Below are 115,343 nucleotides of genomic sequence, written 5' to 3' on the forward strand. Positions count from 1 at the left end.
GATTAAGGTTAGGTGTTTCAAAAGATTAATAGGAAGCAGGCAAGGTAAATAGAAAGGTGGTACCTTTCGTTTCATTTTTTTCTACCCAGATCTTACCTCCGTTTTTTTCAACAAACTCTTTGCATAATTTCAGTCCGAGACCCGTACCTTCTTCTCCTGAAGTACCTTTTGTACTGTACTTATGATCAATGCTAAATAATTTTGGTAAAAGGTCAGTGGATATTCCAATTCCATTATCTTTTACAAAAATAGTTACAAATCCATTTTCTTTAAAAGCATCTATTGTTACAGTATCATTTTGTGACGAATATTTAATCGCATTGGAGATAAGGTTTCTCAGGATGGTTTCGACCATATTTTTATCAGCATATACCTTTATTTTAGACTCAATTTTTATATCTATGGCAATCTTCTTCATTGAAAACAAAGGGGAAAGGTATTCGGAAGTTGCACATACCACATCTATAATGGAAAAAGTTTCAGGTCTGTAAACGAGTTCATTCATTTGGAGTTTGGCCCATTTTAAAAGGATCTCCAATAGATTTTGAATTTTTACCAGACTCTTATGAAGAAAGAAAATCGTTTCGGATTCATCATCATTAGTGCGGTTCTGATCTTTCAGGAATGTAGATAATACAAGTGCAGAATTAATTGGCCCGCGTAAATCATGACTTACAATTGAGAAAAATCTGTTTTTACTTTCGTTTAATGTTGCCAATTCATTTTTTAGCCTTTGCTGAAGCTTATATTCTCTGTAAAAAATATAGACTATCATTAAAGCTGTGACCAAAGCAGATATCCCCGAAAATATAATGGCTATGTTTATTAACTTTAAAGTAGAAGTTGCCTTGATTTGCTTATGAGTTAAAGTTTTTTTCTCAAGAGATTCTATTAAATTTTTTTCTTCTCTTATTTTTATTTTCAGATCACGTGAATAAGAAAGTTTTTCAAAAGTAAGACGAATATGTCCCTTTCTGATTGCATCTTTATTTTTATTGACAAGTCGGTCAATTTCATTTCTCCTTAGTTCAAATAACTCCTCAATATATTTTATTCTTCGATATACAGGAGGGTTATTATTTACCAATGCTTTTAATTTAGCTATCTCGGCCTTGGTCTTTCTGGCATTGTCTTCATATTCATACAGGAAATGAACATTTGAAGAGAGGATATAACCTCTCAGGTTGCCCTCTGTTTCAACAAGCAATACTACAAGGTTGTCAAGGTGATTGATGACATTATAGGATGCCCCGACAGCCTTGAATTCTTCCTTAATTTTTTGAGAATATATGATAGAGTAAATGGAGGCGGCTGCAAGAACTACTAACAATAGACCCAGTATAGGAAAGAGGATTTTAAGTTTTACAGAATCCTTCATATGAAATTCCCCTCAACTACAAAATATCCTTATTGTACGGGGTTGGCTAACGTAAGTTTTGGGCCTTTATTGCAGATATTTATCTACAATATTCTGAAGTTCTTCCAGTTGCCGATTTGTAAGACTATTTAAAAAATCGGGTAATTGGCCTGATCTTAATCTTACCTGAAAAAAGAATACAGCTTCCTGGATTATTTTTAAATGATCAAATGCGAGCAATGGCAAGTGAAAAAGGGAAAACCACTGAACATTTTGAGCATCGTCTCCGGCTTTCAGATTTACTTCATTTGTGATTATTGTTGTATAAGCTATGGAGATGGTTCTGCCTCTAGGGTCTCTGTTTACATTTGTATAGGTGCCTGTCTGCGCCATGGTGTTTATAACCAGACCAGTTTCTTCAAATAATTCTCTTTTTGCACAGTCCAGGCCGTTTTCATTCATTTCAAGGAATCCGCCGGGGAGTGCCCAACAGTTTTTATATGGATCATGTTTCCTCTCTATCAATAGAAGATTTAATATTCCGGAAGTGAGGTTAAAAATTACTGAGTCTGTTGTGACAGAAGCTTTGGGATAATCGTAGCAGAATTTACCTTCAGACATTATACTTTCCATTTGATGTTGCATCCGATACTTGGTTTCTGATCTTTCTCAACCTCCTTGTCACTCAATAAACTATCAAGGGCATTTCGAATATCCTTCCCATTGACAGGTAAAGAATTTGAAGGTCTTGAGTCATCAAGTTGTCCTCTGTATACAAGTGAAAGATGCTTATCAAATATATAAAAGTCGGGTGTGCAGGCAGCTTCATATGCTTTAGCAACCTTTTGACTTTCGTCATACAAATAAGGGAAGGGGTAGCCAAGCTCTTTTGCCACTTTATTCATCTCATCAGGAGCGTCAGCAGGATACTTTTCGGCATCATTTGAACTGATTGCAATAAATGAAATTCCCTTTGAAACATAATCTTTAGCCAAATGCACTAGTTCGTTGTTCACGTGTTTTACAAAAGGACAATGATTGCAGATGAACATGATTACTGTGGCTTTTTGGGACTTAATCTGACTCAGTGCTAAGTCTTTTCCTGAAACAGTGTCCAAAAGCGTAAAATCCGGTGCAATGGTTCCGAGAGGAAGCATATTGCTGGGTGTTTGTGCCATATAAAAGTTTTTACGAATATAAATAAAACCTTTAAATTAGTATGATGTTGGTTGGGTAAATTGTAATAAGGTTTTGAATATGAGTATTTATGATATAATTGTAATTGGGGGAGGGCCGATAGGTTTGGCTTGTGGAATAGAGGCTCAGAAGGCAGGATTGAAATATCTGATACTTGAAAAAGGAGCCCTGGTAAACTCCATCTACAATTATCCTTTGAACATGAGATTTTTTTCTACTTCTGAAAGACTGGAGATAGGAGCAGTACCTTTTGTTTCCATAAGCGGTAAACCTATGAGAGATGAGGCCCTTGAGTATTATCGGAGAGTGCTGGAATATTTTCGTCTTAAAATAAAACTGTACGAGGAAGTACAAATAATTAATAGACGAAATGATGGTTTGTTTGAAATCCAATCTTCAAAAGGAATCTATCATTCAAAACATATAATCATTGCCACAGGCTTTTATGACCACCCTATTAGTTGTGGAATTGATGGAGAGCATATGTCAAAGGTTTTTCATTATTATAAAGAACCCCATCCATTTTCATTCAGTAAGATTATTGTTGTGGGAGCGGCAAATTCTGCTATTGATGCTGCTTTGGAATGTTACAGAAAAGGAGCTGAGGTCACTTTGGTTGTCCGAAAACCAGAAATAAGTCACAGAGTGAAATATTGGGTGAAACCTGATATAGAAAACAGGATAAAGGAAAATTCAATAAAAGCCTTATTTAATGCAGAACTGGTTTCTATCAGGGAAAATGAAGTGAATATAAAAACCGAAAATGGAATAGTCACTTTAGAGAATGATTTCGTGTTGCTTATGACCGGCTATCATCCTGACTTTAGCTTGCTGGCTAAAGTTGGTATTGAATTTCATTCAGGGGATTTAAAGATCCCTAATTATAATGAGGATACGATGGAGTCAAATATAAAAAATATCTACCTCGCAGGAGTTGTTTGTGGTGGTATGGAAACTCATAAATGGTTCATTGAAAATTCCAGAATACATGCAAACATGATTATACGTGATATTTTGAGTAAAGCTAATTTTATATAGTTATGGCAGGTTGTGGTTATGTTTGTCCTTTATGTGAAGGACGAGGGATGGATGAATATGGAAATGATTGTGATCATTGCTCGGGTCCTAAAAATAAATCTTTGACTGAAGAGCAGGAGGAGTGGATCAGAAATGTTCATGAAGGTCCTTGCTGCAGTCACCCGGAGGAGGAGATATGAAAATAGTCTTGATACCAGATTCCCTAAAAGAATCTTTAAGTGCATTTGAAGTTGCTGATGCAATGACTAATGGTATCAGAAAAGTACTCTCAGATGCTGAAATAATTTCTTGTCCGCTTGCAGATGGCGGAGAGGGCACAGTAGAGGCTTTGGTTCATGCCACTGGTGGTTATAAGGTTGAAGTGCCGGTTCATGATCCACTTATGAGAAGTATAAAAGCATCTTATGGAATATTGGGAGATCATAGGACAGCAGTTATTGAAACAGCAGCCGCTTCAGGGCTTGCTCTCCTCAATAATCAAGAAAGGAATCCGATGATAACAACTTCATTTGGTACCGGAGAATTGATTGCAGATGCACTGAACAAAGGAATAAGGAAGTTTATAATTGGTCTTGGAGGAAGCGCAATTAATGATGGAGGTGCCGGTATGGCCCAGGCATTGGGGGTTGCTCTTCTTGACGAAAAAGGTAAAGACTTACCAAAAGGAGGAGAGGCGCTTGTCAATCTTGCTGAGATAAATCTAACAGGGATACATGATGCTCTGAAAAGTGCTGAGTTTACAATTGCTTCAGACGTAACCAATCCTTTAACAGGAGCAAATGGGGCATCCCGGGTATTTGGTCCTCAGAAGGGGGCTACTGAGGAAATGGCAGCTTTTCTGGATAAGTGTCTTTCTCATTATGCTTCCGTTATAAAAGAACAAATGGGAAAGGAAATTGATACCATTGCAGGAGCTGGTGCAGCCGGAGGTTTGGGGGCAGGCATTCTTGCGTTCTGCGGTGGAGTTATAAAATCAGGTTTTCCTTTAATAGCAGAACTTGCAAAAGTGGATGAAAAACTAGAAAATGCTGATATTATATTTACGGCAGAAGGCAGATCTGATTTGCAAACACTTTCAGGAAAGTTGCCCCTGGGCGTTGGTAAAATCGGTCAAAATTATAGAATTCCTGTGTTCCTGATTACCGGATATGCTGCATCTGGCGCTGAGGAACTGTTGAAGCATGGGGTAACGTGTATTATGCCATTTCAAAATGGTCCTATGACTTTGAAAGAATCGGTAAATGATGCTTATAATCTTATAGGTCAGACCACTGCCAATGCACTAAGAATATTTTTAGCAGGAAGAAAAAGAATAAACCTGCCTTGAGAGCAGGTTTAGATGTTGGTTGAGTTAGGTAAATAGCTGGTGCTCTTTACATTTTATATATAATGTTAAATGAAAGATCCCGGTTTTTGTTCGGTAGGAATAAAATATTTTTATCAGAATCAGATTATTTTTTTACCTTATCTTTTGACTTGATATCTTCAGTTTTCTCTCCCTTTACAGGGGGCCTGTTGAATGCATTATTTGAAGAGGAAGGCAGAGCTGCTAAGGTATTAATGATTCGATCATTAAAAGCTGAAAGGTCTGAAGGTTTTCTGCTGGTAATAAGATTTTTATCAGTTACAACAGGTTCATCTACCCACGTTGCTCCTGCATTTATAAGATCGGTTTTTAGGGAAGGATACGACGTAAGTTTTCTGCCGTTGATTAAACCTGTTTCAATTAAAGTCCATGGTCCATGGCAAATAGATGCAACAGGTTTTTGAGCAGTCATAAAGGTTTTTACAAATTCAATAGCATTTTTCTTTATCCTTAGAAAATCCGGATTCATTACACCTCCCGGTAATATTAGAGCATCATAATTATCCGGGCTGGCTTCATCCAGAAGGATATCAGCAGTTATTGTATCACCCCAATCTTTCAGATTCCATCCTTTGATTTGCTTTTCAGGAGCAATAATTTCAACAATTGCATTCGCTTCTCTTAAGGCTTTAACTGGTTCAGTCAGCTCTACTTGTTCAAAGCCGTTGTCTACAAGCACGGCGACTTTAATTCCACTTAGATTTTTTTGCATATTATTTAAAATTGTTAATTCAAAACAGAAGATCAGAGGAAATGTTAAACCTGTTTTTATTTGCTTGGAAAATGACTAATATGTAATATGGTGGCTTAAAATAATAGGTTGCATTTATGGAAGATATTTAAATATATTATTATGGAATGCTTTTCAACAATTGTCTTTCTATGGGGTTAATTTAAAACCAGACATATTATAAATCCCAGAAACATATATTTTATTATGAGATTATCTACTCTTACAGAAGGATACGAGGTTACAGAAATTGCCGATGGCGGAGACAAAGTGAAGATTGCCTATACTAAAGAAGGTATTCATCCTAATGACTTTATCTTTCTCAGCAACTCTCCCTCCCTGGAAGATATCAAATACCAGGTGATTGATGTCAAATGGTTGGACGGATTATATTATGCAGATCTCGTGAAGATATCCTGATAAATTGTTACTTTTATTTTTTCTGTATAGATTCATTTTTAATGGATAAAAATTAATGAACAGGTTTTTAACTTTATTTCTTGCAGCTATTCTTGGAAGTGCTGTAACGATTATTGCCACTCGTTTTTTAACGAGCAATGGCAGTAGTGGTAGTATTGTTTCTTACAGTAAAAAATCCAATACTTCCGACACTACTTATAAGGGGAATGGTTCTGGTGTGAATTTTCGTCCGGCTACAGTAAAGGCTTTACCTTCTGTTGTGCATATTCATTCTGCTATTCCCGCCAATAAACAATATAATGATATGGGGCCATTCAGAGATTTTTTTGGTGATGATTTCTGGGGACGGCCAAGGGAAGAAAAACAACGGCTGGAAATGGCAACAGGTTCTGGTGTAATCGTTAGTCCTGATGGATATATAGTAACTAACGATCACGTTATTGCAGGAGCAAAAGAAATCAATGTAACTTTGAACGATAACAGAAGCTTTAAAGCAAAGCTAATAGGGACAGACCCTTCAACAGATATTGCTCTGATAAAAGTTGAAGAATCGGATATGCCATTTATTTCATTTTCAAATTCTGATTTTGTTGAAGTAGGGGATTGGGTTTTAGCGGTAGGAAATCCATTTAACCTTTCATCGACTGTAACAGCTGGTATTATTAGCGCAAAGGCCAGAAACATTAGTATTTTGCAGGATAAGTCAGCAATTGAATCATTTCTTCAGACCGATGCCGCTGTTAATCCTGGAAATAGCGGTGGAGCTTTAATAAATCTTGAAGGTGATCTTATAGGTATCACTACTGCTATCGCTACGCCGACAGGTGCATATGCCGGTTATGCATTTGCTGTTCCCAGTAACATAGTTGCTAAGGTAATAGAAGATCTTAAACAATATGGAGTAGTTCACAGAGCATATCTTGGAGTGGTAATAAGGGATATGGATTCGGATTTGGCTAAAACACTTGGATTAAAGTCCTTGAAAGGAACTTATGTGGAGAGTGTGGTAGAGAATAGTGCTGCGTCCAAAGCAGGAATAAAAGCAGGTGATGTAATTCTTAAAATTGATGATGTTGAAATAGGTTCAACTGCAAAACTTCTGGAACTTATTGGAATCCATCATCCGGGTGATAATGTTAAACTGACAGTGCTAAGGGATGGAAAGGAAAAGGAGTTTAAAGTAGAACTGAAAAACAGTCAGGGAAAAGTTGAAGTAATCAAAAAGGAGGTCAATGAAGTAGAGGAGAAGTTGGGTGCGGATTTTGAAGACCTTACTGCTCAGGAAAAGAAGAAATATGGTATAACAGGTGTGAAGGTGAAATCTCTAGGCTCAGGTATATTATCAGAACAAACGAATATGAAAGAAGGCTTTATTATTACGGGTATAAACCATAAGCCAATTAAAGACCTGAACGAATTTAATGAAGTGCTTTCAGCACAACAAGGAGGAGTTTTGCTGGAAGGAGTTTATCCCGGAAGCCCTGGAAAGTATTACTATGCTTTCGGTCTTGAATAACTTTGAAAAGGAATAAAATGAAAGAGCCCCGTAGTCTGCGGGGCCTTTTTTTTTCAAACTTATGAAAAGTTTGTAGAGGCGATAATTTTTAAAACAATCTATGCTCGCACAATGCTTTTAGCTTTTAAATTTGGCTTTAAGTTTTTTAAACAACCTTTTAATTTTTTGAGTATTATCATCTTTTTCATCGGAATCATCTCCTATCAGATATCCTAATGGTTTCAACTCTTCTACATGATCAAAAATTATCTTTATGATACCTATTAAAGGAATAAAAAGGATCATTCCAAAGATACCCCAGATTAATCCTCCAAGGATTAAAGCCATAATCGTTGATAAAGGGTTTACTCTTACTTGAGAACCGGTTATAAATGGAGTAAGTAAATTGTTCTCAATAACCTGGTTAAGCCAAAGTGCTCCTAATACAAATAATGCAGGGCCAAATTCATTTTTGGTTACCAGGGTCATAATGAAGGGAAGAAGGCTTCCGATGATTACACCAATGTAAGGAATTACATTAAGTATTGCCGCAAGACATCCGAAAAAGATTGCATTGTTTACTCCCAGTAGAAGGAGTACTGAAGAATTCATAACTGCCAGAATTAATATCACAATGAATACTCCTGTCAGGTATCTCTGGGTGACCTTGCTTATCTGGTTAAGAATTATAGTATTTTGTTGGTGAAGGGCTTTGGGACTTACCATCAGAATGAAATTAAAAAATTTGTTACGGTAATAAAGAAAGAAAAAAGTGTAGACCAGTATCAATCCAAAGGTAGCAAGTCCACCAAGGAACCCTGTAATAAGGTTGGTGCTGCTTTGGAGCAGGGTTTCTGTTTTCTCCCTGATTATTTTGCTTTGTTTCGCCTTTTCCATTCCAAACTTGCTTTGAATGTATTCCTGTATATCATCAAAGACATGCCTGAACTGCTGCTCAATTTCTTCCAGATTTTTTGCCAGATTAAATCCTTGCATTGATAGTAGAGTCGCGATGCCCATAATAATAAGAAAAAACAAAGCAATGCAAAGAATTATAGAAACTGCTCTTTTTATTCCAAGGGATTCCAGTTTTCTGGCAACAGGTAACAGCAACATTGCCAAGAGACATGCAATTGTAACAGGAATTAAAAAGGGACGGGCTAAATATAATCCACCAATAATAAGAAATGCACTAAATAAGAGACGATTTATATTTCTGAATTTCAATATTGCCATGAGGTATATGTTAGTATAGAAATAAGATTTCCCTACTAAAAAAGTTTAAGGAGCAATTTAAATTGCCGTTACAGGAAAATGTATTTTAAGGATTTGATTTTGGAATACAGTTAATTAAGGGTTTGAAATATTTTGCTTAAATTTCAAATTGGGTACGGGATGATATTTTCTAAAAAATGTTTAATTTCGTTAAATATAAAAGTGAATTATGAAAGTAATTAAAAAAGATACAATCATTAAAGTAGGAGATATTTTAAGAAATCCTGAAAATACTGAGCAGTGGGAAGTGGAGAAAATTGATGGATTTAAATTTCTGGTTAAAAATCCTAAAACAAAAGCTCAAGGAACACTTCTGAAAAATGAATTGCTAGCTAATAACTGGACTGTGCAAATCATGGATGACCGTAACTATTATTAATACCCTTGTTTTTTAAAGCCTTGGAAAATATATGAATGAAAGGGTTCTGAAAAAACAGGACTCTTTTTCTTAGAAATTGCCATGGCATTAATAATTACCTCAGATTAATATATCAGAATAACTTTTTGAAATGCTAGTCAAACCGATAAGGTTGGAAATTTTTATAGTCATTATCAGAAACTTTCGTTATTACATCATAATTTCTTTATCCATAATATTTACTGGCAATTTCATGTAATGGATTAAAAAAAAATGAAAATCCATTCGAATAATAAAGTAAAACAATTGAGAGAGAAATGATTTGAAATTTTTGGGATTCAGGCTATGAGAGGGAAGTAAGGCTTAAAACAGTATTCTTTTTGTAAATTGTAAAGTTTAATTTTTATAATATAAAAGGTGAAATATCTCTTACTATAAAATATAGAGGTATGATTCCCGCTCTTTAGTTGTTGGTCTTTGGGATAAGGGTTTTCAGATGAACTATATAACTATGATTGAATGGTTTATGTAGTATTGTTTTTACGCCGAGATTTTTTGCTCTTTCTAAGTCTTTATTTCGAGTTGTAACGGTAAGAACAATTATTTCAGGGGACTGGCATAATGAGCCTTTTATCTGATTGAATTCTTCAAGAAATTCGAATCCATCCATAATGGGCATAAACAGGTCCAAGAGGATAATTTGAGGAAATGATGGTTTGTCATTTTGTGAGCGGAGAAAATCCAAAGCTTGTTCTCCGTCTTTTACACTATGCAGTTGTTCCGAGATTTGGTAACGGGAAAAGAATTTTGTTGTAATGAAATTACAAATGTCGTCATCCTCAATTAGTAAAATGGATTTAAACTTTTCCACGTGGGTGTTAAAAATATAGTTCCGGAAATTTTAAACAAGTGTGTGGAGCTTGGGCTTTATGCTCCTGGGAACCGCCATCCCCCGATTCACATAAAAAAACCAAGTCCACACATGTAGTGAACACTAGTTTCCTCCGGTGAATCTTTATAAGGCGGTATTTGGAGCCGGAATAACTAATGAAAAGCATTAAAGTTATGTTCAAATATATGGTTTTTATCGATAAAAAGGAACTAATATATTTCAATCATGATGAATTTTACGATGGGTTTTTCTTTTGGGTTAATTTATAGGATAATAAAATGTTAAGATATTCCTATTTTAATGTAATATTTTTACAGCGAATTGATTTTTGATTTTAGAAATCGACAAATAAAATTTTATACCGGATGAAATTAATATTTTAAGGCGGACTGAATCATTACGAATTCGTTTAAGTTGTCGAGATTTATAACACCTGTAAGTACTCCGTTATTTAATACTGGAAAATATCCTGTAGGGTCTTCTTGTACAAAGTGATAGATCTTGGAAAGCTGTTCATGTTCCTCAAAAGTTCTGAAAGTAGTTTTCATAATATCTTTAACGGGGGCAAGAGGATTATAGGATTTAAGACTACTGAATAAGGAATCTCTTTTTATAATTCCTTGAATTTCCGAATTCTCAGCAATGATGAAGTTATGATCCCATCCTTCCAGAAGCTTGTCTGCCGCTTCTTTTATTGTTGTTTGGGAATTGATGATAATAAAGTGTTTCATCATGGCTTCTTTCACAACATGCCCTCTGAGAAATTCCATCTGTTGTACAGACATATTTTCTGCATATGCTCCAAAAAAAATGAATGCAGCTATAAACATTAGCAAAGGGCTGTAGAATAAACCTAGAAAAAAGAAGCCTACGGCAACAAACTGACCTAAGTGTGAGGCAATTTTAGTTGCCCTGAACCTTCCCATTTTTATAGCAAGCAAAGCTCTTAGTATTCTGCCCCCATCCATAGGAAAGGCAGGGATAATATTAAATATTACTAATGTAACATTTATCCAAAACAAGCTTTGAAAAAAAGTATCAGCAGATATGACATTATTACGATTTCCTGTCATAATAACCTTGTTTCCTAATATAAGGTAAAGCAGAATAGCAATGATTACATTTACCATTGGTCCGGCAACAGTGATCCAAAGTTCCTTTTTAGGATCTTCAGGGATACGCTCAATACTTGCCAGTCCACCGATAGGAAGGAGGGTGATCTTTTTTGTAGCGATGCCGAATTTCTTTGCGGTCAGCGCGTGACCAAATTCGTGAAGGAGTACACAAATAAAAACTGTCAGGATAAAACTTACAGTCAGTAATATTTCCGGAGCTGTTGCTCCTTGTCTATAAGCGGAAAATCCAATCCATAAAAGCAACAAGAGAAATGTCCAATGAATTAAAACTTTGGTACCGCCGTATTTACCAATGTATAAAGACCATCGCATAATATATGAAGGTTATCATCTAAAGAGTTAACCTTCATATTTATTGATTTGTTAAATCAGGATTTTTTCTTTTTATAAAAGCCCAGAGCTCTTCTCATATCTCTGCCATAGTTTACAAGCAATTCTTCACCTGCCTTGATATCTTTGATAGCTGTAATTTCTACACGTCTTCCGGTAGATTCAAATTTTACATTTGCTGTTTTTCCTGAATTAAAAAAATCACAGATATAACGGGCTATCCCTGCCGATGTCTCTCTCGCATCTATAACGGTAGATTTATTCAAGGTCATTGCATAAGAGCCATAACCGTCATCTCCATATCTTTCCTGAAAAACTTTAGTGGAAATATGTTCACCTGTATACTCCATCAGGGTAGTACCTTTTTTCAGATCTCTGTCAGTATAAAGGCCATAACCTGCCCCTTCTATACTTGACTTGGCAACATAAAAGCCTGTAGCAATTTTTGTATGGTGATTACAAAAAGGATGAGTCTGTATGGTTTTTTTTCCGCATATACCTTTTTCTGTTTGGTAGGTGCAAGTGGCAGTTACTTTAATGGTATGATTTTTCATTCAATCCTGTATACAATTTCTCAGTAAATTTGATAAAAATAATACATTATTTTAAAATGCCGCTTTAAAAATCTGATGATTTTTTCAAAAGTTAACTCTTTGGATAATCTTGCACTAAAGTATTGTCAATAGCCAAACGGATAATTTTGTTTACATTTTCAGCATCTTCAAGTATTATAGAATGACCTCCTGAAATAAAATATGCACCTTTGACATTCCTGGATGGGAATATTCTGTCATCTTTTCCATGAATCCTCAATAAGGATTGAGGAATGGTTGTATTTTTCCACTTCATAAGAGCATCAATAGCCCATTGAATAAAAAATGGATCTGTATTTCTCAGCATATCCAGAAATAAGCTCTTTCCTTTATCAGTCTGAAATCCCATACTATAAAGAATAAATTTCTGAACAAAACTATTAGTGTAAATGGATTGAGGCGTCAATCTGTATATAGGAAAGCATGACAAGAACTTTAAAAGTAAAGGATATTCCTGATAAGTGGGGACCGAGCTGATCAGTATTGTCTTAAGAGGGCTTAATTTTTTAGCAATTTCCACAGCTACTACTCCTCCGAAGGAGACTCCTGCAATAATAAAGTCTTCATTGATATTGAGACTTTCTGACAATCTTCCGGAATAATCCTCAATGGTTTCATCTTGGTGTGGTGTTATCCATTCAAGTACTTCCATTTCAAATCCTGCATTTCTTTGATTGGCAAAGAGGTCTTTGTTGGCTCCCATCCCTGGGATGAAATAGACTTTAGGTAGTTTCATTTGTTAGGAACTCATCAAGACTGTTATGGTACATACTATATGTAGAAATATTTCCATGCATGCCTTTTTTGATTGTGACAAAACAATCTGTTTTTTTTAAGAATTGCTTTAATTTAAATGCTTGTTCATAAGGAATAAGTTCATCCTCTGTACCATGAATGATTAATATGGGACATTGGATTTTGGGCAGCCATTTGTAAGTGGGTATCTTGTACCTGAGTATTAGCTTTATTGGGAAAAAGGGCATTTGTAATCTTGCCATTTCCTGCATACTGTAATAAGGCGTTTCAAGTATAAGTTTCTCGGGTCTCTTCCGAATAGAAAGCTTTGCTGCAAATCCGGACCCTAAAGATCTTCCATAGATGATCATTTTTTTTTCAGGCTCTAATCTTGAAGCGTATTCATACATCAGAGAAGAGTCTCGGTAAATATCTTTTTTAGAAATTTTTCCTGTACTTTTTCCATAACCTCTGTAGTCAAATATAAAGAAGCTATATCCTCTTGAGAGAAATATATCAGAGATCTCCGCCCATGTTCTCATAGACCCGGCATTCCCATGAAGGTAAAATATGATTCCTTTGCTTGATGGGTGTTGAAAGTAGAGCGCGTTGAGTACCGCATCTTTAGTGGTAATGAACAGTTCTTTATATGGATGCTTAAACTTGAATTCAAAAGTTCTGGATAGTTTTTCAGGTAAGAAGATAAACTTTTCCTGAAAATACCAGACCGCTATGGTTGCAACCAGATAAAGAACTGCCAGAAATATCAGTAAGAGAATTAAAAGTTTCATATCCTATTCCTCCGTTTGTATGAAACGTAAATTAAACTTACTGGTTCAAATAGTTATACCAATGGTTCCTGTTGACTCAGACAGTGGAAGCTTCCTAATCCCCAAATTATATCTGTGCTGTCTAATCCTAACACTCTTCTGTCAGGGAATGCCTTTGTCAATATATCCAATGCCTTCTGATCATTCTTGTCATTGAAAACCGGCACAGCTACAACATCATTAGCAATGTAAAAATTAGCGTATGATGCAGGAAGTCGTTGATCTTCAAAAATCACTGGAGCTGGCATTGGCAGTTCCAATATATTTAACTGTTTACCATTCAGTAATCTCATTTTTTTGAGATCTTTAAGGTTCTCTTGCAGAAGTTCATAATTTTCATCCTTCTTATTTTCCTCCACCACAGTTACTACAGTATCTGAATTCACAAAGCGGGTAATATCATCGATATGTCCATCTGTATCATCTCCAACGATACCATCATTAAGCCATAGTATTTGTTCTATGCCGTAGTATTTTACAAGAAAGTTTTCAATTTCTGCCTGAGAAAGATGAGGGTTCCTGTTTTCATTAAGCAAACAAGCGGTAGTTGTAAGTACTGTACCTTGTCCGTTAAATTCAACGGAACCACCTTCCATAACTATACCTGGATTGAAAACCGGCAAATTATAATGATTGCCGATTAAAGTGGGAATAACATCATCCTTGTCATATGGAGGATATTTGTCTCCCCAGGCGTTATAGCCCCAGTCAACAATAACCTTTTTTATATCCGCTTTCGGATTTATCAGGAATGCTGGTCCATGATCCCTGCACCATGCATCATTTGTGGGATGTATGAAAAAGCGGATATTCGAAAAATCAGCGCCAACTGCCTGAAGGCAAGTCTCCGCCTTTTTTTTCATTGCTTCATCATTCACATTGATATTTACAACTTCACCTTTAGCTACCTCTTTAATAAAGGTACAATAAACCGGATAGATAGATTCTATTTTACCAGGCCATGATGCTTCTTTGTGTGGCCAGCTGAGCCAGGTTGCTGAATGTTTTGCCCATTCAGCGGGGAAAAAATATCCCAGATCTTTGGGGTATTTTTGGGTTATTTCCTTATATAAATTAGTCAATGAATCTTCTTGTAATCTGCTCATAAGAATCTATTCTTCTGTCTCTTAAAAATGGCCAGTGGGTACGGTAGTATTCTGACCCTTCCAGATCAATTTCCTGTACATGTATTTCTTCTTCCTTGTGAGGGGCCTGATAAAGAACTCTTCCAAATGGATTGGATACAAATGAGCCCCCCCAGAATTGCATTGGACCTTCAACACCTGTTCTGTTGACAGCTACCACATGAAGTCCGTTTGCAACAGCATGGCCCCTCTGAATTGTTTGCCAGGCATTATATTGTTCTTCATTTACTTCTTGTGTCTGAGTATCAGCCCAGCCTATTGCAGTTGGGTAAAATAAAATTTCCGCTCCCATTAAAGAAGTAATTCTGGCAGCTTCAGGGTACCACTGATCCCAGCAGATTAGTACGCCTATTTTTGCAAACCTGGTTTCAAAGATTCTGTATCCGGTATCGCCAGGAGTAAAATAAAATTTTTCATAGTATCCAGGATCATCAGGGATATGCATTTTGCGGTATTTGCCAAGGTATGTTCCATCGGCATCAAGAACAGCCGTGGTGTTGTGATACAAACCCTGTGCTCTTTTTTCAAATAAAGACGCAATAATGACAACTCCCAGCTCTTTTGCTAATTGTGAAAGAGTATCCGTAGACGGGCCGGGAATTGGTTCTGCAAGTTTAAAGTTTTCATGATCTTCCACATCACAGAAATAAAGAGAGCGGAACAACTCTTGAAGGCAGATGATCTGAGCACCTTTAGCTGCAGCTTCTTTAATTTTTTCAATGGTTTTGCTGAAGTTCTCCTGCGGGTCTTTCACGCAGGAAAGCTGTACAAGTCCGATTTTTACTTTCTTACTCAAGGCTGAAAATGATTTTGAGAGCGAAATTACAAGAATTTTACGGAAGGTTAACCAGGGTGTGGAAAATTAGGTTCAATTTCTCCTATATACTTACAGATCAATCGATTTTAAAAAGGGGCTAAGCTGTCTGATCAAAATTTCACTATCATCTTTTGTTACCTGAAAAGACATACTGCAAACCGACTGGAAATCCTGACTTAAAAAGTCAGCAGAAAAACTTTTCATTACTTTCATTACCTCATTCATTTTTTCATATTCAAAGGAAATTGAGATAAGGACTTGTTCTCTTTTTTCAATCTTCTCCGCATTTTTTAAAGCTTCCTCTGCAGCTGATTTATATGCCTGAATAAGCCCGCTTTTGCCGAGCTTGGTCCCCCCGAAATAACGCACTACTATTACAATAATATTAGTTAGTTCAAAAGATTTAATTTGGTTAAATATTGGATCTCCTGCTGTGTGAGAGGGTTCTCCTGCATCATTTACCCTGAACTTTTGCTCTGCAAAACCTATCCGATAGGCATAGCAAATGTGACGGGCATCATAGTACTCTTTTTTAAACCTTTCTAGAATATCCTTTATTTCTGTTTCACTAGATACAGGAAAAGCAAAAGAAATGAATTTACTGCCCAGCTCTTTGTAAAGTCCTTCTGATGGAGCTTTTATTGAGTAATAGACTTGTTGCATGGAGATTTAGAAGACAGAATTTTTAAGGGAACTTCGTACGTATCTGATTACTTTCCTTTTTTGAGGTATTTTTCGGCTTCTTCAATTACTGATGTGTATTCTGCCAATTCCAGAGCTCTTTGATAATAGGCTTTTGCTTTATCCCTTTCTCCGCGGCTTTCAGCTATTCTGGCAAGTCCTGCATAGGCAAAGCTCACATAGTCTTTATTGGGTGTATTTATTTCAGGAGCCATGTTTACCGCTCTCAGATAAAAAGCTTTTGCATGTTCAGGTCTTTTTTTCCCTTTTTCATTAATGATTCCCAAAAATACATAAGATGCCATCTCAAAGTATTTTTTTCCACTGTTTCTCAGAGTTAATGAAAGCTTTTCTGTTTCCGAATATTCACCTATCCCAATCAGCGATTCAATATGCCTTGATAAAAAATATAGATTATTAGGGTATTTGGTGAAGAGAAGATTAGTATACTTAACAGCTTTTTCGGGGATATTTTGGTAACGCAAGAAAATATTTGCCAGATAATGATTGGCCTCAACTTTTGAAAACAAAGAATTTGTTGCAGCTATCTCAAGTTCTTTAATTCCTTTTTCTTTACCTCCTGGAGAGAAAAATACCATAAAGGGCCTGAAAACAGGATGGGTTTCAGGAAATTGTTGCACATAAAAGTCATATAAACCTGTAGTAAAATAAAACTCATTGAAAACGTCTTTCAGATTAAATCCGGTTTTTACATACTCATATGTTTTTTTAGCATTGTTCACTGCCTTCATTGTTTCTTTCATTTGAGAATGATATTGAGCAAGAGAACTGTAAATGGCCAGGGAAAAAAATACCCCTTCAGGATCTTTGTTGTTTTTGGAAATACGAGCTTGAGCTTGTTGTAAGGCGGCATCAAGATATTTCAGATATTCTGCTGAATTTTCCTTGAATGAGTTGAAGTAATACATTTTCCAATAAAGATTCATTGCTTTCAGGAAATTGTATGCTGGATGTGTAGGATAAGCTGATTTGACCTCTGATATAACTTCATCAGCTTCATCAAATTCAAAATTATACGTAAAATCCATTGCCTTTAAAATGGTTACTTTAATTTCTTCATCTTTAAGCATCGATTGTCCTGCTGCTTTAAGACTTAAAGTCACCATTAAAATTATTCCGGTAATATGGATTAAAATAACTTTCATTAGTCAAAACTTATCCTGAACCTTTCCTTGCAAACAGCAGGAATATATGCTTTTTTTAAATGACCTTTCGGGAGTTAAGAAAATGACCTTCCGGGTTCAATTTTATTACGGAAAAATAATACCCTTTATCGTAAAAAAATATTCTATATAATCTCTTTATAATAAAAAATGTTACCCTATTAATTATTTAAAATCTAATCGATTGGTTTTTAGTAAGTGCCTTTCAAGTAATTCTTAAATAAATGAAAAAACATGACTATTTATCAAATTATATAGGGAATTGGGTTTACTACCTCCACTAAATTGGTATATATAGAAAATTTACTTTTATTAAGTTATTGCGTAAAAAGATTCATCAATTTTTCATATTTCCCTATTAATAGCGGTTATTTGCGAAAAAAATTGTTTTTATTTAAGAATTAGTTGGATAAGTGGATTTAATGGATATTCCCAGAATAATAGATTTTCAAAAGATAGGCAATCCGGAAATTGGATATATCTCAATAGCAGAACCTAAAGGAGAGTTACCATTTCCTGTAAAAAGGGTATATTGGGTTTATGGAACACCGGAAAAGTCTGAAAGGGGGAATCATGCTTCTAAAACAGGAAAACAGGTGTTAGTGATTGTAAATGGTGAAGCTGAAGTGATTTTAGAAAATCCTGAAGGAAAGATTAGTAATTTTAAATTAAATGATCCGAATATAGGTTTGTATGTACCTCCTTTACACTGGAAACAAATCAAACTTTCCGAAAAGGCAATCATTTTAAGTCTTGCATCTTCAGAATTTGATGAATCAGATTATCTAAGAGATTATAAATTGTTTAAGTCCTTTGTTGCTGTTCAAAGACGATAGTACTTTTTCTATTCAAAATTCCTTTAAGGGATTTCTTTTTAACTCTGTTGAACAAATTCATTTTCAGTCTGCAGGGAATCCGTTTTACTCTTTTATTCTCTTTGAAGAAAAAGCTTCTGTGGCCCGATTAAGAATGACCTTATTCATCAGGAATTCAGAAGCATATAGTCCATTAAGATCTCCTTTTGGTAGCCTTGAGTTTGATGAGAATACTAATATTCAGGATATCAATTATTTTTTTAAGGAGCTTGACAAATGGCTGGTCTCAAGGAAAATAGAAAAGGTTTTTATTGTTTCTTATCCCTATTGCTATAATCAGAAGCATAGTGAAATGGTGACCCATTGTTTTCTGAAAAATGGCTATTTTATTTCTGAATATGATATGAACTTTCATCTTCAGATTTCTTCAGATAATTTTGAAAAAAAATTAGATCCTGCCGCTCGCAGAAGGTATGCGAAATTCAAAGATAAATTTCAGTTTTCGATAGAAGAGTCTCCTGATATAGAAACTATTTTCAGTTTGATAAAAGAAAACCGTGAGATTAAGGGAAATCCGGTATCTATTACCCCTGAAGTTTTAGGAAATCTTTATTATTCATTCAAGGAAAATTTTAAATCCTTTTTGTTGAAAGATGGTGAAACACTCATTGGCTCGGCTTTTGGCGTAAGAGTTTCGGAAAATGTTTTGTATTATTACCTTGCTGCGGATTCTTATGGTTATAAAAAATACAGTCCATCTACTATTATGATTGGGCAAATTTATAACTACTGCCTTCAGGCAGGTATATCAATATTTGATTTGGGGATAGCAACAAGCAAGAGCGTTCCAAATTTTGGCCTAATAAAATTTAAGCAGAATATGGGAGGAATTGTTTCATTAAAACTCTCCTTTGAAAAAATATTAAATTGAATTTTTCACAAACTGAATTTTTGTTTCCAAATAGCGAAGTTGATGATTCTCCAAAGCCGCCTCGCTGAATTATTGTCTGCACTATCAATCAGAAGGTCCCAGTCTCTAAGCAGCTCTCTGGTATTCACGAAATGGTCTAAATTATTGTTTATATAGGATTTGTAAAATTTTTTGGAATGCTTCAGCCAGTTTGCTTCAGGAGTTGAGAACCCTTTTTTATCTTTTCTATTTGCTATGGATTCGGGAAGTAAATCTCTCATAGACTCCCTGAGTAATACTTTGCTATACCCTTTCCTTATTTTATAGGTTGAGGAGATATTGAAGATGTATTCTATAAGTTTTAAATCGTCTGCAAAAGGCATTCTTGTTTCGACCGAAAATTTCATGGAGTTTCTGTCTGCAGTCTTAAACAGATGTTTTATATCCTGTCCGGTAAACTGATTATAAAGATATTTATTCAGATGAAGAGGTAGGGAATCCAGAATTATCGTGAGGGCTTCCTTTTCCCTTTCCCAAAAGGGTTCTGCAATATAGCTGTATTCTCGATGAAGTTTTCTGTATCTGTTATTTTTAAGTTGATCAAAAGCTGTCTGGAAATATATTTTTTTCCCGATTAGTTCCGCCATAGTTTTGGCATCTGAAAAATCTCCTTTGCTACAAATAATATTATTTAAGAGGATTCGGAAGGACAGAGAATTGAATGCTTGGCCGATAAATGCACTATAGTGAGGAATATATCCGGAAAAAAGCTCATCACCACCCTGGCCGTCAAGAGTAACTTTTATGTTCTCCTGCTTGATCAGTTTCATAACTGAATATTGTGCAAATGTACTTGTAGAAACGAAGGGGATATCCTGTGTATAAATAAGATTTTCAGTTTCTTCAATAAGGTCCTGAGCTTCAGGATAGGTCTTATACCAAGCCGATTTGGTTTTTTTTACAACTTCGTTAGCCCATGAGCTTTCGTCATAAGCCGGGTCTTTAAAACAGGCTGTAAAAACTTTCTGAGAAAAAGTATTTTTCTCAGCAGAGATTTGCTGCGTAAGGTGTTGAACCGTGCATACAATTGATGCACTATCTAAGCCACCGCTGAGGCAACTGCCTACAGGTACATCAGACTGAAGCCTTGCATTTACGGAATCCTTTATAAGTTCTTTTATATCGCTGAGATAATTTTGGAATTTTTTTTTATTAAAAGATTCAGTTGTCTTGTTATAGCTCAGTTCATAATATTTGTTGATTTTGATGCTCCTAGTATCCAGATATATAGTTAATGAATGAGAAGGTAGAAGCTCAATGACATTGCGGAACAATCCTTCTTGTTCTGTTTCCGTTTTTCCCAAAACGAGATACTCAAATGCGGCCTTTTCATTTATGCTGGTGGATAAATGTGGCAATGTCATTAGGGCTTTTTGTTCTGATGCAAAGGAAAAATAATTCTGGTCTTGATGGTAATAAAACGGTTTTACACCAAATCTGTCCCTGGCAGCAAAAAACAGATTTTTATTCTTGTCATAAATAACAAATGCCCACATACCATTTAACTTGGATAGCATGGTTTCTCCCCATTCCTGGTATGCAGCCAGAACTACTTCTGTATCTGTATCTGTCCTAAATTGGTATCCTCTTTCTAAAAGGTTGTTTTTTAATTCTTTGTAATTGTAAATTTCTCCGTTATAAACAATCCAAAGATCGCCCGCAAAATTACACAGAGGTTGGTGGCCTGCGGCAGAAACATCAATAATACTTAATCTTCTATGTCCCAGAACTGCTCTCCAGTTTGTAGCAGGTAGTGTAGTAATATCTTTTTGGGGAGCAAATCTAAAGTCGCTTTCTTTAACCTGAGAAGGGGTATCTGTTCCGGCAGTACATTCTACAAAAGCATCATATATTGTTACAAATCCTTCATCATCAGGCCCCCTGTGACTTATAGAATCTGTCATTTTTTTAATGACAGTATTTGGCAAGCTAATGTCTGAGGATAATTTTATGATTCCCGCAATTCCACACATGAAATTCTTAAGTTATTCGACCATTTAAAGTTAGTAGATTAAATATTATAACTTTATTACCAGGGTAAAATTTTATTTTTTGGATTAACTTTGAAAAAGACAGGTTATGAAAATATTTAATGCAAAGAGATTTGCAGGATTTGTTGTTATGAATTGTTGCTCAATATTAATAATTATTACTCAAATTCGTTTTTCTTTTTCCAAAGGAAGTTAGTATTCGAAAGTATGCGGTTTATAAAATCATCTATGTGGGCGGGGGCAGTTGTTGGTGTAAAAGCCTTTGGGAATATTTTAATTAATAAATTAATCTCATCCTACTATCAAAGCCCCGATGTATTTGCATTATTGGCTCATTTTCAAAATTTATTAGGTATATTTTTGTCAGTTCCGGCAGATGGTATAAATCAGGGCATAGTAAAATATCTTTCAGATAAAAACTTAAGAAAAGCAGATTACTATAATTACTATTATGCAGGATTATTTCTGAATCTACTTGTGTTTGCAGCATGTTTTATCTCTTTATGGTTTTACAAAGATTATTTTACATCGGTTTTTTCAATAAATGAAAATAGAAGTTTGTGGATATTGGGAGTTGGAGCTATCATTCTTGCTCAATTGTTAACTTTATATTTTCAGTCTCTTTTACTGGCCTTTCAGGAGCTGAAAGTATATGCATTGCTCAGTGCTGCAGGTATTGTTAGCGCAATAGCATTTTGTTATTTCGCCTTGATAAAATTTAATTTCCCAGTTGTATTACTGGCTGTCGGTTTAGGCAATTCGGGCTTGTTTCTGATCAATATCATTTTTATTGTTAAAAGACATTTTCCAACTATCAGTATTGGAAAGCCTAAGGTGGAGGCCATAAAAAAACTTGGTGAATTTGTATTGATGGCTTTGAGTATATTGCTTTTTGGAAAAATGGTAGATTTTGTGATCAGACAGTTTGCCATGAATTCATTTTCAACCTATCAGACAGGATTATGGCAAACAGTAGTGAAGTTTTCTGATTATTATACCGCCGCTTTCGGAAGCCTCATTGCAATGGTATATTTTCCTAAGATCAGTGAATATATAAATGATTTCGATGTGCTTAAAAAGTATGTGAGGGAAGTAGCTATTATTATAGTTCCCTTAATTGCATTCGGACTCATTGCCATATATTTTCTGAGGGAATATATCTTGGTACTGTTCTTTGACGAACATTTCAGAAGTGCAGAAAGGTTTTTCCTGTTTCAATTAATAGGCGATTTTTTAAAAATGATCTCCTTCTTGCTGGCATATCTTATCAATGCCCAGGCAAGAACGGGATTGTTTATTTTATCTCAAGGGCTTTCAGCCTTCCTTTATATTGGTCTCATATTTCTTTGCTCTTCTTATATTGGCATTGATGGATTTACTCTGGCACATACGCTACGATATATAGTTTATTGCATATTTATTGTTTTGTTATATCGTAAACTCATATTTTCATGAAACCTCTGGTATCCGTTATATGCCTGTGTTATAACCATGAAAAGTTTGTTGAAAAAGCTTTATTGTCAGTAGTAAATCAAACCTATTCGAATGTTGAAATAATAGTGGTAGATGATTGCAGTACTGATAAGAGCAGTGAATTGATTATGCGGTTTTTGAAGACTTATCAAAGTATAAAGTTTATTCAAAATGAAGCTAATGTTGGCAATTGTATTTCCTTTAACAAAGCTCTTGCAATTGCCAATGGAGATTTTATAGTCGATTTTGCTACGGATGATATATTAAAGAAAGATAAGCTTGAACTACAGGTAAATGCTTTTGAGCAACTCGACAATTCTTATGGAGTTGTATTTACAAATGCAGAAATTATAAACGAGAATGGAGATTACCTTATGGATTGGTATGACAGAGGTGTAGCCGTTTCGGATGGGTATGTGTTTGAAAAAATTTTAAAAAAGAGTTATATAAGCGCTTCAACAATGCTGGTGAGGAGGGAAGTATTTGATTTTTTGGGTGGATATGATGAAAGACTGGCTTATGAAGATTTTGACTTTTGGGTAAGGTCTTCTCAGAAGTTCAAGTACTATTATTTATCTGATAAGACAATAGAAAAAAGAATCGTTTCCAGATCGCTTTCTGCAAAGGCTGATACAAAAATCGGATATACTATTATAGCTTCTACTCTTAATGTTTGTGCAAAGGCTTGGTGGCTTTTAAAAAACGAAACTGAAAAACAAGCATTAAAAAAAAGGATCTATTTCGAAATGCGACATGCGTTAATGATAGAAGCGTTCGATTGTGTCTTGTCCTATTATTCACTACTTAAAGAAATGAACGATACTGATATAAAAAGCAGATTGATCAAAACATTGGCTGAATTGAAAATACCATTATATTATTTTTATAAAATTTATAAAGGAGGGCAAGGGTAATTATGGAAATGAAGAGAAGATTGAATGCTATGAAGATACTGATTGGTATCCAGAAGGAACTTTTACTGAAAAAGGAGCTATATACAGATGACTTTTGAAAACGATGCTACGGAAGTTTTCTCAGGTTTCTTTGCTGTAAGCGAGAAATGTCGTGATCAAAGGAAGTGGTACTATGGCTTCTTATATTTACCAGGTATTGAATTGCAGGCAAAGCTTGGTTAATAGTTCAAAGCCAATTGTTGAAACGAAATACATTGCCAATAGAAATTGCTTATCTTCTGCTATCCTCATTGGTAAGCATGCTTAAATAACTTTCATACCTGGATAAGGCAATTTTCCCTTTTTCTACCTGTTGAACGATGCTGCACCCTGGTTCGTTAAAGTGCTTGCAGTTATGAAATCTACAATGTCCCAGAAGCTCTCTCATTTCAGGGAAATAATGACTGATTTCTTCTTCCTCCATGTCAAAAATTCCAAGTTCTTTAATACCTGGAGTATCAATAATGTAGGTATCGGGTTCCAGTTCAAACATTTCAGCAAAAGTAGTAGTGTGCTTGCCTTTCAGACTGAAATCTGATATATCCCCGGTTTTGAGTTCGAGGTCTGGAGCAATTAAATTGATAAGTGAAGACTTTCCTACTCCTGAATGTCCGCTTATAAGACTCTTTTTATTTTTAAGAATGTTTTTGAAATCTTCAATACCTTGGCCTGTTTGTACTGAAGTCAGAATACACTTGTATCCCAGACCTTCATATATGTCTACAAGGTCCTGCTGATAGGTATAAAGAGCTTCATCATATAAGTCTGTTTTATTAAAGACTAATACTGCTGGTATTCTGAAAGCTTCGCAGGAGACAAGAAACCTGTCAATGAATCCAAGTGATGTTCTGGGAAGTACGAGGGTGACAACAAGTATACTCTGATCTATATTCGCCGCAATCATGTGACCATGCCCTGTTTTGTGAACAGATTTTCTGATCATGTAATTTTCTCTCGGATGGATCTTTTCAATGATAACAGTACGTTCAGCAGTATTCTCAATTGTAAAATCTACATAGTCCCCTACAGCAATGGGATTCGTTACTTTGAAGTTTTTCAGTTTGAATTTGCCGGGCAATCTTCCTTTAAAGATCTCTTTTTGATCCGTTATTATTTCGTACCATGATCCTGTGGATCTCATTATCATTCCTTGCATGTGTAGCTTTGGATTTTATTTTTAATAAGAGTAATCTTTTAAGTCCTGTTATTAGTTCAGCAATAAAGCTGAATAATCGATGATTCTGTCTGTAGCACCTTTATTTGCCTCTATGAAATTTTTATTTTTATTGGTGATTTCCTGATGGAGGACAGCATCATTCATTACGTTGAAAAATGCATTTTCAAACTCTTTTGCAGATGTAATTGAAAAAGCTCCGCCAATGCTTATCAGGTCCTTTGCTTCCTGGAACTTCTTATAGTTTGGGCCAAAAAATAATGGTAATCCAAAAGTAGCCGCTTCAAGTGTATTATGTAAACCTTTTCCAAATGCACCGCCAATATATCCAAAATCACCATAAGCATAAACACCGGATAAGATACCTATGCAATCTATTATCAATACTTCAAAATTATTTAACTGTAAGTTGTCAGCCTTGGTGTATCTGACACAATTAAGTTTACAGCTTTGAATAAAATCATTGATCTCATGCTCATGAATTTCATGTGGTGCAATTATGAACTTTAAATCTTTAATACCTTTATTAATTAATGGCAACAGAATTTCCAGATCCTTTGGCCATGTGCTTCCGGCAATAAAAACTTTAGAATTACTTTTAAAAGATTCAACAATCGGAAGAGGTTTGATTGATTTTCGTATTTCGAGAACTCTGTCGAAACGCGTATCACCGGCAATTTCACCTGTATTGATTTGATGAGTTGTAAGTAACTCCAGTGACTCTTTATTCTGGACAAAAATTTTTGAAATACTTTTAAGAATTGCCAGATAGAACTTCCCATAAGATTTAAAGAAAAGCTGGTCCTTTCTGAAAATTGTAGAAAATGAGATCACCGGGATTCCGGACTCGTTCAGACAATGGATGTAATGATGCCAGAATTCATATTTAACAAAAAATGCAATTTTGGGTCTCGTAATTTCAATAAAAGACTTTGAATTTGAATGAGTATCGAGTGGCAGGTATTCGATAAAATCAGCTTTTGGATAATTTTTCCTGACCTCATAACCACTTGGGGAAAAGAAGGTTAGGAGAATCTTGTATTCAGGAAATTTTCCCCTGAAATTTTCAAGTACAGGTCTTGCCTGTTCAAACTCACCTAAAGAAGCGCAATGAAACCAGGCTACCGGAGCTTTATTCGTTTTAAATTTACCTCCAAGTTTTTCTTTCCAATTTTTCCTTCCTCTAATCCATAATTTAGCTTTGGAATTAAATGGTGAAATGAATAGAATGAGCAGATAGTAGAGATAAATTCCGGCGTTATAGAATATAATCATCAAGGATATCTAAAATGACTAAAAGTCATCTTCTAAGTGAAATTTTTTAATTATTTTAGGAGGTTAAAATTAACGAAAAAAGACGAATCTAATTACCATAAAGGTTTATTATGAATAAAGAAAAAGTCAGCTATAAAGATGCCCTCAATCTTGCTGTCATTGTTGCCGCTTTAGGCTATTTTGTAGATGTTTATGACCTTGTTTTATTCCTTATTGTAGGACTGAAGAGTTTGGAAGACTTGAAAATTCCCGGAGAACCTGTTAAAAATTTTCAATTTCTGCTGAATGTCCAGATGATTGGGATGCTGATAGGAGGGGTATTCTGGGGAGTCCTTGGAGATAAAAAGGGAAGGCTTTCTGTACTTTTTGGATCTATATTACTTTATTCTCTTGCAAACCTTGCCAATGGATTGGTAGCAGAAATTAGTACTGTCACAGGCTTCTCTCCGATGGATACCTATGCAGTACTACGATTTTTAGCTGGGCTGGGGCTGGCTGGAGAACTTGGTGCAGGAATCACACTTGTTTCGGAAACGATGCCAAAAGAAACCAGAGGTTATGGTACAATGATTATAGCTTCTGTTGGTGTTACTGGTGCAGTAGTGGCAGCCCTCATTGGAAAAATAGGATGGGAGTTATCCTATTTCATTGGCGGAGGATTAGGTATCTCTCTTCTCCTGCTCCGCATTGGGGTTTTTGAGTCAGGCATGTTTCAAGGCCTAATGGAAAAGAAAGTGAAACAAGGTGAGTTTATGATGCTTTTTCAAAATAAAGAAAGAGCAATTAAATATTTGAACTGCATTTTAATCGGATTGCCCGTATGGTTTATCATAGGTATTCTAATAGGGCGTGCGGGGCTAATTGCAAAAACACTGAATGTACAAGGTACGATAGAGCAGGGATATGCAGTTATGCTTTGCTATGGAGGCTTGGTCTTCGGTGACCTGTGCAGCGGTTTAATGAGTCAGGCTTTAAAAAGCAGGAAAAAAGTATTTTACTTTTTTTACTTGCTGTCTACACTGATCATTGTCTTTTATTTAAGGCAATATAATGTTCCAGTAGCAACATTTTATATATTTATCTTCAGTTTAGGGTTTTCAGTAGGTTTCTGGGCAATCTTCGTTACTGTGGCTTCAGAGCAGTTTGGTACAAATATTCGTGCTACAGTTACTACAACAGTTCCCAATTTTGTCAGAGGTTCATTGGTTCCAATTTCCATTTTGTTTGACTATTTATTGGAAAAGGAATTAGGACTGATTAATACAAGTTATATAGTAACTGCAATAATAGTAGTGATCTCCTTGATATCGTTATACAATCTTGACGAAACTTTCGGAAAGGACCTTGATTATCTTGAAGAGGAAGGAAGCAGCAAGCTGAAAGCTGAAGGCGTAAAGCTAAAAGCTTAAAGCGGAAAGGTAAAAGTTGAAAGAGTATTAGGCTCGAAGCATAAAGTAAACTTAGTTTAAAAAAAGCCCTGCAAAACATATCTGCAGGGCTTTTTTAATCTGTAGGTTTTCCAACTTTCAACTTTTAACTTTAAGCTTTCAACTTAAATTAGTGTTTCGCCAAATAATCAGCAACACCTTCTCTTGATGCTTTCATAGCATCTTTACCTTCTTCCCAGTTAGCAGGACAAACCTCACCATACTTTTCGTTGTGACGAAGCGCATCAACAATTCTGATTGCCTCATCAATATTTCTGCCTAGTGGAAGGTCATTTACAAGTTCATGTCTTACTATACCGTTTTTGTCAATAAGGAAGGTTGCTCTGTAAGCGATTGGAATACCTTTGAATTCCATCATTCCTTCTTCGTTGTACTCATATTCACCGGCAAGTACACCATAGTTTAATGAAATTGTCTTTGCTACGTCAGCAACAATCGGGTAAGTTACGCCCTGAATACCACCTTGTGCCTTTGGAGTCGTAAGCCAGGCAAGGTGAGAGTTCTCAGTATCTGTAGAACATCCGACTACTGCTACATTTCTTTTTTCAAATTCAGCCAGCTTTTCCTGAAAAGCAAGTATTTCAGTAGGGCAAACAAAAGTGAAGTCTTTAGGATAAAAGAAAAAGATTACATCTCTTTTTCCAAGGTACTGCTGAAGGCTGAATCCTTCAACGATTTCTTCTCCGTTGATTACCGCCGGAGCATTGAATACAGGAGCTTTTCTTCCTACTAATGCCATGATTATTTCTAAAATTTTAGGTTAATATTAGTTAATTTGATTTTTCTGCTATGTCGACTTTTTCTCCTTGGATTTGGAGCTTAAAATCTTTGATTTTTAAATTCGGTATACTTTTCTTTTTAAAGAATGCAATAATCAGTTCCTGCAATTCCGAATCATAAAAATCAACTATTTCTTTAGTATCAGTATAATAAATATGATGATGTGAATTTAAGTTAGCATCATATCTGTAACTGCCGGTTTCTGAAAGAACTTTTTCTGCAAGTCCTGTTTGTACAAATGTATCAAGTGTTTTGTATACTGTTCCTAATGAAATGCTTGGATTATTGATTTTTAGTTTTTCAAAAAGAAGTTCTGCAGTAGGGTGTTCAAAAGAATTAAACAGCAGATGGTAAATCACAATTCTTTGATGTGTGGCTTTTAACCCTTTGCTTATTAGTAATTCTTTTATTTCGGAAAAGCTTTTTTCCATGTTCCTTCTACTGATTAAATAAGAATAATTCCTATTTAAGAATTTTTAGAAAGACAAAAATAGACGGATTAAGAGAAAAATCAAATGGCAGAATGCAAGAATGGGATAAAACTAAAAAAAGCCCTGGTGAAAGGGCTTTTTTTAGAAGAAATTAAACAGATTATGAATAAAATTATTAAGTGTATTCTAAATATTAATACAGAAACGTTACAAAATGTAACCAATTGTTTTAAAAAAAGATTCATAAAAAAACCTCTGCAGGAGAGGTTTTGTGAAAATTTATTTTAATATTTTAAACGGTTATTAAAATTTTACTTTTTTTAGCAATTGTTGAGTCATGGCTAACTTTTCCATTTCCACATTTTTATCTGCTAATTGTGAAGTGTCCATTTTTTTGTGCAGAATAGATATACCCAAAAGCACGAAGAGACAAAATATTTTTAACAGAAATCTCAAATTTGACATAACCTCTATATTAGGCCTTACAGAATTTTAATTTTAATACCTGAAAATAATAAAAGGTAACTTAAAAAAGAGTTTTTATTAATTTTCTCATACTAAATTTAGTATAAAGTGTCCAAAATTATTAATAAATTTCAATTTATTCGACAAAAAGTGTTATTACTTATTTGACCATATTTATAATTTACTGGAAATGAAGAAAATTTTATTTGTCTGTTTGGGAAATATATGCCGATCTCCAATGGCAGAAGGTGTTTTTAAGAAAGTTATTGAAAATAAGGGTGTCTCACATAAATTTTATTGTGATTCTGCCGGGACCTCCGCCTATCATATTGGCGCTCTGCCAGATGAGCGGATGCGGGCAACAGCTATGGAACGAGGTATTATTTTGGATCATTGTGCAAGGCAAATTACAGTAAAAGATTTTGATAACTTTGATTATATCCTTGCCATGGATACTTCAAATTACAATAATATCAAAAGTCTTACAAATGATAAATTTAAGCATGATAAAGTGTTAATGATGAGGAGTTTCGATTCGATTAAAAGCACAGTGGATGTTCCTGATCCTTATTATGGCGGCATGTCCGGTTTTACCGAAGTTTATGAAATCCTCTGGAGATGTTGTAATAATTTTTACAATCATATTGAAGAAAATCAGGAAATCTAGATGCTGATATGGAAGCTGTTAGTGATCTCTTAAATGAAGTTATTCACGAAGGTATAGATTCAATAGCACCTGTTGGTGGTGGAAGTATAAATAATACTTATAAAGTAAAGACTTCCAGGAAGGTCTATTTTGTAAAGGTTAACAGAAATGTTCCTGAAGATTTTTTTGAAAAAGAAGCGGAAGGTTTGAGTTTATTAGCAAAGACTAACAGGATCAGGATTCCAGAGATAATTTTCATAGGACGTAATCTTTTGGTAATGGAGTTTATTGAAAGGGGACTTGAAAGTAAAAATTATTGGTTTAAACTGGGGCAAAAGCTTTCTGACATTCATAAAGTTACAGCTTCTTCATTTGGATTAGATTATAATAACTATATAGGTAGCCTTGAACAGCTCAATGGCTGGTACAGTAATTGGCCGGAGTTTTTTGTGGAAAGAAGAATTTTCCCATTAGCCCATAGGGCCTATGCAGACGGAAGGCTTGAAAGGAGGGGAGTAGAGTTGATTGAACAGCTTTCCAAGAAGATTAATGATTTATTGGTTCATGAAAAACCATCGTTACTACATGGGGATTTATGGAGCGGGAATGTAATGGTAGATTTATCAGAAGCTCCTGTTTTCGTAGATCCAGCAGTATATTACGGAAACAGGGAAATTGAAATAGCCTTTACGACTTTGTTCGGTGGTTTTGATCCTTTATTCTATGAGTCTTACCAGGAGGCATTTCCTTTGGAGAAAAATTTTGACAAGAGGATAGATCTTTATAATCTTTATCCATTGCTGGTCCATGCAAATTTATTTGGCGGTAGTTATTCCAATTCAGTAATGACTATCCTCCGGAGATTTGCCTGAATACTTTTGTCTGATCTGAATTCTTTGAATCTGTCTTTCTACCATTTTCTGAGCAAGAGTTAAACATAGTTCTTCTCCGGCCTTTTCCTGAAACGTTTTTTTTACAATACTTTCATTTACATCAAGTCTGTAAAGTATTTGAAATAACTTCTCCGGCTGGGTTTGCAAAAGCTGTCCTATTGCTTTGCTCAGAGCTGCAATAAGAGCATCTAGTGAGCTATTCAAATCATTTGAAGTTGAAAGACCAAACTCTTGTATCAGACTCATTCCTGCAAGGTGTTCAATTTCTTCTTTATTCTCTGGCATTAGGTATAAGGATCAAATCTGTTTGCAAATAAGTAATTACTTTTGAATATTTATCCCCACATTGTACTATGAAAAAAGCAATTATTTCTTTTTGGGCTTTAACTGCCTTATTCTTTTTAAGTTATAAAACTTCAGCTCAGTCAATCAGTGGCAAACTTATAGGAGGTATCAATGCTGGTCAGGTTGATGGGGATGATTATGCAGGCTTTGATAAACCCGGGCTAATACTGGGAGCAGCAGCAGCATTCCCTTTGTCTGAAAAAATTTTTCTGCAACCTGAAGTCTATTATTCTCAAAAAGGAGCAAAGAACAGCGAAAAGAACCCTGCCTATTTCAGATGGAGGTTAAATTACATTGAAACTCCTGTTGTTGTTCATTTCAGGATTGTGAAAAGATTTGGATTTGACGCTGGAATATCCCCCAATTTTTTATTAAAGTCCAAAGTGGATTTGGGTACTGGGTATGCTGATAATACTAAGGATTTTGATAAGGTCAATCTATGTTTACTGGGTGGGGTAGAGTTCAGAATTGTACGCGGACTTGATTTGAATATGCGTTATTCAAGATCTATAATGCCAATTAATTCCAAAGAGAGTTCTTCCTATGGCCGTAAGTTTTATACAAGTACTTTATCCCTGTCCCTCAGAATTACTTTGAATAAAGTTGAATAAAGCAGAATGCTTAAAGCAAAAAGTTGAAAGTAAAAAAATGAAAGTAAAAAGTTGAAAGTTAGTTAAATAAGTGGATTCATAAAAAAACCGGAATCACTTCCGGTTTTTCATTTTTTATGCTTTTTTAGCTGTCTTAGCTTTAGGTTTTGCTTCTTTTTCTTCTTTATCAGTAACCTTTTCTTTAGCTGCTTTAGCTTTTGGCTTGGCTGCTTTTACTGGCTCTGCCTCTTCTTTTACTTCTGAAGTTTCTGCTGAAGCACTTTCGGATGAAGATGCTGCTGTAAATCTTTCCGGAAAATAAGTTGATATGGTTGTGTACCATACAACTAATTTTTTCATATCTGATTGATATACTTTTTCTTTGTCGTAATCAGGAACGACTGACTCTACGAATTTTTGCAGTTCTGCAGGAGAAGATTTTCCTGAAACATCGATAGTTTTTCCGTATTTTTCAAAAATTCTTGAAAATACATCCTCTAAAGGAACAGACGCTTCTTTGCCGTCTGTATAGATTGAAATCTCCTTTAAAAGAGAAACTCTGGTGTTAGCATTGGCAATGAATTTAGTTTTTTGCTCATCAATACTTTCCAGGATTACACCATTCCTCGTAGGTTTTAAAACTTTATAAAGACCACTTTTTCCTGAAACTGCTGCAATATCTTTTAAATCCATTTTAAATTAAATAAGGTTAAAAATCTATAGTTTGAAATATATAGGAATACTAGTTTGAATTTTATATCCTGGAGCCTTAAATTTCAATAGTTTAGCTACCCTGAGTGCTTCCTGTCCGCAACCACCTCCGATATTTTTTACGATTGTTGGGCTAGAGATTGTACCGTCTTCATTGAGAATGAAATTGATAATACACTCTCCGGAAATTCTATTCTTCTTTGCAAGAATTGGATATACTTTGTTTTTTTCAATAAACGCATACATAGAATCTTGTCCGCCTGGATAAAATTCTGCAGCAGGTATTGCTTTTCCACTTTGAGCAAAAATCACAAAGTTTATTCCTAGGAAAAGAAGGGATGATAAAATGAGTTTTTTCATATTTTTACTCGAAATTATATTAAAAGCATTTGCAAAAATACTTTGAATTATTTACTAACCAAATTTTAATTTTTCTGTTCTTCGAAATTTTTTACCATACTATCCAAGTAATTGAGCACCTCTTCTTTTCCAAAACCTGTTTCGGAAGAAGTAACGAATCTAGGTGGCAATTCTTGCCATGTCTTTGACATCTCGTTTTCAAACTTCAGTAAATTATTATTAGCCTGTGTTTTGGATAGCTTATCGTATTTTGTGAATATTAAAGAGAATGGTATTCCATTTTCTCCAAGCCAGTTAATGAATTCTATATCAATTACTTGAGGTTCCAGTCTGTTGTCAATCAGTACGAATACGCAAAATAAATTTTCTCTTAGAGTGAGGTAATCTTTAACCATTTTTTCCCATTTGGCTTTAGATTCTTTGCTTACCTTGGCCCACCCATATCCTGGTAAATCGACCAGATACCATTTCTCATTGATAATAAAATGATTAATAAGCTGTGTCTTACCTGGTTTTGCACTGGTTTTAGCCAATCCCTTTTGTCCGGTGAGCATATTAATAAGAGAAGATTTACCCACATTGGACCTGCCGATAAATGCAAATTCACACTTATCCGGTAAGGGGCAATCTTTGTAATTAGTTTTGCTTTGGACAAAAGCTGCTTTTTTTATTATCATAATTGTGTAGTCTTTCGTTGCAGAATTTCGCCAGTTGAAATCTCTTAAGGAAAGGCAAAATTAAAAGAATTGACTTAATATAACATAGCTATAATAGAATTACTCACTTAGGATACAATAAAACCTATTTCAATGTTATGTCGTATTGAAAAGTTTGGAATAATTACTCAAAATATTTCTTGATTGATAAAAAAAGTTATAAATTGAACTTAAGAAAGAAATAATATTCTCTAATTGAGAATTTACAGAGAAAAAACTCATTGATATTCTAAATAACTTTGTTCTATCCTGCCTCAGTTTAAGCTTAACAGTTTATCAAATATGCGAAAATCATATCTCCTGGTCCTGTTCCTAATTTGTTCCTTTGCTGGAATCGCTCAGCCCAACATCAAGAAATCTTTAAAAAAGGCAAACTATTATTTTGATGCGCGCAAATATAAGGAAGCAATTGCTGCTTATCTTGAAGTGCTTGATCTGGAAAAAAATAATGCAGAAGCAAATTTTAAACTTGGTGTTTCTTATTTAAATACAATTCACCATACGAAATCCCTGCCTTATCTTACAAAAGCTTACGAAGTAAATTCTAATATTGATCCTAAAATTCTTCAGCTTCTTGGTAAATCTTACCAATACAATCACAAATTTGAAGAAGCATTAAAATATTATCAGGAATACAAAGCAAAAATTGACAAGAAGGATTTAGAAGAGATCAAAAAAACAGATCGAAAAATTTATGAATGCGAAAACGGTATTATTTATGTAAAAAATCCAGTTAAAGCAAAAATTGAAAACATGGGGCCAGTAATCAATTCCAGATTTATAGATCATGGTCCGGTTATTTCTGCAGACGAATCCGTACTTGTATTTACAAGCAGAAGAGAAGGTGGAACTGGAGAGGCTCTTGATGAACAGGGACTGCTTTTTGAAGATATCTATATTTCCTATAATAAAAACGGCCAGTGGACCGCTCCTCAGAATATCGGTAAACCAATTAATACTGAAGCACATGATGCAAGTATAGCAATCTCTCCTGACGGAAGTCAGATTTTTATTTACAGAGATAGTGATGATAGCAAAGGTGATATATTCTTATCCACACTTCAGGATGGTAAATGGTCAAAACCTCAGGACCTTGGTAAAAACATTAATACTAAAGCGGATGAAAAATCCATTTCCATGACTGCAGATGGCAATACGATATATTTCACAAGTGATAGGGAAGGGGGCTTGGGCGGACTTGATATTTACATGAGTAAAAAGGATAAAAAGGGAAAATGGGGAGTAGCTGTCAATCTGGGAAAGATTATCAACACTGAATACGATGATGATGCTCCATTTATACATCCGGATGGAAAGACGCTCTACTTCAGCTCAAAAGGCCATGCAGGAATGGGCTGGTATGATATCTATAAATCCACTCTGACAACAGATGGAACCTGGTCTGCTCCTGAAAACCTGGGTTATCCTATCAATACCGCTGATGACGATATATACTTTGTACTTTCTGCTGATAATAAACATGGTTATTATGCAAGTGAAAGAGAGGGAGGCCAGGGTGAAACAGATGTGTATAGGATCAGTATGCCTAAGCCTGAAGAACTCGCAGAGGTTTCAGGGAAAAGTGTAACTGAAAGTAAAGAACCAGGAAAGAAGAAACTTGTATCAATAGCAAAAGTAGAAGCTTTTAATCCGATTACAATTTTAAAGGGTACAGTTACAGATGCTCTTACTAAAGCTCCACTTGAAAGTAAATTGCTGATTATTGATAATGAGAAAAACGAAGTTATACATGAAGTAACAACCAATAGCCTTACAGGCGGCTATCTTGTTATTCTTCCGTCTGGAAAAAATTATGGAATTGCAGTTGAAAAGAAAGACTATTTATTCCATTCTGAAAATTTTGATATACCAGCGAGTACAAACTATCAAGAAATAGTGAAGGACGTAGAACTTAAAAAGGTAGCTGTAGGTACTAAGATTGTTTTAAGAAACATATTTTTCGATTTTGATAAAGCAACTTTAAGACCAGCTTCAACTGCTGAGCTGGAAAGGCTGTATGAATTACTTGTTAAGGTCCCGACTTTAAAAATAGAAATCTCAGGTCATACTGATAATAAAGGATCTGCGGATTATAACAAAAATCTTTCACAGAAAAGAGCGCAGGCTGTGGTCGACTATCTTATTAAAAAGGGAATTGATTCTGCAAGATTGAAATATGCCGGATATGGATTTGACAGGCCAATGGAAACAAATGATACCGAGGAGGGCCGTCAACTCAACAGAAGAACGGAATTTGAAATCATCGGAAACTGATTAGGTTTTATTTACCTATCTTGCATTTACTATTTTTGCAGGATAAGTATATAAGGTGATATGAAAAAGCTTTGTTTTTTTATAATATGTCTTTCATACTCTTTGTTAGTAAGCATTTCAGTGCGTGCTCAGGGGGAAAAGAAAATTATTAAAGAAGCAGAAGCCGCATTGGCTCAAAAAGACAAGAAGAAGGCACTTGAGTTATACCTCAACGCATTGGAAATAAATCCCAATAAAGCCGATGTCAATTATAAAGTTGGAATTTTATATCTGGAAAGCGATTTTAAGTTTAAAGCATTATCGTATCTGGAAAAAGCCTCGGCATTGGGATTATCTTCTGATTACCCAATCACCAAATATCTTGGAATCGCCAATCAGTTCAATCATAATTTTGAAAAGGCGATAGAGAACTATCAGAATTACAGAGGAGCTATTACTGATAAGGAAGAAATCAAAAAAGTTGACAGACGAATTTATGAATGCAGGAATGGAATAGAGTTTATTGCGAATCCTGTTCCTGTAAAAATTGATAATTTAGGGCCAGCTATCAATACACTTTTTCCCGAATATGCTCCCGTTATTTCAGCTGATGATTCTATTCTTATATTTACTTCAAGACGTCCAGGTTCTACTGGTGGAATTACAGACCAGTCCGGAATGTATTTCGAGGATTTGTATGTAAGTAAAAAAACACATGAAGGTTGGGTTAAGCCTCAAAATTTAGGATTCCCTGTAAATACTACTTCACACGAGGCCTCTGTCGGAATCTCTCCAGACGGAAATCAATTATTTATTTATAAGGATAATGGAAACGGGGATATTTATGTGTGCAGCATATCTGAAGATAATAAATGGTCAAAGCCGGTTTCTGTAGGAAGTGAAGTTAATTCTGTAAAATATTTTGAGAACGGAGCTTGTCTTTCTTTTGATGGAAAGAAATTGTTCTTTGCAAGTAATCGCGAGGGAGGGGCAGGTGGAAATGATATTTGGGTGACACAGAAACAAGATAATGGAAGTTGGGGGAAACCCTCTAATCTGGGGCTTCCGATTAATACGGAAGCAGATGAGGAAAGTCCTTTTATGGACCTCGATGGAAAGACACTTTATTTTAGCTCGCGTTCCCACAAGGGAATGGGTGGGTTTGATATATTCAAATCAGTTTTCAATGAAGAATCACAAAAATGGTCAGTACCTGAAAATCTTGGGTATCCTATAAATTCTGCTGATAATGACCTTTACTTTATTTTGTCCGGAGATGGCAGACATGGATATTATGCCTCGGTAAAAGAAGGTGGCTATGGAGATAAAGACATTTACAGAATCTCAATGCCACCAAGGTCAGACTATCAGGACCTCCAGGCAAGATTACAAACGATCAGAGAAAAGAAATACTCATCCAATCCACCTTTTGATAAGGCAAATTCTTATATAATATCCGGAAAGGTATTGGATTCTTCTTCAACTAAATCTATATCCAATGCTTTGGTGCAAGTAAAAGATAATAAAGGGAATGTTATCAATGAAATATTCAGTAAACCAGATGGAGAGTATTATATCAAAATAAGTATTGATACACCAGGTGCTTATGTGCTTTCAGCTTACGCAAAAGGTTATGGCCCTTTTCTGAAAGATATTGAAATACATAAAGAAAAGAATACTACCCATATTCAGGTTGCTGATATAAAATTGAAAAAACTGGATTTAGGTGAGCGATTTGTCCTCAGAAATATTTATTTTGATTTTGATAAATCTGAATTAAAACCAGAATCAAAGTCAGACCTGGAAAATTTGATAATACTTTTGAATGACAATCCATCTATTAAAATAGAAATAGGAGGGTATACGGATAGTAAAGGTGAAAAGGAGTATAATCGGAATTTGTCTCAGAAAAGAGCAGAGGCTGTATTAAACTATCTCGTATCAAGAGGGATCTCTAAAAAGAGATTGATAGCAAAAGGATACGGTGAAAGTAGTTCTATCACTAAAGGGCAGGTAAATCAGGAAGAAATAAGTCGAAGAACAGAGTTTGTAATCATAGATAAGTAATTGTACCGAAATTAAGAGTAAATAATACTATGAAGTTGAATGTCAGATTTTTTTTAATTCTGGTGATGTCTTTAGGACTTATAGTTCGGGCAAAAAGTCAGGATATTTCAGGTGATTTAAGGGAAGGGCAGCGTCTGTTGAGACAGGAACATTATAGAAATGCTCTGCCTTTTTTTGAAAAGGTTTTAACTAAAGAACCTAAAAATACGAAAGCATTGTTTGGCGCAGCTGTTTGTTATCTTCACAGGTATTCCAAAGAAAAAGCACTGACATATATTGAAAAGGTTTATGCCCTGGATTCTACAGTAGATAAACATATTCATTTCTGGATGGGAAGAGTCTATCATCAAAATTATATGTTTGATAAGGCTCTTGAACAATATAGTATCTATCAATCCAATCTATCCAAAAAGGATTTACGTCAGAAAGACCTGGTAAAATATATCAACCAGGTACATACAGCAAAAGAATTTGTTAAGAATAATCAGAATTATCTGGTCTCTAATCTTGGGCCTGTCATCAATAGCTCTTATTCAGAGCACAGTCCTGTAACCTCTATGGATGACAAATTACTTTTATTTACTTCCAGAAGGTCAAATGAATCAAGTAAAGAAGATCTGGATGGTGAGCCTTTTGAAGATATCTTCCAGTCAATAAAACTGGACGAAGGTAAATGGTCTGAACCTCAGAAGATACAGCTGAACTCAGGTGGACACGATGCTTCCATTCAGCTGTTTGATAATGATACTAAGCTGCTTGTATATAAATTTACAAAAGGCGGAGATATTTATTATACTGAAAGAAATGGAGACAAATGGGGAGATCTAAAGCCTTTTGTCGGCATTAATTCCAGAGATTTTGAAGCAGATGCATTCATTTCTGCAGATGGTCAAACTGCATACTTTGCCACCAATCACTACAAAAGAAATGGAGATCTTGATATCTATTATGTAAAGAAGAAAGCTGACGGAACATGGGGAGAGGCTACAGAGCTTAAAGGCGGTATCAATAGTGATGAAGACGAAGATGCACCGTTTGTAACTCCGGATGGCAAGACTCTTTATTTTAGTTCAAGAGGGCATAAAAATATGGGAGGTTATGATGTCTTCAAATCTGTACTTGGTGATAGCGGCAAATGGTCAGAACCTGAAAATATGGGCTATCCCATCAATACACCGGATGATGATGTATACTTCTACCTTTCTTCAATATCCAAGAAATCATATATTTCTTCGTACCGGGAAGGCGGTTACGGAGAAAAAGACATCTATGAAATTTCACCTATTCCATCAGTAAAAATCAATGGGAATGTAACAGAAGATCGCACTGGTAAAAAAGTAAATAATCTTCAGATTTTATTTGTCTCCACAAGAAATACCACCAAGCCTGTAAATGAAATTGCAATTACACAGGATGGAAGATATTCGGCAACTCTTACAGCTTATAATTCTTACAGGATAAAACTTGTAGACGGGAAGGATACTTTGTTGACCCAGGAGCTGGACATTCCTTTTACTGCTGATGAAAGTATGGTATTAACAAGAGATTTCGTTATCCCATTTATTCAGAAAGATTCAGGTGTAGCAATCATATTGCCTGAAAAGTTTTACTCTGGAAAATTCCTGTTAAGAGATATTCATTATGAAAAAGGGAAATCAGCTTTAAGTACCTTAAATCAAAAAGAGCTCGACAAAGCGGCGGAGATTTTAAAGAAAAATCCGGAAGCAAAACTCAAGTTAAAAGGATCGGTAGAAAGCAATGAAAACCCTACGCTCGCACAGGAAAGAAGTAAAAGTGTTTCTGAATATTTAAAAGGAAAAGGGGTTTCAACTAAGCAGCTCGAGGTAGTTGATGGCTTTACAGATGGCAGTATTGTTGCTCTTGAAAGTAACTTTAAAGGCACACCTACAATGGAGTTTGATAAGAGCATTATCAATTCAGCAGCAGTGGGAGCGTCCTTTATTCTAAGGAATGTCCATTTCGAGACAGCTAAATGGGATTTAAATGAAGTGTCCAGAAATGAGCTCGATCTGTTGATCAGTATTTTAAAAGAGAATCCTACACTAAATATTGAAATAGGAGGTTATACGGACAATCTTGGAGAAGATGCTGCAAATCAGATTTTATCAGAGAAAAGAGCTAAGTCAGTTGAAGAATACCTTCTTAGTAATGGCATAAATAAAAGCCACTTATCTGTTGTTGGATATGGAGAGGCGAATCCTCTTGCACCAAATGATACAGAGCAGGGACGGGTATTGAACAGAAGGACAGAGATCAGGATTTTGGGTAAGTTATAAAGAATAGCATATGTAATTTTTGTGATGCTGCCGTCGTAAGATGGCAGCATTTTTTTTTGTCGATAATTCCAACGCAAATGAGTTGCGATATGGTCTTCTATGTTTGTGATATAACATAGAATTATCTATCAGTATTAACATTCAAGCATGAATTGAGAAAATTTTACTGTAACAACAAGGCTGAAATTAAATTATAGTTAATATTTTTAGTTTAATAGTTGCTATCTGTTTATTATCAGTTTTTTATATGTTCTTTAAGTGTTGTGTAAAATATTATATTAATTCTTGTGTGTTTAATTTGTTTGTTTGTCGATAATTTTTCTATGTTTGTATTATTGTTAAATTTTTAAACCCAAGCTTTTATGAAAAACATTAAAAAATTATTTAGCGTCCTAAGTTTAGCAACAATTTGTTTAGCTGATGCAAATGCTCAGCAATTTTCAGGTCCGAGTGATCTAACGTCTGATATTGAGAGAAGTGGATTGGTAAAAATTAATGGAGGATATGGAGATAAGCTGTTTGTAAGTGGAGGAGGTCCTGGTGGAGGAGGATACTTATATCTTTCAGAGTCTGGCTTGAGATTAAATTCATTTGGAAGTAGGTTGAGGTTAGGTTTTCATGATTCAGGAGTTTCAGGATTTTCGGGTTCTATGATAGTTTCTGAAGAAACTGCAGGAAATACAAGTTCAAGTTTAGCAAATAATCTTGGAATTTTTGCAGGTACTGGGAGAACTTTGGTTTTGGGGGCAAATAAAACTAAACAAATGGAGTTTAGTAGTGCTGGTGATATAACCATTGCATCAGGTACTTTAAGAATTGGTACTTTAAAAACTAATTCGGTTAACAACTTTCCAACTGGATACAGACTTTATGTAGAAGATGGTATTCTTACCGAAAAATTAAAGGTTGGCCTTAAGACTACTTCAGACTGGTCTGACTATGTATTTGCCAGTGATTACAAATTACTATCATTGTCAGAAGTCGAAAGATTTATCAAAGCTAATAAACATTTACCTGATGTTCCTTCTGCTGAAGAGGTTGTTAGAACAGGCATAGACGTGGCACAAATGGATGCTAAACTTCTTCAGAAAATAGAGGAACTAACACTATATGTAATCGAGCAACAAAAGCAAATTGAAGAGTTGAAAGCAATGATGAAGAAATAGTTCAGAGGTTTAATTTTTTATTAATAAAACAATTTTAAACCTATGAAACCTATGAATTTATATAAACTTTTAGCAATAGGTATGCTCCTGGTCCTTGGAGTAATATCAAATGCCAAAGCTCAGGGTATAACCTTAAGTATGACTCCCACTAGTGGCTGTGATAGTTATAGTTCGGGAGTTACTGTAACTGCAACTGCAACTTCGCTTTCTTCTGGTGTTACTGGAGTATATTGGTCAATTAATGATTGGGGAGTAACATTTTGTGCCGGATTTTCAGGTTGTCATCAGGATAGAAAGTCCTATACTTTTACATTTAAGCAGAGCGGCATTTATACATTCAAATGTATTTATGGAGGAAATGTTTACACTTCAGATCCTATAGACGTTTCTGTTTACTCGAATAACCTTGAAGTTTGTGATAATAATTTTCAACATTTTGTTTGGAATGAAGTATCATCTACCTGGTGGAGTGGGAACTACATAACAACCTGTAGTACTGGAGTACAAGTTCAAGGAGTAGAAACCGATCCCGATTTGCATACGCAACTTTATTTAAAAGCCAATAATTCAGTTACGCTTTCCCCCGGATTTGTTGCAGAAAGAGGAACAATTGTAGAAGCCAGAATAGCTTCCAATTGTTCAGCAAATACACCTTGGTCAACAACATACTCCAGTTTGAGAAATGGGATTGTAGATATAGAAAACACAGGGAGTACATCTATATACCCGAATCCAACATCTGGAAATTTTGCGTTGAATCTGAATTATTCAACACTAAAAAGCGTGGATGTGGTGGTATCTGATTTAACTGGTAATATTGTTTATAACAACAAAGTTGGTTATGTCGATTCTGCTAATCTAAATATAGACCTTTCTAACAAGGAGCCAGGTTTATATCTGGTAAAAATTATATCCGATTCTAAAACAGAAGTTAAAAAGGTAGTTGTCTCCAGATAATTTGATAATTGTTTAATCAGAATAATCTGTTGAAGTTTTAAAGGCTAAATCTTATGATTTAGCCTTTAATTTTAATTGGTTCCAGCCTTTATAAGGCTGGTTTTGATGCGAAATTTTTTAAATATTTTTAATTAATCCAACTACTATTTTAAGCTATGAAAATAATTAAGGTATTAATGATAATTATATTGCTTTGCCAATACGGCCAGGCAATTAAAGCTCAGGATATCATGGTTGTGATAAATCCTACAAGTGGATGTAAGGAAGGAGGATTTGTTAATGCAACTATAACTGCTAATTTCGTTCCTTCTGGACACTATTGTAGTTGGGCTATAAATTTAACTGGATTTTCATTGCCATTTCACGATAGAACATTCTCACATTCCTTAACTACAGGGGTTTATTTATTTAGATGTAAATATGGTAGCAATATTTATTCTTCATCTCTTATCAATGTTACAACTTATGGAACTATTGAGGAAATTTGTGGGGAATATAAGCAATGGCCTTATTGGGTTGCGGGAAATTATATTACAACTTGTGAAGATGGTGCAGTGATTATTGAAGACGATGAGCCTGGGGAACTATATCTGAAAGCCAGTAATGCAATAACTCTTCTCCCTGGATTTACTGCTAATACCGGGACAATCGTGGAGGCTAGAATAGCTCCGGTTTGTTCTCCAAATACTGAATCTAATGTTTTTTCTAATCTAAGAGAAAGTGTACTAAACTCTTACATAAATGAAACCTTCAATACTTCAATTTACCCCAATCCAAGTTCCGGCGATTTTATGTTAGACTTGAATTTTCCGGAATCAAGAAATGTAGATATTGAAGTTTCAGATGTGACAGGTAAAGAAGTTTATAAAAACAAACTTGGTTTTATCGACATGGCCAGTTTGAATATTGATCTTTCCAGAGAAAAGCCGGGTTTGTATCTTTTGAAAATAATCTCAGATTCAAATACTGAATTTCAAAAGATTGTTATTTCCAGATAAGAGGTAAATTTCCGACCTGAAAAGTTTATAAAGGCTAAACCATCCGGTTTAGTCTTTTTTTATTTAATTTGCGCAAAATTTTGACTGATGGTATTACCTTATAAGGATGACGTAAGCAAAGGCAAAAAGGAACAGGTTTCTCAGATGTTCGATAATATTGCGCCTAAATATGATCTGCTAAACAGGGTTTTAAGTGCAGGGATCGACATCAGATGGAGAAAAAAGGCGATCAGTAAATTAAAAGCCAACAATCCTCAATTGATCCTGGATATCGCGACTGGAACTGGTGACCTGGCTATTGAAGCTTTGAGTATCAATCCTGAAAGAATCATCGGTATAGATATTTCAGAAGGAATGCTTGCCATTGGCAGAGAAAAAATTTCAAAACTTGGTCTTGGCGGTAAAATAATTCTTCAACAAGGCGATTCTGAAAATATTATATTTCCGGACAATTATTTTGATGCTGTTACCGTTGCCTTTGGAGTAAGGAACTTCGAACATCTGGAAAAAGGACTTAGTGAGATTTTCAGAGTGCTGAAACCAGGTGGTGAAGTAATGATACTTGAATTTTCTCAGCCGGAGAAATTTCCGTTTAAACAATTGTATTCTTTTTATAGTAAACAAATTCTTCCTCTCATCGGAAGACTGGTATCAAGAGACAAAGCTGCGTATACATATCTTCCTGAATCAGTTAAAAAGTTTCCTTACGGAAAAGAGTTTGTCAGTATTTTAAACAGAATTGGATTTAAATCAGCAACATGTCAATCTTTAAGTTTAGGAATAGCCTCCATTTACGTGGCAAAAAAACAATAGCTCTATTTTTTTGTTTATTCACCCTGAGCAAGTCATTCGGTCAATATACGGCAAATACAAACCTGCCATTTTATGACGATAAGCTTTTGCACTACGGATTTTTCCTTGCTGCAGGAATGACAAAGTTTAATGTGGTACATTCCGACTATTATTTTCAGCTGGATTCCATCAGACAAGCTGCTCCGGGAAATAACGGAGCCTTGACAATCGGATTTATTGTAAATTTAAAGTTGCATGACCACTGGGATTTAAGGCTTTTGCCAAACTTTTCTTTGTATACAAGAAACGTCGTATATCAATTCCAGAACAAGTATAAGTCAGATCAGATTACTGAATCGTCTTATATTAACTTACCACTTCTTGTGAAATTTAAGTCACAAAGAAGAAAAAATGCCAGAATGTACATACTTGGAGGAATAAATCCAGGTATAGAGGCAGGGGCAAAGAAAAAAGAAAAAAAAGAAACAGATCTTAGGGTTCAAAATACGGATTTGAGAATAGACTATGGATTTGGTTTTGATATTTATTATCCACTGTTTAAATTTTCACCAGAACTTAGGTTTTCACACGGTGTTAAAAACATGCTGATCAATGACGATAACATTTACAGTAAAAGTTTAAAAAAAGTATTTACTCATACGGTTACTTTATATCTGAATTTTGAATAAAAGGCGATAAATATTTCTTGAAATTATTCTATTTTTGAGGTTATAGCCTTGAAAATTAGATACTTTATTAAATCTGTAATTATTTTTATTTTTATTTAAAATATTGGCGAAAATATTATTATAAACTATTGTTATTGTCAGGCATTTATTATTACATTTGCATAGTTTGATAATAAAAAATTAAACTTAATCTAAAAAAAATTCAATAAAACTTAATTCTATGAAAAAACAATTACTTTCTGGTTTAATGGTTTTAGCAACAACTTTTAGCTTTGCTCAAACTATAGTTTATTATGATGGAACTGATAATTTTTTGAACAGCCCGGTTACTGATGCAGGTAATGTTTTTGATAATCTAGTTGCTACAGAGCCTACAGACGGCCCGACTGGTGCTTATTTACACTTGGTTGGACCATCTACTGAGGGCGGTTATTATGTTGGAGGATTTGTAAATGCACATTATCTTGAAGATGGTTCTAAGGCTCAAATCCTACCATTAGAAGCTAATGCTGATCTAAGCAAAATTAACCTTTCTTTTGATGCATTTACGAATGGCACTACTACTAAAGTCAAATTTCAATTCCAAGGAACTCCTAATAACTTCGGATACGAGTGGGATTTAACTGCAGAAGGTGCTAAAGCTGGATGGAAAACAATTACATTGCCTTTATCTGAACTTCAACAAATTATTGGTAATGACCCTACAGGAGACGCTCCTACTGTTGAAGATGTAAATTCATTCAGTGAGTTCCAAATTATCGTTGTTTGTACTAACAATTCTGGAGTTTGCGATGCTGAAGCAAATATAGATAACATCAAAGTTTCAGGTCCTGGAGTTATCGCTTCAATCTTAAATAACGCTAGAGTTTCTACAATTTCTCTTGCTCCTAACCCTGCTTCTGACTTCACTACTTTGAATTACAATGCAACTGCAGAAACTGTAGTGAACGTTGCTGATCTTAAAGGAACAGTTGTTAAAACTGTAAAAGGTTCTACAACTTCTGCAACTATCAACACTTCTGATCTGACTTCAGGTCTTTATGTTGTAACTGTAAATGTTGATGGAGTTCCTTCAGCAGTTGAGAAACTTGTTGTTAAGTAATTAACTAAAGTCAATAATAAAAAAGGGTTGCTTTTAGCAACCCTTTTTTGTTTATATAATAACAAAGACAGGAAAGTTTGTAAAAAGCATTATTTTAGTTGATTCAGCACCTGCTCATTGATCTCATGTTTCCCATTAAAAATAATCACTTTTAAATTCCTAAACTTAGAGCCAAGCAATTCTATTTCTTCTAAATGCTCTTCTTTTAACAACGGATCTCTCTTCCCATAAACGATATATACTTCCTTTTCCTGAAAGGTTTCCATACTAAACTGAAAGTCTGTATTCAGATCAGGAGGGAAAATGCCGGCCCATAGTACAAGTTTATCAAAGTTCTTTTTTTTACTCACTGCCCATCGGCATACCGTTGCTACTCCTTGTGAAAAACCCAGTATGTTGAGTTTAAACTGTTCTTCAGGATAACCATGAGTTAATTCTTTATGAAGCTTTTCAAGATATTCCACATAATCTTCAATATCGCTTTCCCGTTCTTCTTTTGTCATCCAGGTTGCGCCCACTCTTCCGCTAAAACCTTCAAGATAAAATCTGGACAGGGCTTCCGGGGCTATTATGAAAGTACTGCCATCTTCTAATACTTTAAATTTATCAATAAAATAGGGAGCAAGCTGGCCATAGCCATGGCAAACTATCCAAATATTTCTGGTTTGCTGATTCATCTCTCCAAGCGTGCAATACCTTGCAGTTTTTTCAACTTTAAGAAAATGTGTTTTCATAGAATTGCTTAACTGTCCAAACATAAAAATTTATTTTCTATTTTTAGAGCATACTCGTATATCAGAAACAAAGGAAATCGGTCATATGAAAAAAATACTGGTGTTAGGAGCAGGAAGGTCGTCGGCAGCATTAATTGCTTATCTTTTAAAAGCTTGCGCAACAAATGGCTGGAAGCTTACAGTGGCAGATGCTGAAGAAAAACTGATCAATGGAAAATTAAAGAGTCATCCTTCTGGTATCCCTTTGATTTTTGATATCAATAACGATACTCAGAGAAAAAGAGAGATAGGAAATCATCATCTTGTTATATCTCTGCTTCCTCCGCATTTACATATTATTGCTGCCAAAGAATGTTTGGATTTGTCGGTCCCTTTTATGACTGCTTCTTATGTTTCACCGGAAATACAGGCACTTGATAAAGATGCAAAGGAAAAAGGTTTGTTAATACTGATGGAAAGTGGTCTTGATCCAGGCATTGATCATATGTCTGCAATGGAAGAGATCGATAAAATCAAAGCAGAAGGCGGATCGCTTACCAGTTTCAAGTCCTATACAGGCGGACTCGTTGCTCCTGAATCTGATACGAATCCGTGGCATTATAAAATAAGCTGGAACCCGCGCAATGTAGTGCTTGCTGGACAAGGCACTGTCAAATATCTGGAAAACGGAATTTATAAATATGTTCCTTACCACCGTCTTTTTTCAAGAATTGAAAATGTTGCTGTGGATGATGCAGGAAGATTTGAGGGGTATCTCAACAGAGATTCCTTAAAATACATTGATCTCTATGGATTGAACGGGATAGATACTTTTATCAGAGGCACACTCAGAGGGGAAGGATATTGTAAGGCGTGGGACTGCCTTGTTCAGCTTGGTCTTACAGATGATTCATATACAATAGATCTGCCGCTGGATGCTTCCTTTGTAAATCTTTTAGATGCCTATTTGCCGGCAGGAACAGGTAGTATATCAGAGAGAACATGTAAATATCTGGGAATATCTCCTCAAAGTAATGAGATCAAACTAATGCAATGGCTTGGTTTATTTGATTCAGCTAATAAAATTAAAAATTTAAATTCCACACCTGCTCAGCATTTGCAGAGCCTGCTTGAAGAAAAGTGGAAGTTGGAAGTAAATGATAAAGACAGAATCGTTATGATTCATAATTTTGAATATAATATAGGAAATAAATTATTCAGCAAAACATCCTCATTAGTTGTAAACGGAGACGACCAGATGAATACTGCTATGGCCAAAACGGTAGGTCTGCCTCTTGGGATTGCAGCTAAGCTTTTGCTGGAAGGGAAAATCAAACTTACTGGTGTTCACGTGCCAATCAGCAGGGAACTATATTATCCTATCCTTCGGGAATTAGAGCAGGAAGGAATTATCTTTAAGATGAAAAATCAATAAATTATTTTTAAAGGAAGAGATAATAGGGGCGGAGCAGCTCTGAAAATTCAGTTGTATACTGCCCTTCAGAATTTTTGATAATAAGAGATCTGTGAGATGAAGTTGCAGGGGTGTTATTATAACAATCAATTACTCTTATTATTTTTCCTTCACTTTTATCTTTGACCTCCAGTCTGTGCTGTAGGAAAAGTTTTAACTCCTTTAGGGATTCTTCAAAAACAGAAGCCTCATAAGGTGGTAGTAAAACATAAAATTTTCCTTCAGGTGACAAAAGACGGGAAACACATTCTGAAAGTTCTTTCAAGGAAAGGGTTGTGTTGTGTATAGCCTTGTTTAGTTTAGGATTTGGGGATAATAAATGATTGATAAAAAAAGGTGGATTTGAAATTATAAGATCATATTTTTTTGTTGCTTCAGTGCTGAAATTTTGAATAGATGAAGAAAATATATGAAGTCTGTTATTCCAGGGACTGTTTTTAAAATTTTCTTCGGATTGTAGTACTGCATCTGCATCAATTTCAACTGCGTCAATTTCTGCATTTGTTTTTTGCGCCAGCATCAATGAAAGAAGGCCAGTGCCACTGCCTATATCAAGTATAGTTTGTGCTCCTTCAGGATCAATATAGGCACCGAATATGCAGGAATCTGTACAGACTTTCATACCTGCTTTTTCCTGGTTGACTTGGAATTGCTTAAATCTGAAATAAGTATTACCCACTTTTAATCAAATAAAATTAATCAAAATAAGCTATCTCTGCTGTTGGCACTTCTTTCGTAGCCCTCGTCAATCAGCAGCTTCGGACCTTCGGCACTTTTTACAGCCAACCTGTCACAGATTTCATTTTCCACATTTCCTGCATGGCCTTTTACCCATTGAAATTTAACTTCATGTTTTTTATATACTTCAATAAATTTTCTCCACAGATCTTCATTTTTCTTATCCTTAAAGTTCTTTTTTACCCAGCCCCATATCCAGCCCTTTTCTACGGCATCAACAACATACTTGGAATCTGAGTAAATCATCACTTGTTGTCCTGGTTCTTTTAAAGCTTCAAGTCCTTTTATCACAGCAAGAAGCTCCATTCTATTATTAGTTGTAAGTCTGAACCCTTCAGAAAGCTCTTTTCTATGTTGCTTATATTTAAGCACCGTTCCATAGCCTCCTGGTCCTGGATTTCCTTTAGCAGCGCCGTCTGTATAAATGACAATCATGTTTAGTATAAGGTGTTTTTGAAGAAAGTTTTAAGTTGCACTATCTCTTGTTCATCAATTGCAGGAAAATTGGCAATCCTGAAAGTGTCGGATTTCCATGTTCCATAGCCATTGCCAAGAGTGATGCCAGCTTTTAATGATTGTTCTTTTAAATTTTTTATATGTGTAACATCTCCCTTTAAAGTTATAACTGTATCTGATCGCACTTGCTTTTCAGTTACCAATATTTGGACAGATTGAATGTTACTCAGAAAATCATACCAGTCATTTGCTTGTCTTTTTATTCTCAGGTCAACTTTGTCAATAGGGGGAACACTTTCCAATACTTTCTTTAATAAAACTATATCCAGAATGTTGGGCGTATGCGTAGTCTGATATTTCAGCATATTTTCATGAAGGTTCACAAAACTGTTATAGTATTTGTTGCTGCCGATTTCCAATCCTTTTTTAACAGCTTTTGGAGAGCATAACAACAGTGCGAGACCGGAAGGTAGACCAAAACACTTTTGTACAGAAGCATACCAGATATCAGCCTTTGAAAAATCAAGAAAGACACCAGCCATAGATGAAGTTGCATCCACAGCTATTAACTTTTCGGGAAAAGCTGTTCTGATTTCTGATACCTGTTCATTTTGAATCTGAGTTCCATTGGAAGTTTCATTTTGTGTTACAGCTATCAAGTCACATTCTGAGACACCTTTTAACATTTCAGAATGAACAACTTCATTTACATTATATCTATAGCCAATGGTTTTAAGGCCCAGCTTCCTGGTCGTATCCTGCCATTTTTCTCCGAATGCTCCATTATATAAATGAAAAGATTCTTCTTTAATGAAAGATTGAGCAATGATTTCCCAGCATTCAGTAGCGGAAGAAACAAAATAAACGGAGTACTCTTCGGGTAAATGAAGTTTGTTTTTGATGAGTTGAACACAATCCTTATAAAGTTCCATAAATCCGGAACTCCTGTGGTTCAAGCTCAGAATTCCCGAATCAAAAGCCTCATTCATGAAGCCTTTTACCTGTTTGTAAATTTTTGAAGGTCCGGGATAAAAGGTAATCATTATTTTAAGGTTGAAAGGAATTGATAAACAGCAAGACGGTAGCTATCCATTCCAAAACCAGAAATTACTCCTTTACAGTTCTTTGCCAGTATACTTTTATGTCTGTAATCTTCTCTGGAGTATACATTGGAGAGATGTACCTCATATACTGGTGTTTTAATACCAGCAATGGCATCAGAGATGGCAATAGAAGTATGTGTGTAAGCGCCGGCATTCAATACGATCCCGTCATAGGAAAATCCGGTTTCATGAAGTTTGTTAATGATTTCTCCTTCAATATTTGATTGATAATATTCCAATCCTGCCTGTGGGAATTCAGCGGTTAATTTTTTAAAATAATCGGTAAATGATTGGGAACCGTATATAGAAGTCTCGCGGATACCTAGCAAATTTAAATTTGGTCCGTTTATGATAATGATTTTCATGAATCCTTTATTGCTGTTAATTTTATATTATGAATTGGGAGCTCCTTCTAAAGCAATTTAAAAATTATCTTAAGTTAGAGAAGTCTTTATCGCTAAATTCTATAGATGCATATGTGCATGATGTTGTAAAACTAAGACAGTTTTTAGAAATCTCCAATAAAGAAAGTAGCCCGGCCAGACTTACTTACAATGATTTGACTGACTTTCTGGTATTTCTTTCTGAATTGGGTATGTCCCCTCATTCACAAGCGAGAATCATTTCTGGAATAAAAGGATTTTATAAGTTTTTGATGATAGAGGAGATTGTTACCAATGATCCATCAGCGCTTCTTGAAAGTCCAAAATTAGGAAGGAAACTTCCTGATACTTTAAGCTTCCCGGAAATAGAAAGTTTACTCAACTCTATTGATTTGTCAACTGCTGAAGGAACGAGAAATCGTGCCATGCTGGAAACTTTGTATAGTTCCGGCCTTAGGGTTTCTGAGCTTGTAGAACTCCGACTTAATAATGTTTTTGGAGATCAGGGATTTTTAAGAGTGTTAGGTAAAGGAAACAAGGAAAGGCTTGTGCCGATAGGCAGAGAGGCTCTTAAGTATATAAATATTTATGTAAAAGAGATACGCTGCCACCTGGTGGCTAAACCTGGATCTGAAAACCATGTATTTTTAAACCGGAGAGGAGCAAGCCTCACCAGAGTGATGGTATTTACAATTATCAAAAATCTGGCGAAAGATTTAGGAATGAAAAAAAGTATTAGTCCCCATACTTTCAGACATTCTTTCGCAACTCATTTAATAGAAGGTGGTGCGGATTTAAGAGCAGTCCAGGAAATGTTAGGTCATGAGTCTATCACAACTACTGAAATTTATACACATCTGGACAGAGATTATCTAAAGCAAATTATAAAAGATTTTCACCCTCGAAGTTAACCCACCCCCATAAAGACCCGTGCAAAATATTTGCAGGAATTGATTAATTAAGACATTGCATGCTTAGAACTATTTCCATCGGGACTATAGAGAAAGACATCTTTTCTTCAAGATGTAATTCATTATAATCAGATTTCAGCATGAACTGAACCTGGTGTGAATCCCTGTCGACAACTAAGAGGTATAGGAAATTAGCTTTCAATAAATTATGAAATGCCTGAAGAAAATTATCTGCGTGAGTCGGCATTTTTTCTCTTACCAGGTCATATAATGTGGTAAATTGAAATAATGGTTTTTGTGTCTTTATGGTAGAGCTCAAATGGGAAATCACCTTGGATTTTACCAGTATTGAAAACATATTTTCATGAATCTGATCCTGAATCGCTCTGAGGTTTTCAATATTCTCCTGTCTTCTCATATTAAAATAATAAAGAAGCGATTCACATTGTTTTCAAGAAATAGAATTCAATAAGAGGATTCCTGTAAGTGCCTATTTTCTAACCTTTTTGGCTGTTTTTTTTGCGGATACTTTTAAGGCAGGCTTAGCTGATTTTTTACCAATCTTACTCTCCAATAAGGTATTGATTTTCTCTAGATATAATATCTCTCTCTTAGCAATGTCCAGTTGCTTTTTGATATCTTCAGAGCTTCCATTTACCTTATCTCCCTTTTGCTTTTTCCTATACATAACTCCGTCTTCATGCACTTCTGCTTTAGCAAGCTCTTCATTTGCAGCAAGTAATGTAAAGAAGTTGAAGTTTAACACCTTTGAAATTTGCAGGAGAAGGTCTGTGTCTACACTTTCTCTCTTAAATATATCCTGCACATTCTGTCGTGATTTGTTTATTCGCCTTGCGAATTCACTCTTATTCATTCCAAGCTCAGCAAGTCTCGAAAGAATCAATTTTCCAATATGTTTTGCCATTTAGCAAATTTTATTAATTAAATAATTTCTTGTACAAATCCCTGTATCAAAAAATTTTAAGAATTTATTATTTTTTTGAATATAAAGTAAAAAAATAGGACATTAAATTTTTCTAACCTCAGGTTTTTTGAGGGTTTTTCCCTATTTTCTAATAAGTTACAGATTGGATTCCTATGCTTTTTACCTGATACACAAAGGAATTTAATAATTCTCTAGAAATGACAAATTGCAGTTTGTTAAAATAACTAACGTATGTAATACTTTAGTGTATTTTGTACAAAAATTAATAGTTTTTTGCTGCAATGTATAATATTAGTGTAAAAAAATATGAAATAAAATTAATCCAGGGTATAAAGCGGCATCATCCACCTTTTCTTTTTAAGCTTCCGCATTGCCTTTGGGAAAAAACTGAGATTTTCATATTGCATTTTGGGCTTTATAAGAACCTGAGGATTTATAATATCAATTTTCGTTAATATCAATTGATAAGGTTTGCCTGAATAATAAGTGAAAAAATTGTCAAGGACAGCTCTGTATTCTTTAAAATTCCAATAATGGAAAATATATGGTTCTGCCAGAACAATTTTTCCTAGAGAATGTTCATTTAGAATATAGGAAAATGACAATTGTTCCATACAATGAATCCCTGTATGATCATATAACAGGTCTGTTTTTTCCAAAACATCATCAAGAAGATTTTTATAAGAATAAGGTATACCTAAAACTCCTGCATTATACATATTTGTTTCTGTAGGAATTTTTATTTTGGTCTGAAGGTCTTTATCCTTAAGTATTTTTTTGAGTTTCTTAAAAGTAATATTTGAACCTGAGGCAATTAAACCCTCATTTTTGTGCATTATGAAATTCCCAGAATCTATTTTAGAAAATAATTCATCAGGTCTGGATAAAAAAGTTGTATCTGAATCAGCATAAAGAATCGAACATTCATAATTTTTGAATACATCTTTTATTATCTCGACTTTTACCCTGTGCAAGAATCTATTCGGTCCGCTCCACTTCAGTATTTGTGGTCTGTCAATTTCTTTGAACTCAATATACTCTGGTAAATATTTTTTCAGGTACTGTATTTGATCGGAATAGACAATAATTTTTTGGGGTGGTTGCTGATAATCGTATTGCTTTATTAAGGTATAAATCGAATAAATCAATTCATTGATGATATCGATCTGACCATAGCTTTGATACACTATACAGTGGTTCATAAAATATAACCTCTTAACTCTAAAATTAATCAGCAATATAGGATTATTTAATCAGAGAGTCCATCTATACGCCTTTATATTCGGGTCCCTTGAAGTACTTTTATTTCCGAACCTTCTGCAAGAAAGACGCTGTTAGGTATCTGGTTACTTAGACAAGCAAACTCATTGCCGTAAATGTCTTTGCAATTAACTTGAATGTCATGGGTTTCCACTGGATATACATTCCATTTGGGATGTTCCACACCATACTCAGCTGTTATATTTTCTTTGATTTTTGTATATCCCCAATAGTGTTCTGTTATAAATTCTTCTTCCGAACCTTCATCAAAACAGCACCTCTTGTTATTAGCACTCACCTTTAACCGATTCCAGCTATTTTGGAATTTCCATTCATATGAAACCTGAAGTTTGCTTCCGCTTTGCCACAAATGCCTCATTGGCATTGTTTCATAATTTTCATTGTAAAGTGTATTGGCAACAAAGGTAATTGCAGGCTTGGGGTAATTGCAGGCTTGGGGACGATTTCTTTAATGAATACAACACCTCTTCTCCATTGCCCATCCTCAGACTTATATTTTACATAGAATCTAAGATTGACTTCTTCAAAATCAGTGTGAAAAGGAATTTTAAGTCCTTTGACTTTTGTATTACAAAATTTAAAGCCGACCAGACTTACAAGACATTTATTATTGAAGAAATCCAGCTCAGTTTTATGAGGAAGATGTTTTTTTAAATCAGAGGGATCGAATTCGTAGTTGGCAAGAATTAGATTTCTCCATTGAGCTTGCAGAAATACATTTTTCATAAGTTAAAAATGAATTGAACTTAGAATAAATTAATGATAAAAAATTCATTTTCCAGCCTTTTCTAAAAAAGTTTTACCAACCTGTTAAACGTGCTTTTTTAATCCCTTTCTCTGTCCTAAATTTGATAGAAAAAGCAAAACAGTTTTGTATAAAAAAATTCTACTCCCGCTTCTTTTTCAAATTGATCCTGAAAAAGTACACCATCTTACATTCGATCTTGTTCGTTTTTTCTTTAAAATTCCTGGAATATCACTGGTTTTCAAGTTGCTTTATCGGGTAAAAGATAAAAGGCTTGAACGTAAGCTATTTGGAATTACATTTCCTAATCCCGTCGGTTTGGCTGCAGGCTTTGATAAGGATGCAAAGTTGTTTAATGAGTTGTCCTGCATGGGATTTGGGTTTGTCGAAATCGGAACGCTAACGCCTAAACCTCAACCGGGTAATGATAAACCACGCTTGTTCAGACTAAGAGAAGATGAAGCTATAATAAACAGAATGGGATTCAATAATGAAGGAGTAGAGGCGGCTGTTGAAAGGCTAAAAAATAGAAGAGAAAAAGTAATTATTGGCGGAAATATTGGTAAGAATAAAGCTACTGATAATGTGGATGCGGTAAAAGATTATAAGTATGGCTTCAATGTTCTGTTTGACTATGTAGATTATTTTGTGGTGAATGTGAGTTCTCCTAATACCCCGGATTTAAGAGCATTACAGGATAAGAAACCTCTGACCGAACTTTTGAGTAGTTTAAAAGATCTTAATCTTTCTAAACCTGCACCAAAGCCAATACTCCTTAAGATTGCGCCTGATCTTACCACTGGTGATCTTGATGATATTATATCCATTATTAAAGAGTTGAAAATTGATGGTGTAATAGCTACCAATACCACAGTTTCAAGGTCCGGTCTTAAAACTGATCAGGCAGTGTTAGATCAGATTGGCAAATTGGGGGGCTTAAGTGGAAAGCCATTGCATAAAAGATCTGTAGAAGTGGTTGAATATCTGGTGCAAAAATCCGGAAATGCCTTCCCTGTCATTGCGGTCGGAGGAATTCATTCTGCTGAAGATGCCATGGATATGTTCAGGGCAGGTGCCACTCTGGTGCAGATATATACTGGGTTTATCTATGAGGGCCCCGCTCTGGTTAGTGCAATCAATAAGAAATTACTCAAAGAAAAATAGGATTTTTAATAGTAAGACCTTCTCATATTTTAAACCTATTCTTTGGTAAAAATTCTTAATTTTGTAATCCATTATTCCAAATACCATGGCTGAAAATACCTATAAGAAACCTAATAAAAAGAAGGAAAAAGAAAGCTCTGGAAGCAGACTTCCCAACATTAATTTAGGTTTTCTGAAAGACAGGCGATTTTTGCTTGCTTCAGGATTCACTTTATTGGTATTTTCCCTTTGTCTGGTCATTGCCTTTATATCTTTTCTGTTTAATGGAACCGAAGATCAAAGTGTAGTAGAGGCATTACTTTCAACAAACGTTCAGGAGTCGGGACTGGAATCCAGAAACTGGCTGGGATTATTTGGATCTGTTTTATCATATTGGTTTATATTTAAGTGGTTTGGAATAGCGTCCTTTTTATTTATCCCACTGGTTTTCCTGATAGGTTTTAAACTGGTTTTTCAAAAGGATCTCTTCAATTTCAGAAGAGTATTTATATTCTGTGCATTTTTTATATTTTGGATTTCACTTACTTCCGGTTATTTTGTTTTTGCAATTGATAATCAGTCTGTCCTTGGTTTTCTGAGTGGAGGTATTGGCTTTGAACTTGCAAATATTACAAACGCAATGATTGGCTGGGGGACTCCGCTTGTAATGCTTCTGGCCCTGGTAATTTTCAGCATATTTTATTTTAACATTACCACAATCTGGGGAGCCAAAGAGGTACTGGCAGAAAATGTTGCAGAGGCCAAAAATCATTTAAAAGAAATTGCTTCTGATGATCAGGAAAAAGAAGAAGAGGAAGAGGAAATTTCAGATGAAGACTGGCTGGTCAAGGTTGTGGATGAACAAGAGGAGACTGCTGAAGAAGCTTTAGAAGAAGAGGAAGAAGTATCTGGGCAGGAATATGAGAATGAGGAATATGAGGAAGAAGTTGGCGAAGAAGATGGGGCAGAGGAAGAATATGAATATGAAGAAAATTCAGAAGAAGAGGAAGTTCATGAATACATTCCTTCCAATGAAGAAGGAGGTATAGGTCTGATGGTTGCAAAAGCACCTGAGGAAGAGATTGTTGAAGAAGGAATAGCTGAAAACTATGATCCGACCCTTGATCTATCTTCTTATAAATATCCAACCCTTGACTTACTTAATGAATATGAAGGAGTTAAATTTCAGGTAAGCAAAGAAGAGCTTGAGGCCAACAAAGATAAGATTGTAGAAACACTCTCTCATTATAATATTGGTATCAGCAATATCAAGGCAACCATTGGTCCAACTGTTACTTTGTATGAGATCGTACCGGATGCAGGTATCAGAATTTCAAAAATAAAAAATCTTGAAGATGATATTGCCTTAAGTCTTGCAGCACTTGGTATAAGAATTATAGCCCCTATTCCAGGCAAAGGTACAATAGGTATTGAAGTGCCAAACAGCAATAAAGAAACAGTATCTATCCGTTCAGTACTGTCCACCGAGAAGTTTTTGAAGAGCGACAAAGATCTTCCTGTTGTATTTGGGAAAACTATATCCAATGAAGTATTTGTCGGAGACCTTGCTAAAATGCCGCACTTGCTGATGGCAGGTGCTACAGGTCAGGGTAAATCTGTAGGTTTGAATGTGCTGTTGGCTTCACTTATTTATAAAAAACATCCATCCCAGTTAAAATTTGTACTGGTGGATCCTAAAAAAGTAGAGCTTTCCTTATTTAATAAAATAGAAAGACATTTTCTGGCAAAGCTTCCTGATACTCAGGATGCAATTATAACGGATACTAAAAAAGTAATTCATACGCTCAATTCCCTCTGTATGGAAATGGATATGCGTTACGATCTTCTCAAAGATGCTAATTGCAGAAATCTAAAAGAGTACAATAAAAAGTTTGTTGAACGGAAGCTTAATCCGACCAAAGGACATCGCTTTATGCCGTATATCGTACTTGTTATAGATGAGCTTGCTGACTTAATGATGACTGCGGGTAAAGAGGTTGAAACCCCGATTGCCCGTCTTGCTCAGCTGGCGCGTGCTATTGGTATTCACCTTGTGGTTGCTACACAAAGACCGTCTGTCAATGTAATTACGGGTATTATAAAAGCGAATTTCCCGGCGAGGTTGTCTTTTAAAGTAACCTCCAAAATAGATTCCAGAACTATTCTGGATGCTGGAGGAGCTGAGCAGTTAATCGGGCAAGGGGATATGTTATTTTCAATGGGGTCTGAACTAATTCGTGTACAATGTGCTTTTATAGATACTCCGGAGGTTGAAAAAGTCTGCGAATTTATTGGATCTCAGAGAGGTTATGATTCAGCGTATATGTTGCCTGAGTATGTTGATGAAGAAGGAGAAGGAGGGGATAAGGGAGAATTCAATTTTGCAGAAAGAGATAGTTTATTCGAGGAAGCCGCCCGGATTATTGTTACACATCAACAGGGAAGTACTTCATTATTACAAAGAAGATTAAAACTAGGCTACAACAGAGCAGGCCGTTTGATAGATCAGCTGGAGTCTGCAGGAGTTGTCGGTCCGTTTGAAGGAAGCAAAGCCAGAGAGGTGCTTGTGACCGACGAATATAGTTTGGAACAATTATTGAATGAATTGGATAAGAAAAAATAGGAATACGAAATTTTAGTTAAATGAGAAAAATTGCAAGCCTTTTAATAGTACTATTTGTTAGTCTTTCGAAAGTATCTTTCGCTCAATATGACCCAAAAGCAGCAGCGATTCTTGATGCAATGAGTTCAAAGTATAAAAGTATGCCTTCCTTTAAGGCAAAATTTGTCTATACACTTGAAGCTCCTAATAATGTTAAAGAAACTTCTGAAGGGGAAATTGTAGTAAAAGGTTCTAAATTTACATTAAAGATAGATGGTCAGGAGATTATTAATAACGGGTCTACTGTTTGGACTTACATTAAGGATGCGAATGAAGTGAATGTTTCGAACTATGAGCCAGATGAAAATGATTTGAATCCGACAAAGATTTATTCAATGTATAAAAAAGGTTATAAATATACCTTTCTGGAAGAAAAAAATGAGAATGGTAAGACTTATGAGGTTGTCGATCTGATTCCTGAAGACAGAAAGCCACAGATTTTTAAAGTTAGAATGGAAATAAATAAGAAGGATAAAACTCTGAAAAGCTGGAAAATATTTGAGAAAAACGGAAACAAGTATTATTATACCGTAAAAGAATTTATTCCTGATTTTAAAGTGGAAGACAACTATTTTAGTTTTGATGTTTCAAAACATAAAGGCGTTGAAGTGATTGAATTAAGATAGAAGTCAAAAAACAGACAATGAAAAAAATTTCCCTGGGGCTTTTAGCAATTTGTTTAAGTTTCCGAGCTTTGTATGCTCAACAGGATCCTAAAGCCGCCGCAACGCTTGACGCTGTAAGTAAAAAATACCAACAAATTAAATCCTTTAAGGCAAAGTTTACCTATTCATTGGAAAGTCCCACCGCTGGCATCAATGAAACCTCTGAAGGAGAAATTATTGTTCAGGGGCCCAAGTTTAACCTGAAACTAAGTGGTCAGGAAATTATTAATAATGGTACTACCGTTTGGACCTATCTTAAAGAATCAAACGAAGTGAATATTACTAATTATGAGCCCGGAGAGGAGGATGTTACTCCTTCAAGAATATACAGCATTTACAAGAAAGGCTACAAATATGCTTTTCTGGAAGAAAAACAGGAAGGCGGTAAAGTCTATGAAGTAATTGATCTCATCCCTGAAGATAAAAATAATCAGTTTTTTAAAGTCAGATTGGAAATTAACAAAAAAGATAAGACTATAAAAAGCTGGAAAATTTTTGAGAAAAACGGAAACAGATACCTTTACACTGTAAAAAGCTTCTTCCCGGATTTTAAAGTGGACGAGTCATTGTTTTCATTTGACAAATCAAAATATAAAAATGTAGAAGTTGTCGATCTCAGATAACTGATTCTGAAACATTAAAAAAAGCCTGAGGGGTAAATGAAAATTTAACTTCAGGCTTCTTTATTATATAAACCTGGTTTAAAATACCTCCCTTCCTGAACTTATTCCCGAAAAGTGACATAAGTAGTATCTCTGAAAGATTTTGTCAATTTTCAACTTTTAGCTTTCGGCTTTCAGCCCTTTCAACTTTCAATTTTCCGCCTTATTTTTATGCATTCCTGATTTACGATGAAAAGAGAAGAGCTGGTAAAGCAAATAAAATCAAAAGAATCTTACCTGTGCATTGGACTTGACACAGATTTAAAAAAAATTCCGGCAAGTCTTCAGAAGTTTGAAGATCCTATATTTGAATTCAATAAACGAATCATAGATGCAACCCATGAATATTGCGTTGCTTACAAACCCAATATTGCCTTTTATGAAGCAATGGGCTCAAAAGGATGGGATTCTCTGGAAAAAACATTGGAATATATTCCAAAAGAAATATTTACAATTGCAGATGCCAAAAGGGGAGATATAGGAAATACCTCAGGATTATATGCCAGGGCGTTTTTCGATAATATGAATTTTGGCTCTGTTACCGTTGCTCCATATATGGGGGAGGATTCTGTTACTCCTTTTCTTGAATTCAAAGATAAGTGGGTTATTCTCCTTGCTTTGACATCCAATTCAGGAAGTAAAGATTTTCAAATGATGAAACTTGAAAATGGTCAATACCTTTATCAGGAAGTCTTAGAAAAAAGCAGTAAATGGGGCAATGCATCAAACCTTATGTATGTAGTTGGGGCCACTCAGGCGACACTATTGAAAGATATCAGAAAAATAATTCCTGATCATTTTCTCCTCGTTCCAGGTGTTGGTGCGCAAGGAGGAAGCCTGGAAGAAGTTTCTCAGAATGGAATGAATAAAGACTGTGGTTTACTTGTAAATGCTTCCAGAAGTATTATATATGCTTCATCAGGAGATGATTTCAATACTAAGGCGAAGGAGGAGGCAATTAAGCTCAGAGATGAGATGAAAGTTTATCTCAGCAAATATTTATAATTTTAGTGCTGGGCTGTCTTAGTGAATAAGACAGCTCTAAATTTTTTATCAGCAGTTCAACCAATTTATAAGCTATGAAAGAAGATTTACTCCATTTTATATGGCAGTACCAGTACTTCCATAAGGAAAAACTCCAAACTACAGATGGTAAACCATTGAATGTGCTTTTTCAGGGTTTTCCCAATACAGATGCGGGGCCTGATTTTTTAAACAGCAAAGTCCGAATTGAAAATGTGGAATGGATAGGAAATATTGAAATACATGTCAATAGTTCCGCCTGGAAAGACCACCATCACGAGCAGGATGAAGCGTACAATTCTGTAATCCTTCATATCGTTTTTTCTAATGATGAAATTGTTTACAGGAAAGATGGAACCATAGTTCCTGTTCTAGAACTGAAGGAGAGGATCTTTCCGGAAGTAATAAAAAAGTACAGAGCTTTCATTCAAGATGAGGGAATTCCATGTCTTTCCAGATTTTCGGAAGTTCCGGAGATGATTAAACTCAGTATGCTGGATTCAGTATTATCGGAGCGCCTTGAAAGAAAATCACAAAGGATAATTTCTGAACTTGAAAAAAACAACAATGACTGGGAAGAAACCTGCTACCAGATGCTGGCATCAAATTTTGGGTTTAAGCTTAATAATGATCCGTTTTTAAGGCTAAGCAAAATTCTTCCATATAAGCTTATCAATAAATGTTCGGGCAATCATTTCCAGGTAGAAGCTTTGTTATTTGGAATGGCAGGTCTTTTAAAGGGACATTTTGAAGATGAATATCCACGATCGCTTCAAAAGGAATTTAATTATCTCGCTGTGAAGTTTTCTCTGCAGAATAAGGAAATGACAGGAGCCGAATGGAAATTTCTCCGAGTCAGGCCAGCAGGTTTTCCCAGCATGAGAATTGCTCAACTTGCGGCTTTGCTGGCCCGTCATCAGAAGTTGTTCTATAAGTTTATTGAAAGCAGATCTCACAAAGAATTATTGGCAGTATTGGATGTTGCCACAAGCCCATATTGGATAAATCATTTTACCTTTGATGTTTTGTCGGATGCGAAGCAAAAAAAGCTTGGCAAAACTTCTATAAATAATCTGGTTATTAATTCAGTAGTTCCTCTTTTGGCTGCTTACGGAAGGCAAAAGGATATTCCTGGTTTGGTAGATAAGGCGATTGAATTTCTGGAAACATTGCCGGCAGAAGAGAATTACATTACTCAAAAATGGAAGAAACATGCTTTGAAGATGAAGTCAGCATTCGATACTCAGGCTTCAATAGAACTTTATACCAATTTCTGCTTGAAAAAACAGTGTCTGAAGTGTAAAATTGGAATAAATATCCTGAAGGAAACATGTATCAGTGGGGCATCCATCTAATTTTACTTTCGGTAATCTGCTTTTTTTATTATAAAAAAAACAGAAATACTGTGCTCGGTGGAGTGCTTCTTCCGGCTTTGTTACTGAAATTGCTCTCCGGAATCTGTTTGGGCCTTGTCTTTCTTATATTTTACAAGGGAACGGGAGATACTTTTGTTTTCTTTGAATATGCAGTAAAATATTCCAAAATGATCTCGAATGAACCTGATAGGTTTATTAAGTTTTTCTTTAAGAATATTACAGATGATCCCTTTCTATCCTCTCAGCCTAGGGTGGTGGCTTTTATTAAATTGGCTTCACTGATAACTTTTATTTCTTTTAATAATTATTGGATAGCTTCAATATACTTCTCGCTTATTTCATTTTTAGGTTTCTTTAATTTTGCCAGTATGGTAGCATCGGCTTACCCGGAATATAAGTGGCATATAGCAGTTTCCTTTTTATTTTTTCCTTCTGTTGTGTTCTGGAGTTCTGGATTTATAAAGGAAAGTATCGTAATGCCTGCAATGCTTATTATAACAGGTTATTTTTTTTCATGGATATTTGAAAAAAGAAAAATCAAAATATTGCACGTGGGTATTACTATTCTGATGTGCGGAGTAGTTTTCTTTATCAAGTTTTACTATGCAGCTGTCCTCATTCCTGTTCTTATAGCATTAGGAATTACCAAATATCTGAGCAGAATGGCAGAGATTAAAACGTCTATGCAAGTGACAGTTTTTTTTACCTCCTTATTAAGCCTCTTCATTGTAGTGTCGTTTCTGAATCCATATTTGTCCATCAATACTTTCCTGCAGTCAATATATCAAAATAACGTGGCTACTGTTCTATTATCATCACATGGAAAAATGATTCATTTTTATAATTTAACACCAACTATTTCTTCATTTGTTATAAACTTTCCGGCAGCTTTATTTGCAGGGCTTTTCAGACCATTGATATTTGAAGCAAAAAATGTATTTATGATTACAACAGGACTCGAAAACGCCTGTCTCTTAATATTATCTTTTTACGTCTTTTTTAATCTGAAAAGGAATAAAAGAAAAACAGATATTTTGATTCTGACAAGTATTGTTTTTTACATAGTTTTTCTTTCTTCTTTGCTTGCCTTCTCATCACCTAATTTGGGGACCCTGGCAAGGTATAAAATTGGCTTTTTACCTTTCTTCATTTGCCTTTTGTTATTGTATTCTCCTTTTGAAAAGATTATCAAACGATTTAATAAGCCTCATTAATGGTTTGATTTCAATCCATCGGATAAAATAAATGTACGTGAAAACCCATGGATTTATAATGGAGGAAATGCCGAAGAGTACTACAGTACCTATGTGAAATAATATTCCTGCTGGCAGAAATATCCATTTTAGTTTATCCTTCCAAAGGATGCTTATAAAGCCAAGCTGAAAAATCATGGCAGCAAAAGGCAACATAGAGCATAGTATGGGATAATTTAATATTTGCATTCCCAAAGGAGCCTGATGAAGGTATATATAGCTTTTAAATGTTGCTGGCGATAACCATGCTCCTTTGGAGATAAATAATTTCTCAAGGCCTGCAAGAAGGTAACAAAGACTTAAAGAAAGTTTTATAAGTTGCAGTGGCCAGTCCGGAAGGAGTGAGGTTGCAGAATTAGCCTTTTTTTTCTGCTGATAAAGGAGGAAAGGCATTATTAGTCCTGCATAATTTAAAGTAGTATAACCGTGGTCAATTTTTTCAAAACTGAAGAATACTGCCTGAAAATATATAAAAGTTAATACTGCTATAGCAGATGACAATACAGGATAAATGCTTAGAATACACAATATACAGCTGAGCATTAAAATTAAATACAAGATCAATCCTAATGGTGCAGAAGGAAATCCTAATCCTGCTAGTTTAAGTAAGAATAAAGGTTTAAAGAATGCTTTGATAGAAGATAAAACAAGTAAATCATTGTAAAATTCAAAAGAGAAGTATAGCAATGAACCATAGAATAAAATCCTGAGAATGCTAACTTGGTGATAATCTACAAATCCGTTGAAGAATTGTATGGTGAATTTTCTGAAAGAAGTGGATTTTGATTTCAGAAAAAGGAAAATCGCAAAGCCTGATAGGATAAAGGTGATACGCAGAATCACTTGTATGGCTTTTTCTTCAAAGAATGAAACCGGAAAACGATTTCGTTCAGTGATCATTCTCGGATAAATAAATTCAATCAAATTATTAACCCAAGGTGGTGCTGAACCATCAAAGTATGCTTTTACCAAAGGGCTAAAGTATGTGAGATAAATTGCCGGAATTGTAAAGGCAACAAATAGTAAAAAGAAGATAAGTACCCTGTCTTTTCTACTCATCTTATTATTAAAGTTTCAATGATAATCGTGTCAGCTTGTTGAGGATTATTTCCAGAAATCTGAATAAACTTTAATCTCCAAGCATATATAGAAGTATCCGGAATGGCTTGACTTAGTTTATTAAGAAATTCTTGTGACTGATTTCTGTAATAGTAATTACGTGCAAGGTACATAAAGGAACCTGATGCCATATTAAATTGCTTCGCATTCAGGTTGTGCCATTGGTGATTCTGATAAAATTCAGCTTCAAATATTTTAAGAGTGTCGGCTGAGCTTACAGGTTCTGCAAACATTCCAAACCTTGCAAATGGAAAAAGATCAGTAATTAAAATAAATGGAAGAATAAGTGCCGCGATAAATCCTGAAATGATAATATTTTTTAACTTTATCTTCATTAAATGCACATATGGGAATGATCTCTAAATGAATCCTAAAAATCTATATTTTTTTTCTTCAATAATAAAGTTACTATTTCTTACAGGATTATTAGTAGTAATCGCAATTCCTTTTTTTCTATGGACTACAAGTTATTATGATTTTCTGCATTCTATAATCTTGCACTACAATATTCAAGATAAGGAATTTGTGCTGAGGAATAAATATTTGACTCCACATACTTTCACTGCATCCCGATATTTTACTTTGATTGCAGCTGTGGTTTATATTTTAAGCATACCCAGACTGATAAGAAAATCAGAATCTCTTACTGTCTTAATTTTAACAAAATACTTTAGATTAATTACAAGGATAACAAAAGAATTTTCTCTTTTAAAGAGAGACGAAGTGATTGCATTTTCTCTGATAACACTATTTTCCCTGCTGTTGAAACTCTGGTATTTTTTCAAGGTTCCTTTTTTGGTTGATGAAGCCTTTTCATATGTGTATTTTGTAAGTAAAGGATTTGCAGTTACAGCCACCTATTATCCGGCTCCAAACAATCATATATTCAGTAATTTGTTATCCTGTCTTATTCAACTGTTTATTGACAATACGTTATTAATAATGCGCTTACCATCATTTATTTTTTCAATAATACTGGGAGCGGTGTTGTTTTTATTTTATAAAAAGCATTTTTCATATTTTACGGCCATCGCGGCCTATTTATTTTATTCATTTAGTTTTCAAATGAATTTTTATGCAGTGCAGGGGAGAGGCTATTTGTTGCTGACAATGTGTTCATTTCTTCTGTTGGTCATATGTTTTAAGTATACATCAGCTCAGAAAAGAGCATATCTATTTGCGTTTACCTTCATATCCATCATAGGCTTTTACACAATTCCTACTTTTCTTTATCCATTCGTAGCTTCAATTATTTTTCTTCATTTTTATTTTTTTCTGAATAAAAATATTAATCCTTTATTTAAATTATATGCAGCTTATTGTGCAGTATTAGCAGGGGTTTTGTTGCTTTATGCTCCTGTTTTTTTGGTAAGCGGAGTTTCTTCTTTAGTATCTAACAGTTGGGTAAGGTCATTGTCGTTAAACGATTGGATAAATAGTATTCCTTCATACTTGGGAGACTCAGCCATCTGGTTATTAAATGTAGAAACGGGAGGAGGGGTATTACTGATATTTATTATGGTCTGGAATATTTTTATACATACACAAAGATCTGAAAGAGTTTTCCAATTGCTCTCAATAATTCATTTGCTTATTCCTATACTACTTATTGGAGTACAAAGGGTATTGCCATTTTTCAGAATCTGGATATATCTGATTCCAATTATAAGTTTCTGGATTGGTGGAATTTGTTCAGGTTTTAAAAAAAGATATCTGAAGTTGGCTTACATACTGGCTTTAGCTGCAGCTATGTTATTTTCTGATCTGAGAGCGTTTAGGAATGATTTTGGGTTTTATGATGAGATGAATCTGGCTCTTTCAAAAATATTTGAGGTTATTCCTCAAAATGTATATTGTGAAGAAGATACTTACTACGTCTTTTTAAACTATTATGGAATAAAACATCATGTATCTTTGAATGTGGATGATACTTATGAAGCATTGACAAATTATGATTTTCTGATTTTAAAGCCTCAAAGCAATTTTTCGCATCAAGGCTATGATTTGATTGTTGAAAATCAATACGTTGTGGTATATGTTAGGAATAAATGAACTTTATTAAAGTTCTTAAATGTTACTGGTTCGTTAATTCTTTTCAGAAACAAATAATTTTACATTTATATTTGGTAAAAAAATATGAGCATGGATAATAATCCTGTAATTATCTTCGGAGCAAAAGGACTAGGAAAAGTTGCTCTGGATATTTTTCAAAGTAATAATGTTGTTACCTATTGTTTTTTAGATGACGATGATAAACTGCACGGCAAGGAAATCTGCGATGTAGCTGTACTTGGCCGTACAGATGACGATGGCTTTTTAAAATATCTCGGGAAAAAATGCTCAGCTTTTGTTGCCAGTGATGACAATAAACTAAGGCAGAATCTTGTGCAGATGCTTAAGGAGAAAAGAAAAATTATGCCTGTAAATGCAGTTCATTCCAAAGCATTTATATCAGAGTATTCTTTTCTCGGCTATGGCAATATGATCAATGCGGGTGCTATCATTAATAGCAATGCCAAGATTTCTAATCACTGTATTATCAGTTGCAATGCCTTGATAGATTTTGATGCCCAGATTGAGGACTTTGTTCAGATTGGTGCCGGAAGTATTATTAATTCCGGTGTTAAAATAGAAAAAGGGGCATTTGTTGGTTCCGGAGCAATTATTATTTCAGGCGTTACTATAGGTAAAAATGCCAGAGTAGGTGCAGGTTCAGTGGTGATCAATGATGTAAAAGATGGAGAAACTGTATTTGGTAATCCGGCAAAAGTAGTTTAAAAATACTCTATCAATAGAAAAGGTTGTGCTGTCTGTACAACCTTTTCTATTTTAGTTTATTACAAAATGTTCATTCAGGATACTGGAGAATTTTTCATCTGTTAATGGCTTGTTCACATAACCAAAGACTCCCGAGTCATTTAATTTCTTTATATCCAGTGGATTTGTAGAAGTAGTAAGCATTACAATTACTACAGATTTTTTATCTGGAAAATCTAATGTTTTATAAGCTTCAAGAAACTCGAACCCATCCATAACCGGCATATTAATGTCCAGCAAAATTAATTCAGGACATTTCTGACCAGAACTAATTATCTCTTGAAGCAGGTTCAAAGCTTCTTCCCCGTTAAGAACTATTTTTACCTCGTCTGCTACATTCAGCCTTTTAATTAGTTTTTCATTGATGAAATTATTGATACTGTCATCATCAACTAATAAAATGCTTTTGATTCTTTTCATGGCGGTGTGAAATCTATTTTTTTCTTTAGAGAAAGTAGGGCTACTCCTTCTTTAAAGGTAAATCAAAATTTGTGTAAGATTAATCTATTTTTTAAAAAAAAATAGAAGATTTCTTTAAAAAAAACTCCAATATTTTTAAAATATTAATAATCAGTAATGTATGATTTTTGCTAAAATTTAGTTTTTTCAGGACATCCTACGACTCTTTTTGCCTGAAGTAGTTTAATACTTTTCAAAGCAAAAAAGTATCCTAGATTTTAGATTTTTTTTTGATGGGTTTGTTGATAAATGTCTTTATTGAATTATATGTTTTTGGTTTTTATTATTCTTTCAATACAGTAACTTTACTCCCCTGTTTTAAACAGTAATGATATTAATTCCGGTATTTCTGTCAATTATCCTTGTCTATACTGTATTTGCAGTGTATGCAGAACGAAAAATCTCTGGATTTATCCAGGATAGATATGGTCCTATGGAAGTAGGGCCTTACGGGATATTGCAGACAATCGCGGACCTTATAAAGCTCCTGATCAAAGAAGATATTGTTCCGAAATCGGCTGACAGAAAGTTGTTTATTGCCGCTCCGGCAATTGTTTTTTCTGCAATATTTGCTGGTTATGCTGTTTTGCCTTTTGCACCTGGTTTGGAAGCTTCACGTGCTTCAGTCGGAGTGTTTTACCTTCTGGCTATCATTTCACTAGATGTCATAGGTTTGTTAATGGCAGGGTGGGGATCCAATAATAAATTTTCATTATATGGTGCTATCAGGGCTGTAGCTCAGATGATTTCGTACGAAGTCCCATTAAGCCTTTCCGTCCTTGCTGTGGTTATGACCTGCCAGAGTCTTGACTTACAGGAAATAAGTTATCAGCAGAGTTTATGGATTAAAGACTTTTCAAAAATATCAGATAATAATTACTTATTTGGTATTCAAAGTTCAGATATCAATATCACAGAAGTGGGAGGGTTTCTTACCTGGAATATTTTCAGAAATCCGATATTAATGGTAAGCTTTGTAGTATTCTTTATTGCCTCGCTGGCAGAATGCAACAGGGCTCCTTTTGATATACCCGAAGCAGAATCAGAGCTTGTCGCTGGATTTCATACAGAATATACAGGATTTAGATTTGCAATCTTGTTTCTGGGAGAGTATGCCATTATGCTGCTTGTATCTTTTCTTGCCTCTATATTATTTCTTGGAAGCTGGAATAGCCCATTTCCGAATATAGGTTTTTTAAGACTGGCAGATTGGACAAACGGATATCCTGGCACAATTTCCGGCATAGCCTGGGGGGCGTTCTGGTTGATTTCAAAAGCCTTTTCCTTAATTGGATTGCAAATGGTAATCAGATGGACCTATCCAAGGTTGAGAGTTGACCAGCTCATGTTTTTATGCTGGAAAGTCCTTACGCCTTTGGCATTAGTTGTCATCTTAATTTCTGGTTTCTGGAGACTCATGATGAATTAAACTGAGGAGGTGCATGATGACTAAAAGCCATATACATAAAGGAGCCAAGAGTACATACTGGGGAAGTATATCTGAGGGCATTACGTCACTTTTAGCAGGACTACTGCTGACTTTTAAACATTTATTTCAAGCTTTAAGATATAAAAGAGAACCGGTAGGAGTAGAAAATAAAGACTATTTCTCTTTTGATAAAGGTATTGTAACGCTTCAATATCCGCATGAGGCCATCCCTGTTCCGGATAATGGTCGATATCGTCTACATAATGAAATAGATGATTGTATCGTCTGTGACCTCTGTGCAAAGATCTGTCCTGTCAATTGCATAGAGATAGATGCAATCAAATCAACGGAAGAAATAGGAAAAACTTCTGACGGTTCCACCAAAAGGATTTATGCCGGTACTTTCGACATAGATATGGCCAAGTGCTGCTATTGTGGTTTATGTACTACAGTATGTCCTACAGAATGTCTTACAATGACTAAAACTTACGATTACAGTGAGTTTGATGTCAGAAACATGGTTTACCATTTTACTAATCTTACGCCTGATCAGGCTGAGGAGAAGAAAAAACTTTACGAAGAGAAGCAAAAGGAAAAGTCTAAACCAAAATCGCAGGAAACTACTAAACCTTCTGGTACTGAAGATGCAAAAGCAGAAGAAAAGGCAAATATACCAAAACCTGCCTTTAAGCCTGTTATAAAGCCTCCAGCTTCAACCCCTGAATCCAGAGAGGATACCAATTTGAAGCCAGAGGAAATGTCAGGAACAATTAAATCGGGCGAAACGAAACCGGAGGAAAAGAAAGCTGCGAAGCCGGTTTTTAAGCCGGTAATAAAAGCACCAACCTTAAATCCTAAGCCTGAAGAGGAAAGCAATGTTAAACCAGAGAACAAGCCAGCAACTTCTGAATCGGGTGAAATCAAGCCAGAGGAAAAGAAAGCTCTGAGGCCAGTATTTAAGCCAGTTATAAAGCCGTCAGTTCCTAAAGTCTCTCAATCAGAGGAAGCATCGAATGAACAGGACAGGAAGCAAGACGCTACTGATGAGAAAAAAGGAAGCACCGATGAGCCTAAATCAGGGGAAGTTAAGAAACCAGCCAAGCCAATATTTAAACCTGTAATTAAGCCAAAACCAAAGCAGGAAGGAGAACAAGGTGATCAATAGTCCGGAGGTATACTTTTTTTATTTCTTTGCCGCCATTATTGTTGGCTCAGCTTTGTTTTTAATTATTACTAAAAATGTAGTTTACTCTGCATTTGCCTTATTAAGCACTTTGCTTGGAGTTGCCGGATTGTTTGTTCTGGCCTCTGCTGATTTTCTGGGAATCATGCAAATTGTGATCTATATAGGGGGTATCCTATTGCTCTTTATGTTTGCAATCATGTTTGCAAATAAACTTACAGGGCAGCATTATATTATTACAGAACATAAAAACCTTCTTTCCGGAATTATTCTAGGGATAGCTGTTTTTATTATTTTTGCCACAGCTATTTTAAATGCCGGATATAAGGAACATCTTTCATATTATCCGAATAAGAGCACAGTTTCAGGTATAGGTATAGAGCTTATGACAGCGTACGTTTTACCATTTGAGTTTGCAGGAGTATTTCTTTTCGCGGCTTTAATCGGGGCTTCTATCGTAGCAGGACATTTAATAAAAGATAAAATTAAAAAATGATTCCATCCACGCATTTTCTGATAATTGCAGCTTTCCTTTTTTCAATAGGTATCATAATGCTTATTGTAAAAAGAAATGCAATTGCAGCATTGATGGGAATAGAATTAATGCTTAATGCGGTGAACATCAATCTGGTAGTTTTCAGTAATCTGAATAGACAGATGGACGGACAAATGTTTGTGATTTTTGTGATAGTAGTTGCTGTTGCGGAAGCTGCTGTGGGATTAGCTTTATTACTTCAGGTTTATAAAAGTTATAAAACTTCAGATCTGGATAAAATTACTAAATTAAAAGGCTAGGTCAGACATGAATTCATATTTAATAACAGACCTTGATAACCTCGTTTATTTCTCCATGATTACGGCTTTCTTGCCGCTCTTTGCGTTTTTTATCCTGTTTTTTTACGGAAAAAAATTACCAGGGAAAGGTGACTGGCTAGCTTCATTATTTATAGGCATTTCCTTTATCCTCTCATTACTTATTTTCTTGTCCGTATGGGAGGGAAGAGCAGGTTCCATAACATTCAAATGGATATCTCTGACAGGCATTTCTGAAAATGCATTTTATGTATCTCTGAGTGTTGATAAGTTATCAAGCTTTATGATGCTGACTGTTTGCCTCATCTCATTGCTGGTGCATTTATATTCAATGGAGTATATGAAGGGAAAGCTGAACTATACCCGATACTTTCCTTATCTGTCCATATTTACATTTGCAATGCTCGGTCTGATTGTCTCTGATAATCTTCTGATTACTTTTATGTTCTGGGAATTGGTAGGCTTTACTTCTTATTTATTGATTGGATTCTGGTTTACCAAAGAAGAAGCAATAAAAGCAAGTAAGAAAGCTTTCCTTTTCAACAGGATAGGGGATCTTGGCTTTTTACTGGCTTTAATGATTATATGGTCATTCGCCGGTACTTTTGAGTTTCAGTATCTCGATGTTAGTGATGAAGACCAGAGCATATGGTTTACAATAGCAGGGCTGGGTTTAGTATTGGCATGTATTGGAAAGTCAGCTCAGTTTCCTTTATATGTATGGCTTCCGGATGCAATGGAAGGACCTACTCCCGTCTCTGCGTTAATTCATGCTGCTACAATGGTTGCTGCCGGTATCTTCCTGCTGGCAAAAGTATTCTTCCTGCTTTCTGAAGAGGTGCTTACAACAATAGCTTCAATAGGCGCGATAACGATGCTAATGTCATCTCTTCCTGCTTTATTTCAAAATGATATTAAAAAGGTTCTGGCCTATTCTACCATTTCTCAGTTAGGCTACATGTTTGTCGGAATCGGATCAGGTGTGCCAGAAGCTGCATTATTCCACTTATTTACACATGCTTTTTTCAAAGCAGGTCTGTTTCTTTCTGCTGGTGCAGTAATACACTATATGCATGATATAAAACATGTATTATTTCATGAAGGGGTATATAATGATTTTGATTCCCAGGATATGAGATTAATGGGAGGGCTAAGAAAAAAATTACCACTTGTATTTATAGTTTTTATAATATGTTCTGCTTCTTTGGTTGGGTTACCATTGTTATCTGGTTTTCTTTCAAAAGAAGCAATTATAGGAGCAGCAGTCAATTGGGCAGATTCATATAATAATGTCAATAAAGGTATTGTTTATTATTTGATTCCATTGTCATGCTTTATAACAGCATTTTTTACAGCGCTTTACATGATCAGGCAATTGATTATGGTTTTCTTTGGAGGCTTTAGACTTGAAAACCAGATCCCATACCTGAGAAGTGCAAAGCATGAACATCACCATTTATCACTTTTGATTTCAATACCTCTTGTGATACTTTGTCTGTTATCTTTGGCGTTTCCATTTTCTTTGAATCCATTTTCTCCCCAATCAAGTTGGTTCTTAAAAGAACTTAACCAGATATTTGAAAGTAATCTTGAATTTTCCCATTGGGTAACTTACACTACTGTCTTATTGGCTTTAGCTGGAATTATAATGGGCATATTTGCATATAGAAATAATGCTTATACCCCAGGTAAAGAAGAAAAATCAAATGTAACGAAATTGCTTGGTCATAACTGGTACCTGGAAAAATTCTATTATCAAGTTATGGTTGTACCAGGCTTTAAGATTGCTTTTTATACTACCAAATTAGATTATCTGATTGACAAATTAATAGATGGTGCAGCTATAGCATATGTGGTGCTTAGTCATATTGCTGCATGGTTTGATAAAAATATTGTAGATGGTCTTGTTAAATTTATGGCAAACTTTGCAGCCTTTATTTCTGGAATTTTCAAGAATATACAATCCGGAAAAGTTCAAGAATACTTTGTATATACACTCGCTACAGTAATGCTCTTAATTTATATCTTTTTTAATTGGATGAAATAGCAGACCATATATATAATGAATTAAATATTTGCTGAAATAATTTATTACCATCGTGACGGAGAAAGTGTTAAGTATACTGATATTTTTACCTCTTGTAGGTCTAATACCTCTACTGGTACTGCCGAAAAGCAGCTCTGGTATTTATAAATATATTAACTTGACGGTATGTTTGTTGCAAACCATTCTGGCAGTTTTTGTTTTTGGCCTTTATTCAAAGCCGGGTCTTGTAACAGATCCCATCTATGGATTATTTAAACTCACTGAGCGCCTTAACTGGATTACCGTTGATCTTGGAAATGTAGGACGTCTTTCAATAAATTATTTTATTGGAGTAGATGGATTGAATGTGACGATGGTATTGCTGTCTGCTATTGTTATGCTTATTGCGGCAGTTTCCTCCTGGTCAGTAGAAAAATATCTTAAGGGATATTATGCACTGCTCCTGATTCTGAACACGTCCATTCTAGGTTGCTTTCTTTCTCTTGACTTATTTCTGTTTTTCCTGTTTTTTGAATTTATGCTTCTTCCAATGTATTTTCTGATAGGAATATGGGGGGGGCCAAGGAGAGAATATGCTTCAATAAAGTTTTTTTTATATACGCTTGCGGGCTCTTTATTGATCCTGGCTGTAATTATAGGATTATATTTTTCAGTAGCTGATCCCGTTGAAACATCTGTAAGGTTAGGACTGGCAGAAAACGTGGAAACTGTAACTGTCAATGATGTTGCGAATATACAAGGCATGCTTCAAAGTAAGCAAATCCCAAGAAGGGCTATAGTGCATTCATTTAATATACCGGATATGACTAATCCCAAAAATTTTATTCCGGGATCTGTCTTTCATGTAATGACAAAAATCGACTTTATGGGATTGCCGATAAGAATGGCTGCATTTCTGGCTTTGTTATTAGGTTTTTTGATTAAACTGCCTGCTGTTCCATTTCATACATGGTTGCCTGATGCTCACGTAGAAGCACCAACACCAGTGTCAGTTATCCTGGCTGGGATTCTGTTAAAAATAGGAGGATATGGTCTGATAAGAACTGTATTGCCAGTATTTCCAGAAGGTGTAGTTTATTTTGGCTGGTTTATTTCATTTCTGGCAGTACTGTCTATAATTTATGCAGCAATGAATGCCTTAGGAATGAAAGATCTGAAGAAAATGATAGCATACTCTTCTGTATCACATATGGGCTTTGTTCTTTTGGGGATCGCTAGTGGGACTCCGGAAGGTATTAATGGAGCCATCTTCCAGATGTTCAGTCACGGGATACTGTCAAGCGGGTTGTTTCTCGCTGCTGGTGTGCTTTATGACAGAACCCATGATCGTGGTATTGAAAATTATCGAGGACTTGCATCTAAAATGCCCGCTTATACAATTGCCGTAACAATATTGTTTTTCGCATCTCTCGGATTGCCCGTATTCTCAGGCTTTATAGGAGAATTATTTTCCTTGCTGGGGGCTTTTCATTCTTCTGCCACCAATGGTCTTGTTCCTTATTGGATGTCGATAACAGCAGTATTTGGCATTCTAATAGGAGCAACTTATTTTCTATGGACATTGCAAAGAATGTTTTTCGGAAAATTCTGGATCTCAAAAAATATTACATCCAATAATAAATTCAACGATCTAAATTCGAGAGAACTGATCATGCTTGTCCCATTGATCGTAATTACTCTCGTACTTGGTGTTTTTCCAGGCATACTGCTAGAACCTGTTTCCGATTCAGTAGAGGTGCTTGTCGGACAGATTTTCAATTCAGGATTGGAAAATCTGAAAACCATGCAAAATTTCAGATCACTGTAATACTTTGAAAAATACAAAATTAAACAAGTTGAAAACGATGTTTTATTTAATAAGTAAATTGTCGGTTTCTCAGATAAACAAATACTTATAATAATGAAAGAACAACTCTTTCATATTCTCAAAAGTACCGGATTTATAGGGCCCGAGTTATTTCTGGTTTCCCTGTTTATAATACTATTAATTATCCAGATCATATATCCCAAAACAGGGCAAACTGTATTTGCAGGAATGAGCTCACTAGGTTTTGTTATATATTTAAAACTTATTCTGGATCAGTTGCTCTTAGTGCAGTTGGAGGGTTCAAGTGTTATCTATTATGAAATGCTTTCATTAGATAAATGGTCCCTGTTTTTTAAATTCCTTTTCGCGATAGCTGGATTAGTTACTTCATTTTTCTCAATAGTTTCTCAGGATACAAAGAAAATGGAATCAGGAACAGGAGAATATAATGCGTTTATAGTAATACTGATTGCAGGACTTTCATTTCTGGTAATGGCAGATAATTTTCTGATGATTTATCTGGCAATCGAGCTTATTTCAATATCTTCTTTTGTACTTACCTTTTACGGAAAAAAGGAAAAGAGCGCAGAAGCTGGATTTAAATATTTTATATTCGGGGCATTTTCTTCAGCCCTAATGCTTTATGGTATATCTCTGGTTTATGGGCTTACGGGTTCTTTGCTGTTTTCTGATACTATATTTATAGAAGGGGTGAGAAAAGCACAGGAATTTCCATTATTTCTTGGATTTATATTAATACTTTCTGGCTTCCTGTTCAAAATTGCCTCTGTTCCATTCCATGAATGGACACCAGATGTATACGAGGCTGCCCCTTATCCGGTAGCAGCTTTATTCTCTATAGCACCCAAAGCTGGAGCTATGGCCGTTCTTTTTAAATTTTCTTATACATTTTTTAAAATTTCACCTTTCCATTACAATTGGAAGGTCATGATAGCAGCATTTGCTATATTGAGTCTTACCGTCGGAAATTTTGCGGCTTTATTCCAGAAAAATGCAAAGAGGATGCTGGCATATTCTTCAATTGCCCATACAGGATTTATCCTCTTAGGATTATTCGCACTAAACCAGTTGGCAGTAAAAGCATTATTGTTTTATCTGCTAATTCTTTTACTTATGAACTTCGCCGCTTTTTTATTGGTTGAAAAATTAGCAGGATATACCGGATCAGACGAGATATCCGGTTTTAACGGAGCAGGAAGAAAATTACCATTTATCGGAACCTTAGCAGTAATTATAATGATATCATTGACAGGATTGCCTCCTACTGCAGGATTTTATGCAAAATTCTTTGTTTTTTCAGCCCTTTGGGAAAGTTATCAGTCGTCGGGAGTAACAATGAATCTGGTGATTTTGATGGCTGGTTTGCTCAATACTGTGCTGGCACTTTTTTATTATATGCGGATACCTTATTACCTCTTTTTCCGCAAAGCAGAAAATAACAATCTTATACTTACATCGACGATTTCTGCATCTGATATTTTCGTATCTTTATTATCGATTCCATTGCTGGTTTTATTCTTCAAACCTAACTGGTTAATTAATCTAGTAGAAACGTTTTTGAATTGATCTAATACAGGGCAGCTTATTAAGCTTATTATATGAGTGACGCAATAAAACACGAATGCGGTATCGCTTTAATCAGGTTACGTAAACCTTTTTCTTATTACATAGAAAAATACGGAACCCCGATGTACGGCATCAATAAGCTGTACCTCCTGATGGAAAAACAGCACAATAGAGGCCAGGATGGAGCCGGTGTTGCAGCTGTAAAAATAGGTGTTCCTGAAGGAAAAAGGTACATCAGCCGTTATAGGTCTGTTGATCCTCAACCTATATCTGTTATTTTTAATAAAATCAACAGAAAATTCAGAAAAGCTATAAGAGATCATAAAGACAGATACCTTGATGCAGAGTGGATACTTGAAAACACTGCATTTTCAGGAGAGGTATTGTTAGGTCACCTCCGCTATGGAACTCATGGAAGCAATGAAATTGAAAACTGCCATCCATTCCTAAGACAAAGCAACTGGAGGAGCCGTAATCTGGTTGTGGCAGGAAACTTCAATATGACCAATGTGGATGAACTTTTCAATAAGCTTGTTGAGCTTGGTCAGCATCCTAAAGAAAAAAATGATACTGTAACAGTCCTTGAAAAGATAGGACACTTTCTCGATGAAGAAAATCAGCTGTTATTTAATAAATTTAAAAACGAACATAGTAACCACGAAATATCTTCATTGATTGAAGATGAGCTTGATCTTCAGAGGGTATTGATGCGTTCCTGCAAAGATTTTGATGGTGGATATGCTATGGCGGGAATGACAGGTTATGGAGCTGCTTTCGTTGCGAGAGACCCTGCCGGAATAAGACCAGCTTATTATTATGCAGATGACGAAGTGGTTGTTGTTGCATCTGAAAAGCCTGCGATTAAAATTGCCTTCAATATAAACTATGATCAGATAAAGGAGATTGAGCCTGGTCATGCTCTTATAATAGAGAAAAATGGAGACTTTGCTCAAAAGCAGTTCATCGATCAGTTAGAGAAAAAATCCTGCAGTTTTGAAAGAATATATTTTTCGAGAGGTTCTGATCCTGAAATTTATCAGGAAAGAAAAATGCTAGGTAAATTACTTGTACCACAGGTTCTTGAAGCTGTTAATTTTGACTTAGAAAATACTGTATTTTCTTATATTCCTAATACTGCTGAGACTGCCTTTCTGGGGATGATGGAAGGTATAGAAGATTACCTCATTCAGTACAGGAAAAAGGTAATTCTTGATGGTAAACCCAATGGGGTTGATCCTGAAAAAATATTGTCTTTAAAGCCAAGAATAGAAAAGCTTGTAATTAAAGACGCGAAGCAAAGGTCATTCATCGTTGCGGATAGCGAGCGTGATAAGTTTGTTACCAACCTATATGACACCACTTACGGTGTAATCAAAAAAGATATAGATACCATTGTTGTTATTGACGATTCAATTGTTCGTGGAACTACTCTTGAGAGGAGCATTATTCAGATGCTTGATAAGCTTGGGCCTAAAAAGATTGTAATCGTTTCTTCATCTCCTCAGATCAGATTCCCTGACTGCTATGGAATTGATATGTCCAAGATGAAAGAGTTCGTTGCTTTCCGCGCTGTGCTTGAGTTGTTAAAAGAATCTGGGAAAGAGTATCATCTGGAAGAAGTTTATGAGCAATGTAAAGGCGCTATCCAGACTTTAAGCGGGAATATGGAAAATCATGTAAAGAATCTTTATGCTCAGTTTTCATATAATGAAATCTCCAGAAAAGTATCAGAGATAGTAACTCCTAAAAACTGTAAAGCCGAGATCCAGGTTGTATTTCAGACTATAGATAACCTTCATAAAGCCTGTCCAAAACATATTGGTGACTGGTATTTCACAGGTGACTATGCAACTCCTGGTGGAAACAGAGTAGCTAATAAAGCCTACATGTTCTTTATGGAAGGAAAAACGGTCAGAGCTTACTAAAAGAAGACTTATAATATATTATTGATAAATAAAAAAAGAGCAGCTTACTGCTCTTTTTTTATTTCTTTGTTTTAAATAAATTATATATTCTATTTACTTATACCGCAAAGCTTTCCCCGCATCCGCAGGTTCTGCTGGCATTTGGATTAATAAACTGAAAGCCTTTTCCATTTAATCCATCAGAAAAATCAAGAGTTGTTCCTAAAAGGTATAGAAGACTTTTTTTGTCTACCAGAATCTTTATTCCTTTATCTTCAAAAACCTGATCAGCTGGGTTGATCTGGTTATCAAATTTCAGATCATACATTAAACCCGAGCAACCACCACCATTAACAGCTACTCTAATATTATAATCGTCAGTATAACCTTCTTTTTGTTTTAGGTCAAAGACATGTTCTTTGGCTTTTTCTGTAATATTAATCATGATGAGAACATTTTTATGGTTAAATCGGAAACAGTCTTATTATAAAATAAGTTCGTTTCATAAGACTTAAATTTACTAATTATTAATAAAAAATCCTGATAATTGTTGAATCTTTAATGAATATGAAAAACCTTGAACATATTGGCATTGCTGTAAAAAGTATAGAAGCATCTATACCTCTTTTTTCTAAACTCTTCAATACAGAACCATATAAAGAGGAATTTGTAGCAGGTGAAAAGGTACGAACACTTTTTTTTAATTGTGGAAATGTAAAAATAGAACTTTTGGAATCTACCACAGAAGACGGGGCAATTGCAAAATTTATTGAAAAAAGAGGCGAAGGGATTCATCACTTGGCATTTGAAGTAGAAGACATTAATCAGGAAATGCAGAGAATGAAAGAAGAAGGTTTCACTCTTTTGAATGAACAGCCTAAAGAAGGTGCAGACCATAAACTGATTTGTTTTTTGCATCCTAAAACGACAGGTGGAACGCTAATAGAGCTCTGTCAGGAAAACAAAAAGGGATCTTAATGATCCCTTTTTAAAATTATTTATCCGTTATTATCTTAAACGGTCATTGACCAATGATAGGAGAAATCAGAAGAAAAAGATAGATTTACATCTTAATTTGTCCGCTTTTTCTCATTTTGCTTACCTTCTTAGCATTCTTCTTACACTTTGGATTGGCTTTTACACAAGAAGTAGCTGAAAATGAGAAAGCAAAAAGAATAAGTAGAATTGAGAGTATCGTTGCTTTTTTCATATTTAATTTATTTACGATTGGATTAATGCTTGACAAATTTAAATGAAATCTTAGATAAAGTAAATAATTAAGATTTACAAAACTTATACAATATACAAAAAAATCTGATGGAAAATAATAAAAGGACGGAATTAAGTGATTTAGGAGAGTTTGGATTAATTAATCGTTTGAAAGAAAAAGTTGTTTTAAGGCATCCTGAGACTCAAACAGGAATTGGAGACGATGCAGCGGTTATTGAAAACAGGAATGAACTTACATTAGTCTCTAAAGATATTCTGGCCGAAGGTGTTCATTTTGACCTTACTTATACTCCATTAAGACACTTGGGATATAAAGCTGTTGCGGTAAATGTTTCCGATATAGCTGCCATGAATGGTATACCAAAGCAAATTGTGGTTGGAATTGCTCTTAGTAACAGATTTTCACTTGAGGCAATAGAAGAATTGTATGAGGGAATTAATCAGGCTTGTGAAGATTATAATGTGGATCTGGCTGGTGGGGATACTACCTCTTCAAGATCAGGTCTTATTATTTCAGTGACAGTGCTTGGAGAAGCTAAGAAAGAAGAAGTGACATACAGATCAGGCGCTCAGGTAAACGATCTGATTTGTGTTACGGGTGACTTGGGTGGCGCGTACATCGGATTACAGTTATTAGAAAGAGAGAAACAGGTTTTCAAGCAGGATCCTGAAATGCAGCCTCAGCTTTCGGATAAGGAATATGTGGTAAGGAGACAGCTTAAGCCAGAGGCAAGAATGGATGTGACATATGATTTGAAAGAGCTCAAAATTAAACCTTCGTCAATGATTGATATTTCAGATGGATTGGCAAGTGAGCTTCTTCATATATGCAAGGCATCTAAAGTCGGCGCAAGAATCTATGAAGATAAACTCCCGGTTGATAGTATGACTTTTGATACTGCCAGAGAGTTCAACCTTGATCCTACTACAGTAGCTCTAAATGGAGGTGAGGATTATGAACTTCTATTTACAGTAAATCAAAGCGCGTTCGATAAGATTAAAAATCATCCTGACATTACAATCATTGGGCACATTACTGAATATTCGGATGGAGTGCAGTTAATTACGGGAGGGGGAAATATATTCCCAATAAAAGCTCAGGGATGGGTGCACTTTTAAAAACTGAGACCCTAATCTGATATATTAATTTCAGATTAGGGTTTTTTATCATGAAAGGGGATTATTACGCCTGTAATTTTCACTTTTTTTATTTTTTAATCCATTTGATAAGCAATATCTTGCTTTTAAAATTGGATCTATTTAAGATTCTATTAAAACATTTTCCTGCGTTGCGGGTTTGCTGTTCGGTAAAAAAGTATTAGTTGCCCAATTGAAGCATGTTTTCAAGTTTCCAACTAGGAAAAAATCCAGGTAAATTTTTCAGAGTAATTAATTTATGAAAGTAAAAACTGCTGTAAGGGAGGTCTCTTCTTTGGATGAAGAATTGCTCAGAGTTTTGACCGAAATTAAAAATGGAAATTTTTCCGCCCGGATGGCATTGGACCAGACAGGTATAAAAGGAAAAATCTCTGATACGATGAATACTATCGTCGAAATGAATGAGCGCTTTATGGCAGAGCTCACTCAGGCTGCTACCATTATAGGTAAAAACGGACAACTTGAGCACAGAATTTCATTTACTGATGGAAAGGGAGCCTGGAAAGAAGGTACCAATTCCATCAATGCACTTATCACAGACCTGGTGCAACCTACTATTGAAATAGCAGATGTTATCAGTTCTGTGGCAAAAGGAAATCTCTCCAATACTATGCCTCTGGCTGTTAGTAATCATAAGCTGAAAGGGGAGTTTTACAGGATTGCGAAAGAGGTAAATGACATGGTAAAGCAGCTGAATCTTTTTTCAATGGAAGTTACTCGTGTTGCAAGGGAAGTGGGATCGGAAGGTAAATTAGGAGGGCAGGCAAAAGTTAAAGGTGTAGCAGGGGTATGGAAAGACCTTACCGATTCTGTAAACCTGATGGCAGGTAATCTTACTGACCAGGTAAGGAATATTGCTGAAGTTACTACTGCTGTTGCTAAAGGCGATTTGTCAAAAAAAATCACTGTTGATGTAAAAGGAGAAATTCTTGAATTAAAAAACACCATCAATACTATGGTGGATCAGCTTAATTCTTTTTCGTCTGAGGTAACCCGCGTGGCTCTTGAAGTAGGTACTGAGGGTAAGCTGGGTGGACAGGCGCAGGTGAAAGGGGTAGCAGGTACATGGAAAGGTCTTACTGACTCCGTAAATCAAATGGCCAGCAATCTTACAGCTCAGGTACGAAACATTGCAGATGTAACCACAGCCGTAGCAAAAGGTGACTTGTCAAAAAAAATCACAGTTCAGGTAAAAGGGGAAATTCTTGAGTTGAAAAATACCATTAACACAATGGTGGATCAGTTAAACTCTTTTGCATCAGAAGTAACCCGTGTGGCGCTGGAAGTAGGTACTGAAGGAAAACTGGGCGGACAAGCCAAGGTAAAAGGAATTGGGGGGGTATGGAAAGACCTTACTGATTCTGTAAACCAGATGGCCAGTAATCTTACAGCTCAGGTGCGAAACATTGCAGATGTAACTACAGCAGTTGCCAAAGGTGACTTATCAAAGAAAATTACTGTAAATGTAGAAGGAGAAATTCTTGAGTTGAAAAATACCATCAATACCATGGTGGATCAATTGAACTCATTTGCATCAGAAGTCACCCGTGTGGCGCTTGAGGTAGGTACAGAAGGTAAACTGGGTGGTCAGGCGAAAGTGAAAGGCGTTGGAGGGGTATGGAAAGACCTTACAGATTCTGTAAATCAAATGGCCAGTAATCTTACTGCTCAGGTTCGTAATATTGCAGATGTTACCACTGCTGTGGCCAATGGTGACTTATCAAAGAAAATTACTGTAAATGTAGAAGGCGAAATTCTTGAACTTAAGGAAACCATCAATACCATGGTGGACCAATTAAATTCCTTTGCTTCTGAAGTAACCAGAGTTGCCGTGGAAGTTGGAACTGAAGGTAAACTTGGTGGACAGGCTAAGGTAAGGGATGTCGGAGGTGTTTGGAAAGACCTCACGGATTCTGTTAACCAGATGGCCAGCAACCTCACTGCTCAGGTACGTAACATTGCTGACGTAACAACTGCTGTTGCCAATGGCGATCTCTCCAAGAAAATTACAGTAAATGTTGAAGGGGAAATACTTGAACTTAAAAATACCATCAATACGATGGTAGATCAGTTAAACTCCTTTGCATCCGAAGTTACGCGAGTAGCACTGGAGGTAGGAACAGAAGGTAAGCTGGGTGGTCAAGCTAAAGTAAGGGATGTTGGTGGTGTGTGGAAAGACCTTACCGATTCTGTAAATCAGATGGCCAGCAACCTGACAGCTCAGGTGCGTAATATTGCCGAAGTAACCACTGCCGTGGCAAAGGGTAATCTTTCAAGAAAAATTACAGTTGACGTTAAGGGTGAAATTCTCGAACTAAAGAATACCATTAACACAATGGTGGATCAACTTAATGCTTTTGGTTCGGAAGTTACCCGTGTTGCACGTGAAGTAGGTTCTGAAGGGAAGTTGGGAGGGCAGGCTTATGTTCCCGGTGTGGCAGGTACCTGGAAAGACCTCACTGATTCTGTAAATAAAATGGGGGGGAACCTGACTGCCCAGGTAAGAAATATAGCAGAGGTAACGACTGCTGTGGCCAAAGGCGACTTATCAAGGAAGATTGAAGTAAATGTTAAAGGCGAAATTCTTGAACTTAAAAATACCATCAATACGATGGTGGACCAGCTTAGAGCCTTCGCATCAGAAGTGACGCGTGTGGCAAGAGAAGTGGGTACGGAAGGTAAGCTTGGAGGTCAGGCTAGCGTGGAAGGGGTAGGTGGTGTTTGGAAAGACCTTACAGACTCCGTGAATCAGATGGCTGGCAACCTCACAGCTCAGGTTCGAAATATCACAGATGTCGCAATAGCAGTGGCAAACGGTGATATGTCTAAAAAAATTACCGTTGATGTTCGTGGTGAAATTCTTCAATTGAAAGAAACCATCAATACAATGGTAGATCAGCTTAGAGCATTTGCATCAGAAGTAACCCGTGTAGCAAGGGAAGTAGGTACAGAAGGAAAATTAGGCGGACAGGCTTTCGTGCCTGGTGTTGCCGGTATTTGGAAAGACCTTACAGATTCAGTAAACCATATGTCCGGTAATCTGACGTCTCAGGTACGTAACATCGCTGAAGTAACAAAAGCCGTGGCCAGTGGCGACCTTTCTAAAACCATCATGGTTGATGTAAAAGGTGAAATTCTTGATCTGAAGAATACGATCAATACAATGGTGGATCAGCTGAACTCTTTCGCTTCTGAAGTAACACGTGTAGCAAGGGAAGTAGGCTCAGAAGGTAAACTGGGAGGACAAGCGCAGGTTAAAGGTGTAGCAGGTACGTGGAAGGATTTAACAGACAGTGTAAACTTTATGGCATCTAATCTCACTAGTCAGGTGCGAGGTATTGCTAAAGTTGTAACTTCTGTAGCAAAAGGTAATCTGAAGCAAAAGTTAAATATTAATGCATCGGGTGAAGTTTCACAGTTGACAGATACAATCAATGAGATGATTGATACGCTGGCAATATTTGCGGATCAGGTAACAACTGTTGCTAAGGAGGTAGGAGTTGAAGGAAGACTGGGTGGGCAGGCAAGTGTTCCTGGGGCTTCTGGTATCTGGAAAGATCTTACTGAAAACGTAAATCAACTTGCGGCAAATCTTACCACCCAGGTAAGATCTATTTCAGAAGTAGCATCTGCTGTAACTAAAGGTGATTTAACAAGAACCATCAAGATAGAAGCAAGGGGAGAGGTTGAGGCGCTTAAAGATACAATCAATCAGATGATTGCTAATCTGAAAGAAACTACCCTCAGAAACCATGAGCAGGATTGGCTCAAATCTAACCTGGCTAAATTTACTCAGATGCTTCAGGGGCAAAGAGACACGAATACTGTGGCTAAGAAAATTCTTTCAGAACTTGCTCAGGTTGTGGTTGCTCAGAAAGGATCATTCTACATTCTTAATGATGAAGGAGATCATGTGAAGCTTAAGCTATTTGCTTCCTATGCAGATGATACTAGTATTCCAAGAGAATTCAATATTGGTGAAGGTTTAGTAGGCCAATGCGCTCTCGAAAAAGAAAAAATACATTTAAAGAATGTTCCTATAGATTATCTTAAAATAAGTTCAAGCCTGGGAGAAGCAACTCCTTTGTCGATCATAGTGCTTCCGGTATTGTTCGAAAATCAGATTAAAGCCGTAATTGAGCTGGCTTCTTTTGATTCATTTTCCAGCACCCACCTTGATTTCCTTGATCAGTTAACAGAAAGTATTGGTATCGTAATCAACACCATTGAAACAAATACAAGAACTGAAGAATTACTTATCCAATCCCAGTCACTTGCAGACGAACTTACAAGGACCAATGAAGAGCTTCAGGATAAAGCCTTCCTGTTAGAGAAGCAGAAGCAGGAAGTGGAAGAGAAAAACAGAGTTATTGAAGAAGCAAGAAGATCGTTGGAAGATAAAGCAGAACAGCTTACTCTGACTTCTAAATATAAATCAGAGTTTTTGGCGAATATGTCTCATGAGTTAAGAACACCGCTAAACAGCTTGCTGATACTTGCACAACAACTGTTTGAAAACCCTGAAGGAAATCTTTCAGACAGGCAAGTTAATTATGCCAGAACTATATATTCATGTGGAGATGATCTTATACAATTAATCAATGATATTCTGGATCTTTCGAAAATTGAGTCAGGATATATCTCTATTCAGGTATCTAAAATTCCTATCAGTGAGATTACAGGCTTTGTAGAGACTACATTTAAACCGGTTGCCGAAACTAAAAAGGTTAAGTTTAATATCGTCGTTGAAGATCTTGCTGAATCTATTGAAACGGATATGCAAAGGCTGAATCAGATATTAAAAAATCTGCTTTCCAATGCATTTAAATTTACAGAAAAAGGGGAGGTAAAATTAAAAATATACAATGCGGAAAAGTCTTGGAAACAGAGAAACAGGCAGCTAGAAAATGCTGATAAAGTTATTGCCTTTGCTATCTCAGATACCGGTATTGGTATTCCAATTGACAAGCAGAATATTATTTTTGAAGCCTTCCAACAGGCAGAAGGGTCTACTTCAAGAAAGTATGGTGGAACAGGCCTTGGACTTTCAATTTCCAGAGGTCTTGCGGAGCTGTTAGGCGGAACTATCGAACTTGAAAGTGAAGTAGACAAGGGGAGTACTTTCATTCTGTATATTCCGGTAAAATCAACTCCGGAAGATTTGAAGATAACCAAGGTGCCGGAAACAAAAATAGTTTCACTTGATACTGTTAATTCAGGAACAGCTAAGACATTGGGAAGTTTTCTAAATCCCACCGAAGGAGGAGGTTTGGATATTGAAATTCCAGATTTTGAACTTTTATCAGAAATGTTTCCTGATCCTGGTGATGATAGAAATACAATAAAGCCAGGAGACAATGTCATTATGATTGTTGAGGACGACCAAAGGTTTGCAAAGATTATTCTTGATAAAGCTCATGATTATGGGTTTAAAGCAATTATTGCTGCGAGTTATGGGGAAGTATTTGAGATGGCAATTACTTATAAACTGACAGCAGTGACGTTGGATATCAAAATGCCAGGAGTAAGTAGCGGATGGAGAGTACTTGATCTCTTTAAAAATGATCCGAATCTTCGACATATTCCTGTATATATGATCTCCGGGGAAGAAAACGCTGATCTGGCTTACCATAGAGGAGCCAGAAGCTTTTTGATGAAACCGGTGAAAAAGGATATTCTTGATCAGTTATTTAAGGATATTCAGGACTTTCATTCCAGGAAGACAAGAAACCTCCTGGTAGTGGAGGATAATGAAATTGATTCTTCAAGAATTAAAGATCTTTTTCTACAGATTCAGACTATCAATGTAACGGTTGTTTCTACAGGTAAAGAAGCAGTGAGTGAATGGTATGCTAATGGTTTTGATGCCATAATACTGGATTATAAACTTCCTGATATTGAGGTGATAGACCTTATACGACAGTTTAATGATAAGAAGCAGCTTCAATATACTCCGGTGATATTATATACTGCTAAAGAATTTTCTCCGGCAGAAGCAAATCAGATTAAAAAAATTACCAAAAGTATTCTGTTAAAGGATGTAAATTCACTGGATAAGTTACTGGAGGAGGCTATCATTCATATGCATATTTCATTTAATGATCTACCTCAGGATATAAAAAACAGAATAATAAAAATACAGAGAGAAGAAGATATTTTAAATGGAAAGAATGTTTTAGTTGTTGATGATGATATCAGGAATCTTTTCGCTTTAACCACTGTTTTTGAGAGACTAAACATCAATTCAATCACTGCGGAAAGTGGGAAAGAAGCTATAAATATTTTAAATTCCAACGACAATGTTGATCTTATTTTAATGGATATTATGATGCCGGAAATGGATGGATATGAAACCATCCAGAAGATCAGGAGAGAAAATAAAAACTTTAATCTTCCTATTATTGCTGTCACAGCAAAGGCTATGAAAGGTGACAGGCAAAAATGTATTGAGGCCGGTGCTTCAGACTACATTACTAAGCCTGTTAAAATTGATCAACTTTTGGCCCTGATGCGAGTATGGATGAGAAAATAAATTAATTTAGAGAACCTTTAAATTATTAAGGATTTGGAAACCAAGCCCGAGGTTAAAGTATTATTAGTAGATGACCGGGAGGATAATTTATTCTCAATGAGTACTGTCCTTGAACGGGATGGGTATGTAATTCGCACTGCAAGGTCAGGAAGGGAAGCGTTGAAAATTCTTTTGAAAGAACATGATTTTACCCTCATTTTGCTCGATGTACAAATGCCAGATCTCTCAGGATATGAAACAGCTTCTTTGATCTATGCAAGAGATAAGCTCAAGCATATCCCGGTTATTTTTGTAACAGCTCATAGCTACAGTGATGAGTATGTCTATAAAGGCTATCAGGCAGGGGCTGTAGATTATATATATAAACCCATTAATCCTGAACTTTTAAGAGCTAAGGTTAATGTCTTTGCTGAATTGTACAGGAAAACTCATTTGCTGGTAGCTCATGAGCAGCAACTCAGGGAAATGAACAATGAACTTGAGAATCGCGTTCGGCAAAGGACAGAAGAACTAACAGATAAAAACGCAGAACTGGAGAGGGCCAACTTCGAATTAAAAAAAGTAAACAATGATCTCGACAGCTTTGTATACGCTGCTTCTCATGATTTGAAAGCTCCTGTTTCAAATATTGAAGGTCTGTTGGCTTCTCTTACAGATTTCTTTTCTCCAGAGATGCTAGAAGATGACAATGTGAAAATGATCATTGGAATGATTAACGAATCAATATCACGCTTTAAAGTCACGATTCATGATCTTACTGAAGTTACCAAAATACAGAAGAGTATTGAAGAAGATGTCAATACTATTGATATTTTGGAGGTTATCGAGGATGTTAAGGTCGGTATAAGGGACATGATTGAAAATACAGGAGCAATTCTGAATATTGTTCATAATGGGGAAACTAAAGTCAGTTTCTCAAGGAAAAACCTTAAAAGTGTATTGTATAATCTTATCAGCAATGCAATAAAATACAGGTCTTCAGAAAGAATTCCGGAAGTGGATATCAGTATTGGAAGGGAAGATGAATATATCATAATTTCTGTTACTGATAATGGTTTGGGCTTTAATCCGAATGATAAAGAAAAAATCTTTACCATGTTTAAACGGCTACATGATCATGTAGAAGGCACAGGCATTGGTCTTTACATAGTAAAAAAAATAGTTGAGAACTGCGGAGGAAGAATAGAAGTAGAAAGCGAACAAGGAAGAGGCACAACTTTTTCTGTTTTTATCAGAGTAAAGCCGGAAATTGTTCTTATATAATCAGCAAAGAATTACTCTGACGTAAGTTGGATGATGTCCAATGGTTTGGTAAGGTATTTGGAAACGGATTTAAAACTGAAGGCTTTTCTTATATCTTGTTTATCATCCGATGATGAAATAATAAAAAGCTTTGACTTGAGAAGTTCCGGTCTTTCAATTTTTTCAAAAGCTTCGACAAATTCAAAACCAGTCATCTCCGGCATATTTATATCTACAAAAATTGCATCCGGGGTAATTTTTCCTTCAGTCAAGTCTTTAATTGCAACAGTAGGGCTATTATAAAGCTGAATATTCTGAGAGTAGTTAAATTTTTCCAGGATAATTTTATTCAGCAAGTTATCCATTTCATTATCATCAATAATCATTACTGATTCCAATTGGGCAGATCTAGATGTCATTATAAAAACTGAATTCAAAAATTTAATTAAAACTCTAATTTAGATAATATTCTCTTAATCTATAACTTTCAATGCACTTTTAGCCAGCCTTATTGCCCTTTTATAAATTTGTAAACCTGCCTGGAATAATCAGACTCTATACTTAAAATGTATACAGAAGCATGCAGACTGCTCACATTAAGCTTTTCATGGTGAAAACCGGGATTTTTCCTGCCAAGATCTATATTCATTAGTTCTTTCTGATCCAAATTATATATTTTTATTCTGACATTTGATTCAATCCCAGTGGAAAAGGAAACAAGAGCTTCATCTACACACGGATTAGGATATACAGATAAAGAACTAATAGCTTCTTTATAATCGATTGTGCCTGCAACAGGGATATAACGGATAATCGGGAAAAGAGCAAGATGGAATTTGTATCCAAGTCTCTGGTACAAATCCCTCCATTGACCATGGTGAAATCTAACAGCATTTCTTCCTATATCGGCAAGATCACTGTCTGGTCTTGAACCATCAAGTGAAGTCAGGAGCGCAAGGGTATCTGTAAAACCAGATTCTTCTGCATCGTGGGCGTAAAGTAAAAAATTAAACGCTACAAAGAATGAATCCTCCACAGATATAGGCTCATAGAAAAGCGTTGTAACAGGGTTTCCAGAAATAATTAGATTTCTGTAGCTCATATACCTTCCACCCAAGGAATCCTCCGGAAGGTGGTTGGCTCCAACAGACCATATGTCAAAGGTAACCTGCCGATTGGGTCTTGTCATATAACCTGTATGATAACTGATTACCCCAAGAACCTCGGCTTTTCCTTTAATTCTGTATTTTTCTGCATAATTTTCAGAAAACCAACAGTTTTGTCCGGTTAGATAGCCGCATATATAACCTCCATAATCTGATCTGTAAGCAATTAATTTTTCATCCTGGCGAATATTTCTAAGAGTGTCCTGACAAAATGCCGTCAAAGAAATAGCAAGGAAAATCAATATAAATAATTGTTTTTTTACCATATTTATGGGGAAGTTACCAAAAAAATGCTATTTATAAAATAGCAATGTGGAGGAGGAAGGGCAACGAATAGTTCCGATTTTAAATTAAATTTGTCGAAATGAGTACTTCTACAGTAAATCCAATTGTTGTTTTCTTTTTATTTCTCCAGTCAATACTACTATTTTCTGCATGTAAAAGAGAAGGAAGAAAAGAACAACCAGTTGAACCTGCATTTGAATTGAAGATCCCTGAAGGGTTTCCTCAACCCGAGATTCCTGCAGATAATGAACTCACTGCTGATAGGGCGGCTCTTGGTAAGATGTTGTTTTTTGACCCGATCCTTTCCGCTGACTCAACCATTTCATGCGGCTCCTGCCATAATCCTGCTATTTCATTTAGTGATAATGCTGTTGTAAGTGTCGGGGTAAAAGGACAAAGGGGAACCAGGAATTCAATGCCCCTTGTGAACCTGGCATGGTCTAATTCTTTTATGTGGGATGGAGGTATTCCTTCGCTTGAATTACAGGTTTTGGCTCCACTTACCAACCATCTTGAACTGAATTTGCCTATTTCAGAAGCGATAAATCGCCTTAAAAAGCATCCTGTTTATCCTTCTTTATTTAAAAAAGCATATAACAGGGAGCCGGATGATTATTCTTTGTTCAGGGCAATTGCAGCATATGAAAGAACCTTGATTAGCGGTAATTCCCGTTATGATCAGTATTTTTATCAGGGAAAAGATGTTATGTCAGAGTCGGAAATCAATGGTATGAATCTGTTCTTCAGTGACAGACTACATTGTTCTTCTTGTCATAGTGGAATAAACTTTACCAACGGTACTTTTCAGAATACTGGTTTGTATGTAGTTTATCCCGATCCTGGACGAAATCTGATTACCGGAAATGAATCTGATAAGGGAAAATTTAAAGTGCCTACACTTAGAAATGTAGAGTTGACAGCTCCATACATGCATGATGGAAGCATAGCAACGTTGGAAGATGTTATTAAGCATTATTTAAGTGGAGGAAAATTTAATAGAAATAAGTCTGCACATGTACATTATCATGATGAAGGTTTGACAGATCAAGAGCTGAAAGATGTAGTGAACTTTCTGAAGACATTAACCGATACCTCTTTTATAAATGCAACTAAATAATAAACTAATGTATACTACTGTGAAAAAAATTGCTTTCGGATTATTTTTGGTTTTATTACTTGGCGCCTGCAAAAAAGATGAAAAAGTAATTCCTGCTGCTGCAGATCAGGATAATGGCAAAGTAGAACTTGTTTTTATGCCTGTAGCAGGGAGTGATGCTTTGTTGATGGATACACTTTATACAAATGCTGCCGGAGAGCAATTCCGACTTACCAAGTTAAAATTTTTTGTTTCCGATATCGGTTTAGCTTCGGGGAACTCTTCCGAAGTGCCAGGGAAAGATCATTCAGGAAACTCAATATTTCTTGTAGACTTTGCTTCATTGCCCAATAGTGAAAAGCTACAGTTGAATGTAAAACCAGGGAATTATAAAGGATTACGATTTAATATAGGATTGCCAAGGGAGGTAAATCATGCCGATCCTACAATTGCTCAGCCTCCGCTGAACCTCGCCCAAGCCGATATGTACTGGAGCTGGAATACAGGATATATATTTTTCCTTGCAGAAGGAAATGGTCCGGATGTATATGCAAACAAGTTTCACTTTGGAGTAGGGGATGACAAAAGGATAATGCCTTTTTCCTTCGGAAACGTACTTAGTTCTCAAACTCCGTTTATTATTGAAAAAGGAAAAACCACCAGAATTATCCTGAAGTTTGATTTTCAAAAATTATTGATAAATGGAAACGGCTCTTATTATTCTCTCGCAAGCCAGACTTCCTCTAATGTACACGGAGGGTATTACGCAGATCTTTTAAGAGCCAATATCTCAAATACATTGGAATTAGTATCTTCTGATGTTATTGAATAAAATTTAATTGGTGAGGATTCTAAATAATTTATTTAGAGTCCTCTTGAATACTTTTTATATTTTTTTCGTTCAGGGGAGATTATATAAAAAATACTCCTTAATAATAATTCCTATAATCGATTATTGTAATAACAAACAATTCTAACTGTACCCTGTTTCTCCTTTTGATAGGCAATATCAAAAGGATGAAAACTACAAGTTTTATATTTAATCATTTTAAGGAGTTTGCTGAGTTTTGTTTGAGCAATGTATTGGATAAAATTTGTGTAAGCTATTTTAACAGTATACAATCACTTGATTTGCCTTTGATCACTTTATTCCGGGATGTGCCGGAAAAAGTGCTGATGACATTTTTTAGGGAAAGATTAATATTATTTTTAAGTGATGCTATTGCAGACAGGAGCCTGGAGGAGATACTGCAACTTACAGATCAATGGAAGCATGGAGCACTACCTTATGAGGTGAATAAATATTCAGTACAACCTTGCGATTTGCTTATCGGATTTGGAATTCGAAAAGATGTTTTACTTCAGTTCTTGCCTGATTTTACAAATGATGTAAGGACGGCGCTTTCCATTGTACAGGAATTAAATGATTACCATCTGCATATAGAAGAGCTTATTTTAAAACTTTCTTCAGAAATTCACAATGATATTGTCAGAAAGAAAAATGAAGAATTACAAATTTCCAACGAGCTTCTGATAAGAGAGATCAGGGAAAAAGAAAAAGCTATGAAGGTTGTTGACAGAGAAAGGAGATTTAAAGAGACATTAATTAATAATGTAAATTTCGGAGTACTTTCTTTTGACAGAAACTTCAGAATTACTACCTGGAACAGATCATTGGAAGAGCATAATAACCTCAAGAAAGAAGATGTAATAGGACGTCACCTCTTTGACTTGTTTCCTGAATACAAATTTTCAGGAGAAGAAGTATTCTTTCGAAATGTATTGGAAGGCGTTATTATCAGCCTTGAAGATTTAAACCGTAATGGGAAAAAAGGTTTTTTCGATGCAGTCCTGATTCCTCTCAAGCATGAGGAAAAGAAGATAACAGGCGGGATTTGTATTGTCAATGATATTTCCGAAAGAAAGGTTCTTGAAGATAAATTGAAAAGTAGCTTTGCTGAATTAAAGGAGGTGCAGGACATAGCCAGATTAGGTATATGGGAATGGAACATAAAATCCAATAAGCTAAAATGTTCGGATGAAATTTTGAAAATGTTTAACCTTGATAATACAGGTGATTTAACATTTACAAATGTTAAAAGTCTTATCAACCCTGCTGATTGTGATATATTGGAAGAACTCATTAAGGAATCTGTTGATGGAAATATACCATTTTCAACAGAGATAAGAATAAAAGATCAAGACCAGTTTTTATTTATTAAGGGAAAGGTTATTTCGATTCATAACCGTCCTTACAAGATTAAAGGAATCATTTTGGATATATCTGAGCGAAGAAGAATAGAAGAGGAAATAAGGGCAAAGAATCAAGCTTTGTCAGAGAAGAATGAAGAGCTCAAAAAAGCTGAAGAAGCATTGATTGTGATCAATAATGAATTGGAGGAAAGGGTAGAGGAGAGAACCTTTCAACTATCAGTATTAAATGAAGAGCTGCAAAAGGAAGTAATTGAAAGGGAAAAAGCTGAAGAAGAGCTAAAGCATCGAAATGAGGAATTGTTGCGGATTAACGATGATCTGGACAATTTTGTCTATAGTGCTTCTCACGATCTCAAAGCACCTATGTCAAACATTGAAGGACTTATTTTTACCCTTGATGCTGAGCTTAAAGCTGGGAACAACAAAGCCACTCCAATGATAATGGATTTAATACATAGGTCGATTGGTAATTTTAAAGACACATTACAAGGCCTTACAGACATAGCAAAAATAAGTGGTGCTTCTTCTGATGATCAGTCTATAGTTGAGATAGATCAGGTAGTTGATGAGATCAAGCAGAATATAAAAGAAATGATTTCCGCCTGCAATGCAGAGGTTATTACAGATTTCTCACGTTGTCCCAATATTCGGTTTTCCCGCACAAATCTTAAGAGTATATTATATAATTTGCTTTCCAATGCTATCAAATACAGGTCTCCTTTTAGAACGCCAAGTGTTGTGATAAAGACGGGTTGCGAGAATGATTATGTTTATTTTGAAGTGAGTGATAATGGAATCGGATTTGACCCTAGCCTGAAAAATAACATATTTTCAATGTTCAAAAGATTACATTTTCATGTCGATGGAAGTGGAATAGGTTTGTATCTGGTGAAAAGAATAGTAGATAAAAATGGGGGGAAGATTGAGGTGGAATCAGTTCCTGATAAAGGAACCACATTTAAAGTTTATCTTAAAGCAGCAGCCTGAGGTGATGGTACATAACTGTTTGGAATTTCTATCAGAAATTTGGTGAATTTTCCTTCTTCAGACTCAACCTGTACGGAGCCATTCAGTTTGTCAATTGCCTCTTTGGCAATGTATAATCCAATACCCGAACCGTCACTATAGTGTGTACCTCTGAAGAACATTTTAAAAATACTGGGAAGATGTTTTTCCTGAATGCCAATCCCATTATCAAAAATGGATATATCTGCTTTTTCAGGAGATGTATGTATTTTGATTTCTACCCTTTTTTCAGGATTGTCTTTCTTCTGGTATTTGATTGCATTAGATAAAATATTGTTGAGTATTACCTTAATCCTGAAATCATCACTTTTAAAAGGGGAGAGGTTGGAAATATCAATAGCGAAATTAATTCCATTTAAGCCATCAAAACTTTTAATATTTTCATCCAGAATCTGATCAAAATTGATTTCAGATAGTGTCTCTTCAATTCTGGAATTTTTATAATAGTTGACAATATTTTTTACAAAAAGGTCTAGATTTTTTACAGACTTTTCGATCATATTAAGATACATATCATCTGCTCTGTTCTGATCCATATCCGCCACTTTCAAAACGCCAATTATAGTCATTAATGGAGCCTTAAGTTCATGTGAGGCACTGTATACAAATCTTGTTAGTTCTTCATTAGCTTTCTGAAGATCTTCTGTTCTTTTTTTTTAAAGTTTTTTGGTTAGATATATTTCTCCCGCCTTTTCAATAGCAAGCTTGATATCGCTTTCATTCCAGGGTTTTTTGATATAATAAAAAATCTTTCCCTTGTTAATGGCATCAATAACGGATTCAATATCGCTATATCCTGTCAGTAATATTCTAATGGTTTCCGGATATTGGCTTATAAGGGATTCGAAAAACTGAACACCAGTCACTTCAGGCATTTTCTGGTCAGCGATGATCACGTGAATTTCATTCTCCTTAAGAATTTCCAGGCCTTCTTTTGCTGATTTTGCGAGAAAAATTTGATAATCAAATCGAAAAGAAGCTTTGAATACTCTCAAGTTGTATTCATCGTCATCAACATACAAAACCCTGATTTTATCTTCCATAAACTGTTGAAAATTATCTATTTCAAAGTGTTTTGTTTTTTGTAAATATAATATAAAATTTAAACCAAATACTTTATTCCCGGATTTCTTATATTTTCTTCCCTTTAAAAATATGAAAAGTACCAAAAAAATATGGTATTGTTACTAAGGAAGAGATCAATGTTCTGTTGCCAGATGCCAAGCCCAGCAATATGAACGAGCATTTATACTGAAAATCTTTTAATAAGGTTTCCCTTTTTATAAGTATAAACTTTCCTCGTTTTATTATAAAGAATCGAGATTTTTAGGAAGGTATAAGATAAACTCTGTTCCAATGCCTTCCTCAGACTGTACTTCAATTTTTCCTTTATGGCTCTCAATTATGGTATAAACGATGGATAGTCCTAAGCCTGTACCTTCGCCAACATCTTTTGTAGTAAAAAACGGTTCAAAAATTTTCATCTTAGTTTTTTCTGACATTCCGATTCCATTATCTTTTATCGAAACACCTACTAATTCATCTTTTTCAAATGTTGAAATTATTATTTCCCCATTTGAAATATTTTTTGCTTTTACTGCCTGGATAGAGTTGGTGAGGATATTCATAAATACCTGATTAATCTTCCCCGGGAAACATTCAATTGCTGGAATATCATTGTAGCATTTGGAAATTTTTATCTTCCCATCCATACTGTTGTTTAGTAGTACCAGTGTAGAGTCGATACCCTGATTCAGATCGGAAGGTTTTAATGCATCCTCGTCAAGTCGGGAGAAGTTTCTCAGACTTTTAACAATCTCAGCTGTTCTAGTAGCGCCTTCAGCAATTCCTTTGAGCATCATATCGATTTCTTCTTTCAGGTAATCGTACTCCAGGTCTTCTTTTAACCTTTCAATCTGTTTGAGATTAACATTCTGTGGTTCCTGTTTATGTAGTTTTTCATATTCTTCAAGAATCTGCATTAATCCCTGGATATCTCTTTTAAGGGGATTTATACTTGAGCTCACAAAGTTGATTGGGTTATTAATCTCATGTGCAATACCAGCAGTAAGTTGACCGAGGGAAGCCATTTTCTCAGCATCTACAAGCTGTGACTGAGCTTCCTGCAAGTTAGTTAATGCTTTGTTGAGGTCCTGATTGGATTGTTGTAGTTCCGAAGTACGTTCTTCTACTTTTGACTCCAGAATTATATTTTGTTCTCTTATAATTCTATCATTTTCTGCCATGGCTCTGATTGCTTCAGCCTGAGAGCTTTCTTTTTCTTTTTTTAGGATATTAATTCTGTCTGCAAGAGCAAATGAAAGCAGCATTACTTCAAGTGCAGAACCAAGAGTCATGGTATAGCTGGTAATCGTGTTATATGGAAATATGCCAAAATCTCTTAATACAAAGAATACAACTCCAATAAGAAATATTGTCCAGGCAATTAAAAAGAACTTTGCTGATTTATATCCTTTAAGATTGATCTTATAAGCAATAAAAAGCATATATAGAGCAAGAAACATTGCATTCAGTTCTATTATTAAAAAGCTTGCATTGTAATGGGTAAGGAAAGCAAGTATGATTGAAATAAGATAAATTGAGTAGAATATGTAAAAGAATTTATCAAGTTTAGGTTCATGTTGTGAGGTGTTCAGAAAGAGTCGCATAAACTGAGCTGCTGAAATTCCAACGAGCGTGCTTAGAATATAAGTACCATTAATAGATAGCCATGTGTTTCCCGGAGTTAAAAACCTTATGTTGTAGCCTAGGAAATTAGTTTGAGTAAGTCCTACAATGATTATGTAAAAGACGTAAATCAGATAGATTTTATCTCTTACAGAGAAATAAATAAATAAGTTGTAAAAAACCATCACCAGAATAATTCCTACATAAATTCCAGTTACCAGGTCAAATTGGAGAAGGCTTTCATATAGCGGAGTCTGAGTGCCGACTTTTATAGGAAGAGATATCTGCTCACCTGTTCTTACTTTAAATAAGTATGTCTTAGTTTCGCCCTTATTTATTTCAATAGGAAATATATAGTTTTGATTTTTGAATTTTCTATTATGATAGGGAATAATTTCTCCTGTGTTTTCAATAAGTCTAGCTTGTCCGTACTTAATTTCATAAAGAGAAATTTCATCAATGTTTGGCTGAAGCAAAGAGAGAAAAACAGTTGGTGCGTTGGTCAGATTTTGAATGTGTAATTTTACCCAGATATTTTTGGATGAAACTCCTAAGGTTGGAACATCTTGTTTACTTTTGCTGAAATATGGTAAATTACCAATAATAGATGGTTGAGAATTTTCTGAAGAATCTTTGAATATGTATAGATATTTACCAGCTGATTCAAACTTATCAGCATTTTTATATTGAAATACTAATTCATTTGTCTGGCCTAATGATTGAAAAAAGGTAAAAGTGGATAGAAGCAGTATTAAAAGCAATTTCATCAGGTTAATGTTTTTTAGGAATGGTCAGTTGATAGTTAAGTTCAATTAATCCTTTAGAGCCTTCTTCCTTGAAAACCTGGTTAGGTTTATTTCTTAAGTCCAGAATGCGGTTTCGGTCCAGTTCCTGAGCTGTATCTAATGTGATGGCATTCATCCTTCTAAGAACTCTTGCAATATAATTTTCATTGGGATAAATAAACTCACCTTTATTGCCTAACTGATCTTCAACAATAAATCCTACCCTGCTAACCATTGGCATTGTATAATCAGCACAAATAGTGAATAAGGAACTTAAATTAATTTGGTTTACAATAGAAATGCCTGCCCGTATAAGAAGGAGGCTAATTCCCAGTCCCGCCACAGCTTTTGAATTCCATAAGCCACATAATTCTCCAGTACCACTGTGAGAAAATTCTCTAACTATTTCAAAAATTTTAGGATCCATTTCGCCCACCGCTTCTTCAACAGGGAGCAAATGATCTTTGTCAGCTATATGAACTCTGATTCCACCTTGTATCGTTCCCAGTTCGTCTTCCGCAACTATTGCGTAAACGTTAGGGTTAAACATCCAATCGTCATTGTTAGTGGTAATGTTTGTTATCCCATAGTCACTTAGAACTTTTACATGCCCACCCCTGAATCTTACGCAAGTCTCGTGATCGTCTATCGCTCTAAATGCTCTAAAAATGAACATAATTAAATTTTATTAATCAAAAGCAATTTTTCCAATGGTAATCTTAAAGACCTTGCAGTGGGCGGTTCTGCAAAAGCTAATCTAAATAAGAAAATTTCTGCAATATTCTCATCAATATTAAGAAGCTTTAAATATTTTTCTCTTGCATCGCGTAGCTCAGTCAGTAAATGTTCTGGCAGGCCTGCTAAATCATTATGCTTTAATTTTAAAAACATAAGAATAGGGGCCATTAATGGTTGTAAAGCAAGTTGATATTTAGTAGCTGATAACCATAGTCTTTCGACCAGTCTTCCACCTTGAAGGTATGATGAAGCGGAATGTCTAGGAAGAGCTATGAAACCAATAGCAGAAGCAGCATCAAGATTTTTACCGGAAATTTTTTCGAATCCTTTGCCTTTTTTCCATTTATTTAACAGGGAGATTGCTTCTACCTCTTTTGCCACTCTCATTCCTGCCTGATCTGTAGCAGACAATTCAAGAGTTCTAATATCCATGCCATCTTTACTCGATTCAACAGACTGATTATTCCAACGAATTTCTTTTTCAAAAAAATCTGCATGAAGCTCGGGATGAAGGAATCTAATACGTTCGCAAGTTTTGATTACTTCATTTAACTCTATAAGTCTGGCTCTATCATCTATAATTTTTATAGTAGCTCCAGGAGTTGAACGTTGCAATGAGATAAGATTATCAATGACAGAGGGATTGATCCTTTCTTTATTCCCTCCATTTCTATTAGAACATCTTAGGTGAATATATTGGCTGAGAGCCTGGTAATCTCTGTTTTCGGCAGTTTCAAGATGAGGAGTGTAGAAATTGAATTTAGCTACAAGTGGACTACTTTTGCCTGATGGAAATTCTTCTACACAAACATCCAACCCTTTTTCCTGTGCCTTTAAAATAAGGTTCTCCATTGAAGCGCCAAGGCTTATGAAGGAGAACAGATTATCAAAATCAGAACTTGCACTCGATTTCTTTTTATTTAAAAATAAATACAAGTTTCCCTTGTCATAGTACCATTGCCAGGGTTGATTGTTTCCCGGAGAAGGGGCTAAGAGGGCCGATGAAACTATTTCTTTTATTTCTGACTCATTAATTAATTTTTGTTTGTTATTTAATGTAAGATTTGATGAATTAATAATTGCTATTATTTCATCCTTATTTAGATAGGCATCCTCAAATCCTTTGGATTCAATAAGAGTTGGCTTTTTCTTATCCTTATTCCCAACTATCTGCTCAACATCCATATAATATCTTCCAGAATCAGAAAACTCATTGATGAAAATCCTTCTGCATACATCTGCAGTGAGGCCACCACCTAGGGTAACAGCTGATGCCAATTGTGGCCAAGTTGTAATAGTTTGTTCTATTTCAAACATTGAAGCTTTTAGTCTGCTTGAAATTGTATCTATCCCTATCATCGCAAGAAGATAAGGGACTTTCTCTTCATTTGTTCTTAGGGATTTTAATTTTTTGATGTCTAATCCATCGACAAGGCCATGCAGCAGGGGTCTGTCAGGCTCAAGATCAAAACGTTCTACATCGAGCATACACCTGTCGCTAGCTTCCATTACAACGGGTATTCTGAGTTCTTTTGCTTTTATTCTTGCTAAAATTTTAATATCGAGACCATCACACTCATCGATAAGCAGATCAAGATTACCTCCCTCAGAAAAGAATTTATCCATGTTTCCTTCATGCAGGCCATCAGGAAAACATTTAACCTTAATATAAGGATCGATTTCCGCAATTTCCCTTGCCACTGCTATGGCTTTGGAAACTCCCAGGTTGGATAAAGGAGTCCTTATTCTATTATAATTACTCAGTTCAAGTATATCAAAGTCTGCAAGCCTAATCTCTCCGAAGCTTCTTTCCATAGCCATGGTCACTGATACAGATTGCCCTACAGATAACCCAATTATTCCCACTTTTTTCTGAGCAAGTATATCTTTTTCCTCAGGAGTGATTTTATAAAAGTTTCTGTTTGTCCTTACTTCTACAAATTCCTCTTCATCCAGCAAATGTACGATTTTATTTGCCCAAGGGTAATATGCCCATACTCCTAGTTTATCAGGATCGTTTTTATCAAAATAATTACTGATTTCATCCTCCATCTCCTCCACAGTCATGTTCTTCTTAGGATTTCTTAACTTAATCAGCTCTTTTACCTGGCCTCGCAATTCATCAAAAACCATGAGGTTAGACTCAGATTTAATGAGATGATTAAATTTAACAAACTCTTCTTCTGTTTTTAGTCTGAATAACAGAGGTTTATATATAGCTTTCTGTTTCTCCGTCTGTTCAATTAGAGTTATTAATTTGTTTTGCATCTGAGAAATATTTAGCTAAGAGTATGTTTACGATAAAAAGATAATTATTGGTTATCTTTTTACTTGATTCAATTTAAGATATCTTTAATAAGGAATTTTTCAACAAATACGTTTGTTTTTGCGTAAAACTTTTCAAAAAAAATATGGAAGAGAAGATACGGATTCTATATATAGACGATGAAAAAAATAATCTGACAGCTTTCAAGGCTACATTCAGACCGTATTTTAAAATATTTATTGCTGAATCTGCCGAGGAGGGAAGAAAAATTCTTGAAACTGAAAAAATTGAAATTATAATTACCGACCAAAGGATGCCGGTAATGACAGGTGTTGAGTTTCTTTCATCAATAATTGACACTTATCCAGACCCAATCAGAATCTTGTTAACAGGATATTCAGATCTTCAGGCTGTTATTGATGCAGTAAATAAAGGCCATATCTATCAATATATCAGCAAACCCTGGGAAGAGCAGCATTTAAAAATTATCATAGAGAAAGCTTTCGAAGTATTTCGTCTAAAAATGGAAAACAAGGAGTTGGTTAAAAGCCTTTTAAGGGCAAATCAGCAACTGGAGTTTTACCTTCGTCAGAAGCTGATTTCTTAAAAGACTTTTTTAATTTAGGCTAAAGATCTTAAATCCACCGGTACTAGCCTTGATACGCCCTGTTCAACCATTGTAATTCCATAAATTATATCAGTACTAGACATTGTTCTCTTGTTGTGTGTCACAATAATAAACTGCGATTCTTGTGAGAACTTTCTGATTATATTATTGAACTTGTCTATGTTGGCATCATCCAGTGGTGCATCTACCTCATCAAAAATACAGAATGGTGCTGGTTTAATCAGATAAATGGCAAACAATAACGATATTGCAGTAAGTGTTTTTTCACCTCCTGATAACTGATTGATTGTCAGTGGTCTCTTGCCTTTGGGTTTTGCTATAATATCTATAGAAGATTCAAGCGGATTGTCAGGATGCTCCAGTTTAAGATCGCAACTGTCTTCTTCTGAAAATAAAGACCTGAACACTCGTACAAAGTTTTCTCTTATTTTATCATAAGCTTCCATAAAGGTGTCTTTTGCAACTGAATCTATTTCATTGATCGTTTGCAACAAAGAATCCTTGGCTTTAGTAAGATCGTCTTTTTGTTCACTTATAAACTTATGTCTCTCCTGAATTTCCTGATAGGCCTCCATCGCCATAGGATTTATTGGTCCCATTTTATCAAGAGAGTTTTTGATTTGAATTACCTTTTGTTTTAGCTCTTCCTCGCTGGCCTCAACATTACTATCCTGAGAAAGAAGTTCATCTATATCTATATTAAATTCAACAGATAATCTTTCTTTGATTGAGCTCAGACTTAGCTTATTGTCGTTAAGTTTTGTCTGAATCTCCAAAAGAAGTGCATCACAATTATCACGTAACCTTCTTAAATCCCTCGATTCTTTTTCTAATTCATCAATGAATGCCCTGGCTCCGTAATATTCCTTTTCAGCCTCATTAACTCCCTGTTCTATAGCTTCTTTTTCCTTGTAAAACTCGACAAGCTCATCGTCACTTACATCAGCTCTTTCAAGGAGTATATTTATCTCTTCTTCTGTTTTTTGGGCGTCTTCAAGGTTTTTTTCTATTCTTTGTTTGCTACTATCATAAGCAGCCTGTTTGTATTCAATTTCCTGCAGAAGACTTGAAATTTTATTCTTTTGCTGGTGGAAAACAATATTTTCCTGATTGAATATAGAGCTTTTATTGGTGAGCTGTTCATTTTGGATCATCAGATCTTCATTCAACTCCTGAAGTCTGCTTTCAAGGTCCGAAAGAATAGATTTTGCTTCTTCTGCTCTTGGTTTGGCATCCTGAATATCATCTTCCAGTTTTTCTATTTTATCAATAATATCGTCTCTCTTAAGAGCATTGCTATTGATCATTTCTGTAAACTGCTCTAGTTTGGTTTTTACAGATATATAGTTCTGACTGGTAAGATTTATTTCTTTTTTAAGCTCTTCTATACTTGCTTTTAAAGTACTTTCCTTGAATTTGAAAAGCTCTCGTTGCTTTTTCTCCAGGTTAAGCTTTAACTCATCCAATTCTGAAGAAAGCGCTTTGATTTCTTGTTGAAGCTTTTCAAGGTTTTTAGCACGTCCGATTCGTTTTCCTTCGAATAATCCTACAGAACCTCCGGAAATGCTAAATTTCCTCTTTGTGAGTTTACCGTTCTGTGTAATGAAAATAGCATCATTGTCCTGAGGAAGTTCTTCCTGATTGTTAGTGATGATATATACATTATCCAGAATAAATGCGACAAGGTTTTTGTATTTCGGATCAAATTCAATGATGTCTTTGGCTGCTTTGCAATGGTCGTATGCCTTGACAGGTGCAGCATTAAAATTTTCAAAGGTGGAAAGCACAAAGAAATTGGCTCTTCCTTTTGCAGAATCGCTTAATAGATTTACGGCCTGCACAGCCTGGGCTTCGTTTTCAACAACATAATAGTTCATGAAAGGCTCCAGGTAATTTTCTATAGATACTCTGTATTGATCTTCACAGGTAAGAATATCCGAAAGGAGAGGGGCTTCTTTTCCCCAATGAGAGTTCTTTTTCAAAAACTTTATTGCTTCCGGAAATCCTTCAAGATTATCAACAAGAGATTTTGTAAGGCTATATTCATTCTGCTTGGAATCCAGCTTTCTGTTGATCTGAGTAATTTGATCCTTTATGGTTTCTATTTCCTTTTCAAGCTGGGTAATTTCTTCCTGAAGGGTACTTTCCTGATTTTCAAGTTTCTCAAGTTTCAGGTTTTTAGATTGAAGTTCCTCAGAAATCTCTTGAACTTTGCTTTCAAAATCTGCAAGGCTCGCTGAATGTGCGGAAGAATCTGAGGTAGTTTTCTCAAGCTCCTGCTTCAATGAGCTGGCCTGAATCTGGAATATCTCTATGTTTTTATTGAGATGAAATACTTCTTCCTGTTTTTTTCGCAATTGTCCGCTCAATACGGAAAGTTCTTCTTGTAATCGGCTTGTGCTTGCTTTCTGTGTTTCGTAGTCTTCCTTATAAGCCTGAACTTTAACCTCGATTTCGGCCATTATTTTCTCAGCAGTTTCAGCTTCTGCTTGAAGACTGGAAATACTGAATTCTGCTCTCTCATTGCTCTTCTTGTCCTGCTCTATTTGTTCCCGGAGGTTATTATTCTTGTCATTCAGGAAAGAAAGCCTTTCGTGCTTTATTTTCTTATCACTTTCGTAATTTCTAATTTTATTAACATGCTCATTCAGAGTTTTTTGTCTGGAAGCAAGGGTTTTTTCTCTATTTACAAGCTCTGCTTTTTCTTTTTCAACTCCACCTTCTTTTTCTGCTATTTGAGTATTGTATCCTATTCTCTTATCCGTTTCTTCTTCAAGTTGTTTCTGAAGTGATAGAAAATCTTCTCTCTGGCCCTGAATAGTGACCTTCGCAAGATCTATACTAACTTGTTTGTATTGTTCTTTTACCTGGAAGTATTTTTCTGTCTGTTTAGCCTGTTTTTCTAAGGATTTCAGGTTCTTATTGATCTCGAAGAGGAGATCATCAACGCGTTCAAGATCTTTGTCAGTATCTTCAAGTTTTTTAAGGCTTTGTTTTTTCCTTACCTTAAACTTTGATATTCCTGCAGCTTCCTCAAATAAGGTCCTTCTGGAATTGTCTTTGTCATTAAGTATATCATCCACCATTTTTAATTCAATGATGGCATAACTATCAGAACCGATACCAGTATCAAGGAAAAGGTTGGTTATATCTTTGAGACGGCAGGTTACCCCATTGAGTAAATATTCGCTTTCACCAGATCTGTAATATCTCCGGGTGATGGTAACATGAGAATATTCTGTAGGAAGGAGATTTTTGGTATTATTAAAAGTAAGCGAAACTTCAGCCATTTGGAGAGGCTTCCGTGTCTTGGTACCGTTGAAGATCACATTCTCCATTTTTTCAGATCGGAGAGCCTTTGTCTTTTGCTCACCCAAAACCCATCTTATAGCATCAACTACATTTGATTTTCCACAGCCATTTGGCCCAACAATACCTGTAATACCTTCATCAAAGTTGATGGTTACTTTATCACCAAAACTCTTGAATCCTTTAATCTCTAATTTGCTTAACTGCATGAATTAACCCCTTTTTTGGAATTATGGAAGTTTAAAATTACAGGATACTAACGGATATATAGTAGTGAGGAGAACCGTTTTTCTCAACAGGATTATCAACAAAAACGTTCATTGACTGGGGATAAGTAGTGAATATTTTCTCAGTCAGACGTCCTCGAATATTTAGCTAAGGGTATATTATTGTTAAATTTTGGTATAAAAATATTGTTATTTAATTAGTTAATAGGCACCTGTAAAATGAAAAAACTCCCGAAGTTTATGACTCCGGGAGTTTTTCCATTTTATAACTTTAAAAGATTAAGTTTTAAGCCATAGCTGTTTTACTTAACTTTATTATTCTGCAGAAAGACAGGATTCTGATAACAGGATAGGTAGGATCAAATTCAAACCATTTCATTGCAAAGTTTGCTCTCGCAGCATATTTATGGTGGTTGTTCTGAAATAACTCACCGCCAAGAAGGAAATCTATAAAAAGGCTGTTTTTTGATTTGTCGTTGTTATCAAAATTTGAGTAACCGTATTTGTGTCCGCTCCAGTTTACGATAGCTCCGTGAACCGGACCCATCAAAAAGTGGATTGGCAATAAAAGGAACATGTACCAAGGAGGTGAAACTGCGATGTAAAATAATGCATATGCAATTCCCCAGACAATTCTTGAGGCCCACATATCACCTAAAGTATCTATGAACTTCCAAGTAGGAACATCTTTCTGAAATTTTTCTTCTATGTCTCCTCTGTTGTTAAGTACATCATTGTAGGTATCTTTCGTCTTAACCATCATAGTCAAAAGGTTTTTGGTATGATGTGGAGAGTGAGGATCTTTTGGTGTATCACTGTATGCATGGTGCATGCGGTGTAACACTGCATATGCTCTTGGGTTCAGGTAGGAAGAACCTTGTGATAGATAAGTAAGGAGATAAAAGAATTTCTCCCAGAATGGCGACATAGTAAACATCTTATGTGCACTATACCTGTGCAGGAAGAATGTCTGACTAAACAGAGAGAGATACCAGTGAATAATAAAGAATGTGAGAACTATATACATTGATTATATTGATTGTTTTGTAAATTTTATTAAATAACCTCCCATATGTAGTACAATGGGAATTATTGCATACAGCGCAAGTTAAGCAAAAAATCTATAAAGAAGGAAAATTGTTTGCCTAATTATGCGGTGAATTCCTTTTTGTTATATATAACTTGTTAGTTAAAAGGATGTTAGTGCAAATGAGATAATATTTGCTCCCATTTGAAGTGCCTTTTGTCTTTTTTCTTCCGGATCATTGTAAATAGCCTGGTCTTCCCAGCCATTGCCAAGATCAGTTTCATAGGTATAAAAACAGACAAGCTTTCCCTCAAAAATTATACCGTAGCCTTTGGGGGGCTTGTTATCATGCTCATGAATTTTCGGCAAACCATTATTGAACTCGAACTTTTGGTGGTAAATTGGATGATTAAAAGGTAATTCAATAAAATCCAGTTCCGGAAAAACTTTTTTCATTTCCAGTCTTATGAATTTATCCATTCCATAATTATCATCAATGTGAAGGAAACCTCCTCCTGTGAGATAAGTTCTGAGATTTTCAGCTTCTTGTCTTGAAAATACCACATTACCATGACCCGTCATATGTACAAAAGGGTAGGAGAAAAGCTCTGGACTGCCCACTTCAACTACATCTTCTTCCTGATATAGATTTAATTTTAATTGCTGATTACAAAATTTTATCAGGTTAGGCAATGAGGTTTTGTTGGCATACCAGTCACCACCTCCATTATACTTCAACTTTGCTATTTTAAATGAAGGCTGTTGTGCGAAAGAAAAATTGAAAATGAGAATAGAAGAAAGCAGTAAAATGGATAATCGAAATATTTTTTTCATTGTATTTAGCTGTTGATAATGTTAAAAATATGACAAGCTGCAATTCCTGCTGTTTCAGTTCTTAACCTGCTGTGCCCCAAAGATGAGGGTTTAAAATTTTTTTTAAAAGCAAGAGAAACTTCTTCTTGTGTAAAATCGCCTTCAGGCCCTATTAAAATACAGTATCTTGAATTTGCCGGTGCTATCTTTTGAAGAAGTTCTTTATGTTCTTCTGAAAGGTATCCGATAAATTTATGATCATCTTTGCAATTTTCAACAAAGGACTTAAAAGGAACTAAAGGATTTATCAAGGGAAATATTGTCGTCTGAGACTGTTTCAGCGCACTGACTGCAATTTTTTCAATTCTATCCAGATTGATATTTTTTCTTTCAGAACGGGAACATTGAATAAAGCTTATTTCATCAATGCCTATTTCTATACATTTTTCAACAAACCACTCTATCCTGTCTGCATTTTTGGTGGGCGCAATAGCTATATGGATAAAGAAGTCTTTTGGTTTGCCGGTGAATTGTGAAAGGATTTTAAAGCGACAGGCTTTATTCCCTGAATCTTTAACTTCGCAAAGATAGACTGATCCTTTGCCGTCAGTTACTTCAATTTTATCACCGGAAGAAAGTCGCAATACTTTTAAAGCATGTTTCGACTCATCTTCCGGTAATTCATTTATTTCTCCGGGAGTAAATCCGGGCAAATAAAATAAATGCATTGATTAAGCTCTCCTTTTACTTGCTAGTTCAAGGTTTACTGTTTTGCCTTTGATTTTATTGTTGTCCATTGAACTCATCACAACATCAACTTTAGCTTCAGGAACCTCAATGAAAGAATAACTATCATAGATATCAATACTTCCTATTGATTTTCCCTGAATTGATGAATTTGATGCGAATGCACCTACAATATCACCAGGACTGATTCTGTCTTTTTTACCAAGATTGATGAAAAGTCTTACCATTTTCTCTCCATTATTTCTATCCTCTCTTGGACCTCTTTCAGATCTTTCTCCTCTGGAGCCTCTTTCAAATCTATCACCTCTGGAACCTCTGTCGAATCTGTCTCTAGAACCTCTGTCTCTATCACCTCTTGGTCCTCTGTCTCTATCTCTATCACCTCTGAAACCTCTGTCTGATCTATCACCTCTATCGCCTCTTGAATTTCTGTCAGATCGGCCGTCTCTTCTGCGATCGTCTTTAAGTTCTTCAACAGTTCCCAAAGCAATTCTTACAAGAGCTGCAGAAAGCATTTCGTTTGAAATACCTGTTCCATTAAACTCTTCAGCTACTGATGAATAAAAATCAGGAACTCCTTGAGTTAATAGGGAGGAGATCTGATCGAACAAATTCTGTTTTTTCAATTTCAGAATTTCTTCTCCTGTAGGAAGTGTACCTCTTGCTATTTTAACTTTACAATAGTTCTGAATGTCTTTTAGTCTTAAAAAGTCTTTTCCACTGGATACGAAAGTGAATGACTTTCCTGTATTGCCGGCTCTGCCTGTTCTTCCTATTCTGTGAACGTAAAATTCGTTATCAAGAGGAACATCATAATTAAATACAGCATCGACTCCATTTACATCAATACCTCTGGCTGCAACGTCTGTAGCTACAAGCAGGTTCAATGTGTAATTTCTGAATTTTCCCATTACATGGTTACGCTGATTCTGGCTAAGATCACCATGAAGCCCTTCAGCTTTCAGACCATGTTTCTGCATTTCTTCAACAAGTTCATCAACAGCTCTCTTCGTATTGCAGAAAACAAGAGCAAGTTTTACCTGGTGGATTTCTACAAGATGCTTAAGTAATAATACTTTTTGATTGTCAGAGATATCGTAGAAAAATTGCTCAATGGAATCGACAGTAAGTTCTTTTCCTACAACTTTTACAAGTTCGGGATTAGTCTGATACTTTCTTGTCAGTTTCATGATAGGCTCTGCCATCGTAGCAGAGAACAGGATTGTTTGTCTTTCTTTTGGAATAGAAGATAGTATTCTTTCCAAATCTTCAACAAATCCCATGTTCAGCATTTCATCAGCTTCGTCAAGAATAACTTGCTTTACGCTTTGAAGGGACAATGTTTTTCTTGTTAAGTGGTCGATCACTCTACCTGGAGTTCCGACTACAATTTGTACACCTCTTTTTAGTGCAGTAACCTGTCTTTCAAAAGACTCTCCACCGAAAATAGGTAGTACATTAATACCTTTCTTGAACTTGGCAATTTTCTTTAACTCATTGCTAACCTGTACGGCAAGTTCACGTGTAGGACATAGGACGATTGTCTGGGGGGATTTTATTGCAGGGTCGCAAAGCTCGATAGCCGGTATGCCGAAAGCTGCTGTTTTCCCTGTCCCCGTTTGCGCCTGCCCGATTACGTCTTTTCCCTGAAGTACGATTGGAATAGCAAGCGATTGGATTGGTGATGCCTCTTCAAAGCCCATTTCTGTTAATGCCTTGAGTGTCTCTTCTGAAAGAGGCAACGAATCAAATTTGATTTTTGTCATTGAAAATTGAAACAAAATAAAAGAAAGAAATATTCAAAATACTCCAAAGAAATTTGGAATAACTGCAAAGATACAATTAAAAATCGGATTTTAACGATTATTCTTTTAATTGAAAGAGCTGAAATTCTGATATCTACTGATGGTCTGGTTGTTATCTTTTAATGATTTTCAGTAGACTAATTGACTAGTATTTGAATAAGCTAAATTAAACATGAATATATCACAAATAACAAAAACCTTTTCTGGATGGTTTAATTGTTAATTTAAGATAAACGGAATAGGATTGGTGCCCATGGAAAAAGGACTGGATAAAGTTTACCTGACTCGTCTCACTGAGCTGTATACAATGGAAAAAAAGCAGGCTCAGCTATTGCCGATTCTTCTCAAACATACCACTAATAAAGAATTAAGAGAAGCCATAAAGGAACATTTGTATTATACTCAAAAGCATTTTTCCAGATGCATTGAGCTTATGAGAAGATTTGGAAAATCAAGGATAGTGGCTTCGGTTTCCGAACCGATGGAAAAGCTTTTTGAAGAAGCGCGTGTTTTAGTCATGCAAAAGAAAGAAGACAATGCTGCTAATCTCACTATGATTTTACAGAAAATAGAGCATCTCGAGATTGCGTCTTATTCTAATGCTCTGACGTGCGCTAAGATTCTGGATTATAAAAATGATTGTGAAACACTCCAGAAATGCCTGGATGAAGAATATGATCAAGACAACAGGCTTGATAAGATCTCGGAAGAAATATTTATGGCACTTGTTTAAAGTGCCATTTTAATTTTCGGCTTAATCCAGATTTTCAGTTAAAAGATCCAGTATACGATATTATTTACAATAGAGATCAGAATAGCGAATACTACTGCCCACCAGAAATTTTTGATTTCAAATCCCTTAACCAGCTTGTCTACCAGCATAATCATAAGCACACTGATAATAAAATTAACAAGACCTAATGTGAGCCAGTTGAATGGAAAAGCAAGAATTTTGAGCACCCAACCTAGTGTTGCATTGATAATCCCTAATAGTATTGCTACCCATATAGCAGTGCTGAAGCTTTTTACTGACACGCCAGGCAATATTGCAGAAACTAGCCAGACAGCAAATGAATCTACTAAAAGATGTATGATGAATTTCATGGTTATGACTGTTTTATCCTTTAAAACATGTAGAGTTATCAAATGTTAAAATCGGACAAAACTTAATATTTGAGACTCAGTAAGAGTAATTTTTAAATTCTTTAAAGTTTGTATATTTAAATCTTAAAGTATAAATGCAATTAAAAAAAGTATACAAACATTAACCCTAGTATTAAACTATCCGATTTTTATGAACAGTAAAGAAGTTAGAAGGAAAGGAATGCCTGCAAGTATACCTTACATTATAGGTAATGAACTGGCTGAGAGATTTAGTTATTATGGGATGAAAACTATTCTTACTGTTTTCATGACCAAATATTTAATGGATAGTACAGGGAACCTTGATGTGATGTCTGAAGGGGAAAGCAAATTTTGGTATCATATGTTTGTAAGTGCTAATTATTTTTTCCCGATTCTGGGAGCTTTGCTATCAGACATTTTATGGGGAAAATATAAAACCATCATTTCTCTTTCAATAATATACTGTTTAGGTCATTTGGCTTTATCTCTGGATGAAACCAGGCTTGGGCTTTCCTTTGGTTTGACAATGATAGCAATTGGTTCAGGAGGAATAAAGCCTTGTGTGTCTGCAAACGTTGGAGATCAATTTACAGAGGAAAATAAAGACTTATTACCGAAGATCTTTAACTATTTTTATTTATCAGTAAATATGGGAGCTTTTGTTTCAACCATTTTTACACCTATTCTTTTGAGGAAATTTGGACCTTCTATAGCCTTTGGTGTTCCCGGGGCTTTAATGCTTTTAGCTACTGTTATATTTTGGTTAGGTAGATCAAAATACGCAGTTATCCCTCCTGTTGGTTGGAAAAAATATAAAGAAGAAATACTTAGCAAGGAAGGAATGAACGCAATGGGAGGACTAGTGGTAATATACCTTTTTATTGCAGTCTTCTGGTCATTGTATGAACAGACAGGTTCTTCATGGGTAATTCAAGCAATGAATCCTCATATGATTAAGTCATTTGATCTATTTGGATATTATCAATTTGAAATCCTTCCTGATCAGGTTCAGGCCTTAAACCCGATTTTTGTCCTTATTCTGGTGCCTCTATTTGACCTTGTTGTTTATCCTTTTCTAGGAAGATTCTTTAAACTTACATCATTAAGAAAAATTACAATTGGAATGTTTATATGCGCCTCTTCATTTGCCATAGTTGCTTTCATGGAAACAAGCCTTTATGCAGGAAAGGATATTTCAATTTTATGGCAGTGTTTCGCGTATTTGATACTTACAATATCAGAAGTAATGATTTACGGAACTGGGTTGGAGTTTTCATATACTCAAGCTCCCAATAATATGAAATCTCTTATTATGGGCTTTTTTCTTCTTTCGGTTTCTTTGGGAAGTTTGTTTACAGCTTTGATAAACTGGTTCATTCAAAATCCGGATAAAACATCCAAACTGGCAGGACCGGCATATTTCTGGTTTTTTAGTGGTTTGATGTTAATAACTGCCATTGTATTTATTTTTGTAGCCCTTAAGTATAAAGAGCGATCTTATGTGCGCAAGGCAGTTGCTTAAATCCTTGAAGTTTTTTTAATTTTCTGATAATGATTTGTTTACATACTCTTTCTAGATTTGCAATTAATAAATCAAACTGGAAAGAGTATGAGTATGAAGTTTTTAAAATCGACTTTGCCCGACTTTGATCTTCTGACAATGTTGATGGTTATAGGAGCAGCTATTCTACTTAGTTTAAGATCACTTTAAACTTCAGATAGCTTTAAGAAAAAGATAATTTGTTACCTTAATTTGGAATAAGATAAGCAGATTATTTATGATTATTTTCAGAGGTTTCTTATTTGCAGTTATTTATTACCTTCCGGATATATCTGAACATGATATATTCTTCACTTTCCTCATCTTTTAGATGAACAGCGTCTTCTAAATCTACTATAACTCTGTTTTTTATGAATTCTGTGCGGAGAAATTTGGAGACATTCTCCCTGATATAAGCCCTTTTTTCTTCTTCCGTATGAGAAAGAAATTCTATATAGACCTCTTTTACAAGCTTTAAGCCTCTTTCAGGGCTTAGATTTTTAAGAAGAGTGAAACATGAAAGGTTGTTCAACTCTTTTTGGGATACGATACAATCACAGTCCGCAATGCTTAAATGCAAATAAGCAAGGAAATGTTCGTAAACCCAATTCATCGTCACATTTTGATGAACCATAAACTTAAAAGGTTAACATGGCAAATTTAATCCTTTTATAAATAACAAAAAAATACCTCTGTTAATTTAACAGAGGCATTTTTATTATTGTTTTGGTAAAGAGGGTATTACATCATTCCGCCCATTCCGCCGCCCATGTGAGGCATTGCAGGAGCAGCTTTATCTTCCGGCTGATCTGCAACAACACACTCAGTAGTAAGAAGAAGAGCAGCAATTGAAGCAGCGTTCTCAAGAGCTAATCTTGTAACTTTGGTTGGGTCAAGGATACCAGCAGCAAACATGTTTTCATATCTGTCATCACGTGCATTGTATCCATAATCACCTTGTCCTTCTTTTACTTTCTGAACGATTACAGAACCTTCAAGACCTGCGTTGAATACGATAGTTCTTAATGGAGCTTCGATTGCAGTTCTGATAATTTGTACACCTGTAATCTGATCTTCGTGAGATAGTTTTAAATTATCAAGTGCTGCACTAGCTCTGATAAGAGCTACACCACCACCAGGGATAACGCCTTCTTCAACAGCAGCTCTTGTTGCATGTAATGCATCATCAACTCTGTCTTTTTTCTCTTTCATTTCAACTTCAGTAGCGGCACCTACATAAAGGATAGCTACACCACCTGAAAGCTTAGCAAGTCTTTCCTGAAGTTTTTCTTTATCATAGTCAGATGTAGTAGATTCGATCTGAGCTTTGATTTGATTAACTCTTGCTTTGATTTCTTCTTTTTGACCTGCACCGTTAACAATTGTAGTATTGTCTTTGTCAACAATGATTTTTTCAGCAGTACCTAAGAAATCAAGAGTAGCGTTGTCTAGTTTGAATCCTCTTTCTTCAGAGATTACAGTTCCACCTGTTAATGCCGCGATATCCTCAAGCATTGCTTTTCTTCTGTCTCCAAATCCTGGAGCTTTTACAGCAGCAATTTTCAACGCACCTCTGATCTTGTTTACAACAAGAGTAGCAAGAGCTTCTCCATCAAGATCCTCAGCAATAATCAACAATGGTTTTCCTGTTTGAACTACTTGTTCCAATACTGGAAGCAATTCTTTCATTGAAGAGATCTTCTTGTCATAGATAAGGATGAAAGGATTGTCAAGATCAGCTTCCATTTTATCTGCATTGGTTACAAAGTAAGGAGAAAGGTATCCTCTGTCGAATTGCATACCTTCAACGATCTTTACTTCTGTCTCAGTACCTTTAGCTTCTTCTACAGTGATAACTCCGTCTTTGCCAACTTTATCCATAGCATTGGCAATCATTTTACCAATTTCCTCATCGTTGTTGGCAGAGATGGTAGCAACCTGAGCTACTTCCTGAGAGCTTTCGATTTTTTTAGATTGTTTTTTCAGATCAGCAACGATAGCTTCTACAGCTTTGTCGATACCTCTTTTAAGATCCATTGGGTTTGCACCTGCTGCTACGTTTTTAATACCAGCGTTGAAAATTGCCTGAGCAAGCACAGTAGCAGTAGTAGTACCATCACCAGCAGCATCAGCTGTTTTAGATGCAACTTCTTTTACAAGTTGTGCACCCATATTTTCGATTGGTTCTTTTAATTCAATGTCTTTAGCAACAGAAACACCATCTTTGGTAACTGTTGGAGCACCGAATTTTTTGTCAAGGATTACATTTCTTCCTTTTGGTCCTAATGTCACCTTTACAGCGTCAGCCAATGCATCTACACCTTTTTTCAGTTTTTCTCTGGCTTCTGTATCGAAAAATATATTTTTTGCCATGGTATTTTTAATTTTTTTTGGTTTTTGTAATTGATTTGCTTTTAGACAATTAAGTTGTTAAAGAACTGCGAAAATATCAGCTTCGCGCATCATAAGATACTCTTTGCCATCTATGGTGATCTCAGTGCCTGAATATTTACCATAAAGAACAGTATCTCCTACTTTTACAGTCAGAGGCTCATCTTTTTTTCCTGTTCCGATAGCAACTACAGATCCTCTTTGAGGTTTTTCTTTAGCTGTATCAGGAATAATGATACCAGAAGCTGTTTTTTCTTCAGCAGGAGCAGGTTGGATTAAAACTCTGTCTGCTAGTGGCTTGATGCTTAAGTTGTTACTCATTTTGTTAAAGCGTTTAATTTTATACGTTTAAAAGTTATTTAATTTCTTGGATACTGCCAGCTCTGCATTTCCTGTGCCAGAGGTAAAAAGCTGAACATTTGTCAGTGAGTGGTGAGGCATTTAAACAGAGATCTGCCTTTTTTGTTTTAAGAACTGTCATTTTTTCATTTGTTTTTTTGAGGAGAATTGGATAAATTATTTAAAAGCTAACAAAATGGCATTCTAACCGTATAATTAGTATAACTTTTTTGGGATTATGAAAGAGTTAAATAAAAACTGGCTGACAGAAGGACTTATAGATTTTGAGTATAAAAAATATATGCTCCTCGCTTACCTGCAAGATGTGAAG

The 115,343-nt window shown here is 35.4% G+C and carries 109 protein-coding genes and 1 pseudogene (1 of these 110 running past the window's edge); 54 read left to right on the forward strand and 56 right to left on the reverse strand.

The window, feature by feature from the left end:
* Positions 1 to 25 precede the first annotated feature (25 nt).
* From MYP_RS24635 to MYP_RS00995, 3 genes are all read right to left on the reverse strand, one after another.
* Entirely contained in the window at positions 26 to 1,378 is a 1,353-nt protein-coding gene (locus MYP_RS24635) for a sensor histidine kinase (protein ID WP_052429865.1), read from the reverse strand.
* Between the two features lie 66 nt (positions 1,379 to 1,444).
* Entirely contained in the window at positions 1,445 to 1,990 is a 546-nt protein-coding gene (locus MYP_RS00990; RefSeq protein ID WP_197059980.1) for an NUDIX domain-containing protein, read from the reverse strand.
* Positions 1,978 to 2,535 carry a thioredoxin family protein gene (locus tag MYP_RS00995; RefSeq protein WP_045457228.1) on the reverse strand — a complete coding sequence of 186 codons (558 nt, stop codon included), beginning with the start codon at positions 2,533 to 2,535 and terminating at the stop codon, positions 1,978 to 1,980. Before MYP_RS00995 ends, MYP_RS00990 begins: the two co-directional genes overlap by 13 nt.
* A 79-nt stretch (positions 2,536 to 2,614) precedes the next feature.
* Here MYP_RS00995 and MYP_RS01000 point away from each other — a divergent pair, with 79 nt between their 5' ends.
* The 3 genes from MYP_RS01000 to MYP_RS01005 are packed head-to-tail and all read left to right on the forward strand — an operon-like array spanning position 2,615 to position 4,919.
* Complete coding sequence (locus tag MYP_RS01000) at positions 2,615 to 3,592, forward strand: YpdA family putative bacillithiol disulfide reductase (RefSeq protein WP_045457231.1); 978 nt, start codon at positions 2,615 to 2,617, stop codon at positions 3,590 to 3,592.
* Positions 3,593 to 3,594: 2 nt separating this feature from the next.
* Entirely contained in the window at positions 3,595 to 3,771 is a 177-nt protein-coding gene (locus MYP_RS25930) for a hypothetical protein (protein ID WP_156140223.1), read from the forward strand.
* Positions 3,768 to 4,919, forward strand: a complete 1,152-nt coding sequence (locus tag MYP_RS01005) for a glycerate kinase (protein WP_045457234.1) — start codon at positions 3,768 to 3,770, stop codon at positions 4,917 to 4,919. The genes MYP_RS25930 and MYP_RS01005 overlap by 4 nt, the downstream gene beginning before the upstream one ends.
* A gap of 124 nt (positions 4,920 to 5,043) precedes the next feature.
* On the opposite strand, the gene MYP_RS01010 is transcribed toward MYP_RS01005, so the two are convergent.
* On the reverse strand, positions 5,044 to 5,670 hold the full coding sequence (locus MYP_RS01010; protein ID WP_081990364.1) for a type 1 glutamine amidotransferase domain-containing protein: 627 nt from the start codon (positions 5,668 to 5,670) through the stop codon (positions 5,044 to 5,046).
* Between the two features lie 225 nt (positions 5,671 to 5,895).
* On the opposite strand from MYP_RS01010, the gene MYP_RS01015 reads away from it, so the two are divergent.
* On the forward strand, positions 5,896 to 6,108 hold the full coding sequence (locus MYP_RS01015; protein WP_045457237.1) for a hypothetical protein: 213 nt from the start codon (positions 5,896 to 5,898) through the stop codon (positions 6,106 to 6,108).
* Positions 6,109 to 6,163: 55 nt separating this feature from the next.
* Positions 6,164 to 7,624, forward strand: coding sequence for a Do family serine endopeptidase (locus MYP_RS01020; RefSeq protein ID WP_045457240.1), 1,461 nt, complete (start codon positions 6,164 to 6,166; stop codon positions 7,622 to 7,624).
* Between the two features lie 117 nt (positions 7,625 to 7,741).
* Here the strand turns inward: MYP_RS01020 and MYP_RS01025 are convergent, their stop codons facing one another.
* Complete coding sequence (locus MYP_RS01025) at positions 7,742 to 8,839, reverse strand: AI-2E family transporter (RefSeq protein WP_045457243.1); 1,098 nt, start codon at positions 8,837 to 8,839, stop codon at positions 7,742 to 7,744.
* A gap of 208 nt (positions 8,840 to 9,047) precedes the next feature.
* Here MYP_RS01025 and MYP_RS01030 point away from each other — a divergent pair, with 208 nt between their 5' ends.
* Entirely contained in the window at positions 9,048 to 9,257 is a 210-nt protein-coding gene (locus MYP_RS01030; protein ID WP_045457246.1) for a hypothetical protein, read from the forward strand.
* A 442-nt stretch (positions 9,258 to 9,699) separates the two neighbouring features.
* Here the strand turns inward: MYP_RS01030 and MYP_RS01035 are convergent, their stop codons facing one another.
* The 9 genes from MYP_RS01035 to MYP_RS01075 form a co-directional block, all read right to left on the reverse strand.
* Complete coding sequence (locus MYP_RS01035; protein ID WP_045457249.1) at positions 9,700 to 10,107, reverse strand: response regulator; 408 nt, start codon at positions 10,105 to 10,107, stop codon at positions 9,700 to 9,702.
* 392 nt (positions 10,108 to 10,499) lie between these two features.
* Complete coding sequence (locus tag MYP_RS01040) at positions 10,500 to 11,576, reverse strand: site-2 protease family protein (RefSeq protein ID WP_045457252.1); 1,077 nt, start codon at positions 11,574 to 11,576, stop codon at positions 10,500 to 10,502.
* Between the two features lie 56 nt (positions 11,577 to 11,632).
* Positions 11,633 to 12,148 carry an SET domain-containing protein gene (locus tag MYP_RS01045; RefSeq protein WP_045457255.1) on the reverse strand — a complete coding sequence of 172 codons (516 nt, stop codon included), beginning with the start codon at positions 12,146 to 12,148 and terminating at the stop codon, positions 11,633 to 11,635.
* 91 nt (positions 12,149 to 12,239) lie between these two features.
* Positions 12,240 to 12,923 (reverse strand): alpha/beta hydrolase, encoded by a 684-nt coding sequence (locus MYP_RS01050; RefSeq protein WP_045457258.1) that lies wholly within the window; start codon positions 12,921 to 12,923, stop codon positions 12,240 to 12,242.
* The gene (locus tag MYP_RS01055; RefSeq protein ID WP_045457261.1) at positions 12,910 to 13,713 is read right to left on the reverse strand and encodes an alpha/beta hydrolase; all 804 of its coding nucleotides are present in this window, start codon (positions 13,711 to 13,713) and stop codon (positions 12,910 to 12,912) included. The genes MYP_RS01050 and MYP_RS01055 overlap by 14 nt, the downstream gene beginning before the upstream one ends.
* Positions 13,714 to 13,766: 53 nt before the next feature.
* Positions 13,767 to 14,858 carry an agmatine deiminase family protein gene (locus tag MYP_RS01060; RefSeq protein ID WP_081990366.1) on the reverse strand — a complete coding sequence of 364 codons (1,092 nt, stop codon included), beginning with the start codon at positions 14,856 to 14,858 and terminating at the stop codon, positions 13,767 to 13,769.
* Positions 14,827 to 15,693 carry a carbon-nitrogen hydrolase gene (locus MYP_RS01065; protein WP_045457264.1) on the reverse strand — a complete coding sequence of 289 codons (867 nt, stop codon included), beginning with the start codon at positions 15,691 to 15,693 and terminating at the stop codon, positions 14,827 to 14,829. Before MYP_RS01065 ends, MYP_RS01060 begins: the two co-directional genes overlap by 32 nt.
* A gap of 90 nt (positions 15,694 to 15,783) precedes the next feature.
* Positions 15,784 to 16,377: an IMPACT family protein gene (locus MYP_RS01070; protein ID WP_045457267.1), complete on the reverse strand. Its 594-nt coding sequence runs from the start codon at positions 16,375 to 16,377 to the stop codon at positions 15,784 to 15,786.
* Between the two features lie 47 nt (positions 16,378 to 16,424).
* A complete protein-coding gene (locus MYP_RS01075; protein ID WP_045457270.1) occupies positions 16,425 to 17,561 on the reverse strand; it encodes a tetratricopeptide repeat protein in 1,137 nt (378 codons plus the stop codon).
* Between the two features lie 440 nt (positions 17,562 to 18,001).
* Between MYP_RS01075 and MYP_RS01080 the strand changes: the two genes are divergently transcribed.
* Together MYP_RS01080 and MYP_RS01085 are read left to right on the forward strand one after the other, a co-directional pair.
* Positions 18,002 to 18,415 (forward strand): sugar 3,4-ketoisomerase, encoded by a 414-nt coding sequence (locus tag MYP_RS01080; RefSeq protein ID WP_045457272.1) that lies wholly within the window; start codon positions 18,002 to 18,004, stop codon positions 18,413 to 18,415.
* A 133-nt stretch (positions 18,416 to 18,548) separates the two neighbouring features.
* On the forward strand, positions 18,549 to 19,325 hold the full coding sequence (locus MYP_RS01085; RefSeq protein ID WP_156140225.1) for a GNAT family N-acetyltransferase: 777 nt from the start codon (positions 18,549 to 18,551) through the stop codon (positions 19,323 to 19,325).
* Between the two features lie 5 nt (positions 19,326 to 19,330).
* Here the strand turns inward: MYP_RS01085 and asnB are convergent, their stop codons facing one another.
* Positions 19,331 to 21,337 (reverse strand): asparagine synthase (glutamine-hydrolyzing), encoded by a 2,007-nt coding sequence (gene asnB, locus MYP_RS01090; RefSeq protein ID WP_045457278.1) that lies wholly within the window; start codon positions 21,335 to 21,337, stop codon positions 19,331 to 19,333.
* A gap of 225 nt (positions 21,338 to 21,562) precedes the next feature.
* On the opposite strand from asnB, the gene MYP_RS01095 reads away from it, so the two are divergent.
* The 3 genes from MYP_RS01095 (at position 21,563) to MYP_RS26690 (ending at position 23,964) form a co-directional block, all read left to right on the forward strand.
* The gene (locus MYP_RS01095) at positions 21,563 to 22,810 is read left to right on the forward strand and encodes a hypothetical protein (RefSeq protein WP_156140227.1); all 1,248 of its coding nucleotides are present in this window, start codon (positions 21,563 to 21,565) and stop codon (positions 22,808 to 22,810) included.
* The gene (locus tag MYP_RS01100) at positions 22,807 to 23,742 is read left to right on the forward strand and encodes a glycosyltransferase family 2 protein (RefSeq protein WP_045457284.1); all 936 of its coding nucleotides are present in this window, start codon (positions 22,807 to 22,809) and stop codon (positions 23,740 to 23,742) included. Before MYP_RS01095 ends, MYP_RS01100 begins: the two co-directional genes overlap by 4 nt.
* An 87-nt stretch (positions 23,743 to 23,829) precedes the next feature.
* On the forward strand, positions 23,830 to 23,964 hold the full coding sequence (locus MYP_RS26690; RefSeq protein ID WP_262506718.1) for a hypothetical protein: 135 nt from the start codon (positions 23,830 to 23,832) through the stop codon (positions 23,962 to 23,964).
* A 49-nt stretch (positions 23,965 to 24,013) separates the two neighbouring features.
* Here the strand turns inward: MYP_RS26690 and rsgA are convergent, their stop codons facing one another.
* Both rsgA and MYP_RS01110 read right to left on the reverse strand, forming a co-directional pair.
* A complete protein-coding gene (rsgA, locus tag MYP_RS01105) occupies positions 24,014 to 24,937 on the reverse strand; it encodes a ribosome small subunit-dependent GTPase A (RefSeq protein ID WP_045457287.1) in 924 nt (307 codons plus the stop codon).
* A 51-nt stretch (positions 24,938 to 24,988) separates the two neighbouring features.
* Positions 24,989 to 26,230 (reverse strand): 3-deoxy-D-manno-octulosonic acid transferase, encoded by a 1,242-nt coding sequence (locus tag MYP_RS01110; protein ID WP_045457290.1) that lies wholly within the window; start codon positions 26,228 to 26,230, stop codon positions 24,989 to 24,991.
* A 110-nt stretch (positions 26,231 to 26,340) separates the two neighbouring features.
* Between MYP_RS01110 and MYP_RS01115 the strand changes: the two genes are divergently transcribed.
* Entirely contained in the window at positions 26,341 to 27,639 is a 1,299-nt protein-coding gene (locus MYP_RS01115; RefSeq protein WP_045457294.1) for an MFS transporter, read from the forward strand.
* Between the two features lie 148 nt (positions 27,640 to 27,787).
* Here MYP_RS01115 and MYP_RS01120 read toward each other — a convergent pair whose 3' ends face one another.
* Entirely contained in the window at positions 27,788 to 28,417 is a 630-nt protein-coding gene (locus MYP_RS01120; protein ID WP_045457297.1) for a peroxiredoxin, read from the reverse strand.
* Between the two features lie 31 nt (positions 28,418 to 28,448).
* The gene (locus MYP_RS01125) at positions 28,449 to 28,889 is read right to left on the reverse strand and encodes a Fur family transcriptional regulator (RefSeq protein ID WP_045457300.1); all 441 of its coding nucleotides are present in this window, start codon (positions 28,887 to 28,889) and stop codon (positions 28,449 to 28,451) included.
* Between the two features lie 655 nt (positions 28,890 to 29,544).
* Between MYP_RS01125 and MYP_RS01135 the strand changes: the two genes are divergently transcribed.
* Positions 29,545 to 30,021, forward strand: coding sequence for a low molecular weight protein-tyrosine-phosphatase (locus tag MYP_RS01135; RefSeq protein ID WP_045457306.1), 477 nt, complete (start codon positions 29,545 to 29,547; stop codon positions 30,019 to 30,021).
* A gap of 8 nt (positions 30,022 to 30,029) precedes the next feature.
* Complete coding sequence (locus tag MYP_RS01140) at positions 30,030 to 30,872, forward strand: fructosamine kinase family protein (RefSeq protein WP_045457309.1); 843 nt, start codon at positions 30,030 to 30,032, stop codon at positions 30,870 to 30,872.
* Here MYP_RS01140 and MYP_RS01145 read toward each other — a convergent pair.
* A complete protein-coding gene (locus MYP_RS01145; protein ID WP_045457312.1) occupies positions 30,840 to 31,178 on the reverse strand; it encodes a hypothetical protein in 339 nt (112 codons plus the stop codon). The genes MYP_RS01140 and MYP_RS01145 overlap by 33 nt on opposite strands.
* Before the next feature lie 68 nt (positions 31,179 to 31,246).
* Between MYP_RS01145 and MYP_RS01150 the strand changes: the two genes are divergently transcribed.
* The gene (locus MYP_RS01150) at positions 31,247 to 31,849 is read left to right on the forward strand and encodes a porin family protein (protein ID WP_045457315.1); all 603 of its coding nucleotides are present in this window, start codon (positions 31,247 to 31,249) and stop codon (positions 31,847 to 31,849) included.
* 114 nt (positions 31,850 to 31,963) lie between these two features.
* Here MYP_RS01150 and MYP_RS01155 read toward each other — a convergent pair whose 3' ends face one another.
* The 3 genes from MYP_RS01155 to yihA form a co-directional block, all read right to left on the reverse strand.
* The gene (locus tag MYP_RS01155; RefSeq protein WP_045457318.1) at positions 31,964 to 32,521 is read right to left on the reverse strand and encodes a DUF5606 family protein; all 558 of its coding nucleotides are present in this window, start codon (positions 32,519 to 32,521) and stop codon (positions 31,964 to 31,966) included.
* A gap of 24 nt (positions 32,522 to 32,545) precedes the next feature.
* Complete coding sequence (locus MYP_RS01160; RefSeq protein WP_045457321.1) at positions 32,546 to 32,899, reverse strand: energy transducer TonB; 354 nt, start codon at positions 32,897 to 32,899, stop codon at positions 32,546 to 32,548.
* Between the two features lie 65 nt (positions 32,900 to 32,964).
* Positions 32,965 to 33,576, reverse strand: a complete 612-nt coding sequence (yihA, locus tag MYP_RS01165; RefSeq protein WP_045457324.1) for a ribosome biogenesis GTP-binding protein YihA/YsxC — start codon at positions 33,574 to 33,576, stop codon at positions 32,965 to 32,967.
* A gap of 321 nt (positions 33,577 to 33,897) precedes the next feature.
* On the opposite strand from yihA, the gene MYP_RS01170 reads away from it, so the two are divergent.
* The 9 genes from MYP_RS01170 (at position 33,898) to MYP_RS01210 (ending at position 45,936) form a co-directional block, all read left to right on the forward strand.
* Positions 33,898 to 35,889: an OmpA family protein gene (locus MYP_RS01170; RefSeq protein ID WP_045457327.1), complete on the forward strand. Its 1,992-nt coding sequence runs from the start codon at positions 33,898 to 33,900 to the stop codon at positions 35,887 to 35,889.
* A gap of 60 nt (positions 35,890 to 35,949) precedes the next feature.
* Positions 35,950 to 37,935, forward strand: a complete 1,986-nt coding sequence (locus tag MYP_RS01175) for an OmpA family protein (RefSeq protein WP_045457330.1) — start codon at positions 35,950 to 35,952, stop codon at positions 37,933 to 37,935.
* A 29-nt stretch (positions 37,936 to 37,964) separates the two neighbouring features.
* On the forward strand, positions 37,965 to 40,232 hold the full coding sequence (locus tag MYP_RS01180; protein ID WP_052429866.1) for an OmpA family protein: 2,268 nt from the start codon (positions 37,965 to 37,967) through the stop codon (positions 40,230 to 40,232).
* Positions 40,233 to 40,594: 362 nt separating this feature from the next.
* Positions 40,595 to 41,398 carry a hypothetical protein gene (locus MYP_RS26305; RefSeq protein WP_052429867.1) on the forward strand — a complete coding sequence of 268 codons (804 nt, stop codon included), beginning with the start codon at positions 40,595 to 40,597 and terminating at the stop codon, positions 41,396 to 41,398.
* Positions 41,399 to 41,449: 51 nt separating this feature from the next.
* Complete coding sequence (locus MYP_RS01190; RefSeq protein WP_197059981.1) at positions 41,450 to 42,355, forward strand: T9SS type A sorting domain-containing protein; 906 nt, start codon at positions 41,450 to 41,452, stop codon at positions 42,353 to 42,355.
* A gap of 155 nt (positions 42,356 to 42,510) precedes the next feature.
* Positions 42,511 to 43,353, forward strand: coding sequence for a T9SS type A sorting domain-containing protein (locus MYP_RS01195; protein ID WP_045457335.1), 843 nt, complete (start codon positions 42,511 to 42,513; stop codon positions 43,351 to 43,353).
* 84 nt (positions 43,354 to 43,437) lie between these two features.
* Complete coding sequence (gene ubiE / locus MYP_RS01200; protein WP_045457338.1) at positions 43,438 to 44,166, forward strand: bifunctional demethylmenaquinone methyltransferase/2-methoxy-6-polyprenyl-1,4-benzoquinol methylase UbiE; 729 nt, start codon at positions 43,438 to 43,440, stop codon at positions 44,164 to 44,166.
* Positions 44,112 to 44,834, forward strand: a complete 723-nt coding sequence (porT, locus tag MYP_RS01205; RefSeq protein WP_052429868.1) for a type IX secretion/gliding motility protein PorT/SprT — start codon at positions 44,112 to 44,114, stop codon at positions 44,832 to 44,834. Before ubiE ends, porT begins: the two co-directional genes overlap by 55 nt.
* Positions 44,835 to 45,054: 220 nt before the next feature.
* On the forward strand, positions 45,055 to 45,936 hold the full coding sequence (locus tag MYP_RS01210; protein ID WP_045457340.1) for a glycan-binding surface protein: 882 nt from the start codon (positions 45,055 to 45,057) through the stop codon (positions 45,934 to 45,936).
* An 89-nt stretch (positions 45,937 to 46,025) separates the two neighbouring features.
* On the opposite strand, the gene MYP_RS01215 is transcribed toward MYP_RS01210, so the two are convergent.
* Positions 46,026 to 46,670, reverse strand: coding sequence for an alpha/beta hydrolase (locus MYP_RS01215; protein ID WP_045457342.1), 645 nt, complete (start codon positions 46,668 to 46,670; stop codon positions 46,026 to 46,028).
* A gap of 85 nt (positions 46,671 to 46,755) precedes the next feature.
* Between MYP_RS01215 and MYP_RS01220 the strand changes: the two genes are divergently transcribed.
* On the forward strand, positions 46,756 to 48,084 hold the full coding sequence (locus tag MYP_RS01220; RefSeq protein ID WP_045458997.1) for a saccharopine dehydrogenase family protein: 1,329 nt from the start codon (positions 46,756 to 46,758) through the stop codon (positions 48,082 to 48,084).
* A 7-nt stretch (positions 48,085 to 48,091) separates the two neighbouring features.
* Here MYP_RS01220 and MYP_RS01225 read toward each other — a convergent pair whose 3' ends face one another.
* The 4 genes from MYP_RS01225 to aroQ all read right to left on the reverse strand — a co-directional run bounded on the left by MYP_RS01225 (position 48,092) and on the right by aroQ (position 50,785).
* Entirely contained in the window at positions 48,092 to 48,745 is a 654-nt protein-coding gene (locus MYP_RS01225; RefSeq protein ID WP_045459000.1) for a tRNA1(Val) (adenine(37)-N6)-methyltransferase, read from the reverse strand.
* Positions 48,746 to 48,822: 77 nt separating this feature from the next.
* Entirely contained in the window at positions 48,823 to 49,296 is a 474-nt protein-coding gene (gene rnhA, locus MYP_RS01230; RefSeq protein WP_045457344.1) for a ribonuclease HI, read from the reverse strand.
* A 2-nt stretch (positions 49,297 to 49,298) separates the two neighbouring features.
* Positions 49,299 to 50,360 (reverse strand): aminotransferase class V-fold PLP-dependent enzyme, encoded by a 1,062-nt coding sequence (locus tag MYP_RS01235; RefSeq protein ID WP_045457347.1) that lies wholly within the window; start codon positions 50,358 to 50,360, stop codon positions 49,299 to 49,301.
* A complete protein-coding gene (gene aroQ, locus MYP_RS01240) occupies positions 50,360 to 50,785 on the reverse strand; it encodes a type II 3-dehydroquinate dehydratase (protein WP_045457351.1) in 426 nt (141 codons plus the stop codon). Before aroQ ends, MYP_RS01235 begins: the two co-directional genes overlap by 1 nt.
* A 29-nt stretch (positions 50,786 to 50,814) precedes the next feature.
* On the opposite strand from aroQ, the gene xerD reads away from it, so the two are divergent.
* Complete coding sequence (gene xerD, locus MYP_RS01245) at positions 50,815 to 51,714, forward strand: site-specific tyrosine recombinase XerD (RefSeq protein WP_045457355.1); 900 nt, start codon at positions 50,815 to 50,817, stop codon at positions 51,712 to 51,714.
* A gap of 43 nt (positions 51,715 to 51,757) precedes the next feature.
* Here the strand turns inward: xerD and MYP_RS01250 are convergent, their stop codons facing one another.
* The 5 genes from MYP_RS01250 to MYP_RS26885 form a co-directional block, all read right to left on the reverse strand.
* On the reverse strand, positions 51,758 to 52,132 hold the full coding sequence (locus tag MYP_RS01250) for a hypothetical protein (RefSeq protein ID WP_045457358.1): 375 nt from the start codon (positions 52,130 to 52,132) through the stop codon (positions 51,758 to 51,760).
* Positions 52,133 to 52,204: 72 nt separating this feature from the next.
* A complete protein-coding gene (locus tag MYP_RS24640; protein WP_052429870.1) occupies positions 52,205 to 52,639 on the reverse strand; it encodes a helix-turn-helix transcriptional regulator in 435 nt (144 codons plus the stop codon).
* A 338-nt stretch (positions 52,640 to 52,977) separates the two neighbouring features.
* Entirely contained in the window at positions 52,978 to 53,862 is an 885-nt protein-coding gene (locus MYP_RS01260) for a hypothetical protein (RefSeq protein ID WP_045457361.1), read from the reverse strand.
* A gap of 74 nt (positions 53,863 to 53,936) precedes the next feature.
* Positions 53,937 to 54,305 carry a DUF2071 domain-containing protein gene (locus MYP_RS26880; RefSeq protein WP_370568814.1) on the reverse strand — a complete coding sequence of 123 codons (369 nt, stop codon included), beginning with the start codon at positions 54,303 to 54,305 and terminating at the stop codon, positions 53,937 to 53,939.
* Positions 54,296 to 54,667 carry a DUF2071 domain-containing protein gene (locus MYP_RS26885; RefSeq protein WP_370568815.1) on the reverse strand — a complete coding sequence of 124 codons (372 nt, stop codon included), beginning with the start codon at positions 54,665 to 54,667 and terminating at the stop codon, positions 54,296 to 54,298. The genes MYP_RS26880 and MYP_RS26885 overlap by 10 nt, the downstream gene beginning before the upstream one ends.
* 145 nt (positions 54,668 to 54,812) lie before the next feature.
* Here MYP_RS26885 and MYP_RS01270 point away from each other — a divergent pair, with 145 nt between their 5' ends.
* The 7 genes from MYP_RS01270 to MYP_RS01300 all read left to right on the forward strand — a co-directional run bounded on the left by MYP_RS01270 (position 54,813) and on the right by MYP_RS01300 (position 63,431).
* The gene (locus MYP_RS01270; RefSeq protein ID WP_045457365.1) at positions 54,813 to 55,850 is read left to right on the forward strand and encodes a quinone-dependent dihydroorotate dehydrogenase; all 1,038 of its coding nucleotides are present in this window, start codon (positions 54,813 to 54,815) and stop codon (positions 55,848 to 55,850) included.
* A gap of 85 nt (positions 55,851 to 55,935) precedes the next feature.
* On the forward strand, positions 55,936 to 58,452 hold the full coding sequence (locus tag MYP_RS01275; protein WP_045457368.1) for an FtsK/SpoIIIE family DNA translocase: 2,517 nt from the start codon (positions 55,936 to 55,938) through the stop codon (positions 58,450 to 58,452).
* Positions 58,453 to 58,472: 20 nt separating this feature from the next.
* Complete coding sequence (locus MYP_RS01280) at positions 58,473 to 59,117, forward strand: LolA family protein (protein ID WP_045457371.1); 645 nt, start codon at positions 58,473 to 58,475, stop codon at positions 59,115 to 59,117.
* Positions 59,118 to 59,134: 17 nt separating this feature from the next.
* Complete coding sequence (locus MYP_RS01285; protein WP_045457375.1) at positions 59,135 to 59,779, forward strand: LolA family protein; 645 nt, start codon at positions 59,135 to 59,137, stop codon at positions 59,777 to 59,779.
* A gap of 228 nt (positions 59,780 to 60,007) precedes the next feature.
* Positions 60,008 to 60,823: an orotidine-5'-phosphate decarboxylase gene (gene pyrF, locus MYP_RS01290; RefSeq protein ID WP_045457378.1), complete on the forward strand. Its 816-nt coding sequence runs from the start codon at positions 60,008 to 60,010 to the stop codon at positions 60,821 to 60,823.
* A 74-nt stretch (positions 60,824 to 60,897) separates the two neighbouring features.
* Entirely contained in the window at positions 60,898 to 62,196 is a 1,299-nt protein-coding gene (locus tag MYP_RS01295; protein ID WP_045457382.1) for a DUF2851 family protein, read from the forward strand.
* A 50-nt stretch (positions 62,197 to 62,246) separates the two neighbouring features.
* The gene (locus MYP_RS01300) at positions 62,247 to 63,431 is read left to right on the forward strand and encodes a hypothetical protein (RefSeq protein WP_156140231.1); all 1,185 of its coding nucleotides are present in this window, start codon (positions 62,247 to 62,249) and stop codon (positions 63,429 to 63,431) included.
* Here the strand turns inward: MYP_RS01300 and MYP_RS01305 are convergent.
* The 3 genes from MYP_RS01305 to MYP_RS26310 all read right to left on the reverse strand — a co-directional run bounded on the left by MYP_RS01305 (position 63,378) and on the right by MYP_RS26310 (position 65,446).
* Positions 63,378 to 64,529, reverse strand: a complete 1,152-nt coding sequence (locus tag MYP_RS01305) for a hypothetical protein (RefSeq protein ID WP_045457388.1) — start codon at positions 64,527 to 64,529, stop codon at positions 63,378 to 63,380. The genes MYP_RS01300 and MYP_RS01305 overlap by 54 nt on opposite strands.
* Positions 64,526 to 64,924 (reverse strand): hypothetical protein, encoded by a 399-nt coding sequence (locus tag MYP_RS01310; RefSeq protein ID WP_045457390.1) that lies wholly within the window; start codon positions 64,922 to 64,924, stop codon positions 64,526 to 64,528. The genes MYP_RS01305 and MYP_RS01310 overlap by 4 nt, the downstream gene beginning before the upstream one ends.
* Before the next feature lie 264 nt (positions 64,925 to 65,188).
* Complete coding sequence (locus MYP_RS26310) at positions 65,189 to 65,446, reverse strand: hypothetical protein (RefSeq protein ID WP_197059983.1); 258 nt, start codon at positions 65,444 to 65,446, stop codon at positions 65,189 to 65,191.
* Between the two features lie 208 nt (positions 65,447 to 65,654).
* Between MYP_RS26310 and MYP_RS26315 the strand changes: the two genes are divergently transcribed.
* A complete protein-coding gene (locus tag MYP_RS26315; protein WP_197059984.1) occupies positions 65,655 to 66,641 on the forward strand; it encodes a hypothetical protein in 987 nt (328 codons plus the stop codon).
* A 90-nt stretch (positions 66,642 to 66,731) separates the two neighbouring features.
* Complete coding sequence (locus MYP_RS01320) at positions 66,732 to 67,367, forward strand: acetyltransferase (RefSeq protein ID WP_045459004.1); 636 nt, start codon at positions 66,732 to 66,734, stop codon at positions 67,365 to 67,367.
* A gap of 51 nt (positions 67,368 to 67,418) precedes the next feature.
* Here the strand turns inward: MYP_RS01320 and MYP_RS01325 are convergent, their stop codons facing one another.
* Positions 67,419 to 67,826, reverse strand: a complete 408-nt coding sequence (locus MYP_RS01325) for a response regulator (protein ID WP_045457397.1) — start codon at positions 67,824 to 67,826, stop codon at positions 67,419 to 67,421.
* Between the two features lie 367 nt (positions 67,827 to 68,193).
* Between MYP_RS01325 and MYP_RS01330 the strand changes: the two genes are divergently transcribed.
* The 8 genes from MYP_RS01330 (at position 68,194) to MYP_RS01365 (ending at position 78,656) form a co-directional block, all read left to right on the forward strand.
* On the forward strand, positions 68,194 to 69,294 hold the full coding sequence (locus tag MYP_RS01330; RefSeq protein WP_045457400.1) for a complex I subunit 1/NuoH family protein: 1,101 nt from the start codon (positions 68,194 to 68,196) through the stop codon (positions 69,292 to 69,294).
* A 13-nt stretch (positions 69,295 to 69,307) separates the two neighbouring features.
* On the forward strand, positions 69,308 to 70,459 hold the full coding sequence (locus tag MYP_RS01335; RefSeq protein WP_045459008.1) for a 4Fe-4S dicluster domain-containing protein: 1,152 nt from the start codon (positions 69,308 to 69,310) through the stop codon (positions 70,457 to 70,459).
* Positions 70,449 to 70,973 (forward strand): NADH-quinone oxidoreductase subunit J family protein, encoded by a 525-nt coding sequence (locus MYP_RS01340; protein ID WP_045457403.1) that lies wholly within the window; start codon positions 70,449 to 70,451, stop codon positions 70,971 to 70,973. The genes MYP_RS01335 and MYP_RS01340 overlap by 11 nt, the downstream gene beginning before the upstream one ends.
* On the forward strand, positions 70,970 to 71,272 hold the full coding sequence (gene nuoK, locus MYP_RS01345; RefSeq protein ID WP_045457407.1) for an NADH-quinone oxidoreductase subunit NuoK: 303 nt from the start codon (positions 70,970 to 70,972) through the stop codon (positions 71,270 to 71,272). The genes MYP_RS01340 and nuoK overlap by 4 nt, the downstream gene beginning before the upstream one ends.
* Before the next feature lie 7 nt (positions 71,273 to 71,279).
* Positions 71,280 to 73,337: an NADH-quinone oxidoreductase subunit 5 family protein gene (locus MYP_RS01350; RefSeq protein WP_045457410.1), complete on the forward strand. Its 2,058-nt coding sequence runs from the start codon at positions 71,280 to 71,282 to the stop codon at positions 73,335 to 73,337.
* A gap of 52 nt (positions 73,338 to 73,389) precedes the next feature.
* Entirely contained in the window at positions 73,390 to 75,144 is a 1,755-nt protein-coding gene (locus MYP_RS01355) for a complex I subunit 4 family protein (RefSeq protein WP_231569986.1), read from the forward strand.
* A gap of 93 nt (positions 75,145 to 75,237) precedes the next feature.
* Positions 75,238 to 76,731 carry an NADH-quinone oxidoreductase subunit N gene (locus MYP_RS01360; protein ID WP_045457416.1) on the forward strand — a complete coding sequence of 498 codons (1,494 nt, stop codon included), beginning with the start codon at positions 75,238 to 75,240 and terminating at the stop codon, positions 76,729 to 76,731.
* 32 nt (positions 76,732 to 76,763) lie between these two features.
* Positions 76,764 to 78,656 carry an amidophosphoribosyltransferase gene (locus tag MYP_RS01365; RefSeq protein ID WP_045457418.1) on the forward strand — a complete coding sequence of 631 codons (1,893 nt, stop codon included), beginning with the start codon at positions 76,764 to 76,766 and terminating at the stop codon, positions 78,654 to 78,656.
* Positions 78,657 to 78,753: 97 nt separating this feature from the next.
* Here MYP_RS01365 and MYP_RS01370 read toward each other — a convergent pair whose 3' ends face one another.
* Positions 78,754 to 79,080, reverse strand: a complete 327-nt coding sequence (locus MYP_RS01370; protein ID WP_045457421.1) for a HesB/IscA family protein — start codon at positions 79,078 to 79,080, stop codon at positions 78,754 to 78,756.
* 122 nt (positions 79,081 to 79,202) lie between these two features.
* On the opposite strand from MYP_RS01370, the gene mce reads away from it, so the two are divergent.
* Positions 79,203 to 79,613 (forward strand): methylmalonyl-CoA epimerase, encoded by a 411-nt coding sequence (mce, locus tag MYP_RS01375; RefSeq protein WP_045457424.1) that lies wholly within the window; start codon positions 79,203 to 79,205, stop codon positions 79,611 to 79,613.
* 85 nt (positions 79,614 to 79,698) lie between these two features.
* Here mce and MYP_RS25940 read toward each other — a convergent pair whose 3' ends face one another.
* On the reverse strand, positions 79,699 to 79,845 hold the full coding sequence (locus tag MYP_RS25940; RefSeq protein WP_156140233.1) for a hypothetical protein: 147 nt from the start codon (positions 79,843 to 79,845) through the stop codon (positions 79,699 to 79,701).
* Positions 79,846 to 79,952: 107 nt separating this feature from the next.
* On the opposite strand from MYP_RS25940, the gene thiL reads away from it, so the two are divergent.
* The 3 genes from thiL to MYP_RS01390 all read left to right on the forward strand — a co-directional run bounded on the left by thiL (position 79,953) and on the right by MYP_RS01390 (position 88,818).
* Entirely contained in the window at positions 79,953 to 80,984 is a 1,032-nt protein-coding gene (gene thiL / locus MYP_RS01380; protein ID WP_045457427.1) for a thiamine-phosphate kinase, read from the forward strand.
* Positions 80,985 to 81,261: 277 nt separating this feature from the next.
* Positions 81,262 to 87,555 (forward strand): HAMP domain-containing protein, encoded by a 6,294-nt coding sequence (locus MYP_RS01385; RefSeq protein ID WP_045457431.1) that lies wholly within the window; start codon positions 81,262 to 81,264, stop codon positions 87,553 to 87,555.
* A gap of 33 nt (positions 87,556 to 87,588) precedes the next feature.
* The gene (locus MYP_RS01390; protein WP_156140235.1) at positions 87,589 to 88,818 is read left to right on the forward strand and encodes a sensor histidine kinase; all 1,230 of its coding nucleotides are present in this window, start codon (positions 87,589 to 87,591) and stop codon (positions 88,816 to 88,818) included.
* Between the two features lie 11 nt (positions 88,819 to 88,829).
* Here the strand turns inward: MYP_RS01390 and MYP_RS01395 are convergent, their stop codons facing one another.
* On the reverse strand, positions 88,830 to 89,216 hold the full coding sequence (locus MYP_RS01395; RefSeq protein ID WP_052429872.1) for a response regulator: 387 nt from the start codon (positions 89,214 to 89,216) through the stop codon (positions 88,830 to 88,832).
* 89 nt (positions 89,217 to 89,305) lie between these two features.
* On the reverse strand, positions 89,306 to 90,229 hold the full coding sequence (locus MYP_RS01400; RefSeq protein ID WP_045457437.1) for a T9SS type A sorting domain-containing protein: 924 nt from the start codon (positions 90,227 to 90,229) through the stop codon (positions 89,306 to 89,308).
* Positions 90,230 to 90,327: 98 nt separating this feature from the next.
* Here MYP_RS01400 and MYP_RS01405 point away from each other — a divergent pair, with 98 nt between their 5' ends.
* The 3 genes from MYP_RS01405 to MYP_RS24650 all read left to right on the forward strand — a co-directional run bounded on the left by MYP_RS01405 (position 90,328) and on the right by MYP_RS24650 (position 94,545).
* Positions 90,328 to 91,365 (forward strand): cytochrome-c peroxidase, encoded by a 1,038-nt coding sequence (locus MYP_RS01405; RefSeq protein WP_045457440.1) that lies wholly within the window; start codon positions 90,328 to 90,330, stop codon positions 91,363 to 91,365.
* Positions 91,366 to 91,384: 19 nt separating this feature from the next.
* Positions 91,385 to 92,176 carry an MbnP family protein gene (locus MYP_RS24645; RefSeq protein ID WP_197059985.1) on the forward strand — a complete coding sequence of 264 codons (792 nt, stop codon included), beginning with the start codon at positions 91,385 to 91,387 and terminating at the stop codon, positions 92,174 to 92,176.
* Positions 92,177 to 92,361: 185 nt separating this feature from the next.
* Positions 92,362 to 94,545 carry a PAS domain-containing sensor histidine kinase gene (locus MYP_RS24650; RefSeq protein WP_052429874.1) on the forward strand — a complete coding sequence of 728 codons (2,184 nt, stop codon included), beginning with the start codon at positions 92,362 to 92,364 and terminating at the stop codon, positions 94,543 to 94,545.
* On the opposite strand, the gene MYP_RS01420 is transcribed toward MYP_RS24650, so the two are convergent.
* The 6 genes and pseudogenes from MYP_RS01420 to MYP_RS25615 all read right to left on the reverse strand — a co-directional run bounded on the left by MYP_RS01420 (position 94,524) and on the right by MYP_RS25615 (position 101,063).
* Positions 94,524 to 95,039 (reverse strand): sensor histidine kinase, encoded by a 516-nt coding sequence (locus MYP_RS01420; RefSeq protein ID WP_262506724.1) that lies wholly within the window; start codon positions 95,037 to 95,039, stop codon positions 94,524 to 94,526. The two genes, MYP_RS24650 and MYP_RS01420, sit on opposite strands and share 22 nt — an antisense overlap.
* Positions 95,037 to 95,189: pseudogene (locus MYP_RS26695) on the reverse strand (histidine kinase dimerization/phospho-acceptor domain-containing protein); the annotation flags it as partial. The pseudogene MYP_RS26695 and the gene MYP_RS01420, both read right to left, overlap by 3 nt.
* A 51-nt stretch (positions 95,190 to 95,240) precedes the next feature.
* Positions 95,241 to 95,627: a response regulator gene (locus tag MYP_RS01425; protein ID WP_045459024.1), complete on the reverse strand. Its 387-nt coding sequence runs from the start codon at positions 95,625 to 95,627 to the stop codon at positions 95,241 to 95,243.
* A 264-nt stretch (positions 95,628 to 95,891) separates the two neighbouring features.
* Complete coding sequence (locus MYP_RS01430) at positions 95,892 to 98,039, reverse strand: sensor histidine kinase (RefSeq protein WP_052429876.1); 2,148 nt, start codon at positions 98,037 to 98,039, stop codon at positions 95,892 to 95,894.
* 4 nt (positions 98,040 to 98,043) lie between these two features.
* Positions 98,044 to 98,733, reverse strand: coding sequence for a hypothetical protein (locus MYP_RS01435; protein ID WP_045457444.1), 690 nt, complete (start codon positions 98,731 to 98,733; stop codon positions 98,044 to 98,046).
* Between the two features lie 2 nt (positions 98,734 to 98,735).
* The gene (locus tag MYP_RS25615; RefSeq protein ID WP_045457446.1) at positions 98,736 to 101,063 is read right to left on the reverse strand and encodes an Rv1355c family protein; all 2,328 of its coding nucleotides are present in this window, start codon (positions 101,061 to 101,063) and stop codon (positions 98,736 to 98,738) included.
* Between the two features lie 143 nt (positions 101,064 to 101,206).
* On the opposite strand from MYP_RS25615, the gene MYP_RS01445 reads away from it, so the two are divergent.
* Positions 101,207 to 101,668, forward strand: coding sequence for a response regulator (locus tag MYP_RS01445; RefSeq protein WP_045457449.1), 462 nt, complete (start codon positions 101,207 to 101,209; stop codon positions 101,666 to 101,668).
* 14 nt (positions 101,669 to 101,682) lie between these two features.
* Here MYP_RS01445 and smc read toward each other — a convergent pair whose 3' ends face one another.
* The 5 genes from smc to MYP_RS01470 all read right to left on the reverse strand — a co-directional run bounded on the left by smc (position 101,683) and on the right by MYP_RS01470 (position 109,578).
* Positions 101,683 to 105,207: a chromosome segregation protein SMC gene (smc, locus tag MYP_RS01450; RefSeq protein ID WP_045457452.1), complete on the reverse strand. Its 3,525-nt coding sequence runs from the start codon at positions 105,205 to 105,207 to the stop codon at positions 101,683 to 101,685.
* A 304-nt stretch (positions 105,208 to 105,511) separates the two neighbouring features.
* Entirely contained in the window at positions 105,512 to 106,252 is a 741-nt protein-coding gene (locus tag MYP_RS01455; protein WP_045457454.1) for an acyl-CoA desaturase, read from the reverse strand.
* Positions 106,253 to 106,414: 162 nt separating this feature from the next.
* Entirely contained in the window at positions 106,415 to 107,086 is a 672-nt protein-coding gene (locus MYP_RS01460; RefSeq protein WP_045457456.1) for a DUF4159 domain-containing protein, read from the reverse strand.
* A 5-nt stretch (positions 107,087 to 107,091) separates the two neighbouring features.
* Entirely contained in the window at positions 107,092 to 107,793 is a 702-nt protein-coding gene (locus tag MYP_RS01465; RefSeq protein WP_045457459.1) for a 16S rRNA (uracil(1498)-N(3))-methyltransferase, read from the reverse strand.
* Positions 107,794 to 107,796: 3 nt separating this feature from the next.
* On the reverse strand, positions 107,797 to 109,578 hold the full coding sequence (locus MYP_RS01470; RefSeq protein WP_045457463.1) for a DEAD/DEAH box helicase: 1,782 nt from the start codon (positions 109,576 to 109,578) through the stop codon (positions 107,797 to 107,799).
* A gap of 292 nt (positions 109,579 to 109,870) precedes the next feature.
* Between MYP_RS01470 and MYP_RS24660 the strand changes: the two genes are divergently transcribed.
* Positions 109,871 to 110,350, forward strand: a complete 480-nt coding sequence (locus MYP_RS24660; protein WP_052429877.1) for a YciE/YciF ferroxidase family protein — start codon at positions 109,871 to 109,873, stop codon at positions 110,348 to 110,350.
* A gap of 38 nt (positions 110,351 to 110,388) precedes the next feature.
* On the opposite strand, the gene MYP_RS01480 is transcribed toward MYP_RS24660, so the two are convergent.
* Positions 110,389 to 110,721 carry a phage holin family protein gene (locus MYP_RS01480; RefSeq protein WP_045457466.1) on the reverse strand — a complete coding sequence of 111 codons (333 nt, stop codon included), beginning with the start codon at positions 110,719 to 110,721 and terminating at the stop codon, positions 110,389 to 110,391.
* Between the two features lie 190 nt (positions 110,722 to 110,911).
* On the opposite strand from MYP_RS01480, the gene MYP_RS01485 reads away from it, so the two are divergent.
* Positions 110,912 to 112,264, forward strand: coding sequence for a POT family MFS transporter (locus MYP_RS01485; protein ID WP_045457470.1), 1,353 nt, complete (start codon positions 110,912 to 110,914; stop codon positions 112,262 to 112,264).
* 277 nt (positions 112,265 to 112,541) lie between these two features.
* On the opposite strand, the gene MYP_RS01490 is transcribed toward MYP_RS01485, so the two are convergent.
* The 3 genes from MYP_RS01490 to MYP_RS01500 all read right to left on the reverse strand — a co-directional run bounded on the left by MYP_RS01490 (position 112,542) and on the right by MYP_RS01500 (position 114,994).
* On the reverse strand, positions 112,542 to 112,916 hold the full coding sequence (locus MYP_RS01490) for a hypothetical protein (RefSeq protein WP_045457473.1): 375 nt from the start codon (positions 112,914 to 112,916) through the stop codon (positions 112,542 to 112,544).
* 107 nt (positions 112,917 to 113,023) lie between these two features.
* Positions 113,024 to 114,655 (reverse strand): chaperonin GroEL, encoded by a 1,632-nt coding sequence (gene groL, locus MYP_RS01495; protein WP_045457477.1) that lies wholly within the window; start codon positions 114,653 to 114,655, stop codon positions 113,024 to 113,026.
* Between the two features lie 57 nt (positions 114,656 to 114,712).
* Positions 114,713 to 114,994 carry a co-chaperone GroES gene (locus MYP_RS01500; RefSeq protein ID WP_045457480.1) on the reverse strand — a complete coding sequence of 94 codons (282 nt, stop codon included), beginning with the start codon at positions 114,992 to 114,994 and terminating at the stop codon, positions 114,713 to 114,715.
* A 256-nt stretch (positions 114,995 to 115,250) separates the two neighbouring features.
* Here MYP_RS01500 and MYP_RS01505 point away from each other — a divergent pair, with 256 nt between their 5' ends.
* Positions 115,251 to 115,343, forward strand: partial view of a hypothetical protein gene (locus MYP_RS01505; protein ID WP_045457483.1) — the 5' end (the start) only. Its footprint extends 624 nt past the window's final position; 93 of the gene's 717 nt are visible here — the first part of the coding sequence; the start codon lies at positions 115,251 to 115,253; its stop codon lies off the right edge, out of view.

This window comes from Sporocytophaga myxococcoides, assembly GCF_000775915.1.
Lineage (GTDB): Bacteria > Bacteroidota > Bacteroidia > Cytophagales > Cytophagaceae > Sporocytophaga > Sporocytophaga myxococcoides_A.

Bases quoted from the DNA above. Each gene is read 5' to 3' on its own strand.
- MYP_RS24635 (WP_052429865.1), bottom strand. From the start codon at position 1,378: ATGAAGGATTCTGTAAAACTTAAAATCCTCTTTCCTATACTGGGTCTA.
- MYP_RS00990 (WP_197059980.1), bottom strand. From the start codon at position 1,990: ATGGAAAGTATAATGTCTGAAGGTAAATTCTGCTACGATTATCCCAAA.
- MYP_RS00995 (WP_045457228.1), bottom strand. From the start codon at position 2,535: ATGGCACAAACACCCAGCAATATGCTTCCTCTCGGAACCATTGCACCG.
- MYP_RS01000 (WP_045457231.1), top strand. From the start codon at position 2,615: ATGAGTATTTATGATATAATTGTAATTGGGGGAGGGCCGATAGGTTTG.
- MYP_RS25930 (WP_156140223.1), top strand. From the start codon at position 3,595: ATGGCAGGTTGTGGTTATGTTTGTCCTTTATGTGAAGGACGAGGGATG.
- MYP_RS01005 (WP_045457234.1), top strand. From the start codon at position 3,768: ATGAAAATAGTCTTGATACCAGATTCCCTAAAAGAATCTTTAAGTGCA.
- MYP_RS01010 (WP_081990364.1), bottom strand. From the start codon at position 5,670: ATGCAAAAAAATCTAAGTGGAATTAAAGTCGCCGTGCTTGTAGACAAC.
- MYP_RS01015 (WP_045457237.1), top strand. From the start codon at position 5,896: ATGAGATTATCTACTCTTACAGAAGGATACGAGGTTACAGAAATTGCC.
- MYP_RS01020 (WP_045457240.1), top strand. From the start codon at position 6,164: ATGAACAGGTTTTTAACTTTATTTCTTGCAGCTATTCTTGGAAGTGCT.
- MYP_RS01025 (WP_045457243.1), bottom strand. From the start codon at position 8,839: ATGGCAATATTGAAATTCAGAAATATAAATCGTCTCTTATTTAGTGCA.
- MYP_RS01030 (WP_045457246.1), top strand. From the start codon at position 9,048: ATGAAAGTAATTAAAAAAGATACAATCATTAAAGTAGGAGATATTTTA.
- MYP_RS01040 (WP_045457252.1), bottom strand. From the start codon at position 11,576: ATGCGATGGTCTTTATACATTGGTAAATACGGCGGTACCAAAGTTTTA.
- MYP_RS01045 (WP_045457255.1), bottom strand. From the start codon at position 12,148: ATGAAAAATCATACCATTAAAGTAACTGCCACTTGCACCTACCAAACA.
- MYP_RS01050 (WP_045457258.1), bottom strand. From the start codon at position 12,923: ATGAAACTACCTAAAGTCTATTTCATCCCAGGGATGGGAGCCAACAAA.
- MYP_RS01055 (WP_045457261.1), bottom strand. From the start codon at position 13,713: ATGAAACTTTTAATTCTCTTACTGATATTTCTGGCAGTTCTTTATCTG.
- MYP_RS01060 (WP_081990366.1), bottom strand. From the start codon at position 14,858: ATGAGCAGATTACAAGAAGATTCATTGACTAATTTATATAAGGAAATA.
- MYP_RS01070 (WP_045457267.1), bottom strand. From the start codon at position 16,377: ATGCAACAAGTCTATTACTCAATAAAAGCTCCATCAGAAGGACTTTAC.
- MYP_RS01075 (WP_045457270.1), bottom strand. From the start codon at position 17,561: ATGAAAGTTATTTTAATCCATATTACCGGAATAATTTTAATGGTGACT.
- MYP_RS01080 (WP_045457272.1), top strand. From the start codon at position 18,002: ATGGATATTCCCAGAATAATAGATTTTCAAAAGATAGGCAATCCGGAA.
- MYP_RS01085 (WP_156140225.1), top strand. From the start codon at position 18,549: ATGACCTTATTCATCAGGAATTCAGAAGCATATAGTCCATTAAGATCT.
- asnB (WP_045457278.1), bottom strand. From the start codon at position 21,337: ATGTGTGGAATTGCGGGAATCATAAAATTATCCTCAGACATTAGCTTG.
- MYP_RS01095 (WP_156140227.1), top strand. From the start codon at position 21,563: ATGCGGTTTATAAAATCATCTATGTGGGCGGGGGCAGTTGTTGGTGTA.
- MYP_RS01100 (WP_045457284.1), top strand. From the start codon at position 22,807: ATGAAACCTCTGGTATCCGTTATATGCCTGTGTTATAACCATGAAAAG.
- MYP_RS26690 (WP_262506718.1), top strand. From the start codon at position 23,830: ATGACTTTTGAAAACGATGCTACGGAAGTTTTCTCAGGTTTCTTTGCT.
- rsgA (WP_045457287.1), bottom strand. From the start codon at position 24,937: ATGCAAGGAATGATAATGAGATCCACAGGATCATGGTACGAAATAATA.
- MYP_RS01110 (WP_045457290.1), bottom strand. From the start codon at position 26,230: ATGATTATATTCTATAACGCCGGAATTTATCTCTACTATCTGCTCATT.
- MYP_RS01115 (WP_045457294.1), top strand. From the start codon at position 26,341: ATGAATAAAGAAAAAGTCAGCTATAAAGATGCCCTCAATCTTGCTGTC.
- MYP_RS01120 (WP_045457297.1), bottom strand. From the start codon at position 28,417: ATGGCATTAGTAGGAAGAAAAGCTCCTGTATTCAATGCTCCGGCGGTA.
- MYP_RS01125 (WP_045457300.1), bottom strand. From the start codon at position 28,889: ATGGAAAAAAGCTTTTCCGAAATAAAAGAATTACTAATAAGCAAAGGG.
- MYP_RS01135 (WP_045457306.1), top strand. From the start codon at position 29,545: ATGAAGAAAATTTTATTTGTCTGTTTGGGAAATATATGCCGATCTCCA.
- MYP_RS01140 (WP_045457309.1), top strand. From the start codon at position 30,030: ATGGAAGCTGTTAGTGATCTCTTAAATGAAGTTATTCACGAAGGTATA.
- MYP_RS01145 (WP_045457312.1), bottom strand. From the start codon at position 31,178: ATGCCAGAGAATAAAGAAGAAATTGAACACCTTGCAGGAATGAGTCTG.
- MYP_RS01150 (WP_045457315.1), top strand. From the start codon at position 31,247: ATGAAAAAAGCAATTATTTCTTTTTGGGCTTTAACTGCCTTATTCTTT.
- MYP_RS01155 (WP_045457318.1), bottom strand. From the start codon at position 32,521: ATGGATTTAAAAGATATTGCAGCAGTTTCAGGAAAAAGTGGTCTTTAT.
- MYP_RS01160 (WP_045457321.1), bottom strand. From the start codon at position 32,899: ATGAAAAAACTCATTTTATCATCCCTTCTTTTCCTAGGAATAAACTTT.
- yihA (WP_045457324.1), bottom strand. From the start codon at position 33,576: ATGATAATAAAAAAAGCAGCTTTTGTCCAAAGCAAAACTAATTACAAA.
- MYP_RS01170 (WP_045457327.1), top strand. From the start codon at position 33,898: ATGCGAAAATCATATCTCCTGGTCCTGTTCCTAATTTGTTCCTTTGCT.
- MYP_RS01175 (WP_045457330.1), top strand. From the start codon at position 35,950: ATGAAAAAGCTTTGTTTTTTTATAATATGTCTTTCATACTCTTTGTTA.
- MYP_RS01180 (WP_052429866.1), top strand. From the start codon at position 37,965: ATGAAGTTGAATGTCAGATTTTTTTTAATTCTGGTGATGTCTTTAGGA.
- MYP_RS26305 (WP_052429867.1), top strand. From the start codon at position 40,595: ATGAAAAACATTAAAAAATTATTTAGCGTCCTAAGTTTAGCAACAATT.
- MYP_RS01190 (WP_197059981.1), top strand. From the start codon at position 41,450: ATGAATTTATATAAACTTTTAGCAATAGGTATGCTCCTGGTCCTTGGA.
- MYP_RS01195 (WP_045457335.1), top strand. From the start codon at position 42,511: ATGAAAATAATTAAGGTATTAATGATAATTATATTGCTTTGCCAATAC.
- porT (WP_052429868.1), top strand. From the start codon at position 44,112: ATGTCAATCTTTAAGTTTAGGAATAGCCTCCATTTACGTGGCAAAAAA.
- MYP_RS01210 (WP_045457340.1), top strand. From the start codon at position 45,055: ATGAAAAAACAATTACTTTCTGGTTTAATGGTTTTAGCAACAACTTTT.
- MYP_RS01215 (WP_045457342.1), bottom strand. From the start codon at position 46,670: ATGAAAACACATTTTCTTAAAGTTGAAAAAACTGCAAGGTATTGCACG.
- MYP_RS01220 (WP_045458997.1), top strand. From the start codon at position 46,756: ATGAAAAAAATACTGGTGTTAGGAGCAGGAAGGTCGTCGGCAGCATTA.
- MYP_RS01225 (WP_045459000.1), bottom strand. From the start codon at position 48,745: ATGAAAGTCTGTACAGATTCCTGCATATTCGGTGCCTATATTGATCCT.
- rnhA (WP_045457344.1), bottom strand. From the start codon at position 49,296: ATGATTGTCATTTATACAGACGGCGCTGCTAAAGGAAATCCAGGACCA.
- MYP_RS01235 (WP_045457347.1), bottom strand. From the start codon at position 50,360: ATGATTACCTTTTATCCCGGACCTTCAAAAATTTACAAACAGGTAAAA.
- aroQ (WP_045457351.1), bottom strand. From the start codon at position 50,785: ATGAAAATCATTATCATAAACGGACCAAATTTAAATTTGCTAGGTATC.
- xerD (WP_045457355.1), top strand. From the start codon at position 50,815: ATGAATTGGGAGCTCCTTCTAAAGCAATTTAAAAATTATCTTAAGTTA.
- MYP_RS01250 (WP_045457358.1), bottom strand. From the start codon at position 52,132: ATGAGAAGACAGGAGAATATTGAAAACCTCAGAGCGATTCAGGATCAG.
- MYP_RS24640 (WP_052429870.1), bottom strand. From the start codon at position 52,639: ATGGCAAAACATATTGGAAAATTGATTCTTTCGAGACTTGCTGAGCTT.
- MYP_RS01260 (WP_045457361.1), bottom strand. From the start codon at position 53,862: ATGAACCACTGTATAGTGTATCAAAGCTATGGTCAGATCGATATCATC.
- MYP_RS26880 (WP_370568814.1), bottom strand. From the start codon at position 54,305: ATGCCAATGAGGCATTTGTGGCAAAGCGGAAGCAAACTTCAGGTTTCA.
- MYP_RS26885 (WP_370568815.1), bottom strand. From the start codon at position 54,667: ATGAAAAATGTATTTCTGCAAGCTCAATGGAGAAATCTAATTCTTGCC.
- MYP_RS01275 (WP_045457368.1), top strand. From the start codon at position 55,936: ATGGCTGAAAATACCTATAAGAAACCTAATAAAAAGAAGGAAAAAGAA.
- MYP_RS01280 (WP_045457371.1), top strand. From the start codon at position 58,473: ATGAGAAAAATTGCAAGCCTTTTAATAGTACTATTTGTTAGTCTTTCG.
- MYP_RS01285 (WP_045457375.1), top strand. From the start codon at position 59,135: ATGAAAAAAATTTCCCTGGGGCTTTTAGCAATTTGTTTAAGTTTCCGA.
- pyrF (WP_045457378.1), top strand. From the start codon at position 60,008: ATGAAAAGAGAAGAGCTGGTAAAGCAAATAAAATCAAAAGAATCTTAC.
- MYP_RS01295 (WP_045457382.1), top strand. From the start codon at position 60,898: ATGAAAGAAGATTTACTCCATTTTATATGGCAGTACCAGTACTTCCAT.
- MYP_RS01305 (WP_045457388.1), bottom strand. From the start codon at position 64,529: ATGAGTAGAAAAGACAGGGTACTTATCTTCTTTTTACTATTTGTTGCC.
- MYP_RS01310 (WP_045457390.1), bottom strand. From the start codon at position 64,924: ATGAAGATAAAGTTAAAAAATATTATCATTTCAGGATTTATCGCGGCA.
- MYP_RS26315 (WP_197059984.1), top strand. From the start codon at position 65,655: ATGAATTTTTATGCAGTGCAGGGGAGAGGCTATTTGTTGCTGACAATG.
- MYP_RS01320 (WP_045459004.1), top strand. From the start codon at position 66,732: ATGGATAATAATCCTGTAATTATCTTCGGAGCAAAAGGACTAGGAAAA.
- MYP_RS01325 (WP_045457397.1), bottom strand. From the start codon at position 67,826: ATGAAAAGAATCAAAAGCATTTTATTAGTTGATGATGACAGTATCAAT.
- MYP_RS01330 (WP_045457400.1), top strand. From the start codon at position 68,194: ATGATATTAATTCCGGTATTTCTGTCAATTATCCTTGTCTATACTGTA.
- MYP_RS01335 (WP_045459008.1), top strand. From the start codon at position 69,308: ATGATGACTAAAAGCCATATACATAAAGGAGCCAAGAGTACATACTGG.
- nuoK (WP_045457407.1), top strand. From the start codon at position 70,970: ATGATTCCATCCACGCATTTTCTGATAATTGCAGCTTTCCTTTTTTCA.
- MYP_RS01350 (WP_045457410.1), top strand. From the start codon at position 71,280: ATGAATTCATATTTAATAACAGACCTTGATAACCTCGTTTATTTCTCC.
- MYP_RS01360 (WP_045457416.1), top strand. From the start codon at position 75,238: ATGAAAGAACAACTCTTTCATATTCTCAAAAGTACCGGATTTATAGGG.
- MYP_RS01365 (WP_045457418.1), top strand. From the start codon at position 76,764: ATGAGTGACGCAATAAAACACGAATGCGGTATCGCTTTAATCAGGTTA.
- MYP_RS01370 (WP_045457421.1), bottom strand. From the start codon at position 79,080: ATGATTAATATTACAGAAAAAGCCAAAGAACATGTCTTTGACCTAAAA.
- mce (WP_045457424.1), top strand. From the start codon at position 79,203: ATGAAAAACCTTGAACATATTGGCATTGCTGTAAAAAGTATAGAAGCA.
- MYP_RS25940 (WP_156140233.1), bottom strand. From the start codon at position 79,845: ATGAAAAAAGCAACGATACTCTCAATTCTACTTATTCTTTTTGCTTTC.
- thiL (WP_045457427.1), top strand. From the start codon at position 79,953: ATGGAAAATAATAAAAGGACGGAATTAAGTGATTTAGGAGAGTTTGGA.
- MYP_RS01385 (WP_045457431.1), top strand. From the start codon at position 81,262: ATGAAAGTAAAAACTGCTGTAAGGGAGGTCTCTTCTTTGGATGAAGAA.
- MYP_RS01395 (WP_052429872.1), bottom strand. From the start codon at position 89,216: ATGACATCTAGATCTGCCCAATTGGAATCAGTAATGATTATTGATGAT.
- MYP_RS01400 (WP_045457437.1), bottom strand. From the start codon at position 90,229: ATGGTAAAAAAACAATTATTTATATTGATTTTCCTTGCTATTTCTTTG.
- MYP_RS01405 (WP_045457440.1), top strand. From the start codon at position 90,328: ATGAGTACTTCTACAGTAAATCCAATTGTTGTTTTCTTTTTATTTCTC.
- MYP_RS24650 (WP_052429874.1), top strand. From the start codon at position 92,362: ATGAAAACTACAAGTTTTATATTTAATCATTTTAAGGAGTTTGCTGAG.
- MYP_RS01425 (WP_045459024.1), bottom strand. From the start codon at position 95,627: ATGGAAGATAAAATCAGGGTTTTGTATGTTGATGACGATGAATACAAC.
- MYP_RS01430 (WP_052429876.1), bottom strand. From the start codon at position 98,039: ATGAAATTGCTTTTAATACTGCTTCTATCCACTTTTACCTTTTTTCAA.
- MYP_RS01435 (WP_045457444.1), bottom strand. From the start codon at position 98,733: ATGTTCATTTTTAGAGCATTTAGAGCGATAGACGATCACGAGACTTGC.
- MYP_RS25615 (WP_045457446.1), bottom strand. From the start codon at position 101,063: ATGCAAAACAAATTAATAACTCTAATTGAACAGACGGAGAAACAGAAA.
- MYP_RS01445 (WP_045457449.1), top strand. From the start codon at position 101,207: ATGGAAGAGAAGATACGGATTCTATATATAGACGATGAAAAAAATAAT.
- smc (WP_045457452.1), bottom strand. From the start codon at position 105,207: ATGCAGTTAAGCAAATTAGAGATTAAAGGATTCAAGAGTTTTGGTGAT.
- MYP_RS01455 (WP_045457454.1), bottom strand. From the start codon at position 106,252: ATGTATATAGTTCTCACATTCTTTATTATTCACTGGTATCTCTCTCTG.
- MYP_RS01460 (WP_045457456.1), bottom strand. From the start codon at position 107,086: ATGAAAAAAATATTTCGATTATCCATTTTACTGCTTTCTTCTATTCTC.
- MYP_RS01465 (WP_045457459.1), bottom strand. From the start codon at position 107,793: ATGCATTTATTTTATTTGCCCGGATTTACTCCCGGAGAAATAAATGAA.
- MYP_RS01470 (WP_045457463.1), bottom strand. From the start codon at position 109,578: ATGACAAAAATCAAATTTGATTCGTTGCCTCTTTCAGAAGAGACACTC.
- MYP_RS24660 (WP_052429877.1), top strand. From the start codon at position 109,871: ATGGAAAAAGGACTGGATAAAGTTTACCTGACTCGTCTCACTGAGCTG.
- MYP_RS01480 (WP_045457466.1), bottom strand. From the start codon at position 110,721: ATGAAATTCATCATACATCTTTTAGTAGATTCATTTGCTGTCTGGCTA.
- MYP_RS01485 (WP_045457470.1), top strand. From the start codon at position 110,912: ATGAACAGTAAAGAAGTTAGAAGGAAAGGAATGCCTGCAAGTATACCT.
- MYP_RS01490 (WP_045457473.1), bottom strand. From the start codon at position 112,916: ATGGTTCATCAAAATGTGACGATGAATTGGGTTTACGAACATTTCCTT.
- groL (WP_045457477.1), bottom strand. From the start codon at position 114,655: ATGGCAAAAAATATATTTTTCGATACAGAAGCCAGAGAAAAACTGAAA.
- MYP_RS01500 (WP_045457480.1), bottom strand. From the start codon at position 114,994: ATGAGTAACAACTTAAGCATCAAGCCACTAGCAGACAGAGTTTTAATC.